This window comes from Sphingobacterium sp. R2, from assembly GCF_040760075.1.
Lineage (GTDB): Bacteria > Bacteroidota > Bacteroidia > Sphingobacteriales > Sphingobacteriaceae > Sphingobacterium.
Genome location: NZ_CP142884.1, coordinates 3,229,603 through 3,344,945, shown reverse-complemented (window position 1 = coordinate 3,344,945; position 115,343 = coordinate 3,229,603). Strand labels below are relative to the sequence as shown.

97 protein-coding genes and 1 tRNA gene (2 of these 98 only partly in view) are annotated in these 115,343 nt (G+C 40.1%); 36 read left to right on the top strand and 62 right to left on the bottom strand.

Annotated elements, in window-relative coordinates:
• A protein-coding gene (locus VXM68_RS13805; RefSeq protein ID WP_367209024.1) for an outer membrane beta-barrel protein crosses the window boundary here: on the top strand, nucleotides 1-849 show its 3' portion. The gene continues 1,536 nt to the left of window position 1, outside the view; 849 of the gene's 2,385 nt are visible here — the last part of the coding sequence; its start codon lies beyond the left edge, outside the window; its stop codon occupies nucleotides 847-849.
• 18 nt (nucleotides 850-867) lie between these two features.
• Complete coding sequence (locus VXM68_RS13800; protein ID WP_312379078.1) at nucleotides 868-1,494, top strand: glycosyltransferase; 627 nt, start codon at nucleotides 868-870, stop codon at nucleotides 1,492-1,494.
• A gap of 799 nt (nucleotides 1,495-2,293) precedes the next feature.
• On the opposite strand, the gene istB (VXM68_RS13795) is transcribed toward VXM68_RS13800, so the two are convergent.
• Together istB (VXM68_RS13795) and VXM68_RS13790 are read right to left on the bottom strand one after the other, a co-directional pair.
• A complete protein-coding gene (gene istB, locus VXM68_RS13795) occupies nucleotides 2,294-3,118 on the bottom strand; it encodes an IS21-like element helper ATPase IstB (protein ID WP_367209023.1) in 825 nt (274 codons plus the stop codon).
• Nucleotides 3,119-3,120: 2 nt separating this feature from the next.
• A complete protein-coding gene (locus VXM68_RS13790; protein ID WP_367209022.1) occupies nucleotides 3,121-3,879 on the bottom strand; it encodes a hypothetical protein in 759 nt (252 codons plus the stop codon).
• Nucleotides 3,880-3,968: 89 nt separating this feature from the next.
• Between VXM68_RS13790 and istA the strand changes: the two genes are divergently transcribed.
• The 4 genes from istA (at nucleotide 3,969) to VXM68_RS13770 (ending at nucleotide 6,941) form a co-directional block, all read left to right on the top strand.
• A complete protein-coding gene (gene istA, locus VXM68_RS13785; RefSeq protein WP_367209021.1) occupies nucleotides 3,969-4,745 on the top strand; it encodes an IS21 family transposase in 777 nt (258 codons plus the stop codon).
• 297 nt (nucleotides 4,746-5,042) lie between these two features.
• Complete coding sequence (locus tag VXM68_RS13780) at nucleotides 5,043-5,408, top strand: hypothetical protein (protein WP_367209020.1); 366 nt, start codon at nucleotides 5,043-5,045, stop codon at nucleotides 5,406-5,408.
• A 10-nt stretch (nucleotides 5,409-5,418) separates the two neighbouring features.
• Entirely contained in the window at nucleotides 5,419-6,243 is an 825-nt protein-coding gene (gene istB / locus VXM68_RS13775; RefSeq protein ID WP_367209019.1) for an IS21-like element helper ATPase IstB, read from the top strand.
• Between the two features lie 92 nt (nucleotides 6,244-6,335).
• Nucleotides 6,336-6,941 (top strand): NPCBM/NEW2 domain-containing protein, encoded by a 606-nt coding sequence (locus VXM68_RS13770; protein WP_367209018.1) that lies wholly within the window; start codon nucleotides 6,336-6,338, stop codon nucleotides 6,939-6,941.
• A 1,117-nt stretch (nucleotides 6,942-8,058) separates the two neighbouring features.
• Here VXM68_RS13770 and VXM68_RS13765 read toward each other — a convergent pair.
• From VXM68_RS13765 to VXM68_RS13755, 3 genes are all read right to left on the bottom strand, one after another.
• Nucleotides 8,059-8,631, bottom strand: a complete 573-nt coding sequence (locus tag VXM68_RS13765) for a glutathione peroxidase (RefSeq protein WP_293955102.1) — start codon at nucleotides 8,629-8,631, stop codon at nucleotides 8,059-8,061.
• A gap of 695 nt (nucleotides 8,632-9,326) precedes the next feature.
• On the bottom strand, nucleotides 9,327-10,793 hold the full coding sequence (locus VXM68_RS13760) for a sigma 54-interacting transcriptional regulator (protein WP_293955104.1): 1,467 nt from the start codon (nucleotides 10,791-10,793) through the stop codon (nucleotides 9,327-9,329).
• 6 nt (nucleotides 10,794-10,799) lie between these two features.
• Entirely contained in the window at nucleotides 10,800-11,921 is a 1,122-nt protein-coding gene (locus VXM68_RS13755; RefSeq protein ID WP_367209017.1) for a VWA domain-containing protein, read from the bottom strand.
• A 437-nt stretch (nucleotides 11,922-12,358) separates the two neighbouring features.
• On the opposite strand from VXM68_RS13755, the gene VXM68_RS13750 reads away from it, so the two are divergent.
• The gene (locus tag VXM68_RS13750; protein WP_367209016.1) at nucleotides 12,359-12,775 is read left to right on the top strand and encodes a hypothetical protein; all 417 of its coding nucleotides are present in this window, start codon (nucleotides 12,359-12,361) and stop codon (nucleotides 12,773-12,775) included.
• Nucleotides 12,776-12,881: 106 nt separating this feature from the next.
• Nucleotides 12,882-13,940 (top strand): alpha/beta hydrolase, encoded by a 1,059-nt coding sequence (locus VXM68_RS13745; protein WP_367209015.1) that lies wholly within the window; start codon nucleotides 12,882-12,884, stop codon nucleotides 13,938-13,940.
• A 26-nt stretch (nucleotides 13,941-13,966) separates the two neighbouring features.
• Here VXM68_RS13745 and VXM68_RS13740 read toward each other — a convergent pair whose 3' ends face one another.
• The 11 genes from VXM68_RS13740 to VXM68_RS13690 all read right to left on the bottom strand — a co-directional run bounded on the left by VXM68_RS13740 (nucleotide 13,967) and on the right by VXM68_RS13690 (nucleotide 23,486).
• A complete protein-coding gene (locus tag VXM68_RS13740; RefSeq protein ID WP_367209014.1) occupies nucleotides 13,967-14,470 on the bottom strand; it encodes a 4'-phosphopantetheinyl transferase superfamily protein in 504 nt (167 codons plus the stop codon).
• Nucleotides 14,467-14,721, bottom strand: coding sequence for an acyl carrier protein (locus VXM68_RS13735; RefSeq protein WP_293955114.1), 255 nt, complete (start codon nucleotides 14,719-14,721; stop codon nucleotides 14,467-14,469). Before VXM68_RS13735 ends, VXM68_RS13740 begins: the two co-directional genes overlap by 4 nt.
• 4 nt (nucleotides 14,722-14,725) lie before the next feature.
• Nucleotides 14,726-15,997 (bottom strand): beta-ketoacyl synthase, encoded by a 1,272-nt coding sequence (locus VXM68_RS13730; protein WP_367209013.1) that lies wholly within the window; start codon nucleotides 15,995-15,997, stop codon nucleotides 14,726-14,728.
• Nucleotides 15,994-16,437 (bottom strand): 3-hydroxyacyl-ACP dehydratase FabZ family protein, encoded by a 444-nt coding sequence (locus VXM68_RS13725; protein ID WP_293955117.1) that lies wholly within the window; start codon nucleotides 16,435-16,437, stop codon nucleotides 15,994-15,996. The genes VXM68_RS13730 and VXM68_RS13725 overlap by 4 nt, the downstream gene beginning before the upstream one ends.
• A 10-nt stretch (nucleotides 16,438-16,447) precedes the next feature.
• Nucleotides 16,448-17,500 (bottom strand): type III polyketide synthase, encoded by a 1,053-nt coding sequence (locus tag VXM68_RS13720; RefSeq protein WP_367209012.1) that lies wholly within the window; start codon nucleotides 17,498-17,500, stop codon nucleotides 16,448-16,450.
• Nucleotides 17,497-18,210 carry a methyltransferase domain-containing protein gene (locus tag VXM68_RS13715; RefSeq protein ID WP_367209011.1) on the bottom strand — a complete coding sequence of 238 codons (714 nt, stop codon included), beginning with the start codon at nucleotides 18,208-18,210 and terminating at the stop codon, nucleotides 17,497-17,499. Before VXM68_RS13715 ends, VXM68_RS13720 begins: the two co-directional genes overlap by 4 nt.
• Entirely contained in the window at nucleotides 18,201-19,334 is a 1,134-nt protein-coding gene (locus VXM68_RS13710; RefSeq protein ID WP_367209010.1) for an NAD(P)/FAD-dependent oxidoreductase, read from the bottom strand. The genes VXM68_RS13715 and VXM68_RS13710 overlap by 10 nt, the downstream gene beginning before the upstream one ends.
• A gap of 199 nt (nucleotides 19,335-19,533) precedes the next feature.
• The gene (locus VXM68_RS13705; protein ID WP_294349273.1) at nucleotides 19,534-21,177 is read right to left on the bottom strand and encodes a carboxylesterase family protein; all 1,644 of its coding nucleotides are present in this window, start codon (nucleotides 21,175-21,177) and stop codon (nucleotides 19,534-19,536) included.
• A 333-nt stretch (nucleotides 21,178-21,510) separates the two neighbouring features.
• A complete protein-coding gene (locus tag VXM68_RS13700; protein WP_293955126.1) occupies nucleotides 21,511-22,260 on the bottom strand; it encodes an SDR family NAD(P)-dependent oxidoreductase in 750 nt (249 codons plus the stop codon).
• A gap of 99 nt (nucleotides 22,261-22,359) precedes the next feature.
• A complete protein-coding gene (locus VXM68_RS13695; RefSeq protein ID WP_367209009.1) occupies nucleotides 22,360-23,049 on the bottom strand; it encodes a hypothetical protein in 690 nt (229 codons plus the stop codon).
• A 137-nt stretch (nucleotides 23,050-23,186) separates the two neighbouring features.
• On the bottom strand, nucleotides 23,187-23,486 hold the full coding sequence (locus VXM68_RS13690; protein ID WP_293955130.1) for a hypothetical protein: 300 nt from the start codon (nucleotides 23,484-23,486) through the stop codon (nucleotides 23,187-23,189).
• Nucleotides 23,487-23,621: 135 nt separating this feature from the next.
• On the opposite strand from VXM68_RS13690, the gene mazG reads away from it, so the two are divergent.
• From mazG to kdsB, 4 genes are all read left to right on the top strand, one after another.
• Nucleotides 23,622-24,434, top strand: a complete 813-nt coding sequence (gene mazG / locus VXM68_RS13685; protein WP_367209008.1) for a nucleoside triphosphate pyrophosphohydrolase — start codon at nucleotides 23,622-23,624, stop codon at nucleotides 24,432-24,434.
• 75 nt (nucleotides 24,435-24,509) lie between these two features.
• Nucleotides 24,510-25,508 carry a tryptophan--tRNA ligase gene (trpS, locus tag VXM68_RS13680; RefSeq protein WP_294184436.1) on the top strand — a complete coding sequence of 333 codons (999 nt, stop codon included), beginning with the start codon at nucleotides 24,510-24,512 and terminating at the stop codon, nucleotides 25,506-25,508.
• 12 nt (nucleotides 25,509-25,520) lie between these two features.
• The gene (locus VXM68_RS13675) at nucleotides 25,521-26,138 is read left to right on the top strand and encodes a deoxynucleoside kinase (RefSeq protein ID WP_294184438.1); all 618 of its coding nucleotides are present in this window, start codon (nucleotides 25,521-25,523) and stop codon (nucleotides 26,136-26,138) included.
• Between the two features lie 88 nt (nucleotides 26,139-26,226).
• Nucleotides 26,227-26,970, top strand: a complete 744-nt coding sequence (gene kdsB / locus VXM68_RS13670; protein ID WP_367209007.1) for a 3-deoxy-manno-octulosonate cytidylyltransferase — start codon at nucleotides 26,227-26,229, stop codon at nucleotides 26,968-26,970.
• A gap of 6 nt (nucleotides 26,971-26,976) precedes the next feature.
• Here kdsB and VXM68_RS13665 read toward each other — a convergent pair whose 3' ends face one another.
• From VXM68_RS13665 to VXM68_RS13655, 3 genes are read right to left on the bottom strand one after another with little or no spacing between them, the layout of a single operon-like run.
• The gene (locus tag VXM68_RS13665; RefSeq protein ID WP_367209006.1) at nucleotides 26,977-27,882 is read right to left on the bottom strand and encodes an aldo/keto reductase; all 906 of its coding nucleotides are present in this window, start codon (nucleotides 27,880-27,882) and stop codon (nucleotides 26,977-26,979) included.
• A complete protein-coding gene (locus tag VXM68_RS13660; protein WP_367209005.1) occupies nucleotides 27,869-28,600 on the bottom strand; it encodes an FKBP-type peptidyl-prolyl cis-trans isomerase in 732 nt (243 codons plus the stop codon). The genes VXM68_RS13665 and VXM68_RS13660 overlap by 14 nt, the downstream gene beginning before the upstream one ends.
• 6 nt (nucleotides 28,601-28,606) lie before the next feature.
• Nucleotides 28,607-29,593 (bottom strand): glycosyltransferase family protein, encoded by a 987-nt coding sequence (locus VXM68_RS13655; RefSeq protein WP_293955141.1) that lies wholly within the window; start codon nucleotides 29,591-29,593, stop codon nucleotides 28,607-28,609.
• 177 nt (nucleotides 29,594-29,770) lie between these two features.
• On the opposite strand from VXM68_RS13655, the gene VXM68_RS13650 reads away from it, so the two are divergent.
• Both VXM68_RS13650 and VXM68_RS13645 read left to right on the top strand, forming a co-directional pair.
• Nucleotides 29,771-30,721, top strand: a complete 951-nt coding sequence (locus VXM68_RS13650; RefSeq protein WP_294349261.1) for a zinc dependent phospholipase C family protein — start codon at nucleotides 29,771-29,773, stop codon at nucleotides 30,719-30,721.
• Between the two features lie 97 nt (nucleotides 30,722-30,818).
• The gene (locus tag VXM68_RS13645; RefSeq protein ID WP_367209004.1) at nucleotides 30,819-32,705 is read left to right on the top strand and encodes a TonB-dependent receptor plug domain-containing protein; all 1,887 of its coding nucleotides are present in this window, start codon (nucleotides 30,819-30,821) and stop codon (nucleotides 32,703-32,705) included.
• 154 nt (nucleotides 32,706-32,859) lie between these two features.
• Here the strand turns inward: VXM68_RS13645 and VXM68_RS13640 are convergent, their stop codons facing one another.
• The 3 genes from VXM68_RS13640 to VXM68_RS13630 form a co-directional block, all read right to left on the bottom strand.
• Nucleotides 32,860-33,576 (bottom strand): ThuA domain-containing protein, encoded by a 717-nt coding sequence (locus VXM68_RS13640; RefSeq protein ID WP_293955147.1) that lies wholly within the window; start codon nucleotides 33,574-33,576, stop codon nucleotides 32,860-32,862.
• Between the two features lie 121 nt (nucleotides 33,577-33,697).
• Nucleotides 33,698-34,765 carry a 3-dehydroquinate synthase gene (gene aroB, locus VXM68_RS13635; RefSeq protein WP_367209003.1) on the bottom strand — a complete coding sequence of 356 codons (1,068 nt, stop codon included), beginning with the start codon at nucleotides 34,763-34,765 and terminating at the stop codon, nucleotides 33,698-33,700.
• A 50-nt stretch (nucleotides 34,766-34,815) separates the two neighbouring features.
• On the bottom strand, nucleotides 34,816-35,022 hold the full coding sequence (locus VXM68_RS13630) for an RNA-binding S4 domain-containing protein (RefSeq protein WP_293880833.1): 207 nt from the start codon (nucleotides 35,020-35,022) through the stop codon (nucleotides 34,816-34,818).
• 95 nt (nucleotides 35,023-35,117) lie between these two features.
• Here VXM68_RS13630 and VXM68_RS13625 point away from each other — a divergent pair, with 95 nt between their 5' ends.
• The gene (locus VXM68_RS13625) at nucleotides 35,118-36,311 is read left to right on the top strand and encodes a proline dehydrogenase family protein (RefSeq protein WP_293955150.1); all 1,194 of its coding nucleotides are present in this window, start codon (nucleotides 35,118-35,120) and stop codon (nucleotides 36,309-36,311) included.
• A gap of 265 nt (nucleotides 36,312-36,576) precedes the next feature.
• Nucleotides 36,577-38,358: a long-chain fatty acid--CoA ligase gene (locus VXM68_RS13620; protein WP_367209002.1), complete on the top strand. Its 1,782-nt coding sequence runs from the start codon at nucleotides 36,577-36,579 to the stop codon at nucleotides 38,356-38,358.
• A gap of 184 nt (nucleotides 38,359-38,542) precedes the next feature.
• Here VXM68_RS13620 and VXM68_RS13615 read toward each other — a convergent pair whose 3' ends face one another.
• Nucleotides 38,543-39,028 carry a hypothetical protein gene (locus tag VXM68_RS13615; protein ID WP_293955153.1) on the bottom strand — a complete coding sequence of 162 codons (486 nt, stop codon included), beginning with the start codon at nucleotides 39,026-39,028 and terminating at the stop codon, nucleotides 38,543-38,545.
• A gap of 181 nt (nucleotides 39,029-39,209) precedes the next feature.
• Between VXM68_RS13615 and mnmE the strand changes: the two genes are divergently transcribed.
• Complete coding sequence (gene mnmE, locus VXM68_RS13610; RefSeq protein ID WP_367209001.1) at nucleotides 39,210-40,589, top strand: tRNA uridine-5-carboxymethylaminomethyl(34) synthesis GTPase MnmE; 1,380 nt, start codon at nucleotides 39,210-39,212, stop codon at nucleotides 40,587-40,589.
• 164 nt (nucleotides 40,590-40,753) lie between these two features.
• Here mnmE and VXM68_RS13605 read toward each other — a convergent pair whose 3' ends face one another.
• On the bottom strand, nucleotides 40,754-42,523 hold the full coding sequence (locus VXM68_RS13605; RefSeq protein WP_294184461.1) for a RagB/SusD family nutrient uptake outer membrane protein: 1,770 nt from the start codon (nucleotides 42,521-42,523) through the stop codon (nucleotides 40,754-40,756).
• An 11-nt stretch (nucleotides 42,524-42,534) separates the two neighbouring features.
• Nucleotides 42,535-45,780, bottom strand: a complete 3,246-nt coding sequence (locus tag VXM68_RS13600) for a SusC/RagA family TonB-linked outer membrane protein (protein WP_367209000.1) — start codon at nucleotides 45,778-45,780, stop codon at nucleotides 42,535-42,537.
• A gap of 628 nt (nucleotides 45,781-46,408) precedes the next feature.
• Between VXM68_RS13600 and VXM68_RS13595 the strand changes: the two genes are divergently transcribed.
• Complete coding sequence (locus tag VXM68_RS13595) at nucleotides 46,409-46,999, top strand: methyltransferase domain-containing protein (protein WP_367208999.1); 591 nt, start codon at nucleotides 46,409-46,411, stop codon at nucleotides 46,997-46,999.
• Nucleotide 47,000: 1 nt separating this feature from the next.
• Here VXM68_RS13595 and VXM68_RS13590 read toward each other — a convergent pair whose 3' ends face one another.
• Complete coding sequence (locus VXM68_RS13590) at nucleotides 47,001-48,533, bottom strand: SulP family inorganic anion transporter (RefSeq protein ID WP_294184467.1); 1,533 nt, start codon at nucleotides 48,531-48,533, stop codon at nucleotides 47,001-47,003.
• A gap of 101 nt (nucleotides 48,534-48,634) precedes the next feature.
• On the opposite strand from VXM68_RS13590, the gene VXM68_RS13585 reads away from it, so the two are divergent.
• Nucleotides 48,635-50,167 carry a DUF3943 domain-containing protein gene (locus VXM68_RS13585; RefSeq protein ID WP_367208998.1) on the top strand — a complete coding sequence of 511 codons (1,533 nt, stop codon included), beginning with the start codon at nucleotides 48,635-48,637 and terminating at the stop codon, nucleotides 50,165-50,167.
• Nucleotides 50,168-50,208: 41 nt separating this feature from the next.
• Here the strand turns inward: VXM68_RS13585 and VXM68_RS13580 are convergent, their stop codons facing one another.
• Nucleotides 50,209-51,657: a L,D-transpeptidase family protein gene (locus VXM68_RS13580; protein WP_367208997.1), complete on the bottom strand. Its 1,449-nt coding sequence runs from the start codon at nucleotides 51,655-51,657 to the stop codon at nucleotides 50,209-50,211.
• A 113-nt stretch (nucleotides 51,658-51,770) separates the two neighbouring features.
• The gene (fbp, locus tag VXM68_RS13575; protein WP_367208996.1) at nucleotides 51,771-52,781 is read right to left on the bottom strand and encodes a class 1 fructose-bisphosphatase; all 1,011 of its coding nucleotides are present in this window, start codon (nucleotides 52,779-52,781) and stop codon (nucleotides 51,771-51,773) included.
• 269 nt (nucleotides 52,782-53,050) lie between these two features.
• On the opposite strand from fbp, the gene VXM68_RS13570 reads away from it, so the two are divergent.
• From VXM68_RS13570 to VXM68_RS13540, 7 genes are all read left to right on the top strand, one after another.
• Nucleotides 53,051-53,284, top strand: coding sequence for a hypothetical protein (locus tag VXM68_RS13570; protein WP_312330625.1), 234 nt, complete (start codon nucleotides 53,051-53,053; stop codon nucleotides 53,282-53,284).
• A gap of 246 nt (nucleotides 53,285-53,530) precedes the next feature.
• Entirely contained in the window at nucleotides 53,531-53,809 is a 279-nt protein-coding gene (locus VXM68_RS13565; RefSeq protein ID WP_367208995.1) for a hypothetical protein, read from the top strand.
• A gap of 141 nt (nucleotides 53,810-53,950) precedes the next feature.
• Nucleotides 53,951-54,023, top strand: a tRNA-Lys gene (locus VXM68_RS13560).
• Between the two features lie 100 nt (nucleotides 54,024-54,123).
• Nucleotides 54,124-54,699 carry a Crp/Fnr family transcriptional regulator gene (locus tag VXM68_RS13555; protein ID WP_294349242.1) on the top strand — a complete coding sequence of 192 codons (576 nt, stop codon included), beginning with the start codon at nucleotides 54,124-54,126 and terminating at the stop codon, nucleotides 54,697-54,699.
• A gap of 74 nt (nucleotides 54,700-54,773) precedes the next feature.
• On the top strand, nucleotides 54,774-55,592 hold the full coding sequence (locus VXM68_RS13550) for an alpha/beta hydrolase-fold protein (RefSeq protein ID WP_293955175.1): 819 nt from the start codon (nucleotides 54,774-54,776) through the stop codon (nucleotides 55,590-55,592).
• Nucleotides 55,579-56,469: an EamA family transporter gene (locus VXM68_RS13545; protein WP_367208994.1), complete on the top strand. Its 891-nt coding sequence runs from the start codon at nucleotides 55,579-55,581 to the stop codon at nucleotides 56,467-56,469. Before VXM68_RS13550 ends, VXM68_RS13545 begins: the two co-directional genes overlap by 14 nt.
• Nucleotides 56,470-56,933: 464 nt before the next feature.
• Nucleotides 56,934-57,524, top strand: coding sequence for a riboflavin synthase (locus tag VXM68_RS13540; protein ID WP_293955179.1), 591 nt, complete (start codon nucleotides 56,934-56,936; stop codon nucleotides 57,522-57,524).
• 69 nt (nucleotides 57,525-57,593) lie between these two features.
• Here VXM68_RS13540 and VXM68_RS13535 read toward each other — a convergent pair whose 3' ends face one another.
• A complete protein-coding gene (locus VXM68_RS13535) occupies nucleotides 57,594-59,393 on the bottom strand; it encodes a chloride channel protein (protein ID WP_367208993.1) in 1,800 nt (599 codons plus the stop codon).
• 6 nt (nucleotides 59,394-59,399) lie between these two features.
• Nucleotides 59,400-60,338: a hydrogen peroxide-inducible genes activator gene (locus tag VXM68_RS13530; protein WP_293955183.1), complete on the bottom strand. Its 939-nt coding sequence runs from the start codon at nucleotides 60,336-60,338 to the stop codon at nucleotides 59,400-59,402.
• 226 nt (nucleotides 60,339-60,564) lie between these two features.
• Here VXM68_RS13530 and VXM68_RS13525 point away from each other — a divergent pair, with 226 nt between their 5' ends.
• Nucleotides 60,565-62,727 (top strand): S46 family peptidase, encoded by a 2,163-nt coding sequence (locus tag VXM68_RS13525; RefSeq protein ID WP_367208992.1) that lies wholly within the window; start codon nucleotides 60,565-60,567, stop codon nucleotides 62,725-62,727.
• 126 nt (nucleotides 62,728-62,853) lie between these two features.
• Here VXM68_RS13525 and VXM68_RS13520 read toward each other — a convergent pair whose 3' ends face one another.
• Complete coding sequence (locus tag VXM68_RS13520) at nucleotides 62,854-64,032, bottom strand: MalY/PatB family protein (protein WP_367208991.1); 1,179 nt, start codon at nucleotides 64,030-64,032, stop codon at nucleotides 62,854-62,856.
• Nucleotides 64,033-64,215: 183 nt separating this feature from the next.
• Here VXM68_RS13520 and VXM68_RS13515 point away from each other — a divergent pair, with 183 nt between their 5' ends.
• Entirely contained in the window at nucleotides 64,216-64,608 is a 393-nt protein-coding gene (locus VXM68_RS13515) for a diacylglycerol kinase family protein (RefSeq protein ID WP_367208990.1), read from the top strand.
• Here the strand turns inward: VXM68_RS13515 and VXM68_RS13510 are convergent.
• Nucleotides 64,582-65,070: a hypothetical protein gene (locus VXM68_RS13510; protein ID WP_367208989.1), complete on the bottom strand. Its 489-nt coding sequence runs from the start codon at nucleotides 65,068-65,070 to the stop codon at nucleotides 64,582-64,584. The genes VXM68_RS13515 and VXM68_RS13510 overlap by 27 nt on opposite strands.
• A 260-nt stretch (nucleotides 65,071-65,330) precedes the next feature.
• Here VXM68_RS13510 and VXM68_RS13505 point away from each other — a divergent pair, with 260 nt between their 5' ends.
• Nucleotides 65,331-65,519 (top strand): hypothetical protein, encoded by a 189-nt coding sequence (locus tag VXM68_RS13505; protein WP_209575606.1) that lies wholly within the window; start codon nucleotides 65,331-65,333, stop codon nucleotides 65,517-65,519.
• A 95-nt stretch (nucleotides 65,520-65,614) separates the two neighbouring features.
• Here the strand turns inward: VXM68_RS13505 and VXM68_RS13500 are convergent, their stop codons facing one another.
• From VXM68_RS13500 to VXM68_RS13465, 8 genes are all read right to left on the bottom strand, one after another.
• Nucleotides 65,615-67,348 carry a thiamine pyrophosphate-dependent enzyme gene (locus tag VXM68_RS13500; protein ID WP_367208988.1) on the bottom strand — a complete coding sequence of 578 codons (1,734 nt, stop codon included), beginning with the start codon at nucleotides 67,346-67,348 and terminating at the stop codon, nucleotides 65,615-65,617.
• 311 nt (nucleotides 67,349-67,659) lie between these two features.
• A complete protein-coding gene (locus tag VXM68_RS13495; RefSeq protein WP_367208987.1) occupies nucleotides 67,660-68,442 on the bottom strand; it encodes a zinc-dependent peptidase in 783 nt (260 codons plus the stop codon).
• Nucleotide 68,443: 1 nt separating this feature from the next.
• On the bottom strand, nucleotides 68,444-69,205 hold the full coding sequence (locus tag VXM68_RS13490; RefSeq protein WP_367208986.1) for a hypothetical protein: 762 nt from the start codon (nucleotides 69,203-69,205) through the stop codon (nucleotides 68,444-68,446).
• Between the two features lie 156 nt (nucleotides 69,206-69,361).
• Nucleotides 69,362-70,645 (bottom strand): glucose-1-phosphate adenylyltransferase, encoded by a 1,284-nt coding sequence (locus tag VXM68_RS13485; RefSeq protein ID WP_367208985.1) that lies wholly within the window; start codon nucleotides 70,643-70,645, stop codon nucleotides 69,362-69,364.
• A 6-nt stretch (nucleotides 70,646-70,651) separates the two neighbouring features.
• Complete coding sequence (locus tag VXM68_RS13480; protein WP_367208984.1) at nucleotides 70,652-72,064, bottom strand: glycogen synthase; 1,413 nt, start codon at nucleotides 72,062-72,064, stop codon at nucleotides 70,652-70,654.
• Between the two features lie 174 nt (nucleotides 72,065-72,238).
• Nucleotides 72,239-74,173, bottom strand: a complete 1,935-nt coding sequence (glgB, locus tag VXM68_RS13475) for a 1,4-alpha-glucan branching protein GlgB (RefSeq protein WP_293955203.1) — start codon at nucleotides 74,171-74,173, stop codon at nucleotides 72,239-72,241.
• A gap of 2 nt (nucleotides 74,174-74,175) precedes the next feature.
• The gene (locus VXM68_RS13470) at nucleotides 74,176-76,566 is read right to left on the bottom strand and encodes a glycoside hydrolase family 31 protein (protein ID WP_367211301.1); all 2,391 of its coding nucleotides are present in this window, start codon (nucleotides 76,564-76,566) and stop codon (nucleotides 74,176-74,178) included.
• 217 nt (nucleotides 76,567-76,783) lie between these two features.
• Nucleotides 76,784-77,257, bottom strand: coding sequence for a DNA starvation/stationary phase protection protein (locus VXM68_RS13465; RefSeq protein ID WP_293955207.1), 474 nt, complete (start codon nucleotides 77,255-77,257; stop codon nucleotides 76,784-76,786).
• A 203-nt stretch (nucleotides 77,258-77,460) separates the two neighbouring features.
• On the opposite strand from VXM68_RS13465, the gene VXM68_RS13460 reads away from it, so the two are divergent.
• The gene (locus tag VXM68_RS13460) at nucleotides 77,461-79,140 is read left to right on the top strand and encodes a pseudouridine synthase (protein WP_367208983.1); all 1,680 of its coding nucleotides are present in this window, start codon (nucleotides 77,461-77,463) and stop codon (nucleotides 79,138-79,140) included.
• A 301-nt stretch (nucleotides 79,141-79,441) separates the two neighbouring features.
• Nucleotides 79,442-82,039 carry a DUF5686 family protein gene (locus VXM68_RS13455; protein ID WP_293955211.1) on the top strand — a complete coding sequence of 866 codons (2,598 nt, stop codon included), beginning with the start codon at nucleotides 79,442-79,444 and terminating at the stop codon, nucleotides 82,037-82,039.
• A 291-nt stretch (nucleotides 82,040-82,330) separates the two neighbouring features.
• Here the strand turns inward: VXM68_RS13455 and VXM68_RS13450 are convergent, their stop codons facing one another.
• Both VXM68_RS13450 and VXM68_RS13445 read right to left on the bottom strand, forming a co-directional pair.
• A complete protein-coding gene (locus VXM68_RS13450; protein WP_312330632.1) occupies nucleotides 82,331-84,010 on the bottom strand; it encodes a cytochrome c biogenesis protein CcdA in 1,680 nt (559 codons plus the stop codon).
• Between the two features lie 101 nt (nucleotides 84,011-84,111).
• Nucleotides 84,112-85,179: a PLP-dependent cysteine synthase family protein gene (locus tag VXM68_RS13445; protein WP_367208982.1), complete on the bottom strand. Its 1,068-nt coding sequence runs from the start codon at nucleotides 85,177-85,179 to the stop codon at nucleotides 84,112-84,114.
• 157 nt (nucleotides 85,180-85,336) lie between these two features.
• Between VXM68_RS13445 and VXM68_RS13440 the strand changes: the two genes are divergently transcribed.
• On the top strand, nucleotides 85,337-85,798 hold the full coding sequence (locus tag VXM68_RS13440; RefSeq protein WP_209576076.1) for an Lrp/AsnC family transcriptional regulator: 462 nt from the start codon (nucleotides 85,337-85,339) through the stop codon (nucleotides 85,796-85,798).
• Between the two features lie 76 nt (nucleotides 85,799-85,874).
• Here the strand turns inward: VXM68_RS13440 and VXM68_RS13435 are convergent, their stop codons facing one another.
• The 3 genes from VXM68_RS13435 to yihA all read right to left on the bottom strand — a co-directional run bounded on the left by VXM68_RS13435 (nucleotide 85,875) and on the right by yihA (nucleotide 89,133).
• Complete coding sequence (locus VXM68_RS13435) at nucleotides 85,875-87,551, bottom strand: PNGase F N-terminal domain-containing protein (protein ID WP_367208981.1); 1,677 nt, start codon at nucleotides 87,549-87,551, stop codon at nucleotides 85,875-85,877.
• A 79-nt stretch (nucleotides 87,552-87,630) separates the two neighbouring features.
• A complete protein-coding gene (locus tag VXM68_RS13430) occupies nucleotides 87,631-88,485 on the bottom strand; it encodes a 4-hydroxybenzoate octaprenyltransferase (protein ID WP_312362059.1) in 855 nt (284 codons plus the stop codon).
• 6 nt (nucleotides 88,486-88,491) lie between these two features.
• Nucleotides 88,492-89,133: a ribosome biogenesis GTP-binding protein YihA/YsxC gene (yihA, locus tag VXM68_RS13425; protein ID WP_293955221.1), complete on the bottom strand. Its 642-nt coding sequence runs from the start codon at nucleotides 89,131-89,133 to the stop codon at nucleotides 88,492-88,494.
• Nucleotides 89,134-89,505: 372 nt separating this feature from the next.
• Between yihA and VXM68_RS13420 the strand changes: the two genes are divergently transcribed.
• The gene (locus tag VXM68_RS13420) at nucleotides 89,506-90,441 is read left to right on the top strand and encodes an ABC transporter ATP-binding protein (RefSeq protein ID WP_367208980.1); all 936 of its coding nucleotides are present in this window, start codon (nucleotides 89,506-89,508) and stop codon (nucleotides 90,439-90,441) included.
• Nucleotides 90,434-91,759: an ABC transporter permease gene (locus tag VXM68_RS13415; RefSeq protein WP_293955224.1), complete on the top strand. Its 1,326-nt coding sequence runs from the start codon at nucleotides 90,434-90,436 to the stop codon at nucleotides 91,757-91,759. The genes VXM68_RS13420 and VXM68_RS13415 overlap by 8 nt, the downstream gene beginning before the upstream one ends.
• A gap of 151 nt (nucleotides 91,760-91,910) precedes the next feature.
• Here the strand turns inward: VXM68_RS13415 and VXM68_RS13410 are convergent, their stop codons facing one another.
• From VXM68_RS13410 to pheT, 5 genes are all read right to left on the bottom strand, one after another.
• Complete coding sequence (locus VXM68_RS13410; protein ID WP_293955227.1) at nucleotides 91,911-92,438, bottom strand: hypothetical protein; 528 nt, start codon at nucleotides 92,436-92,438, stop codon at nucleotides 91,911-91,913.
• A 203-nt stretch (nucleotides 92,439-92,641) separates the two neighbouring features.
• The gene (rny, locus tag VXM68_RS13405) at nucleotides 92,642-94,195 is read right to left on the bottom strand and encodes a ribonuclease Y (RefSeq protein ID WP_209575647.1); all 1,554 of its coding nucleotides are present in this window, start codon (nucleotides 94,193-94,195) and stop codon (nucleotides 92,642-92,644) included.
• Between the two features lie 368 nt (nucleotides 94,196-94,563).
• Complete coding sequence (locus VXM68_RS13400; RefSeq protein ID WP_121123591.1) at nucleotides 94,564-94,854, bottom strand: cell division protein ZapA; 291 nt, start codon at nucleotides 94,852-94,854, stop codon at nucleotides 94,564-94,566.
• 58 nt (nucleotides 94,855-94,912) lie between these two features.
• Nucleotides 94,913-95,218, bottom strand: coding sequence for a hypothetical protein (locus VXM68_RS13395; RefSeq protein WP_209575649.1), 306 nt, complete (start codon nucleotides 95,216-95,218; stop codon nucleotides 94,913-94,915).
• A gap of 40 nt (nucleotides 95,219-95,258) precedes the next feature.
• Nucleotides 95,259-97,655, bottom strand: a complete 2,397-nt coding sequence (gene pheT, locus VXM68_RS13390; protein ID WP_367208979.1) for a phenylalanine--tRNA ligase subunit beta — start codon at nucleotides 97,653-97,655, stop codon at nucleotides 95,259-95,261.
• 196 nt (nucleotides 97,656-97,851) lie between these two features.
• Between pheT and purL the strand changes: the two genes are divergently transcribed.
• Complete coding sequence (gene purL, locus VXM68_RS13385) at nucleotides 97,852-101,583, top strand: phosphoribosylformylglycinamidine synthase (protein WP_367208977.1); 3,732 nt, start codon at nucleotides 97,852-97,854, stop codon at nucleotides 101,581-101,583.
• A gap of 58 nt (nucleotides 101,584-101,641) precedes the next feature.
• Here purL and VXM68_RS13380 read toward each other — a convergent pair whose 3' ends face one another.
• On the bottom strand, nucleotides 101,642-102,556 hold the full coding sequence (locus VXM68_RS13380; protein ID WP_367208976.1) for an AEC family transporter: 915 nt from the start codon (nucleotides 102,554-102,556) through the stop codon (nucleotides 101,642-101,644).
• A gap of 108 nt (nucleotides 102,557-102,664) precedes the next feature.
• Between VXM68_RS13380 and VXM68_RS13375 the strand changes: the two genes are divergently transcribed.
• The gene (locus VXM68_RS13375) at nucleotides 102,665-103,504 is read left to right on the top strand and encodes an AraC family transcriptional regulator (protein WP_367208975.1); all 840 of its coding nucleotides are present in this window, start codon (nucleotides 102,665-102,667) and stop codon (nucleotides 103,502-103,504) included.
• A gap of 46 nt (nucleotides 103,505-103,550) precedes the next feature.
• Here the strand turns inward: VXM68_RS13375 and VXM68_RS13370 are convergent, their stop codons facing one another.
• The 11 genes from VXM68_RS13370 to VXM68_RS13320 form a co-directional block, all read right to left on the bottom strand.
• Nucleotides 103,551-105,884 (bottom strand): mechanosensitive ion channel domain-containing protein, encoded by a 2,334-nt coding sequence (locus tag VXM68_RS13370; protein ID WP_367208974.1) that lies wholly within the window; start codon nucleotides 105,882-105,884, stop codon nucleotides 103,551-103,553.
• Nucleotides 105,885-106,003: 119 nt separating this feature from the next.
• Nucleotides 106,004-107,407, bottom strand: a complete 1,404-nt coding sequence (locus VXM68_RS13365; protein WP_367208973.1) for a radical SAM protein — start codon at nucleotides 107,405-107,407, stop codon at nucleotides 106,004-106,006.
• A gap of 11 nt (nucleotides 107,408-107,418) precedes the next feature.
• Nucleotides 107,419-107,658 (bottom strand): hypothetical protein, encoded by a 240-nt coding sequence (locus VXM68_RS13360; RefSeq protein WP_293955241.1) that lies wholly within the window; start codon nucleotides 107,656-107,658, stop codon nucleotides 107,419-107,421.
• A gap of 5 nt (nucleotides 107,659-107,663) precedes the next feature.
• Nucleotides 107,664-108,422, bottom strand: a complete 759-nt coding sequence (locus tag VXM68_RS13355; protein WP_293955243.1) for a prolipoprotein diacylglyceryl transferase — start codon at nucleotides 108,420-108,422, stop codon at nucleotides 107,664-107,666.
• Nucleotides 108,423-108,553: 131 nt separating this feature from the next.
• Complete coding sequence (lysA, locus tag VXM68_RS13350; RefSeq protein ID WP_367208972.1) at nucleotides 108,554-109,714, bottom strand: diaminopimelate decarboxylase; 1,161 nt, start codon at nucleotides 109,712-109,714, stop codon at nucleotides 108,554-108,556.
• 15 nt (nucleotides 109,715-109,729) lie between these two features.
• Nucleotides 109,730-111,043 (bottom strand): aspartate kinase, encoded by a 1,314-nt coding sequence (locus VXM68_RS13345; RefSeq protein WP_367208971.1) that lies wholly within the window; start codon nucleotides 111,041-111,043, stop codon nucleotides 109,730-109,732.
• A gap of 125 nt (nucleotides 111,044-111,168) precedes the next feature.
• Nucleotides 111,169-112,116: a D-2-hydroxyacid dehydrogenase gene (locus tag VXM68_RS13340; RefSeq protein ID WP_367208970.1), complete on the bottom strand. Its 948-nt coding sequence runs from the start codon at nucleotides 112,114-112,116 to the stop codon at nucleotides 111,169-111,171.
• 144 nt (nucleotides 112,117-112,260) lie between these two features.
• Nucleotides 112,261-113,331 (bottom strand): 3-phosphoserine/phosphohydroxythreonine transaminase, encoded by a 1,071-nt coding sequence (gene serC / locus VXM68_RS13335; protein WP_293955249.1) that lies wholly within the window; start codon nucleotides 113,329-113,331, stop codon nucleotides 112,261-112,263.
• Nucleotides 113,332-113,518: 187 nt separating this feature from the next.
• Nucleotides 113,519-113,776, bottom strand: coding sequence for a hypothetical protein (locus tag VXM68_RS13330; protein ID WP_293955251.1), 258 nt, complete (start codon nucleotides 113,774-113,776; stop codon nucleotides 113,519-113,521).
• A 55-nt stretch (nucleotides 113,777-113,831) separates the two neighbouring features.
• A complete protein-coding gene (icd, locus tag VXM68_RS13325) occupies nucleotides 113,832-115,094 on the bottom strand; it encodes an NADP-dependent isocitrate dehydrogenase (protein ID WP_294349192.1) in 1,263 nt (420 codons plus the stop codon).
• A gap of 26 nt (nucleotides 115,095-115,120) precedes the next feature.
• Nucleotides 115,121-115,343: the end of a cation:proton antiporter gene (locus VXM68_RS13320; RefSeq protein WP_293955255.1), read on the bottom strand. 1,901 nt of this gene lie beyond the right edge of the window; only the last 223 of its 2,124 coding nucleotides appear in the window; its start codon lies off the right edge, out of view — the gene reads right to left on this strand; the stop codon is at nucleotides 115,121-115,123.

The following is a 115,343-nucleotide window of genomic DNA, read 5'->3' as shown; positions in this document are numbered from 1 at the left end:
ACTTTGGCCACAAAGTATGAGAATAATTATTTAAAATTATTCCCCACTTTATATACTTCATATAAAATGAACGACAAAAACGTATTCTCAATTGGATACGGAAGAAGGATTGACAGGCCTGCTTTTATGGCAATGAATCCATTTGCCAGATATATTTCAAAGTACTACTACACCGTCGGAAACCCATATCTATTACCCTCCTTCTCCCATAATATAGAGATAAATTATTCCAACAATAGGGATCTGAATCTTTCTCTTTACACCAATTTTGCAAAAGAACAGATTGCCCAAACTGCCATACCTTTTGAAAATTCAAAAATGGTGGTAGATACCATGCAGAATTTTTATGATATGTCAACTATTGGTTTTACAGCCATCTATACCTTACAAAAAAGCAATTGGCTCGAAAGCAACTTTGTATTTAATGGATATCACCGGAGCATAAAACAATATGATACTAATATTGTACCGGATTATAAAGTAAATGTTGTTTACTTGAGTATGGACAACAATTTCAAGATTAGCAAAAAACTGAATACCCAATTATCAAGTTTTTATTATTCTCCACAAATTACAGGTATATTTCGTAGATCTCCACGATTTAATGTCAATCTCAATTTCAGATATAAGATTAATGATCAATGGGATCTTGCCCTATTTGCAAATGATATCCTAAAGACACAACAAGGTAAACTTAATGCTATTGTTAATGGTGTTCAACAATCTTATGACAATTATTATGATAGTAGAAGTTTAAGACTAACAGTTTCCTATAGATTCGGTAGCATGAATATCAATGCTAGACAGAGAAATTTCATAAATGAGAAAGAAAAACAGAGAGCCTATTAATAATCTTCAAAAAACAATATGGTAGATCCAATAATTCATCAGATAATTTTGACTGACATTCCCAATTCACTGATCTGGAAATGTTTGAACTCATGGAGAAAAATGGAACGATTTGGATTTAAGATAAAATATTGGAATTATTGTGAGGTAAAGGAATTTATTTCGGAGAGTTATCCAAATGCTCTGCAAGCTTTTCTTAATGCCAGAAATTTCGCAGAAGCATCAGATATTGCCAGATATCTGATTATTCTCCATTTTTCAGGCACATATGTAGATTGGGATATAGAGCTCGTGGATTCTATGGCTTATTACAATAAAATATCCAACCTATCGCAAGGTTATTTGTTATTGGATCCAACTAATGGAACATTTGCACCTGAGTGTTTCTCCGCGCAAAAAGGGGATCAATATCTGAGAAAATTGACCGATGATATAATTTCAATATCCAATTCGCAACAAATCCCTCTTACTCCTCAATACACAGGGGCATTCAGAATGCGCGAGACAATGAAAAACTGCAACTGTAAACAACGCATTTTATCAGTTAAAGATCTTTTTGAATTTGATTATTCAGAAATAAGGGAACCTTTTCAAAGACCGGTTAAAAATCCGCTTATTCACTATTGGTTACACACTTGGCTTTAGTAAATAACATGCTTCTTCATTATTATTACGAGGCTCACTCACCCTGCCTCGTAATAATATGAATAATAATCACCTCCGTCTATTATTCTGATCTATATTTTTATCTGGAGTATTCAAATGGCTGAAAATAATATTAGGTTCCATATATTGATCCATTTTTAAGCCAGCCTCCTTCAATATTTTTTCCGGAATATTTTCTTGTTCAAATTTTTTTCATTCGGCTTTAGTTGTGGAATTACACTTTTCAAAAGAATATTTTTTAGTTGAGTAGCTCTTTCCGGGGTAACCAAAAAATTAGCTATCGGGTTCTTAAGTTTGTAATACCCAAAAGAATGATCTGGGATACCCACGACTATGGTCATCTGTCTATAGATAGCCTTTAATTCTACGGCACAATTTTTTCGCGAACTTTATTTGAAAAGTTTCTGGCTAAAAGCACGCGAAATGGTCAATACCTTTTCGGTTTCTTTAAAAACAAACAAAAAATAGAATCAGTATTTTTTTTCATGATCGTGTCATCTGAAAATCTGCTTCAATTCAATCGTCAAAAGAAATAGCCATAGTACACCTTATCCTATAATCATTAATAGAAGTGGTTTTTATTAATTCCATTCCATTATTAGAACAGACTTTTTGTGATGCGATATTATCACTAAACATACGGGCATAGACAATTCTAGCCCTCAAATTACTTTTGCAATATTTTATTAATGCATTACAGATTGTCACTTCGCATTAGAATGCCTCCACTAGTTCGCATCAGAATGCCCCCACTAATTTCACAAAAAAAACCATTATTCTATTCATTATTATTTTCATAATTTTCTTGATCTTCTGACTTTTTGGGTCTTCCCCTTTTTGATTTTTCCTTAGGGTCGTCTTCAAACATTCCGTTCAGTTCCAGGAGGTTCTTTATACGGTAACTGTTTCCATTTAGTTTGACGATTGTGGCATGGTGCACTATGCGGTCTATTATCGCCGATGCGATTACTTTGTCCCCGAAAAGTGTCCCCCAGTCTTCAAAGTTCCTATTGGTGGTAATGATCATCGAGCCGTTTTCGTATCTTTTTCTGATGATCTCAAAGAAGTCTTCCATGCTGTACTGCGGCATTTTTTTGAAGCCCAGTTCGCCCAGTATCAGCAGGTCCGGTTTTAGGAACTTCTGGATGGTCGCAGCATAGGATCCGTCCGCACGGGAGGAATATAGCTTTTCGACCATTTCATTGGTATGGATGAAAAGTACCCGCTTACCTTTTTTTACAGCTTCCAGCCCGATTGCATGGGCCAGGTGCGTCTTTCCGACCCCCGGTTTCCCCATGAATACCACATTATGTTTCTGGTCTATGAACCGGTAGCTGGCCAGATCATAGATCTGCCTTTTGTCCACCTGGGGCTGATAGCTGAAATCATAACAGTCCAATACCTTCTGCGTGTCGAGTTTTGATTCCCTGAGCTTATTTATATATCCGTTGGTCTGCCTGTTGGCCATTTCATCCTCCACCAGAAGCTCAAGAAATTCAATGTAACCGATCTTGTGCTGTAGCGCGTACCTGTTACGCAGCTCGAGGTTCTGACAGATGGCCGCGAGTTTAAGAGTGCGGAGCTGTGTTTTTAGATTTTCCATATTTATGTCCAGTAATTTGTAAGAGTGTCATAATAACTGAGTTCGTGCTGAAATTCGTCCGAGAAGCCCATTGTTAACACATCTTCCCGGGGCAGGTCGTACATCGCATTCTCGCATATCCGTTTGACCTGCTGGTAGCTTATGGCGTGAAAGTGCAGTGCGCGGGCACATGATCTTTCTATCTGGCCCAAAGTGAAGCGCTTTCTCAGCGCAAGTATACCCTGGGTCATCTTGCCCCAGTGCCTCGGCACTTCTTCCACAAGTCGATCGAACGGAGTGTACGCATTTGGACCTATCTGCCCCATCATTTCATGGTATTCTTCCTTGCTGACCATTCTCTTTTCCCTGGGGCGGTGCGCCGCAAGACTGACAAACATGCCTATGCTGCTGGATAGCTGGTGCATGGCGATCTGTGGTGAGCTGTCATAGATGCGAAGTATCGTACCGTTACTCTCCAGCCTTACATTCATGCCCATATAGTCAGCCGGAACCGAATAATAATTCTGCTTATAGGCGACATGTCCCATACGGTTTACCCTGCGGTGGCTGACATCCTGTATCTGGAAACGTCTGGAAGGCAGGGGCTGCAGCGCAGCTTTCTCCGATTCAAGAAAGATATCATGAGGCCGGCGCCTGGTGGTACCGTGGACACGTTTATTGCATATTTCATCATTCCATACGCGCAGACCACAGATCAGGTCCTCATAGCTTTTGCTTTCAAAGGCTTTCAGAAAGTTGTTCCTGACATTGTTAATTCTCACTAAAACACCCCCATATATTCTCACTAAAATGCCACCACCTTAAGTTTTTAATTAAGGTTTAACTTGTCGGAGTATTAAAGTCCGACATTATGTATAAAGTGGCAATGCATAATACGATAAAAACACTGCTATCCCACGGGAAATCGATACGGGAGATAGCATCAGAACTTGGGATGTGCCGCAAGACCGTTTCCCGGATACAGAAAGCCCTTGAGCGTGGGCTAGAGGAACCTTTGCCTCAGGTAAGACCAAAGCTGCTGGACGATTATCTCGATGACATTCAGGTATATAAGGAGATGGGACTGAGCGCTATACTTATCCACCAGCGCCTGCATGAGCAGCAGGTTTTAGATATATCTTATCCCAGTGTCGCCAGAAGTATCGAGAGATTAAAGAAGCAGGAGGTTTTTGTGCCGCTGCACAGCGATCCGGGAGAAGAAGCGCAGGTGGATTTCGGATATATGGGTACTTTCCGCAGGAATGGCCGCCCTGTAAAAGTATGGGTGTTTTCCATGGTTCTCTCCCATAGCCGTTACAGCTTTTATAAACTGGTGACCAGCCAGCGGGTGGACGAATTTCTGGACTGCCATATCAAAGCTTTCGAGTATTTTGGGGGTGTTCCGCGAACTGTCAAACTTGACAACCTGAAATCTGGGGTGACCATTCCGGATCTTTACGAACCGGAGCTCCAGCGCAGGTATTCTGAATTTCTTTCCTACTACAGCTGTGCAGGAATTGCGTGCAGGCCACGCCGTCCACAGGACAAGGGCAAAGTTGAATCATCTATCAAATATGTAAAAAACAATTTTTTAAAGGGCTTCGATGGCAATGGCTATGAAGATCTGCTGTGCGGGCTGAAGGTCTAGAACGAAGAGACATGCAATAAGCGCGTACACGGAACCACGCGCCGTATCCCTCTTGCCGTATTTGAACAGTATGAAAAACATGCACTGCTTGCACTGCCCCCGGTGCGATATGAAATCCTGGAGGTCGGATCCAGAAAAGTCACCCGGCTGGCACACGTGAGCTACCGCCATAATTACTATTCGGTGCCCGCTGCCTATGCGGGCAGAACCGTCAGGCTCGAAAGCAACGGTACCTGCCTAAAAATATTTGACGGCAGCACCCGCATTGCACTCCATCAGGTAAGCGGTCAGATGGGCATGTACGTTTCTCTGGAGGAACACCGTCCGGATTATAAAAAGAATATCAGCAGAGAAGAATATAAGCGGCTAATGGGAAGTATCGGACCTTCTGCACTGCTTTTCTTTGAACATCTTCTGGCGGAGGTGCCTACCCACTGGAGCCCGATGACCCGCGGGATACTTAAATTAAAAAAGCGGTTTACCGACGTGCAGATCGATCTGTCATGTAAGCGCGCGCTCCATTACAGAGCCTTCAGCTACCAGCAGGTCAAACGGATCTGCGAGAACGAGCTTTACAAGCAAAATTACGATGAAATGTCTCCTATGGTGTATTCCAGCGAATACGAACACGAACTCGGACTATACGACAGATTAACAAACTGAAATAAATAATATGGAAACATTATTAGCAAATTTACGCCAGCTAAAATTGGCCACGATGGCCCAGAACCTTGAAATGAGGAATAGGCATGCCCTGGAAAAACAGATCAGCTACCTTGAATTTCTGGAGCTGCTCATCGAAGATGAAATAGTAAAAAGACAGTCCAATGGCTATCAGTCCAGGCTAAAGGAATCCCGGCTGGATACGCAAAAGATCCTGGACAGTTATGACCTGAATTACCAGCCGGACCTGGACAGAAGGCTATTATTTGACCTGGCTTCCTGCCGGTTCATAGAACAGCGCTCCAATGCTATATTCATGGGGAAACCCGGTGTCGGGAAAACCCACCTGGCCCATGCGATCGGGCTTGAAGCGGTCAAAAGAGGTAAAAAAGTACTGTTTGCACACACAAATGAAATGGTCGAAAAACTGTTCGCATCAAGGGCAGACGGAAGTTACCAGTCCGTATTGCAGCGTTATCTAAAGCCTGACCTGCTGATACTTGATGAGCTGGGCTTCAAAAAAATGCCGCAGAACAGTCTGGAAGATTTCTTTGAGATCGTTCGCAGGACATACGAAACGGGGTCTATGATCATCACCACAAACCGAAACTTTGAAGACTGGGGAAACCTCTTCGGTGACAGGGTAATTGCTTCTGCTATTATAGATAGGATTGTCCATCATGCAACAATTGTAAAACTTAATGGGAACAGCTATCGCGTAAAAAATCTTATCGAACTACAGGATCTTTTTCCTGGTGAAGATACCGCAAGGACTAGAAGAGGGCGCCCTCGAAAGCAGGAAAACGAAATCTCAGATGATCAGGATAATGAATGATTATTTTTGCATATTAGTGGGGGCATTTTAATGAGAATCAGTGGGGGCATTCTAATGAGAATTAACATGGATCAGTTAAAGAATACCGAAAAATGGTTACTCAAGGTGATGGGGGGCATTTTTTCACAGTTAATAACTATGGTCAGCCGAGCATAAATGACTTGATTAGAGTAGTTGAAAATGACAGCCAAGATAGCCAAAAGCACGTGAAGTTAGGCATATTAAATGAGTTGTTACGCGACAGCAAGCCAATCAATCTTAAAACCACCCAAATGGATAGCGTATTTCTTTCTGATGCAGCATGGAAAGAAGCTTTGGTTGGTTGGGAAAATCCCGCTCGAAATTATTACACGGCCGAATCCAATAGTTTATTTTTTTTAGAAAGTATGGGCAACCTATATCGAAAAGGTTTGTACGCCCATACGCCATCCCTATATGCGTATAAGCTCTCAAAAAAGTGGCGGAATTTAAAAATCATAGCAGCATTGCGTGATGGAGCGCTAAAACCAGAGGGTATTAAATTTATTATCAAGGGTAATGGGAAAACCCTTTCTTCTCGTATCGTTAGACCTAATCAACAGCATATTTTTGATATAGATATCACAAATATAGACGATCTTGAGCTTCTCACACAAGATCCAGTCGGAAACAACTTTAATGCCTGGTCAATTTGGTGCAACCCATTGCTAACTAAATAAAAATAACAGCCAATAGTCATCAAGCTCATACAGGTATTTTCAGTAAGTTAGATACTCCAAAAGCTGACCGGGCAACTTGGTCTCATTTATATTTTCTTTGCGATTCATAAGCTCATCAAAATCTTTATGCATTACTAAGAAGCATACTTTAACTTGATTAATGCGTGCAACGTAATGTAAAAACCCTTACTTATTTCTACTGGTGTCTCCTGATCACTCAATAGTCAAGTACAGAATATTTATCCGTCTCGCCTGTACTGTGATAATAAAGGTTAATGCGAAATGTATCTTTGCTCACCACTATTTCTCTTTTTCAATTACATTTCTAAAGGCGATAAATTCTAAAATGGTACAGCCTAAATAAATAAACGTAAACAAAAGGAGCGTTTTTAACGGTTCAATGGCCATATTAAACTTGTACACTCCAACCAATATATAAATAATTAACATAACTAAGCATACAGCAGGTATTCCTGAGAAAACCAAAAAGCATAACGTTTTACTATTTCTGACTTTTTCTATACGATTTAGAAAAAACAGTAGAGAACACAATGCTATAGCGAAAAGGTAAACAGCTGAAAAAACAAGATTAACACTAATGTCCATTATAACAATAATCGTATTCAGAAATCCTGTATCAACCGTATTTTTTTCCGCAATAACAAGTCGATATAAGATAAATAGCAAAATACTTACAAGCACATTGACAAACCAAAATTTCACTATGATTTTCCCCATTTTTAACACTTTCTATGACCACTTGTAGACATTGCTCGATTAGTCATCGATTATTCTTTCGCGTTCTCTTACAAAGATATTAAGTTATTTTTCAAGAGTAATGCACGAATATTAATTTTGTTTTGGCGAATAATGATTGCTTTGTTCGTTAAAAAGCAAAATAGTAGCGAATACCACTAAAAAAGTCAATTCACCTTATATTAACTTCTGTCTACAGAGATAGCACATGCTCTACAGATTAATGTTCTATAAATTCAGGATTATTAGAGAAAGTCGTAGAGATAATTAAAACGGATATGTTATGCGCAACAATATAGGGCATATATTTTAATTCATAGGATCTGTTGACTGAATTCCTAAGTTGAATAAGAGTCGGCTTCTAATTGATAAGAGATATAATTTCATTAGCTTCAGGGTCAGTTTTTGGTGAAAAATGCTTTATAAGCTTACCATTTTCATCAATTAAATACTTCTGAAAGTTCCATAAGACCGCTGAACTTTCAACACCGTTCAGGCTTTTATTGGTCAACCACTGATAGATAGGCGCCTGTCGCTTTCCTTTCACATCAATCTTTGCCGCCATCGGAAAAGTTACGCCATAATTTCGTTGACAAAATGCTGCTATTTCAGCGTCCTTACCTGGCTCTTGATCTAAAAAATCATTTGAAGGGAAGCCTATAATAACTAGCTTATCATTGAATTTATTATATAGACGTTCAAGACCCTCATACTGTGGCGTAAATCCACATTTGGAAGCGGTGTTTACAACTAAGATCTTTTTACCTTTAAATTTCGCAAAGTTTATGGTAGAGCCGTCCAGCCCGTTTACTTTAAATTCATGGATAGTAGCTGATTTCAATGCCATATCTACTTCAACGTTACCATTGGTGAATAAATAATAGGCTACAGCGGCTCCGACTGCCGCCACAATAAATAAAACTATAAAGACCATTTTTCTCATTTTTTTCAGACATGCCAATCAATATGAACCACTAGAAATCTGACAAGGTCAAGTTAAAGGTACTAAAGTTCAAAGAAGAAATCAACTCTATTATATAGTAGCAAAACCGTATTCATCCAAATTCTGTTCTCCCAGCAGTCTCGAATGCCTCACTCTCAATATAACACAACACTAAGATCTCTCTAATCAATTTATAGAGATTCTAAAAGCAAAGAACTTCATATTACCAATGCGGTCGCTTTCCACCCCAATACAGCTGCATTACTTAATAAATTAGATATGGAATTATACATTTTCTAAAAGAGGTATGGATAAAGACATTAAGGCAATAGGTTTTACATACAAATTAAATATTCCCATTTTCACATAAAAAAGGACGATTTTCATATTCTTTATGTATCTAATCTAAGTTACATTTGTCAACAAGTAGAATTGATTCGATAGAGGTAATTGCTGAACTGTTTAAAGATCCATATCTCACATTTCGATTCCTATTGATTCAATAAAGAATACTATAAACTCCCTACAATACTACAATGAAAAACATGATGTGGAACGAGAATGTCGTTCCACATTTTTAATTAACCCTACTATTTTCTATTGATCTAATACACTCAACACCTGACACTTCCTATGCCGGAATTCGTAACCCATTTTCGGAAACGAAACAACATTATTATAAAAACTTACAGATTGTTTCTTAGATATCCTTGAAAATTATCCTGAAACTGCAGTCCCGTTCCAATTCTATATTTACTTAATTTATTGTTTAAAGTGAGCCCCCATAAAACAAATTCGGTTAAAAAATAGACATCCGCAGATTTCGTTTCTGGCTGATATTGCTGAATCAAAGCTTTAATAGGTACCACTTCATCCAAAACCCTAATATACTCCATATCACTAAGCTCATCAGATAATTCAATACCTTCCGATTCTGCAAACCAACGCACAATATCATCGTAGGGATAACGATCGCTCTCTCTCTCCAGCTTCTCAATTTTTGGGAATAAGACGGGAAAGATGCTTTTTATAGCATTTTCAATCAGTTGCAATGCCACAATATCTGCTCCTTCCTGCTCACCTTCATAAACAAGCTCAACCTTGCCAGTTATTGCAGGTATAATGCCCATAAAATCACCCAATCTCACTGCGGTTGCTTGCGATCCGTTTTTAAGCATACGCAATTCAGCGGTGCTTACTAAGTTTTGAAATGCCGTAATACTCATACGTGCACTAACGCCACTTTTATCATCAACATATTCGCTATTTCGAGCTTCGAAGCTTATTTGCTCTATTAATTCTCGCGCTAATTCTGGGATATAAATTTGCTCTTTCTGCGCTATTTCCAAGTTAGATTCCTGAGCGGTGATTGTTTTTGCTATCTCAACAGAAGTCGGATAATGGGTAAGTATCTGCGAACCAATTCGATCCTTCAACGGCGTCACAATGCTTCCCCTATTGGTATAATCCTCGGGATTCGCTGTAAATATAAATTGTATATCTAATGGCAAGCGCAACTTAAAACCACGAATCTGTATATCCCCCTCCTGTAATATATTAAAAAGGGCGACTTGAATTCTCGCTTGAAGATCCGGAAGTTCATTAATAACAAAAATAGATCGGTTTGCCCTTGGGATCATACCGAAGTGAATCACACGATCGTCTGCATAGCTTAGTTTTAAATTTGCGGCTTTGATGGGATCTACATCACCAATCAAATCAGCGACGGTCACATCGGGTGTAGCAAGTTTTTCTGCAAAACGATCGTTTCTACTAAGCCAAGATATTGGGGTATCGTCACCTTCCTTCTTTAGTCGTTCTATCGCATAACGCGATATCGGATTATAGGGATCATCGTTAATCTCCGAACCTTCTACCACTGGCACATATTCATCCAGTAGATTGACCATAAGTCTTGCCAATCGCGTTTTCGCTTGGCCGCGAAGCCCTAATAAATTAATATTGTGCTTGGAGAGAATAGCCCGCTCAAGTTCAGGAATAACCGTATCTTCGTATCCGTATACTCCATTGAACACGGATTCACCCGCCCTTATTTTTGTAATTAGATTCTGACGCAATTCTTCTTTTATTGTCTTAGGTTTATAACCCGAAGTTTTTAATGCACCAAATGTTTTAATCTTCGTATAATCCATATATTTTTATCGTATTCTTTTTTTTCGGTTTTCTTCATAATCTTCAAAAATCATTTCACCTAAATTGCCAAGGCCCGTATAATAAGCCTTTCCTTGATTCGAAGCTGTAAATTCGTCGACAAATTGTTGTAAATAGGGATCGGAAGCAATCATAAAAGTAGTTATCGGTATTCCCAACTTGCGAGCTTGCGCAGCCATACTATAACACTTACTCGTGATGAACGGATCCAAACCCATGGGATTCTTATAATAACCACCATCCGGCATATTTAAACAACTCGGTTTGCCATCGGTTATCATAAATATTTGCTTATTTGCATGCCTCTTTCGCCGTAGTAAATCCATTGCTAGCTTTAAGCCTGCGACAGTATTGGTATGAAAAGGTCCTACTTGCAGATAAGCAAGATCTTTAATCGCTATTTGCCAAGCATCGTTTCCGAAAACAATAACGTCAAGAGAGTCCTTAGGATAACGCGTAAGAATAAGCTCAGATAGGGCCATGGCTACTTTCTTTGCTGGTGTAATCCTATCCTCTCCATACAAAATCATACTGTGGCTAATATCAATCATCAGCACTGTACTCATTTGTGATTTGAACTGCGTATCCTCAACGACAAGATCATTTTCAGACAACGCAAACTCTCCTATTCCATGATTAATTTGTGAATTTTTCAAACTCTCTGTCAAAATTATCTTTTCTAGGCCATCGCCATACTGATAGTTTCGGAAATCCCCCATATTTTCATCGCTCCGCCCTTGGTGATTTGTTTTATGATTGCCAGACATTCCCTTGCGCATCTTTCCGAAAATTTGGTCCAACGCGTGCTGCCTCAGGGCTTTCTCAAGTTTTGAGGTAATATCTATCCCCCCTTCACCATCAAACTCAACTTTTTCTCTGATGTATCCTTTATCTTTCAGATCTGTAATGAAATCGTCTATCGTGTAGGCAGGGGTCGTTAGCTTAAACTCTTTATCCAACTGCCTAAGCCAATCAATAGCTTCATCAAAATCACCGGAAGTATGGGTAATCAGTTCTTTGAAAATGTCAAATAATTTTTCAAAAGGCGTCTGAAATGGTGCTTCAAATTGCCTAAAGAGAAAACCTTTATTTCGTTTCTTGCTTTTCATCCATTCCTTTTATTTAATATAAAAAAGCGATCAAAAATTGCTATCGAACGCTTTGTAGTATGAATTTACAAAATAATAATCCTTATGCACGCTAAATGTAAATTTAACTTTAAAAACTGGCTATAGTATGACTTATAGCAGCTATTCTTCGAAAGAGATAAAGTGCTAAACCTATATCAAACACACTAATCCCTAATTTTTCTACATGTGGCTGTAGGGATATCTTTAAAATAAAAGCTTGAGTAAAGAATTTGATCAAGAACTGTTTAAAAAAGTATAGTGTCACATACATTCATTTCTGCGAAAGAGACATAACATCTCAAGCCATAGAAATAAGTTCCTCAAGCAATCACTACAGAATTAGCCCAATGTTTTTATAGACTACATTAGTAAATTGAAGAAAATTGAATATTTTTAAACAATAAATAATAGACCTCATGGATGATAAAAAATTAATGGAGATCGATCAATATATTGCTAAACTTTCGGCTACTGAACAAGAAGTAATCCATCAATTCAGAAAAGCAATAGTAGAAAATGACCAAGCTATTTCCGAAGACTTCGGAAAGTTTATGTCAAATCCAAATGCGTTTAGTTTTAATGAACAAGGCGTATTTAAATACGGGTTAACAGTCGCGAAGAATTATATTTCATTCCATTCCTTGGTCATCTATACTAATCCCGAATTAATGGAAGAACTAAAATTAAAAATACCAAAGGCCAAGTTTCAAAAAGGCTGTATTAATTTCAAAACTTTGGATGAATTTCCAGTAGCTGTATTAGCAGAGCATATTCAAATTTCTTCCAAAATTGATTTCAGTCCTATGATCAATCGTTATCTTAAAAAGAAATAAGTATATTGTCTCTTCTGGAACCCATGAGTTACCTTTTGAAGGTTACAATTCATGCCATTGGATTCATATTAAAGGTAAAATTCTAGAATAGTAGAAAATTAATCATATGAACAAAAGGTATTTTTTCTATATTATCATCGTTATCAGTTTGTTCACTTCGTGTGGCCTTATCCATAATCTTCCCGATTCGGCTTCCCCAAACACTGGCGTAGATCCTAACCTGTGGTACTCATTTGTGGATCAAAACGGTAATTTCTACCCCGATAACTGGAAGAAAAACTATGGCATTCCGTCCAATAAAGCGGCTCGAGATCCTTATTCGCTTATGAAAATTGCCACAGACAGAGGTGATCGCGAACAATTACTCGCTTTTGAACGTAGTAACATGCTGCGTCTGTCAAAACGTATTGCTCCAAAAAAACGTGTGTTTATTTTAGTTCACGGCTTCAATGCTGACGAAGAATCAGTTGTAAAACAATATAAATATATTGCCAATCATATCGTTACAAACCCTAAAACCGATGAAATCATTCGATTCTATTGGGATGGTTTACGATCTACCTCCCCTTTTCGTTCCGCAAAAAACTGGTTTTCAGCAGCCTCTTTTAGCCAGATGGCCGGTGAATTTGGTTTAAGGAGAATTCTAAACAATATGGCCAATAAGGATGTTTATATTATTTCACATAGTCGGGGCGCATCTGTAGTGATGAGTGCAATTTCGAATCCTGAATTTAATAGCTCATTTTCCGCACAGGCAAAAGATATTCACAATGTCGATATCGAGCGGGCAAAGCCTTTGCTGGAAAACAAAAACAGAGTTACATGTATTATGCTGGCACCGGCAATAGGACTTTCCGAGTTTCAATATACAGATACACTAAGCGGGACAAAAAAATTTGTCGAACTGAGCCCACAAGTTAAGAAAATACATATCACCATAAACGGTACCGACAAGATGTTGAAAAAGTTTTTCGGATTCTTATCTAACAAACTTAACCCAACTGATCTTGGATATAAAGCAGACAGTTTTAATGCTCTTAAGAAAAATTACACCATTTTTTCTATGACCGATTTTACTGGAATGTCGAGTCATGCCTTTAGTAGCTATATACGAAATCCCAAGTTTAAACAAATGCTAAGGGCAGAGTCGATTCAAGTACAATAAAGTGTTTACGGGTCTGATTAAGTCGATCAGGTACAAATCGCAACTATTCTCTCAAAACGTCCGTGGTTACTAACAGACACCGGTAAGACAGCATCCTCATCATTTATGCTAATGCCTGGAATTCCTAATGAATCTTTAACAATTTCACTAGCCGTGATTTCTACAATATTGTCCAAATGATCTAATTCCCCAACGGCTACGGTATGTATAAAATCTGGGCAAAAAGTGGTCTTAGTATAATACCTCTTGCCTTCGCAGATGACTTCTCCCCTTGCGGTAAAAAAAGACCGTTCAATAACTGAACATAGCAATCTTTTAGGCATAAATTTCCGAATTCCTGTCTCTCGATTCCATATTTTATAGGCAGCCTCTTTCATGCTCCATAAGAGCCAAACAATAATTTCGGTATCTACACTGTTCACAATCAACAGTTGTTCCTGCTCAGTAAATAACTTTGAAACAAAGCCTTTACGTTTCCAATTACTATCTTTTCTGGACTGAACCAGGTCGATAACGTCATTACCAATCATTTTTCTTGTAACTTGCTCTCGATTATTTCGACTGCAGCTCCGACATTAAGCATACGTTCCATATCAGGATTTTCAATTACTATATCGAACTTTTCTTCAATATCTAGAACAATATCAACCAGATTGGCCGAGTTGATTTGCAGATCACGAATAAAATCGGTCGCCTCATTAAGCTTTCCGAAAGCTTCCTGGTTTGTCGTATATGGTGATATGATTGGCTTTAAAGCATCGATCAATTCTTCTCTATTCATTAGTTTAGTTATTAAAATTCTTAAATATTAGGCAAGCATTAACATCCCCAAATCCAAAACTTGCTTTGGCAATGATGTTAGGCTTGGCCTCAAGAGTCTTTAAAGGAATACGTGATGGATGTATCAATGCAGCAATCTCCGGATTTAGATCAGAGCAATTACAGTTTCCAAATAAAAATCCATGATAAAGCTGCAAAACCGTCGCCACGCTTTCTATACTACCCGCCGCACTGAGACAGTGTCCAGTCATTCCCTTCAGTGAGTTTATCCATGGAAAATCTTTACCATTGCGATTCAGAGCTACGGTCCAGTTTTCTATTTCAAAAGCATCTTTGGCAGTTGCTGTCAAATGTCCATTTATCGCATCGATGTCTGAGCCCGAGATATTTGCATTTTTTAGCGCCTCCTGAATACATTTCCGCACAGCATAAGCATTAGGTGCTGTCATACTTCCTGTTCCGCGTTGTCCGCCAGAATTTACCTGGCCACCCAATAATTCTGCATATATAGTTGCCTTTCGCGCTAGTGCACTTTCCAGATCTTCCAACAATAAAGCTCCAGCCCCACTACCAGGAACGAATCCTGCGGCGGTTGCACTCATAGGTCGAGAACCCGCCCCAGGATTAGCATTATATTGTGAACTACAGACACGCAGTGCATCAAAACCGCCCCAAATGTAAGGCCCACTATCTCCTGTACTCCCTGTGAGCATCCGTTTAGCTCTTCCGGATCTAATCCGATCATAACCCATCAGGATTGCTTCAGTTCCCGTAGCACAGGCAGATGAATTCGTTGTCACCTGATTACCAAGACCCAATTTTCCTCCTAAGTAGGCACTAACCCCACTGTTCATCGTCTGGGCTACAACCGTACTCCCCAATTTGCGGGTTTGCAAATCATCGATTTTATAAATGCTTTCCCGCAATTTATCGATACCCGAGGTTCCTGAACCAAACACAGTTCCACTATCCCAATCAGGAGCGGAATTTAAAGTAGTAGGAAGCCCCGCGTCTGCCCATGCTTCCATTCCGGCGATCACACCATATAATATTCCTGTACTATTAAATCCTCTTAATTCTAGTTCGGTGAAATATTTCTCTTTTAGCGCTTCCGACAGTTGAGGCATTCCAGCAATCTGGCAAGAAAACTGCAATTTTTCCAATCTCTCATCATGTCTAATTCCAGATATACCCTCCCTAATCGCCTGTGTAAAAGCGGGTACTCCCACACCATTGGGAGCAACAACACCAATTCCTGTAATGACTACTCTTTTCATAGCGCTTCGGTGATCATGCCTGCCAATATTCCTTTGCAAACGTCCTGCCCAGCTTCATTTTTCATGATTACCTCGCATTTTAATTTACCAAACCGGAGATATATTTTTTTCGAAAATACTGTAACTCTCTCCTTTGGATACACCGGTTTTAAAAATTGTATCTCGGTAGATGTCAATGCTATTGCTGAGCCGTGCATCAAGTTTTTATTTAGTAGAAAAATCCCCAAACAAGCTAAACCTATCTGGGCCATTGTTTCGATCAAAATAACACCTGGAGTAATCGCTTTTTCAAAAAAATGGCCCTTATAAAAATCCAGATCTTCATTAAAAGTATAGCTACCCGCAATACCTTCTGAATCTACATAGATCAATTCATCGACAAATAAAAAGGGGGCTCTATAGGGCAATTTTGATAGTATATCTTTTAAATCCACATTCATAATTTTTAGGTTACCATTGTAATAAAACGCGCTGAGCCGTAAACCCCGGTCCAAAACTCAGCATCAATCCCAATTCACCAGGCTGAGGACTTCGTTTCATGATACGTTCAAGCACATATAGCACAGTAGCACTGGACATATTGCCATATTCCGACAATATTGCTTTAGTATCGTTAATATCTTTATCAAATTCAGCAAAAATCTGATCAATTGTCGCAACGATCTTTTTTCCACCGGGATGAAAAATCATGTAATTAATATTTTCGATTTGCAAATTATTTTTCTGAAGAAATGGATGTATTACTGCTCCGAAATGGGAAGCAATCACATTAGGAACTTCTACATCAAGTATCATCTTCATACCGGTATTTGTTAGCTTAAACCCCATAATATCTTCGGTATCATAAAAATGGTACATCTGTTGGTCCAAGATTGCAGGCCCACAGTCCGAATCGTACGAGGAAAGCAGGCAGCATGCTGCACCGTCTCCAAATATTGCGGCACTAACGATATTCGACATCGAAAAATCTTCCAGTTGGAAGGTTGCTGTTGGCGCTTCTACCGAAATTACCGCAGCACGTTTACCCGGGTTGGCCTGAAGGAAATTTTTAGCATAGATTATTCCTGAAACACCGGCAACACATCCCATCTCGGTGACTGGTAAGCGCACAATATCCTGGCGGAGTTTCATCTTGTTAATGAGATAAGCGTCTAGCGAAGGGATCATAATCCCAGTACAGCTCACTGTAATGATATAATCTAGTGATTGTGGATCCCATTCTACTTCCTCAAGCGCTTTGCGCAGCACGTCCTCGCCGAGAAGCGTTGCTTCACGGCAGAATATGTTATTTTTTTCTTCAAAGGAAGTTGACGTAAAGACATCGATTGGATTCATAATGGCGTATCGCTTTTCCACGGCCGAACCTTCGAACAGCTTCTTAACTTTCTTAATAAAACGGGCGTCCTGTCCCTCCAGCCAACCATCTAACATTGGCAGTATCTCTGCTGTAACACAGGAGTAATTAGGCAGTTGTTTTGCAACATGTATTATCTTAACATTCATATATTGGAAATAATCCACTGGTATCGGAAAGCCCATTTCCATTGGACGGTATATTTTTCTAAATGTAATTTCTTTGCGAATTCTACGAGCTCATCCTTTTTAAATCCGCGTCGTATGGAGATAAGTCCATCCTCTCTTGTCATTCTGTTTAACCTAAAAACAACGGCAATTGTTTGAAAAAGTCGATAAGCAATTTTACTCCTATGTAGGTCGTTGATGATAATTCCTAATTTTGAAATTTTGATCATTCTCCCTATTAATTCCAGTATGTTTTCATCGTTAAAATGGTGGATGGTTAACGTACACAAAACGATGTGAAAACTAAAGTCCTCAAAATGCTCTTCAAAAATATCAGCGCATAGATACGTTATATTGGTATAATTTTTCGATAAAGACCTAGCATGATTAATGGTATACCGATTTGCGTCTACACCATATAATTCAAAGTGAATACCCTTTTTATAGGCATAATTACTTAGCATACGGAGCATATCCCCATTACCACATCCGATATCCACGATCTTTATTGGTTGGATCGAATTAACATGGGAGAGCATTTTTTTTACTCCATCTAGTGTGATACTGTTTCCTCCTAGAAAGCGATTGATTTTGGAGATCTGATTTAGTGCGCCACGAAGTTCATCTCCTTCGAGTTGAAAATCGTCCATGATTTCATTCTCCGAGGTTCTCTGTGTTATATCTATTGCCATTTTATTTCGCTTGCATTGCCATGTGTCTGTTTAATCATCAAGCTTAAGAGTTTAGGGAAAAATAGCGCAGTTTTCATTAAAATAGCGAGACCTGCTTTATGACGTAGTATACGCGATAAAAGCCTTCCGAAAAATAAACGCTTTCTAAAGGTCCGATTCCATTGGCTGACGTACGCCCTCTCCAATTGATTGCGTGAGTGAATATGACCATTGTAGTAATCTACAATGAGCTCGGAAGCTATTTTAGCCCCATGTATCGCCATTGCCATCCCATTTCCGCAGAATGGATGAATAAGACCGGCTGTATCACCAATCATAAGAATGTGGTCTTCTACGGCTGATTTCTTATCAAATGAAAACTGGCTAATGGTCAGTGGTTTATCAAAAATTAATTTGCTGTGTTCAAAAAAACACTTGAGATATCTGTTTTTAGATAAGACATACTGTTGGAAGTCTTCGATATTTTTGTATCGTTTAAAGGTATCCAAATCGGCCAAATAACACAAATTTACCTGGCTATCCTCCACTTTAGAAATACCGCAATATCCGCCTTTAAAATGATGTAATGCAATAAGGTCACTTGGAAAATCCGCGAAATAATGTGCTTTAACAGCTATCCACGGGGATTTTTTCCTCATAAAATCACGAGATAAAAGCTGATCAATATTACTGCGTTTCCCAAAAGCTCCCAGTACAATTTTAGCATTTAAAATATAATCCTGACAAGAAACATTAAATATGTCGTCATTGAATGATATTCCCGTAACAGTTGCAATAATTATCTCACAGCCATTTCGCTTTGCCTGTTGATATAACAAATCGTCCAATACATAGCGACTTACACCAATGCCACCCACCGGTAGTTTGATCTTATTCATCTTTCCGTCTGCGGTAGTGAATTTAAACGTTTGAATGTGAGTGGGTAATAAGGTTTGCACGTCGACTTCCAACCATTCCAAATAAGGTAAAACCTCATTAGACAAATATTCGCCGCAGACTTTATGACGCGGGTAATCGTATTTTTCAATTAACGTAACCTTCAATCCTTTTTTAGAGAGATGTAATGCACTTGTGAGTCCCGCCAGGCCACCTCCAATAATAACCACATCAGGATTTATGTTCATACATCAAAATTTGTTTAAGAAGAAAAAATTAATACCATAATAGCACACAAATTATGGACTGGCTTTACGGAAAAATATCGTTTTTGACTAAAATCTTCAATGATAACAGCTAGTAATGATAAATAGTTTTTTACCTCGTCTGATTATTTGTCAGAAAAATGGATTTATCTGATCCCATAAAATTAGTGGATCTATTAATCTACCTCGATGTATGTTTATGATCAACAAAAAATTTATCAAGGAAGAGATATCTATCCCTAAATTCTTCGGTGGATGATTTCATATCGATATTTAGATTCAAGATATGCATACGTTTATCTTTTGCAGTGGTTTTTGGCCAGATAGCAAGACCCTTACCGTTTGGATCTCCCGTTTTTATAAAATTAATGAAATACTGCTGACCAATTGTAGACACGCTATAGTCAGCGTCAGACCAGGCAAACACATCATTGCTCTGCAGATTTCCCAATAAATATTCGATATCACTCGCGTGAAATGCTCCGGATAAAGGCGGAGGATTGTTATCCTTCTGTTCTTGATTCGATTTTTTGGTGATTCCTCCAGCGAGTCCAGATTGCACATCACTGTAGATGGGTTTCATAGGTGGACGCGGCTTATCGAATATATAAACGTAGGTTGGCTGTCCGCTACTTTCTCTTTGCAGGTCAAGCCATTTCCACGTGCTATAAACAATAAAATTATCACTAGCTAATGCAGTTGCTGACCGAATGACTTGTGTCTCAGTCTTACCAGGATAAAGCGCTAGCGCTTCGTCGGCATTAACGCCATATTGCGCTCTCACCAATTTCTCATAATTCTCGGGAGATGGATAATATTTACCCATGTACGCTGTATATGGTACTTCCGTAGATGTCCATCCGGCTAGTAGTGGAACTTTTGACTGTTCCCCTGCCTCAAAAATGGCCAAAGGAGATTTAGGCAGAAAATAGCCATCAACAATCAAACGAGTTGTAAAAGCCCCCGGTTCACTGGCTTTATCAAGTAGTTCAGCGGCGGGAATTTCCCTAAGCTTATCAAGTCTATCAACATTTATACGCGTCGCGAAGGCCACCCCCTGTTGCTCCTGCTCGGCAATAGAGGCCGTACCATACTTCAAATTAAAAATACTCCCACTTTGGCCTATCGCACGCTTAAACAGTCCTTTAGACAGCGGACTAGCCATTTGAGCAGACACAGACATGCTCCCAGCAGACTCGCCGCCAATGGTAATTTCATCGGGATTCCCCCCAAATGCAGTTATATTCTTTCTGACCCAAACCAAAGCGGCATGCTGATCAAGTAATCCATAATTTCCAGATGCGTTTGTCGGCGACTCTTCTGTTAATGAAGGATGGGCAAAAAAGCCAAAAATACCAAGGCGATAGTTGACAGTAACAACAATCAGCCCTTCTTTTGCAAAACTTTCACCATCATAACGACTTTCTGACCCATCGCCAGCATTGAATCCACCACCATAAAAATAAACTAAAACTGGAAGCTTACCTGATCCTATGGAAGTTGGGCGCCAGACATTCAAATAAAGACAGTCTTCGCTTATTCCTGGCGACCGAAAACGCATATCCCCATAGATCGGCTTCTGCATGGGAGAATAACCAAAATGATCGGCCTTTCGAATACCAGACCAATGTTCAGCAGGCTGAGGTTCTTTCCATCTGAGAACACCCACTGGCGGTTTTGCAAAAGGAATTCCTCGAAAGGACTGTACCCCACTTGGAAGGACAATACCCTCCAATATTCCTTCTTCCACCTTTACCCTCGGCATCTGAGCAAGGAGAATTGAAGTAGTTAATAAAGCAAAAAAAGTAAAAAAAATTTTTCTCATGATGACTTCCATTTATAACGGTATGGTGTTATTCCTTATTAAAATACAAAATAAATCTATAACAAGGTGAATATGTATCATTTATTAATAGATAAGTTTTAAGAAATTAGTAGCATTTTGAATAATGTCGACTTACTGGATTGAAAAATCAGCAACACTTTAGGGCATGATTGAAAAACTGTCTATCGCTTTAGCCAATAGTACTTAACTGTATTAAATAAGGATCAAAGCGTTTGAAATTTAGACTATCTGTGGTTAGCTTACAAATAGATGCCCCCAGAAGTTATTCACTTTTGAGGGCATCTATTTATGTACTTCTGTTCGAAAATAGTACTAAATCGAAGTATAACCGCCATCGATTAAATAATATCCACCAGTCATAAAGGACGATTTATCCGAACTTAAAAATAGAACAAGTTCAGCCACTTCTTCCGCTTTTCCTAGACGTCCAATAGGGTGTTTGCCTATCAATGTGTCGATATGTTCTTTATCCAGCTGAGCTAATAATGGAGTATCAATATATCCAGGCCCGACGGCATTACATCGAATGTTTTTTTGACCATATTCAGCACCAATATTCTTTGTCAACCCCACTACTGCATGTTTTGCAGATGTATAGGCACTCGACATAGGAGCAGCAACAGTGCCGTGTATCGACGCCATATTTACAATCACACCACCACCGCTCTTTTCCATCGCCTCGATTTGATATTTGCATCCATAAAATACGCCGTTGAAATTAATATCAATCACTTTTTTCCATCCATCCAAACTATAATCTCCAGTGAGAGCAGCCTCACCGCCAATACCAGCATTATTGCAGGCCACATCAAGCCTACCAAACTTTTCAATAGCAAAACTAACCAACGACTCATTATCAGCCGCAGAGGAAGTATTTGCTTTAAAAAATACAGCAACCCCACCTACCGATTCAATTTGTTTTACAGCCTCATGCCCTGCTTGCTCGTTGATATCCGAGACTACAACCTTTGCTCCTTCTTTACCATAGGCCAATGCAACGGCTAGTCCGATCCCCGAACCAGCTCCCGTTACTATAGCTACTTTATCCGCTAAAACTTTCATATGATATAAATTTTGATAGATACAATTTAATCAAAGTAAGCGGAACTAAGAATAAAAGTAGATCAAGTTTCTGTTGAAATTAAATAATATGACATCTAACTAATCTTCGCCCTGCAAATGCGGATATTTTTCATAAAATCTATTTAAAAACAATCGCCCCATAAGTTGAAGTTTTGCTTGTGTTTCAAACATGCCCACACCGGGAGAGATAATGCCATGTGGCATCCGCTGTACTGTGCCATAATATATTATATCTAGTCCATTTCCATTAATATCAAAATGCATTTTCTTTGGTTTTAAGCCCATCACAGATCCCATGCGCGTTAATTTTTCAGAATTGCTAATCTGAGCGTTCTGAGCACTAATTAAGGATTGATGGTCAAATACAAAATGATCCCTAGCTCGCCCTTCGTCAAAAAATACGTAATGCAATTCGTTGTCACTTAGCACTAGATAAGAAGCATTATCCCGCTCATTATAACGAGCCTTCACACCAACAGCTGCCCATGCTACAGTTTTCGCCGCAGTTGCCGCAGCTCCGGCAACCTTATCGCCAACTGTCGCAATATAAGCACATTGCGTAAAAGCCTCTATCGGAGCACCATTCAGCTGCTTTTTTAATTCTACGAATTCATCCTTTAACAACTCATCTCTTACATCTGGCCCTAGGTTAATTCCAGATTCACCTTCGTACTTTCTAGCAGTCTCTTTTTGTTTTTTCATCATTATTAGAGAAATTATTACGCAGACCGCTACGATAATTGCCAAAATGCCGATATAAAACATCATAGTATAGAATTTAAAAGGTTTTATTCCTTATTAATATATAGTAAACAACCATTAAATTATTTTTTATAATTCAACCTTACGAAATCAATTTTGCTAACTAAAGGCAACTGTTTTGAAATGCATATTTTTTGATAAAGTTACCGCTCGCGCTCCTTTAGTTCTAATTGAAGGAGAATATCACGCTTTTTGCCCTCTATTAAAGATAGGTTGCCAGCAACAAAAACGCCTTTCTGCCCCGATTCATTGCTGATACCATAAACGGAAGATTCATCATCAGGATCAGATGCACCTTCATAACGAAATAAATAATCAATTTTATACTGATCTGCATGAGCTAACAGATCATCAAATTCAATATTATAGTCAATTGTATAACCCATGTTGCTTAATTTTTCTAAAGCAACGCTGGCAGAGGAGTACCCGTGCATTCTTTCCATAGTTGAGTGTTCTAAATCCGATCTAAACGTTAAATTTTATTATAAAACGACTGACAAAACGGTTTTGTTTTCCGCAATTTGAAATAGTTTATTCAAAATCATATTTCTACTTTTGTGCTACCAACACGATGAAATATGGCAAAACTAGCAGCACCGGCGTATCAACACACACCTCAATTGGCGTTTCAACGATTACTCGATGTCTTGTACACCTTAAGGATCGAATGCCCCTGGGATAAAAAACAGACCATGGAATCACTTCGACATTTGACTATGGAGGAAATGTATGAATTAACAGACTCCATTTTGGAAAAAGATTATCCAGAAATCAAAAAAGAAATTGGTGACGTCTTGATGCATCTGGTATTCTATGCCCGCATTGCCGAAGAAGAAGGACATTTCAACATGGTCGACGTACTTAATGCGGTCTGTGATAAGTTGATTACGCGCCATCCACACATCTACGGTGACGCCAACGCTGATACAGAAGATCAGGTCAAGTCCAATTGGGAAGCGATCAAGCTCAAAGAAGGCAATACATCTGTACTTGCCGGCGTACCAAAAGGCCTACCCGCTTTGGTAAAAGCCTATCGTATCCAAGATAAAGTTCGCGGTATCGGATTTGACTGGGAAGATAAGAAACAAGTATGGGAAAAAGTAGAGGAAGAGCTTGCCGAATTCAAAGCAGAATTTAAACTGGAGACAGCACTTCCAATGGATCAGGAAAAAGCGGAAGGCGAATTTGGTGACCTTTTATTCTCCTTAATAAATTATGCACGGCATATTGGCATAAATCCCGAAAATGCACTTGAACGCACCAATAAAAAATTCATTGAACGGTTTACCTATTTAGAACAAAAAGCCGCTGAAAATAAGCAACAACTGCAGGAAATGAGTCTAGAAGAAATGGACGTTTATTGGAATGAAGCTAAAAAATTAAAAAAATAACGCAGTCCCTAAAAAGGAAGTCAAGGACCGAATTTAATTCGACTTTGTCAAATTTATGCGTAAATTCGCAGGAATATGGAAACAGTTGTTAGCGGTATCAGAAGTACCGGAAAATTACATTTAGGAAATTACTACGGCGCATTGAGCAATTTTGTGAAAATGCAAAACGAATATAATTGCTTTTTTTTCATTGCAGATTTACATTCACTAACGACTCACCCCACTCCCCATGGGCTTCAGGGAACGGTTCGCCAAGTTATTGTTGAATATTTAGCTGCAGGAATAGACCCCGAAAAATCGACTATTTATGTTCAGTCTGATGTTCCAGAAGTTGCGGAACTCTACCTATATATGAATATGAACGCCTATCTCGGCGAGCTTGAACGCGCTACCGCATTTAAAGATAAAGTTAGAAGTAGTCCAGACAATGTTAACGCAGGTTTATTAACCTACCCGGTCTTGATGGCCTCTGATATATTGATTCACCATGGCACAAAAGTGCCCGTAGGAAAAGATCAGGAACAACATTTGGAGATGACGCGGACTTTTGGCAATCGCTTCAATCGCTTATACAATGTAGATTATTTTAAAGAAGCGTTCGCGTTCTCTTACGCTGACAAATTGGTGAAAGTTCCCGGACTTTCAGGCCAGGGAAAAATGGGTAAATCCAATGGTGAAGCAGATTGTATTTATCTATCAGATAGTGAAACCGTAATTCGTAAAAAGGTGATGCGCGCTGTATCCGATTCTGGTCCAACTGAGATGAACCAGCCTAAGCCTGAAGCTATCCAAAATCTTTTTGATTTAATGAAGGTCGTATCTACTGCAGATACGTTACAGCATTTTGATGAACGCTATAACAAATGTGAAATTCGTTATGGTGATTTCAAAAAACAATTGGCAGAAGATATGGTACTTGCAACCAAAGATGTACGCTCCCGCATTGAGGATATATCAAACGATGATGCATACATTGCTAAAGTTGCAAAAATGGGCGCTGAAAAAGCAAGCGAATCCGCGCACAAGACACTGAAAGAAGTTCGTGAAATTATTGGTATTAAAAGATTTTATTAAGCTAGAAATAATATGCACATCGCTATCGTTGGAAATATAGGTGCCGGCAAAACAACATTGACCGAAATGTTAGCCAGTCACTTTAAATTTGAACCTCAGTTTGAAGCTGTAGACAACAATCCGTATCTGGAAGATTTTTATTCGGACATGAAACGCTGGGCCTTCAATCTTCAGATTTTTTTCCTCAACAGCCGCTTTAGACATATTGTAAAACTGCAGGAAACTGGCATTGATATGATTCAGGATCGTACCATTTATGAAGATGCTTATATCTTTGCCGAAAACTTGTATGATATGGGTTTAATGAGCGCACGTGATTTTGAAAACTATAGTAATATTTTTCAAAGCATTATCCATTATATCAAACCGCCAGATTTATTGATTTACCTCAAAGCCTCTGTCCCTACCCTGGTGAATAATATCCAAAAAAGGGGGCGTGACTATGAATCCGCAATTCGCTTAGATTACCTGTCTAAGCTGAACGATAAATACGATAAATGGATCAATAATTACAAGGAAGGTAAGGTCATGATTCTGGACAAGGACAATCTGGACTTCACCAAAAACCCAGAAGACCTCGGCAATATCATTCAAAAAATCGAAGCCGAATTATACGGATTGTTCGAATAATTGCGATATCAAAAAGCCTGTAAGACATTTAATTTTACAGGCTTTTTGATAAACTCGCATTTTCTCAGCCAACGATAAATAGTAAAAAATGAAATTTTTAGGTATTATTCCTGCCCGGTATGCATCGAGCAGATTCCCTGGAAAACCGCTGATCGACATCGAAGGAAAAACGATGATTCAGCGGGTCTACGAACAGGTCAAAAAATCAACAAAGTTAAACGATGTTGTTGTAGCAACTGACGACCAGCGCATCGCAGAAACTGTACGTTCTTTTGGTGGCGAAGTTGTCATGACCGCAGAGCACCATCAATCGGGAACAGATCGTTGTGCTGAAGTCATCACCAATATAGATGGTTATGATGTTGCCATCAATATACAGGGTGACGAACCCTTTATAGACCCCACACAAATTGATCTTTTAGCAAATTGTTTTGAAGATACCACTACGCAGATAGCGACCCTAGTCAAGGAAATTACTGAGGAGGAGGAGCTATTCAATGTAAACATCCCTAAAGTTGTCCGAAACACCAAAGGAGAAGCCATCTACTTTAGTAGGCAGACCATTCCTTTTTTAAGAGCTGTGGAAAAAGACCAATGGTTACAAAAGCAATCATTCTATAAACATATCGGAATATATGCTTACCAGGTAGATACATTAAAAGCCCTGACACAACTTCCTATTTCTATGCTAGAAGAAGCAGAGGCTCTGGAACAGTTACGCTGGTTAGAAAATGGCTACGCCATTCAAACGGCAATTACAACGCATGAAACTGTCGCCGTAGATACAAAAGAAGACCTCGCTAAAATATTAAGACTATTTTTCAATAAATAGTTAAGCTTACCGGTGTTCGGTATAATATAACGACCGGACACCTTCCAATAGAACCTGCTTATCCAAATCACTTAATTTGATCATCTGCGCTTTTGCTCTGATCAATTCATCCAATTGCAATTTGGTACTCACACCAACGAGTGCTGTAGCAACAGCTGCGTTAGAAAGCACATAAGAAAGTGCAACAACCATATTGTCTTTCCCGATACGTTTGGAAAGGTTTGCCAAGTTTCTCACAATATGGGCCACCTCTCCCGAACTATACTGAAGAAAAGGTTCTATTTGCTTGTTGATGAGAACGCCTTTGGCTAATACACCGCGTACGACGATACTTATACCCTGTTCATCTAACAAGCGACTTATTTCTTCTTCTGGTCTTCTATCCAATAGACTGTATTGCATCATTACTGAAGCAATGTCAGATTTGGACAAAAATGCCTTGATAACATTCGGACGAATGGATGAAAGACCGTAAGCACGAATTTTACCCTGTTGCTTCAACAGCTCAAACGCTTCAACAATCTCCTCTATCGGATCTTCTATCGTACCACCATGTAACTGATAGAGGTCAATGTAATCCGTTTTTAAACGTGACAACGAACCTTCCACAGCTTTGATAATATAGTCTTTCGAAGCCTTCCAATCCCAGCCGGATCCATCTGCACGCCAAAGGTTACCAACTTTCGACGCCAAAACAATATGCTTGCGAAAGCTTTGCACACTCTCCCCGACGATCATCTCGTTTAGCCCTTTATCGTAAAGATCAGCGGTGTCAAAGAAAGTGATCCCGTTCTCGTAAGCTTTTTGAATAATATCTTTGGATTGTTTGGACTGATTACTTTTTAAAGACATACAGCCCAAACCTATTTCCGAAACGATTAAGCTTGTATTTCCTAATTTACGTTGTTCCATTTGCACCAATATCAAGCAATTCTACCTCAAACACCAATGTGCTGTTTGCAGGAATTTCACCTGTCGCCCGTTCGCCATAGGCTAATCTACTAGGTATAAAAAATTTATACTTTGCCCCCTTGGACATTAACGGGATGCCAATCTGCCAACCTTTAATCACTTGACCCAAGGATAGTTTCAATGGCTCCTTACGGTCGTATGAGCTATCAAATTGCTTTCCATTAAGTAAGGTACCTTTATAATGCACAGTTACCTCATCGTCACTTTTCGGCTTTGGGCCTTCCGCCTCATTTAGAACAAGATATTGAATCCCTTCAGCCGTAGATTTCATCCCAACAACCTTTGCATTTTCTACGAAAAATTTATCTTCTTCAGCACGGCTAGCAGCCTCTTTTTTAGCACGAACGTCCATGATCGCCTGTTGGATCACAGCTCTTCCTTGGCCTTCTTCCAATAGCGATTTATCCCCTTTCAAGACATCCGAAATCGCTTTTGCAATCAAATCAGACTTCAAGTAATCGATCTCAATAGATTTTAGAGAATTTCCTATATCGGCACCAAATGCATAAGAAACAGAATCGGCCTTCGTTTTCAGTTGATTTGTTGTACTTGGTTTAGTTGAGACGACCTTCTTATTCGCCGTCGTGTTCGTTTTTTTTTGTTGAGCAAATCCTGTGACTGTTGTCAAGGATAATAGGGCTAATGCAATATATTTCATCTTTGTTTAACGGTGCTTCTGCACGATTTCATTTATAATTTCCTGTGTGATATTAGGGTAATCAACTTCAACCCTAGATTTACTGTTGAGCCAGGCTTCTATCGCCAGCATGTTTTTCTGTTTTAAGCTCGAAATTACAGGCACTCCCATTTCTTCCAACGATGCAGCATTCAAATGCTGTTCATATTGGTTCTTCATTGGGATAACTAACAGTTTCTTTTTCAAATATAACGCTTCTGCCGGTGTTTCAAAACCTGCCCCACATAAAACTCCAGAAGAAGATGCCATACTATTTATAAAAGATTGGTTATTTATAGGCCTAATCGTTACATTTTTCATTTCGAATGCCTTCGAATTATGTTTACTAAAAACGTCCCAATGCACATCTGGAAACTTCATCAAGTGCTTCAAAAGATGTGCATCGTCGTATGCTGGTAGATAAACCGTATAATGACCTTGATCTGTTACAATCAAATCACGAACAGCGTTACGGATAACAGGCGGATAAATATTCTTGCCATAACGCTTAAAATGGAAACCGTAAGAATGTGTGGAGGGTGCATAGTTTTTCATGATGAACTTACCCAGCATATCGCTCTCTTCTGGTTTAGGACTCGACGGATCTAAGGCAGCAATCTGATGGCTCAATCCAATGCATTCTAAATCTTTAGAATGACAAGCCCAAGCCGAGATCGGCTCAAAATCGTTGATCACCAAATCATAGTTTTCAATTGGCAAACTCTTAATTTCATTTGTAAATTTACGAATAGTCGAACTCATAAAGGTTTTCCACAAATCTACCCCACCAGACTTACCAAAAATAAAACTCAACCCGTGAAAACGATATTTAACCTCAAAAGGAAGTGATAGATCTGCTTGAATTCCACTCACCAAAACATCAACTTCTCCTAACGCTCTCAAACAGGGGACAATATCCATCGCACGGCTAAGATGTCCATTTCCTGTCCCTTGTACGGCATACAATATCTTCATAACGACTGTATTTTGTGTCGGCAAATTAATCAATTTTAACGATTATCAATATTATTTTATTGTTTAGTTAGGTTAAGAAAATATAAATTAACATCAAAAAAATCTATTAATCTCTTTTTAATCCTCCTTTTTGTATATTTAATATCAACAATTATTTAATAGCCAGTTCAATAAACCATGAAATTTCTGTTGTATACGATACTTTCACTAATTTGGATACCGATTTTTACCTCATGGGGATTTTTTGCACATAAAAAAATTAACCATTATGCCGTATTCGCATTGCCGGCGAAGATGGCGAAATTCTATAAAGACAATATCGATCTGATTACCGAGAAGGCTGTTGACCCAGATAAACGCTGCTACACCGATAGTGCTGAAGGTCCCCGGCATTTTATAGATATAGAAGATTATGAAGAAGATGGAAAAAATGATTCCATACCCATTCATTGGTCAAAAGCGAAAGAAAAATATCAGGAAAAACAGTTGTTAAAAAATGGTATTGTTCCGTGGCAAATTTATTTAACCTACCAAAAGCTAGTGAAAGCTTTTCAGGCAAAAGATTATAATCTGATCATCAAACACTCGGCAGAACTAGGTCATTATATTGCAGATGCCCATGTTCCATTGCATACGACTAAAAATTACAATGGACAATTCACCAATCAATTAGGCATACATGCATTCTGGGAAAGCCGATTACCGGAAATGTTTTCCGAAAAATACAACCTTCGCGTCGGAAAAGCGAGCTATATCAAAGATCCTCTGCAAGAAGCCTGGGCTATTGTTTACGAAAGTAATCGGCTTGTGGATTCTGTCTTAACAATTGAAGCCGATGTCAATCGTCAATTTAAGGCATCTCAAAAAAAATCATTTATTGAACGAAACAATCAACTGGTATGGACCTACTCTGATAATTATGCCAGAGCCTATCATGAAGCCATGAACGGAATGGTGGAAAGGAGAATGCAAAAAACCATCTTACGTGTTGCCTCCTATTGGTATTCCGCTTGGCTTGAATCTGGGCAACCAAATTTAAGCAACATCGAGAAAATAAAAATCAATAGCAAACAAGATCAAATCGAAATCATTGATAGAAAGCCGATCGGCCGTGAAGAGTGGATGTAAAAACACACCATACAACTGGACTATTTAAATTATTCATACCGGACCACTTGTGTTGTGGTCAACTAAGCTACTTTTGCAGTGTAAAATGTATAAGAGCATGTTGAATAAAAAATTTACGTTGACAAACCTTGCAATAACTTTAAGTATTGTATCTGCAACTGCACAGATTCAAGATACAACAGCATTAGGAGAAGTTATCATTAATCAAAATCGTTTACAAATCCCTTTTTCCAAACAAAGCAAAAATATCCAAATATTGACGCAGGAAGATATACAAAGACTTCCTAATCGATCGATAAATGAATTACTCAGCAGTATCCCGGGAGTTGATATTCGGCAACGCGGACCATTTGGTTCACAGGCAGACATTAGTGTGGATGGCGGTTCGTTTGAACAAACAGCAATTCTACTCAATGGCGTTAAAATTACAGACCCACAAAGCGCTCACCACAACATGAATATACCGGTTCCGCTCGACGCGATTGAACGTATCGAAATCATACGAGGACCAGCATCAAGAATTTTCGGCATTAACGCACTCACAGGAGCCATTAATATCGTAACAAAGAGAATTGAATCAAATCAGATTAGTTCCCAAATATACAGCGGATCCTCATTCAAAGATAATGAACAGACAACTACAGGAATGTATTATGGTAAAGGCGTTCAGCTTGGATCACAGTTTCTAACTAAAAAAACCAGCCACGGATTATATTTTGGCCACGAAGATTCGAATGGACAACGTTACAACACTGCATCTAACAGTAATAAATTATATTACGACGGGACCTATAAACCTAGTACAGGCAATATGGTAAACGCGAACATTGGCTATATCAACAATCAATTTGGTGCTAATGGTTACTATGCTGCTCCTAGTGATAGGGAAGCTTATGAGCAGGTTAAGACCGCTTTCGCTTCCTTGCAGTCAAAGCATCAAATAACTTCGACGTTTTCTCTTAGTCCACGTCTCAGCAATCGTTATAATGAAGATGAATATTGGTATTTAGGAAGGGAAACGACAAAAGGAAGAGCCAAACACTATAGCAATGTTTTTGGCGCAGAAATTAATGCCGCGTTGGAGCAGCATTATGGAACCTTCGGCATAGGGCTTGAAGGTAGATTTGAACACATCAATAGCACCAGTATTGGCCGTCATGAGCGCGAGAATTACGGTGGCTATCTAGAATTCAAGACTGAAGCGATAGAAAAACTGATGATCAATGCCGGAGCCTATATCAATTACAACTCGAAATTTGGCTGGCAGGTCTTTCCAGGTCTCGATTTAGGTTACGATATTACTGAGCATTGGAAGATTATCGTTAATGCAGGATCAAGCCAACGTATTCCTTCTTTTACCGATCTTTACAATAATCAAACGGCCAACATCGGAAATCCAAACCTTACCTCCGAAAATGCCTATCAGATTGAGGGGGGGATCAAGTACCTATCAAATCGAATTGTTGCCCAGGCGGGTTATTTCCATCGGAAAATAGACAATTTCATCGATTGGCAAAAAGATGATGCCAATGCCGGAACTGGAACAATTATTCCTTGGAAACCAACGAATATCGGAAAAAACAAAATCGATGGATTGAATGCATCATTCCGATACAATTTAAATGACCCCAGCGCTACAACACGCTATTTTACCACGCTCAGCTACAATTATCTTCATCCTAAAGTGACATTAGCCGATGGAATACTATCTAAATATGCCATAGAGAGCCTACGGCACCAAGTTATAGTCAATTTTACAATAAATCACAAAAATTGGATGTTAACCAGTTCCAACCGTTTTAATGAACGTATAATTTACAAATCTTATTTTATTGCAGATATAAGGGCGGCCTACCAATTCCATGAATTAAATATCTTTGCAGATGTGCAAAATATACTGGATAAGCGCTATATTGAAGCAGCCGCCGTTCCAATGCCCGGGCGTTGGTTTAGTATCGGTGTAAAATATAAACTGGACTATTAACCCCGATCAAATGGCAAAATTGGTTCTCTTGCCATTTCGCTATCCATTATAAAAAAGTTCCAAATGGAATAACCATTTGGAACTTTTCGTTTTGATATGGACAAATAGAATCATGTAACATGCCCTAGTTAAGAAAACGCCAACGATAAATAAGTTACTTTTTCTTGGGAAGAACAGATAAAATTCCTCCAATTAAATGTTTTTGGAACTCAGGTTCGTCATAAGACTCATCAGTATGTCCAAGCCCAGTATAGAAGACTTTTCCTCCATCGTAGCTTTGGGTCCAGGAGATTGGATGTTGATCCCCCATTTTTCCACCTTGGTAGCTTTTTTCATCCAAATTCATCAAAACATGTAATCCGTCCTTCACGTCCTTGAAATTATACCATTCATCCTTGTGCCACCAGATCGGATCAAGGTGCTTGGTGGCCGGATGTTTTCTGTCCAGCACATCAATTTTGGCTTTTTGTACAGCAGGATGAGACGCAAAATAGGCGCCTACAAGGCCGTTATACCATGGCCAATCGAACTCAGTATCCGTCGCCGCATGGATACCCACAAAACCTTTTCCTGATTGGATATACCGCACAAAAGCTTCCTGTTGCACATTATCGAGAATATCGCCAGTTGTGCTCAGAAAGATAACAGCGTCATATTTTTTCAATCCTTGGTCTGTAAACAATGCAGCATCCTCTGAATGATCAGATTTTATCTTTTCTTTCTCTAGCAATTGTTTAAGTACCTGTGCACCCTTTTCGATGCTTCCGTGCCTAAACCCCTTTGTCTTACTAAAGATCAATACTTGCCTTTGTGCCTGAACAGCAGCTGATATCCCCAAGAGAAGAAACAGAAAAATGAAGATTCTATTCATGATATAAATGGTTATTATGATGATTTAAGTTTAGGTTTACTATTTTCCGCAATGAAATTGCGATAAAAATAGCTGTAAAGAAAAGCCGTGAATACTCCCGTTCCACGGCTTTTCCATTTTATTACTGTGTGATTAGCTCACGGTAAAAATCAAGACTTTCAATAATATCTTCCTCAGAAACGTAGATATCATATTGACAACTGCCAATTTGGTCAAGCAATGCGAAACCGATCTGATTGGACAGGTTTTTCTTATCATTTCGCATCAGATCCAACAAGGCTGTATCAATCGAAGAATGAAATGTGTAGTCGTTGAAATATTTTCTAAAAGTTTGGATCAAATCGTTTAATTCATCCAAAGGCAATCCATTCAATTTATGCGATAGATACCCCTCACAAATCATTCCTACTGCAATAGCTTCTCCATGTAATAAAGGTGAAGCATCGTTCAACAACGAATAACCCTCAATAGCATGACCAATTGTGTGGCCAAAATTTAAAATTTTACGCAGCCCCTTTTCTTTCGGATCCTCAAGGATGACACGGTTTTTGATCGAAACAGAATGTTTGACCAAAGAATTATCGATTTGATCGATCTCCAGTGTTTTCACTCGCTCATAATAAGCCCGATCGAAGATCAGTCCATGTTTGATGACTTCAGCAAAACCTGAGATTAACTGACGTTGATCTAAGGTCTTCAAAAACTGGCTTGAAATAAATACAGCTTCGGGTTGTGCAAAAGTGCCAATAATATTTTTCACACTTCCAATATCAATACCGGTTTTACCTCCAACTGATGCGTCTACCTGGGAAAGTAAAGTCGTCGGAATTTGAATAAAATCCATTCCTCTTTTGAAAGTCGATGCGGCAAATCCTCCCATGTCAGTCACCACACCACCACCAAGATTGATCATCAATGAATGTCGATCGGCTCCGAAATCGAGCATATTATGCCATACACCAATACAGAAATCAATATTTTTATTTTCTTCGCCCGGATCTACTTCTATCACATCATAATTCGCTAAATTGGGTAAAGCTTGCTGAAATAGCGGCAAACAATTATCCAATGTATTGGTATCCACCAATACGATGATCTTTGAGTAATTGCGCTCAGCTAAAAACGCCTCTAAAGAGGCCAACGTATCATCAAAATATACCTGATAGCCCAAACTTTCTATGACTTCCATTCTACGATTCTTTAAGGTTTAAGTTTTCTATTTACCAATATTGTTTAATATTACACCAATTTTATTTGCATCCCATCAAATTCAACAACATCTCCTGGTCTTAATTTGAGTCTTTTCCGGTAATCAACCTGCCCGTTATATTTCACATACCCTTCCGACACAACCCACTGAGCCATAGCACCATGCTCTACCCAATTTAAAGCTTTAAGTAATTGTATAAGCTGTATATATTCGCCCTCGATTTTAAATTCTTGCATTTCACAAAAATAGCGGTTTAACTGGGTAATACAAGAATAATCATCGTTTTAATGCCTACTAAATTGCTACATTTGCCTTATTGCAAATAAAGATTATGATTGAGAATTCTGAGCCCAAGACATTATCCTTTGATAATACAGAGATTGCTTTTAAAAGTAAAAGCGATAAGGATTTGGAAAGAGCGTATTGGTTATTCAAAATAATAGCGAATAACTTCTTGACAAAAGTAGGTCCGTCAATGACCAATTTTGCCCTGAACATTGGATTGCCTATCCAGGGCATCATCCGCAAAACAATCTTCAAGCATTTTTGTGGGGGAGAGACTATCGAAGGTTGCGAAACAGCAATTAACGAATTGGGAGAGAACGGTGTGGGGACGATCCTGGATTATTCCGTTGAAGGAGAAGAAACTGAAAGAGCATTTGACGCCTGCTGCAACGAGGTATTACGCACCGTAGTCGCAGCCAGTAAAAACAAATACATTCCATTTTCAGTATTTAAACCAACTGGATTAGGACGTTTTGAGTTATTTGAAAAGGTCAATGCCAAAGAAACTTTAACAGAGGCAGAACAAGGAGAATACCAACGGATGTTGGATCGTACTGACCGCATCTGTAAAGCATGTCATGCAGCAGGAGTAAAAGTTTTGGTGGATGCTGAACATTCATGGATTCAAGATGCCATTGACGATATCGCTCGTGAAATGATGGAAAAATACAATATGGAAAAACCTATTGTTTATAATACTTATCAATTGTACCGTAGTGATAAGTTGGCATCTTTGAAAGCTGACTTTGAATACGCAAAAGTTAGAGGATTTCACATGGGTGCTAAGATCGTTCGTGGCGCCTACATGGAGATCGAACGTGCTCGCGCCGCTCAAAAAGGTTATTCCGATCCTATCCAGCCAAATAAAGAAGCGTCCGACAGAGATTATAATGAAGCTATTGAATTTATCTTGGATCATTTGGACAACTTTGGACTTATGGCGGGTACACACAATGAGGACAGCAGCATGTTACTGGCAAAGGAAATTGACAGACGTGGTATCGACAGATCAATCGACCGCATTTACTTTGCCCAATTATTGGGCATGTCTGATAATCTGAGCTTCAATTTAGCTGCACATGGCTACAATGTCGCCAAGTACATGCCCTATGGACCGGTTAAGGCAGTCATGCCATACCTTTTCCGTAGAGCGCAAGAAAATACTTCCGTCGCAGGAGCGACAGGTCGAGAGCTCGGGCTTCTGATCAAAGAAAAACAAAGAAGAAAAGCTAGTCGATAACGACTAGCTTTTTTTACAATTGGTGGGCATCAAGTCCATCTGCTTAAGAGCCTATACGCAAATAGTCTCCAAGAAACATCCTACTTTTGATAAGCGCAAAAGCACGCTAACTATCACTCGCCCACTTCGTCCTTTCAAAACAACCTAATTACAAAATTTCATTCCATATTTTTGAAACTATTATTTATGTTTGCAAACTTTTTCCTTAAAAAAAAGTTCATACTGGAAGGGTGCTCCTCCGGAGCTTAAAAGAATACAATTTGAAATGGAAGAAAAACTTAGATTATTTGATCTTGCACGTCAACAGGTCTACAAATACCCCAATCTTGACATATTTGCACGCAAAGTGGACGGCAAGTGGAATTATATCAAAACAGCAGATTTTCTTGAACAAGTAGACAGTCTCTCAAAAGGGCTGATTGAACTTGGCGTAAAACCCAACGAAAAAGTCGGTCTCATTGCCGGCAGCAGTATGGAATGGCATTTGATTGACTTTGCAATCCAGCAAATTGGTGCAGTAGTGGTCGCCATCTATCCAAATATTACGGATACAGACTATCAGTATATCTTTAATGATGCGGAAATCGGAGTTTGCATCGTTAGTAACAAGAGCTTGTACGATCGCCTGATGAACCTAACCGACTCAATCTATACATTGAAGTATATTTTTTGTATCGCCGAACAGGAAGGAACCCGTAGCTGGAAAGAACTTAACGATATAGGGTCCAATTGCTCTCTAGAAAAACTAGCAACGCTACGTGACCAGGTTAAACCTGAAGATCTCGCTACCCTGATTTATACTTCCGGTACAACAGGCAAACCAAAAGGTGTTATGCTTTCGCACAATAATATATTTTCCAATGTATTGGGTGCTGCAGAAATTACGCCCTGTAAGGCATACGACCGAGGTCTAACATTTCTCCCCCCTTGCCATGCTTACGAACGTATGGTCTTATATACGTATATGCACCTTGGTTTTACGATTTATATAGCAGAATCTTTTGATAAGATTGGTGATAATCTAAGAGAGGTAAAACCAAATATCATGACCGTTGTCCCCCGTATTCTAGAGAAAGTCTACGAGAAAATAATGAAGACAGGCCACGATCTTACCGGCTTCAAGAGAAAGTTATTTGACTGGGCAGTTTCCATTGCAGAAGAATATGATCCCAATCCCAAGAAAAGGAGCTTTGGTTATAATATCAAATTGAAACTAGCCAAACAGCTTGTTCTCAATAAATGGTACGAAGCGCTCGGCGGAGAATTGCTCACTGTAGCTTCGGGATCAGCTTCCCTGCATAGTAAACTGACACGCGCTTTCCTGGCTGCTGGTATCCCCTTATATGAAGGCTATGGTATGACCGAGGCCTCGCCATTAATTTCCGTCAATCACTACATCAAAGGAATACGTATTGGCACTGTTGGGCTTCCCGTCCGTTTTGTTGAAATAAAACTAGCTGAAGACGGCGAAATACTGGTTAAAGGGCCTAATGTCATGATGGGATATTATAAGAATAAGACCGAAACGGATAAAACTATCGTTGATGGATGGCTGCATACCGGGGATATTGGGAAGTGGGAAGACGAGATGTTCTTGAAAATCATCGACCGAAAAAAGGAAATGTTCAAAATTTCAGGTGGAAAATATGTCATTCCTCAGCCGATAGAAACGAAACTCGTTGAATCTAAATTTATTGAACAGGCAATGGTGATTGGTGACGGAATGAAATTTGCCTCCGCCTTTATTGTTCCAAACTATGCTCATTTGTTAGACTGGGCCAGAACAGATGCTCCTGAACTTGCAAGCATGACAAAAGATGATTTCCTGACTGACCCGACTATTGTAAAAAAAGTCAATCAGGAGGTACGCCGTGCGAACCAGCATTTTGGCAATTGGGAGCAAATTAAGAAACCAATTATTTTGACAGATGAATTTACCATTGAAAATGGGGAGTTAACGCCAACCTTGAAAATGAAACGTAAGGTGATTCTCGAACACCATCAAGAGGCGTTCAATAACCTCTATCAGATGGAAATGGACGAATAGGCGACGAACAACACGTTAACACAGCATACAGCATTTTTAGGAGTTAAACATAGTATATTAAAGGATACTCGTCCTGATTCTGCTGCGCTATTTTTTTACGGTTACTTTTAAGCAATCGAAGAAAAAAAGAAAAGCCTCATCTTCCAAAGATTGAGGCTTTTTATATGAAAAAGATAAATTATAATTAATCCCAACGATAGTCATTATAAAAGTCTTCGGGATGCCTACTGATTGGCACCTCTTTAACCACACGAATATTAGCTGCTCCCAGATTGACGTTCAACATAAATGAAGGTACACGTGTTGAAAAATTCCAACGACCATTCCGCATATAGACATAACCTCCCCTATAAGGGTCGTAGAATGTTTTGTAATCTCTAAAGTATACATGATGTCTACTATCGTAACGATGTGCACTTGCCCAGGCAGGCACTCCATAACGGTATCCTTTTCGATAAGACTTAGCAAATTCTCTATGATATTTACGATCTTCTTTTTCGCGTTTTTCTAAATATTTTCGATATTCCTTATCCCTTTTCTCTTCATATTTTCTGCGCTCTTTGTCCTGTTTCCATTCACGTTCATGTCCACGATGTTGAGCTGAAGATTGCTGGGGAGCCATGAAGACCAAACCGCCGATTGCCAACGCAAAGTATATTATCTTTCTCATAACAGTATAATTTAAATTTAAAAATTAACCATGTTCGGCCTGTGTTTCAATCTTGTTTTTCACAAGCGCTTCTATGGGTATGACTTCAATGTTTGAACAAAGGTTTAATCGATCATACCGAATTTTAATTTGTCGCGTAATATATAGAATCCATTACTTCAATTTAATGTATCTTTGCAGCATGTCAAATACGGGATATATCACTGAAGATACAATTGTTGCATTAGCGACATCTTCCGGAACAAACGGAGCAATTGCAGTCATACGCGTTTCAGGTCAGCATGCCATAAAAATTACGAACGAAATATTTAAAGGAAAGAATCTGCTTCAACAAGCCTCTCATACGATTCATTTTGGAACCATACGCGATGGTGAAGAAATTATCGATGAAGTACTTGTGTCCTTATTTGTCGCCCCGAACTCTTATACCAAAGAAAATTCGGTAGAAATATCAACACATAACTCCAAATACATTATCGAAAGAGTTGTTAGCTTACTGATCAAAAAAGGAGCACGTGCAGCTCGTCCGGGAGAATTTACTTTACGTGCCTTCCTCAATGGCGGAATGGATCTATCCCAAGCGGAAGCAGTCGCTGATTTGATTGCATCCAATTCGGCAGCATCCCACCAAGTAGCCATGCAACAGATGCGGGGAGGGTTTTCCAATCAGCTTAAATCCCTTCGCGAAGATCTCATACACTTTGCATCACTTATCGAATTGGAGCTTGATTTTTCAGAAGAAGATGTTGAATTTGCGAACAGAGATCAGCTTAAAAATTTAATCCATAAAATACAGGTCATTGTTCAAAAATTAATACAATCTTTTGAACAGGGAAACGTTTTAAAAAACGGTGTACCAGTCGTCATTGCCGGAAAACCTAATGTTGGAAAATCAACGCTACTGAACGCCTTTTTAAATGAAGAACGAGCTATTGTTTCCGACATCGCAGGAACCACCCGCGACACCATTGAGGATGAAATTAATATTCATGGTGTAACATTCCGATTTATTGACACGGCAGGCATACGGGAAACTGCAGATATAATCGAAGCTAAAGGAGTTGAACGTACACGCGAAAAGATGAAACAGGCGCGCTTGATTATTTACCTTTTCGATCCCACACAGGACAAAGTTGAAGAAGTACAAGCTCAGTTACCTGAGATTGAGAATCTCCAAATTCCTTTTGTCACCATTATAAATAAATCTGATCTACTTTCTAAAGAACAGAAAGCGGCTTATCAAGTGCTTAATCCGCTTTATATTTCAGCAAAAGAGCAGACAGGTGTAGAGGAATTAAAGGATGAACTCATCAATCGGGTACAATTAGGAAATCTCAATACAGATGACGTGATGGTGACCAACATACGCCATGTGGAAGCACTAAAAAAAACAACATATTCACTAGAAAGGGTGATATACGGTATAGACAATCCGGTCTTATCCGATTTTCTCGCAATGGATATTCGCCAAGCCTTATATCATCTTGGTGAAATTACAGGCAGTGTCTCTACTGACGATTTATTAGATAATATCTTTTCTAAGTTCTGTATCGGAAAGTAACTCCGAGAAAAAGAATACCAATAAAACCACCTTCTTCACCAAAAGTCAGAAGGTGGTTTTATTGGTATTGAACACTCCATAACTCCTACATCGGAATAGCCCCATTCTTAGGAGGGACGAATACTTTTGAGGAGTTTTCTGCCATACTATATAGAGTGAATGAATTAATCCATGGTTGGATTAAATGCTCCGCCCCAATCTTTATTCTGCTTGATATTTGGATTCTTGTCAATGACAGATTGTGCAATTGGAAAAAAATAATAAGTATCGGGCACCAAATTTACTTTGTTCCCTGTACTTGGAACCTGCAATACGCTATATTTAAACTGATTTTCTCTCAACGTATATGTTTTGGCCAATGCATTCGCATCATCCAGATTCATCTCCGTTCCATTGGAATTTATGGCAATAGCTTCAACCCCATGTTTCGTTGTATTGTTTAGTATATTGAGTTTACGCAACCTTCGCAAATCCCAAAAACGATGCCCCTCAAAGCAGAACTCAATATTGCGCTCCGCTAAAATGGCTTCTCGCAATTGCTCTTTTGTCGTCGCTGTTATCCCATATTTATTATCTGCACCGGGCTCAATTCCCGCCCTTTTTCTTATTTGCGTAACCAAGTCTAGTGCTGTTGCAAAGTTTCCTGTCTCATTAGCTGTTTCAGCATAATTTAATATTACTTCGGCATAACGCATTAACACAAAGTCCACATCATACTGCGTCTCCACTTCTGTTTGCTTCAATGATAATTTAGAATTTTTTAAGATAAAGAATCCACTATACCGATCTAAATTGGAAGAAGGTGTTTTTGCTTTGGGGTTTATACCAAAATCGTCCAACGCTGGAGCAATACCCACCGAAGTGTATTGCCGTTTGCCGGTCTTGCCCGACACTTCATAAACCTTTGCATTCCATACGATAGATTTGTCAAAACGTGGATCGCGGTTTTCCCAATAGGATTGTAAAAATTGTTCTTCTGTTTTATGATATTTACCTGCTTGATCGGAATATAACTTTCCATCTTTCATTGGAAAAGCTTTAACAAATTCCCAGGATGGAACGGAACCGGCCGGCCCCCTACTTTCGGATCCCGGACGTACACCATTATCCCAATTGGCCACTTTATTTGGATAGGCATTAATAACAGCAAAAACAACCTCAGGGCCTTTTTCAACCAGCGCAATGTTAGAATAATCTGGAGTCAAACTATAGCCATCCGCCTTAAGCTGCTCATAAGCTAATTTATTTGCGGTATTGGCCTCCTGCCAATAGGCATTTCCATAAGGATTGGAAGGATTAAACTGTGGTGAAGCTTTGTATAGCAATACCTTAGCTTTAAAAGCGGCTGCAAAATCACCATCAATTTTCCCATAATCTGCCGTTCCTTTTGCTATTGTATTAGGTAATTGCGAAATAGCCTGATCCAAATCTTTAACGATCAGCTCAAAACATTCTTTTGTCGAATTACGGGGCACATTAAGATCATCATTTTTTAGATCTTGCGGTACCGTAATATAAGGAACACCGCCGTGTATCCTGACCATATTGAAATACATAAAGGCACGCATAAACAACGCCTGGCCAATCACCTTTTTTTTAAACTCGTCTTTTAGTGAGGTACTTTCATTGACCTTCTGTATGGCCGTATTGATTTTTCGGATGGTTGTATAATCCCACGATTTGTAAGAAGTATTGTTGACGGTAACCGCATCCAATGGAAAAGCGATGCCGATCAGTTGTTCCGAATTTCCATCTGCACCAGCATTCCAGTTACCAAATAATGGATATAAATTGGCAAGATATCCGTTGACTAGATTTGGATCAGCCCATACCTTAGCTTCATCCAGCGAATTGAGGTCCTCAATATCCAATACATTTTTACAGGAGGACATACACAAGGCCAATGCAATTAAAGGATAATATATTTTTTTCATCTTCTTTTCATTTAAAATTTAACATCAAGTCCAAACGTAAAGGTTTTCATAACTGGATAAGAATCATACAGCTTTTGTTCGGGATCATGAAACTCTTTCATTGGCGAAAAAACAAACAAATTGGTTCCATTAAAAAACAGATTAACATCTTTGACACGCAGTTTCTCTGTCATGCTCTTCGGCAATCGATAAGAAACATTAATGTCACGTAGGCGTAAATAGGCTCCATTTCTTATCCAGAATGATGAAGGAGCCGCACCGGATTCGGCCCATCCGGAGTAACCTGTTGGCCGAGGATATTTGGCGTCGGTATTATCCGGTGTCCAGACGTCAGAAGCCCAAATTGGATAATATGGGCGAAAGGTATCACCGTGCTGACGCATTCCACCGCCTTCTTGATTACTGATCATCCGATCGTAAGCAAGAACCCCCTGAAATAAAGTCGATACATAGAAGCCCTTCCAGCTGGCATTGAATCCAAATCCATAATTGATGCGCGGAGAATTATTGTCCGACAGCAGCTGCAAATCGTTATCGTCAATTTTTCCATCCGGACCACCTGAATAGTTGGCTCCCTGAATATCTTTATATAAGATCATCCCAGGAAAAGGATCCCTTCCGTAGGTCTTAAATCCTTTTGCTTTCAACGCATCAGCTTCGGCCTGCGTCCTTACCAGACCCAGTGCTTCAAAACCAATAATTCGATTTTCAGGTCGTCCAATTCTGGACCGAAAATACTGAGGCTGCCCATTGGTATATGCAGGTTCTTCATCAAAGATGTCCCAACGGTCTTTGGCATACCCCAGGTTGGCATTGAGACCATAAGCCACCTCACCAACCTTATCATTCCAGTTAAAAGAAATCTCGCCGCCTTTATAACTTCTCGCCGCATAATTTTCGGGAGCAAGCAAACGTCCATAATTATCTGGAACTTTCAGTGATCTTCTGCCAAGAATATTGGTTTCTTTACGTGAAAACAGATCAAGACTACCGGTCAGTTTATTATTAACAAATCCAAAATCTAGGCCCAAGTTGACACTCTTAGAAGTCGTCCAAGTGAGGTTCTGCGTTGGTGTTGCGCCATACGCTATACCATTATAATAGCGATCACCAAACATATAGCCGCCCGAAGTGGTATACTTCTCTAAATAACCAAATTGCCCGATCCGATCGGCATTGACATCCAAATCATTACCCGTTGTACCATAAGAGGCTCTAAACTTCAAATCCGATATCGTATTTTTTATATCCGTAAAGAAGTTTTCGTCCGATACACGCCAGGCTGCTGATACTGAAGGAAAAAATCCCCAGCGCTTATCTGTCGGGAATAATGGTGAACCATCGTAACGAAAAGAAAACTCCGCAATATATTTATCCGCATAATTGTAGTTGGCACGCCCTATAATACCACGTCTCGAATCGATCGTTTCATTGGCCGTTGTCGACCTAAAATTGCGATCTGTAGGATAAATAAACATTTGATCCAGGGCTGTAATTGGATTTTCTGCCCGTGAAGTGACATAAGTCCCTCCTTTTTTGGACTGTTCATACACCAATGTTCCGTCTACGGAATGTTTACCAAACTTGCGGTTATAGTTTAAAAACCAGTTTACCTGATATTCCCACAATCGTTGTGGGTTGTAATCCATGAAAGGCTGGCTCTGACTAAACGTAAAAATATTAATATTAGCTTCTGATGGTGGAGCTGGTATAAAGCGGTTGTCATTCGGGTTTAAGGCCGTAAAGGTATAGTTCTTTTGAAAACTCATATAACGCTTGCGCATATAGTCTTGAGCAATGTAACTGCCTACAACTTTTGTCGAAAGGCCCTGTACCAATTTATCCAGCTTCAAGTTTAAGGTCATAATAGGATTGACCTGCCGCACTTTACGGTCTATATAGCGATCTCCGATGACCTGATCGATCACATTCCACGCCTGCCAGCTTCCCATAGGCGTCTGTACAGGATAAGCCGTTGGTGTATTGCTCGGCGTTCCGTCTGCATTTAGATAAAATGGATACATCTTTGGCCAGTTGAATGTAACACGGTAAAAATCAGACACATCAAAATCATCATCATTAGAAGATGTACTGAATGGCCAAAAAAAGCGATTCGAATTCGTCTGGTTGGCTGAAATATTAAAATCCATGCTAAAATCTTCGGTAATCTGCGCGGAAATATTGCTGCGCAGGTTAAATTTCTCATGATCCAAAGATTTATAAGATCCATTTTCTTTACGGTAGCTCAGCAAACTATAATAAGTAATTTTGTCGCCACCTCCATTGACCGATATTGATTGTCGATGTGTAAACGGATTGCGCCAGATAACGTCATTAGCATTGTAATTTTTGTCCTTGAAATAATCAAACTCTTTTTGTCCATTTGGGATGGAAAGAGCACGAAATTCGGCTACCCGATTTTGATAAGTGAGTTCATCTTGCGCAGTCGTTAAATTAGCAAGGAGCTCCTGTGTTGGCATATTGAAAGTATAATTACTTTGTACATTAAAAACAGGGGCTTGCGCTGTTCCTTTCTTTGTCGTTACCACCACTACACCGTTACCGGCCCGGGTGCCATACACTGCGGCAGTTGCAGCATCTTTTAAGAAGGTCATTTGGTCAACCTCGTTCGCTTCAAGCACATCGAAGGCAGCTTTATCGCGAACTACTCCATCAATTACATAGAGTGGCTCGGCAAAACTCCCCCGGATACGTAAGCTCGACGATGCTCCGGCCATCCCCGAAGTATTGGTGACATTGACACCCGCGGCTCTACCGGCCAGTGAATTGGAAAGATTTGAACTGGGGATGTTTTTTAACTGCTCTGCATTGACGGTAGCGACAGAACCGGTAATGTTCCCTTTTCGTTGCTTACCATAGCCAATGATCACGACCTCTTCAAGCGCCTGATCACTTGATACCATAACTACGTTCAGGTTACTTTCGGAAACCGCTACCTCCTGTTTTGTAAACCCTTGATAGTTCACGACCAAAAAATCACCACGCTTAGCGCGAATAGAAAAAACACCTTGTTGATTGGAGGACGCTTGAACGGATGTTCCTTTGACAGTGATCGTAGCACCGGCTAACGCCTGACCTTTATCATCTTTGATGATCCCTGTGACCTGATCTTGATCGACAATAGCATTGATCGGATCCAGATTGAGCGCGTAAGAATCGGGCTTACTAAACAGCAGGCAGAGCCCCAAAAGGCTAATGGGTCTCGCCTTTCCGTGAAGAAAAAAATTTCTCATCATAATTACAAATTGGTTTAAAATAATAAAGAACCGTGGGGTTCAAATTTGGTTTATTCAATTAGCTAGCTTTTCTTTTTATAAAAAACAGTAAAAGTATATTAGATTATGTATTAAATTTAGATAACAAAATCCTATTAAAGAAATAAAAAGTATTATTTAAATCAACGTGCACATAAACGTTACATGTAGGATAGGTAATGGAACGTCTTAAAAAATTGAATTCCGCAGATCACCTAAAAGCATTTCTTGGGATATATTCATCTATTCCTTTGAAAAAATGACCTCCTTCCGCAACAATACCATAGGAGATCAATCCATGGGCACTATCAATTCGCTATATTGATTTTTTTTTAAAAAATGACACCTTTCACTTGATTCCGAAGATCTTACCAAGTTGATTTGTGCGAATGCGAGTACCAGAAATAAAAAAAGTAAAATCAGTATAAAATAAAAAACAATACATTTCTTGAAGTCGATCATTTATTCTTCATCTATTTTATGGTAAGCAAGGATAATATTACTTTAGCAAGTAAATAGCGCGGCATTGCAAATACCCGTGGTTATCGACGGACTTATTTCGATACTGACATAATATTTATTTAACTTGCGTATGTACAAGCAAACAGATATGAATTCTTTATTGTTAGATGAAAACTATTGGGATGAACGTTATAAGAATGAAGCAACGGGCTGGGATATTGGCTACGCATCTCCTGCTATCATCAACTATGCTGCAGCGTCTATTGCCAAAGATGCATCTATTCTAATTCCCGGTTGCGGAAATGTTTATGAAGCAAAGGCTCTACTTGACATGGGGTTCCATCAAATTACCTTACTTGATATCGCTCAGACCTTAGTTGCAAAGGTAAGACAGGAGTTCGCCAATAGCCCTCAGACCCAAATTGTATGTCAAGATTTTTTCCAGCACCAGGGCCAGTACGACTATATAATTGAGCAGACATTTTTTTGTGCACTGGATCCTTCATTACGACCCAACTACGTACAACACATGCATACTTTGCTCAAGCCTCAGGGTATACTGATGGGCTTATTGTTCAAACGGGAATTTGCGCAACAAGGGCCACCTTTCGGTGGCGATCAAACGGAATATCAACAACTATTCGCATCGCAATTTGACATTTTACACTTGACAGATTCAACCAATAGTATTCCCCAAAGACAGGAAAATGAACTATTTTTTGAGCTGCGCAAAAAATAGTCTACTTGCCAGGCATGACCCGATAAGTTGGATCGTCCATGATATTGACCTTCACAATTCCCGCAGCATTTTTTAACAAAGAGCGACAATCTTCACTGAGGTGCCACAATTCGATTTTTTTCCCTTGTGCCGCGTAGCGTTCGGTAATTTTGTTGAGTGCATCCACTGCGGACATATCTACCACACGACTTTCCTTAAAATCTAAAATGACACGCTCGGGATCTTCCAAAACATCAAATTTATCCAAAAAATTAGCTGTCGAACCAAAGAAAAGAGGTCCATAGATTTCATAATGCTTGATGCCCTCGGCATCCAAATACTTTCTTGCCCGAATGCGCTTAGCATTATCCCAGGCAAATACAAGTGCGGATACCACTACACCAATAAGCACCGCAAGTGCCAGATTATGTAAAACCACGGTAATTCCAGCGACAATAATCCCAACGAAAATATCTGATTTGGGAAATTTATTTACAATCCGTAAGCTCACCCATTGGAAGGTTCCAATGGCTACCATCATCATCACACCGACCAGCGCAGCCATGGGTATCTGTTCAATAAAAGGAGCACCTATCAAAATAATCACTAAGATGGTCATCGCTCCAATAAAAGAAGAAAGTCGCGTGCGTGCACCTGCATTTAAATTGACAAGGGTTTGAGCAACCATGGCACAGCCCCCCATTCCCCCAAAAAATCCATTGATTGTATTGGCTATCCCCTGCGCCATGGATTCGCGGTTTGCATTTCCTTTACTCGCCGTTATTTCGTCCACCATGTTCAGTGTCAGAAGCGACTCCACCAACCCTACTCCAGCCATCACCAAAGAATACGGAAAAATCAGTTGCAATGTTTCCCAGCTCAGGGGTACATTAGGCAAATGTAGATGGGGCAATGTCCCACTAACAGAGGCAATATCCACTACTTTTTTGGTTTCAATACCTAAAACAGAAACCAAGCCAAATATAACCAGAATAGCGATTAGAGAAGCCGGGACAGCCTTCGTTATCCGAGGAAATCCAATCACAATCAACATCGTCAGCAGCGTCAGTCCCCCCATAATGTATAAGGTACTCCCCGACATCCACTCAGCACCCTGCCCGGTATTCACCTTAAATTGGACTACCTGAGCCATAAAAATAATAATGGCCAGTCCGTTCAAAAAACCGTACATAACGGGCTGCGGAATTAAGCGTACAAATTTCCCCCATTTAAAAAGCCCAACTAAAAACTGCATGAACCCCGCCAAGACGACAGCAGCAAACAGGTAATCAATACCGTGACTTGCCGCCAGGGCCATCAATACAACAACTGTTGCGCCAGCACCTCCAGAGACCATCCCTGGTCTACCGCCCAAAATGGAGGTCACCAAACCCATTAAAAAAGCTGCGTAAAGTCCAGTCAACGGTGGTAGCCCGGCTAAAATTGCAAATGAGAGTGATTCCGGAATCATTGTCATTGCGACCGTTAATCCTGCAAACAGCTCATTCTTAAGATTAATCGATTTTATATTCAATATTTCAAAGGTATTGTTCATTTTTAAATTACTTGAACAGGATAATTGCCGTAAAGGTAGTAATCACATAAACACTTTTCTTCTATATTTGTTATTCTTTACAAATTTTATCGCAAAACAGTATGTTCAGTTCGATCAAACAACGCATTAACCATCGTCATCCTAGTCTCTTTATAGTTATCTTTTTTGGGCTTGTCCAGCTGGGGAGTATAGGACATAGTAAGGCTGCATTCCTACCAGCTAGAGATTCCTTAATGACTTCAGATAGCCTATTTCGAGCGAAACCTGTCGAAAGATATCCCATGCACCACGATGAGCAACCACGACTATGGAACAATCATCTTATCAACGTAAAACAAAGGGACAGTCTATTTGATTATCAGAAAAAAAACTTTTTAAGAGCTGGAATTGAATGGTTTTCCATCCAGGCTATTCCTGCTTCGGTTAATTACTTCATTCGCAAAGATCCTGTTTCACATATTACCTTTAAAAACTTCTTTAGCCATTTAAAACTGTCAGCCTGGACCTGGGACGACAATCTTTTTGCAACAAATCAAATAGCGCATCCTTATCACGGTCAGTTTTATTTCAATTCGTTCCGATCCAACAACTATAGTTTCCTACAATCGACAGCAGCAACCGTTGCCGGTAGCTATATCTGGGAAACTGCAGGTGAAACAGAACCACCATCCATCAATGACATCATCAACACAAGTTTTGGCGGCACTATTTTAGGTGAAATGGCCCATAGACTATCGCATCATATTCTTTCGCGCCCGAGTCTGACCAAAGGACAACGTAATAAAAAAGAACTATTGGCCATGCTGATCAATCCGATAAACGGCGTCAACCGTCTGCTTGATGGGCGCTGGGGAGATAAGGTAAAAGGTGCGGTGGTCGACAGTTCTTTAGTACATACCGAAGTTGAATTGGGACTAAGACGGTTTGATGCCAAGGAACATGATATCTTGAATAAAGGAAAGAATGACATCTATGCCCGTATCAAACTGATTTACACCAACGATGATCTAGACAAAAAGAAACCCTTTGATGACTTCTTCCTCAATTTGGAACTTGGATCAGATGATAGTTCCATCGTCAATGCGGTCAATGTGTATGCCTCGTTATACGGTAACCGTATTTTATCCAATTTAACAGGACATCATCGTGGTATCGTGTCTGCGCATTTCGACTTTCTACGCAATGAAGCCTTTTATTACGGATCACAGAGCATCAATTATAATGTTTTTTCAAACTTCAATATTGGTAGCCGTACCAAGCTGACAACCATCCTTGGTGGTGGTCCAGTGGTATTGGCCGCTGTACCCGATCCTTATCTCCATTTTGGTGAAAGCCGCACATACGATTATGGCCCCGGGGCCGATGTTAGGGCTTCAGCCACATTGAGCACATTAAACCGCTTTAAATTTGGCGTAGATTACCGTGGCGGATATTTTGTCACAATCAGTGGTAACAAATCCCACCATTTTCTACACGCGGTATCCACAAGTGCTTCAATGCGTATCTGGAAAAATTTCGGTGTCAATCTTTACTCCGGTTACTTTAGATTGGAAGGTCATTATCAAGACCATAACAATGTCAATAAAGACTATCCTTTTGTCCGGATAGCACTAGCCTACAACTCTGAATACTAGCGTCAAAAAAAGGCTTAACGACATGAGTTAAGCCTTTTTGATTAATTTGCCCAATATTTCTTTAACGCTTCCTTCAAACGCGGATCATAACCATATATATCCGGATAAGTAACAATTTTCCCTTCGTCATCCAACCAAGTAGTATAATAAGTGATGTAAACTGGCATCTGGCGTTTAAGGGTGACCCAACGCGACTTCGAAATCGAATCTGTCGTAATTTCCTTCGCAATTTTTTCGGCCTGTTTCTCATTATTGACGAGGTAAGATGCTAAATCCACCCGTTTTTCCACACGAACACAACCGTGGCTAACGGCTCGATTACTTTGCCCGAACATTTGTTTCGCCGGCGTGTCGTGAAGGTAAATGGAGTATGGATTCTCAAATAAAAATTTCACATTCCCCAAGGAATTATCCGAACCGGGATTCTGTTTGAAACGAAAGTTCTCGACAGAATCGGAATTCCAGTTAACAGTGGCAGGATCCACTTGTTTACCTTTGTAGTAAGCAACCATATTGCGCGATGCAAGATAGTTCGGGTTATTCCGCACGCTTGCCAATATTTCCTTTTTAACAATACTATTCGGAATATTCCACACCGGATTAACCTGCATGGCATCCAACATGCCCTGCATCACCGGAGTTTCATGGTTCTCCCCCTTACGTGAATAGGCAGGATTTTCTGTTTCACCTACACATACATTCATTAATTGGCTAGTTTTTCCATCTTCGATAATATGTAGACGCTGTTCAGGGATATTAACAAAAACATATTTTTCTGGAAAATCTTGTCCCATCCAACGTAATTTTTCCAATACCAATAGAACCTGGCTCCGCTGCGTCCCCGATAAATTTCCACTGTGCAGCAGATTCTGAAATTTGAGGTAGTATTGGTTTTTTGGTTGGATATCGTTCAAAACAGTTCCAATGTTCACACTGTCCAGCAAGTGCACAACTTTACTGTAGGTCATACGCTTTTGAGGAACAAAATATCTACCATAAAGACGCTTGGGGTTGACAACACCATATTTTAGACAACTTACATAAGCTACCAGTCCATCTGTACTTAATAGATCAAGCTTAGCTAATAAGGGATAGGCCGCTGCAACATCTTTAGTTTTCAGCTTCCGCAAAGAAAACAAAGTTTCTTTAATGGCTGAAGTATGGAAATAACTACTACGAATACCATGCTCCTCACTTCGTCCAAAATACGCCAGCAATGTATCGATGCTACCATCAAAGAGATGCTCCGAAATTAAAGTCATCCCTTCCGTGGAATCGGATAATTCCTTCATCCAACTTGGATTAACCAACTTCGATTTTTCCTTATTGTACACGTCATGGAAGATTTTGACATACGCGGTTGAATCAAAATCTTTATAGGATTTATTTTCAAAGCCCTTCGCCAAAACATCGCCATACGTAGGAGGATTCTCTTTACAAGAAAAAAATACTACTGCAACAAACGAAATAAAAACTAAAAAACGTAACATACGACAGATCTTGACAAGAAATAGCTTTGCAATAATGAAGCCATTTTCTGAGTGTAAAGATAAATAATTCTTGTGTTCCAAAGAATCTTACCTGTCATTGAATTACTACAGATTCAATCAATATACTTTTGTAAGAAATCTTCCAGTAGTTCGACCATATCGGTATTGCCTAAAAAAGCAGCGGATCGTTGATGCAAAGTTTTAGGTTCAATATCGAGTATACGCTGAGTGCCATTGGAAGCTTTGCCCCCCGCCTGCTCAACAATGAACGCAATGGGGTTGCATTCATACATTAATCTCAACTTGCCATTAGGATGTGCAGATGTAGTTGGATAAAGAAAAATACCCCCTTTAAGAAGATTGCGGTGAATATCTGCCACCATTGAGCCAATATAGCGCGACGCATATGGACGCTGCGTAGCACTATCTTCCGTTTGGCAATATTTAATATACTGCTTTACCCCGTTCGGAAATTTAGAATAATTACCCTCGTTAATCGAGTAGATCTGACCTGAAGCAGGAATTTTCATATCTGGATGAGATAAACAAAACTCACCGATCGAAGGATCTAATGTGAAGCCATTTACGCCCTTGCCTGTCGTATATACTAACATTGTCGAACTACCATAGATTACATAACCAGCCGCAACCTGCTTTGTACCGCGCTGTAAAATGTCATTGTTATTGCACGAAACACCGGTGTCAGATATCCTCCTATAGATGGAGAAGATCGTCCCGACAGACACATTTACATCAATATTGCTTGAACCATCCAATGGGTCAATACATATAATATATTTGGCATTTTTGGAAATCCCGGATTGGATGTAAACTGGATTTTCATGTTCCTCTGAGGCAACTACACAGCATTCTCCCCCACTTTGAAGCGCTTTGATAAACTGCTCATCGGCATAAACATCCAGTTTCTTTTGTCCCTCGCCCTGCACATTGACCCGGCCTGCATCGCCTAAAATATCAACCAATCCCGCTTTATTAACCTCTCTATTTACAATTTTTGCTGCGATTCCAATATCGCGCAGTAGTCTAGAAAGCTCCCCTTTTGCATACGGAAAATCGGCCTGTTTTTCAATGATAAATTGACCTAGTGTAGTTATACCACTCATAATGTTGTTTTATTGGATATTTGTTGCACAAAGCTAAAAAAGTTAAACAAACTTTAGCAAACACATCCTTCTCATATGTAGCATTTTAGCAGACTAAATACGCAATCGATTGCGCTATGTTTTGAAATCTCTTCTTTGCTAAAACGATTATTAGCTATTAAAAAAATAATAAAAGGTTGAAAGCACTGGATAAATTTCAAATAGCAACGATTAGAAAAAAAACAATAAATGCTAAGTATTTGGTAATTTTGGCTAAATATTCTGATACAATGCAACAACTCATACAACTCATCGAAAAAGAAAAATTAGGCAATCAGCCGGCAACACGGTACACGTTGATCATCGACGATAAGCAAGTGATTCATGGTGCTCTTTTCCTGGTAAAAACCGCCCGAAAAACATTTAAATTGATGATCCCGGCCCCTTTTCACGAAGCAGTTCTGAAAGAACAAGTAACCATTAATACGTTGATCAAACATCCCCAAGCAATGCTGCTATCTTAACCTTATACATCCCTAATATACTGATCACCTCATCGACAATACGAAAGCCCCTCTATTCTGTATACTATAGGGTGATTTCAGTAAAACGCTTTTTACATCGCAATTCAGCAGACGCTGCAATGAGTTTAAGTTCCGCTTCTGTTATCGCGAATGCTCTAAGCTTAAATCGTGCAAAGATCGATATCCATTAAAAACAGATATTCCCTATATTCGCTGTTAGAATAACGACATATAGTTTAAAGTAACATGCGTAATATCTTTTTAATCTTGATAACGGTTATCATCACGGTAGTGTGCGTCAAAAATCCGCAATCGGTGCAGCTCAATTTTCTTGGGGAATCGCAAGTGGCACTATGGAAGCTATTATTGGCCTTTTTTATTGCAGGAATTGTATTTGTAATCGTCCTAAAAGTTGGAAAGAAGAAACAGCAGGTGTATGAACACGACAATATTGAAGAAGCTGATGAAGAGAGCAGCGAACGAAGGTCCCTTTTATCCGATGAAGACCGGGAATTCCTTTCCTAACACAAAAAATAAATCACTTAAAATGAAGCCCTAAAGTGCTAGAAAGTATTTTTATGGCCTAAATACTTGCGAGAAATAGGGATTAACCCTATCTTTGCATCACTTCAAACAAGGAACGGTAGTTCAAAAATAAAGAAGTAAGATTCCGTAGCTCAGCTGGTAGAGCAATACACTTTTAATGTATGGGTCCTGGGTTCGAATCCCAGCGGGATCACAAAAGAAAAGCTAATCTTGCGATTAGCTTTTCTTTTTTTAAGCTTGCCAGCATTCGTAATTGACTTGTCCTGACAAACTAAAACTAACAGCCACTCCTGATGATAGAAAAACTCCTCTTCGAAATGAATAGCTATGCACCACTTAGCCCGGCTACAACAGAAGTTTTGAAAACGATCTTTCATGTAAAACAGTTCAAAAAAAACAAACTCATCCTGCAGGCTGGAGAATACGCTAAATACTATTATTTTGTTTGCAAGGGGCTATTAGGGTATTATAAACCGGATGCTGATGGCAACATTATCTACAAATTATTTTTCGACGAAAACAGCTTTTGTGCTTCCACTGCTGCAATCATCGAAGAAAAACCAAGTAAATTCAGTATCGTTGCACTCGAAGATGTTCAATTGATCCAGTATTCCGCTAAAGTGTTTCGCGAACTTATAGCGACCCACCATGATCTAGCACTTTTTCAGCTTGCTTATCTCGAAAAGAATTGGGTAGTAAAAAAAGAACCACTTGAAATTGAACTCAAATGGAAATCTGCCAGAGAGCGATATATGGAACTTTATAAAAATCAATCGCTTTTTAAAAGACTGAAACAGCACCATATAGCGTCTTATTTAGGAGTAACGCCAACACAGCTAAGCCGCATCCGTAAAGAATTAAAATCATAATTCCATCAACATTTGTACATGTTTTCCAGTTTTAAACTTTAGAATTTCGTCCTATAAAAACAAATTATTAGGACATGAAAACAATATGCACACTCCTACTCTCTGCCCTTATCCTACCGCTAACAGCTCAGCAGATAATCAGAACCAAAGTCCATAGTAAAAAGATGGACAAAAATATCGAGACCATTATTGTTACACCCGACATCCAACATGGTGTTCAATACAAAACCGTCTATATTCTCCATGGTTATAGTGGCAATCCAGACCGTACTTTGCAGGACGATATCCCCGATTTACTTCAAAAAGCAAACACATTTCAGACTATTTATGTCCTGCCCAATGGAAATTTCAATTCCTGGTACGTGGATAGCCCCATAAATCCTCATTCACAATATGCCTCTTTTATCGGTACCGAACTCGTTAACTATATCGACCGTCACTACCCTACCTTAGCGTATAAAAGTGCGCGAGGAATCCTCGGCTGGAGCATGGGTGGTTATGGAGCACTCCACATCGGTATCGCTTATCCCCACACGTTTTCAATTGTCGGAAGCTCCTGTGGGGCCATAGATTTCAGTCGCTTCGGAAAAGGATATCAAGGCTATCAGGTAGACCAAGTACTGGGAGATTTAAAAACTCTAAAAGACAGCGAACGGATTTACAGCAATGAGGATAGGATGATGCAAAATAAGCAGCACTATATTGTCGATTGTGGAACGGAAGACCAACACATGCTGGAAATGAACAGAACATTCCATAAACATCTGACAAGCAAAAACATAGAACACTTATATATAGAATCAAAAGGGGGACATAATACATCCTACTGGAGCAAATCACTATCACAGCAATTGGCTTTATTTCAAAACTATTTTCAAAATGAAGGACTATAAATCAACACTCTATGTTGCTGCTGGTGCTTGTAGTTACGGACTTCTTGCAACAATTGTAAAATATGCCAATCATTTAGGTATACATACCAGCTTATTGACCTTTTTGCAATTTATGTTCGGATTTCTCGTTTTGCTGGCATTGAATCTGTTATCAAAACGCAACGTAGAAGAATGTAACATCATCAAATTCTCATCGAAGATTAAATTGATGGCCTGGGGCATTTCTCTAGGTCTGACCACAACACTTTATTATCTATCCATTCAATACATTCCAGTATCCATTGGGATTATTCTACTGATGCAGTCTATTTGGATTAGTCTAGTTGCAGAAGCATTGCTTTTAAGAAAATTCCCTTCACGTGTAAAGATAATAGGTGTTATTATTGTCCTACTCGGAACAGCCTTTGCTACTAATATAGTGCAAAATGATATCGCCCTTAACTACAAAGGAATACTATTAGGCTTCGGTGCCGGGATAAGTTATGCTCTGGCAATTTATGCATCAAGTTCTGTAGAGAAGCAATTACCAAGTCCATTGCGCAGCCAATTCTTAGTTCTGGGCGGACTATTACTCATCGTAGTGTTTTGGAACATTGATATCGTACGGTATATGCAAATTGGAGCATTACCTTGGGGAATGCTTATTGCGATTTTTGGAACGATCCTTCCTCCCTTATTATATACAAAAGGCATCCCTAAAACTGGAATAGCTATGGGTAATATAATTTCAAGCCTAGAGATACCTATTTCAATACTCTCTGCCATGCTTGTTTTGCAGGAAGTTGTATCGGGATTTCAGTGCTTTGGCATACTGCTTATTTTAATAGCTGTAATAATCATCAATCTACGCGAGCAGCACGAGCTAACCAACGCGTAAACCTGTATATCCCCATACTTTTATTTAATAAACCTTGGAGAATCCATGCTACGCATGATAAGCACAAGGTATAGATAAGATAAAATAAAAAAGTAATAACGTACTACTCAGATGAGATGGAATAAAGATAAAAAGTAGGTGCTAAAAAAAAGCTTAGCATTGGTCGGGCGACCTGCTAAGCTTTTATAAATACCTCTTTGTAGAGGCAATCAACCTAAACCTATGACAAAGATAATGGTTCAAATGATATAAACAAAAATTTTGTTATATTTTTTTTCAACTCCCATAAATTTGCTTTGGGACAGCCTTCACAAAAGGATTAGTAAGTGTAAAATGTACACTACAATCTTTTCTCATTTTTTTAACGCTAGAGACATGATCTTTTACGGCCCATTTTTGTAGGATCTAAACTTAGGTGATTGATTTAATTATTTAGTAACTTTGAATCAATCAAAAAAAACATCATGTTTACTGGAATTATAGAAACGCTAGGAAAAATAGAAAATATCGAACACGACAAAAGCAATATTCATTTTTATGTCAGTTCCGCTATTTCCAATGAACTTAAAATAGACCAAAGTGTGAGCCACAATGGAGTATGTCTCACTGTGGTTGGATTAAACAACGATCTCCATCAGGTAACGGCAATTGACGAAACGCTGCAAAAGACAAATTTAGCACAATTAAAAGTGGGAGACTTGATCAACCTGGAACGCTGCACCTTGGCTGGTGGCAGATTCGATGGACATATCGTACAAGGGCATGTCGATCAGATTGCCAGTTGCATTGCCAAGCGGGACGAAAATGGTAGTTATGTTTTTACATTTCAATATGATATCTCCAAACAAAATATTACCGTAGAAAAGGGATCAATTACTGTAAATGGTATCAGCTTGACAGTTGTAGATTCAAGAAACGATCAATTTTCCGTCGCGATCATTCCCTATACACTCGAACATACCAACTTGCAACATGTCGAAGTAGGTAGCACAGTCAATCTCGAATTTGATATTATCGGGAAATATGTCAGCAAGATCATGGCTTTGCGTAGTTAATAAATTTTTTAAGCATCCTTGGGTCTAAATCCATCCGAGGATGCTTATCCCAAAGATGACGCGGTCTAGCTATTCCAAATAATGCCCCTGGCGTATTAGTAGTGCCCGGTACTTGTTAAATACACTCGATTTGGATACAAAGCCCATATATTTGTTTTCGGCTCCTAAAACCGGAAGTATCCAAGTATCATCCTTATTCATTTTGGCCATCACAATTTCCATATTTTCATCGATTCCTACAGTATCATTTGGCTTCTGAGCTAATTTTTCAAAGGTCGTATCTCCCCCCTCTACTTCTCCCAATAACGCAGAAAAGAGAAACTCGCTGTAAACAAGACCAATAAATTTACCCTCGTAATCCACTACCGGAAAAATATTACGCTTACTGTGGATAATGTCCGTCTGCCTCGTTTTAGGTGTTTCATCCGGACGCAGGATGACAAAATTAGTTTCCAACACATATTTTATTCGCATCATACTGAGTACCGATCGATCCTTATCCTCATAAGAAATCAGATCTCCCGATTCCGCCAATACTTTAGTATAAATGGAGTGTTTCAATACGGTCCGATTAATCAAGTAAGAAATTGAACAGACCAACATCAAAGGAACCATTAATGTGTACCCCCCGGTCACCTCTGCAATCAAAAATATACCAGTTAACGGAGCATGCATAATGCCACTCAAAGCACCAGCCATTCCCGCTACCACAAAATTAGGTACATTTAACTCGGCAATTCCAGTCAAGTTTATCCCGTAAGAAAACGCAAAGCCCAACAGTCCCCCCATTACCAAACTTGGTCCAAAAACGCCCCCGTTGCCTCCCCCATTCAATGTAAACAGTGCAGCAAACGATTTTCCAAATAATGTCAATATCGTATAACCAAAGACCACTAAGCCAATGTCCTTATAATTCGAAAACAAACTGTTTTTAACAATCGAGTTAAACTGCCCGTTGAGAATTTGCTGTATGGTAATATATCCCTCACCGTAAAGTGCGGGAAATACAAAAATCATCAAACCTAATGAAATACCACTCACCCAAACTTTGTTATAGGGATTCTTAATGTTTGCGAACCATTTTCCTACCGTTCTGGAAACACGCGCAAAATAAATGGTATAAAGACCAATAAGCACCGCCAGCAGCAAATAAAATAGTAACGCCGAAACCTGCCAATCGGAATTAAACGTACTAAAGAGAGGTTCATTGTACAAGACTCGCGACACAACTGACGCCAGAGCCGATGAAATCAATAAAGGAATAAAAACAGGAATAGAAAATTCAGGCAGTAAAATCTCGATCGCAAAAATCATTCCCGCCAAAGGACTGTTGAACGCCCCAGAAATTCCCGCTGCGGCTCCACAGGCCAATAACATAGTAACTTCCTTATACTGTAAACCAAAAAAGCGGGCTATATTAGAACCAATAGAAGATCCGCCCAAAGCGACTGGAGCCTCCAAACCACAAGATCCACCAAAACCCACGGTAATTGCCGAGGTGACTACCTGCGAATAGATATTACTTGGGTCTAACCGGCTTCCTTTACGACTAATGGCATAAATGATTGGAGTAATGCCGTGCTCCATCTTCTTCCCTTTTAAAAACTTACGGACAAAAAATACACTAAGCAAGATCCCGATCAACGGAAAAATCAAATAGACCGAGTACTTTACCTTCCAATCAATATCATCTTGTATGGTTGCCGCAATAAAATGGGTCAGCCGCTTGAGCACAGATGCCATGATACCACCAACAATCCCCACCAAAAATGCCAATAGAATGATAAAATTTCTGTTCGAAACTTTTTTCATCCGCCATTGGTTAATCTGGTCTATCTTTCTAAAAAAACGTCCTTTGAGGTTTTCCATAACAACTTATTGAAAGCTCAACACTTCCTTCTTCTTTTTTGTTTTAAATTTATCAGGCACTACAGCGAGTATTTCTTTTTCTAAGGCCTGGATTGCATGTCTCTTAACATAATTTTGGGTCGTTACCAAGGATATTTCACGTACCGGTTCTGGCGATTTGAAATAACGGATTCGATCCAATTGATCATCAGAATAATCCCAAATCGATAATTCCGGCAATATCGTGATTCCATCGTTGACATCCACCATGCGCTTTAACGTCTCTACACTACCCGTATTGTACTCAAATCTTCCTGTAAGATCTTGATTGTGCTTGTGGTGACAAATATTAAGCACTTGACCGCGCATGCAGTGGCCCTCATTAAGTAACCAAAGCTTATCGTCAGCGATATCATCACCACTAAGTATTTTCTTTGAAAATAGCGAACTATTGGTTGAAATATAAGCAACAAAATTTTCATAAAACAAAGGCGATTCCAATATTCCAGGGTCATTTAACGGCGTTGACAACAATCCACAATCCAAAAGTCCGACTTTCAATTCATGAACAATTCGTTCTGTCGTATATTCCCATATCTGCAATTGTAATTTCGGATACTTCTCCATAAATGTGGCCAACACATTCGGAAGTAAATAAGGGGCAATTGTTGGAATGACACCGACCTTTAAGGTGCCCTCAATTTCTCCTTTTTTATCTTGAACAATTTCATTGATCTTGCGGCTTTCTGTTAAAACGAGTCGGGCCTGAAGAATAATTTTCTCGCCAATTTCTGTTGGAATAACAGGCTGGCGACTGCGATCAAAGATTTTCGCTCCTAAGGACTCTTCGAGTTTTTGAATTTGCATACTTAATGTTGGCTGCGTCACATAACATTTTTCGGCAGCTGCCACAAAACTTCGGTAGGTATCAACAGCTACAATATATTCCAATTGGATTAAGGTCATCTTACTATCTTTAAAGCACAAAACTACGAATCCTGTCGTAAACCATAGTCAAATCCTTTATAATTAAAGTCAACATAAGTATTTCTCCTGTATATTATATAATAAATACCTTGCCAAAAAAGCCCTATATATCCACTATTGTTACATTTGTTCACATAAAAAATTGATTTCATCAAAATGCTTTTCTTAAATTTGAAGATTTACAACAGTTGATAGTTAAAATCCTATGAAGTTTATAAATCATACGACAATTGCGCTAGCGTTATTCTTAACCGTGGCGAATAGCTCCTATACCAAGGCGAATCTGGACGAGGGAATGTTTCCACTAAGTGAATTAAATAGGGCTGGGTTGAAGAAAGCTGGACTAAAGATCAGTGAGAAAGATATTTACAATCCTGGCCGGGTCGGTCTGGTAGATGCTCTTGTTCAAGTCAGCGGATGTACAGGATCATTTGTTTCCAATCGTGGACTGATCATAACCAATCACCACTGTGCCTTTTCGGCTGTTCAGCTTGCAAGTACAGCAATAAACAATTACCTGAAAAATGGTTTTGTCGCGCAAAACCAAGAACAAGAGATTGAAGCTAAAGGATTAAAAATCAGAATCACCGATTCTTACGAAGACGTTTCAGCCAAAGTATTAAATGCTGTGGCCAATATCAGCGATCCTGTAGAGCGCATCAATACCATCAAACGTAAGCAGCAGGAACTAGTTAAACAAGCTGAAAAAGAGGATCCAACCATTAAAGCCGAAGTGTCAGAAATGTTTATCGGAAAAAGTTATGTGTTGTTTCGCTATAAAACGATCGAGGATGTTCGTCTAGTTTATATTCCCCGTCAAAATATCGGTGAATTTGGTGGAGAAACAGACAACTGGGTATGGCCTCGCCACACGGGAGATTATTCTTTTCTAAGGGCATACGTAGATAAAAACGGAAAATCTGCTCCTTATTCAAAAGATAACGTTCCTTACCAGCCAAAAAAACACCTTAAGGTCAATCCAAATGGCGTACGGGAAAATGATTTTACCTTTATACTCGGCTATCCCGGAAAAACATTCCGCCACCGCCCAGCGCAATATATCCGATATCAACAAGAATATCTTTTACCTTACGTATCCAATCTATACGACTTCCAAAATAGACAAATGGAAGAAGCTGGAAAAGACAATACTGATATTGCATTATCCTTGGCCACTCGTATAAAACGCAATGCCAATGTATTAAAGAACTATCGTGGCAAACTCAAGGGTCTAAAAGGTATCGACCTGCTTTCGACAAAAAAACAGGAAGACGAAGCATTGGGCGCATTTATTTTAAGTAAGCCCGAACTTAAAGATAAATATGGAAATCTTCTTGCTGAAATTGACGCGTATTACCAATTGAGTGATCAAGATGCGCTAAAGGAGCTTTGGATCAACAACATTTACAACAGCACGAGCCTATTGAAAGTCGCTCGCGATATCAATATGCTGAAAGCCTTCTTAGCCAACGAGAGATCACCTCAATCGGCCAAACAATTGTTCGATCTAAATAGCGAAAAATTAAAAACGGCTCTCAAAGAAACCTACGAAAGTTATAATAAACAAGCCGATAAGCAGATTTTCGCTAAAATGTTGGAAGATGCCGTTGCCTTCAAAGGCAAAAACCAACTCGCCTCGATTCAGAGATTGCAATTTAACAAGGAAAAAGCGCAACAGTTTGCTAATGAAATCATTCAGAATAGCAAACTTGGCGATCAACAATATATACTCAATACCGTCTTGGCCAATGCCGACGCGCTGCAAAAATTTAACGACGAATTATTGGGTTTCCAGAATAAGCTAAACAACGATATCGTCGAGTATGCGGCTGAGCAAAAAAGACGCGAAGGGGTGCTCAACAAATTAATGGGCGATTATGTCGCTGTTAAGGAAATTTTTCAGGCCAAAAACTTTATTCCGGATGCAAACTCTACCTTACGCTTGACTTATGGTCACATCAAAGGTTATTCTCCTGCTGACGCAACCTATATGAAGCCGTTCACAACAATCGAAGGAATCATTCAAAAAGGAAACCTCGGCTTGCCTGAGTTTGACTATCCACAAGAAATCAAAACAGCTTATCTCAACAAAAATTTTGGACCTTACCTGCAAAAAGATCTCGGCTCTGTCCCTGTGAATATTTTATATGATATGGATACGACCGGAGGAAATTCAGGATCTCCAATTATGAATGCCAAGGGCGAATTGATCGGCGTAAATTTTGATCGTGCCTATGACGCAACAATCAATGATTTCGCCTGGAACGAAAGCTATAGTAGATCTATCGGCGTAGACATACGGTATGTCCTTTGGGTTGCCGATAAAATTGATAATGCCCAGTTCATTCTGAAAGAAATGGGTATTTAATATGCACTGAAACAAGTATCAAAAAATCCGCTTCATCGTATGATGTAGCGGATTTTTTGTTGGTCCCGACACCATGACATCAACATCTGCGTAAATAATTAACTTTCACATCGGGATGACTATCAGCTACTCCGCTGCTTGCAGTAATGGTAAAAAAACTTTTTTTAAACGCAGTAAACCGTTATTTAAAACATCCCTTGAGCAGGCAATATTTAGCCGAATAAAGTTGTCGCTTTCCTTTCCGTACATTGTTCCAACATTGACCTGAACGTGCACTTCTTCCAATAATAACTGTACCAATTTTCCACTTGAAACGCCTAGAGCACTGCAATCTACCCATACAAGATAGGTTCCTTCCAAAGGAAGTATATGCAAAGCCGAAAGATGCTCAGTCATAAACTCTTTTAAATGCAAATAATTGGCGTGAATATAATCTAACGCCTGATCCAACCATTCCCCACCCGCTTCGTATGCGGCTATCAAACCTGTTATGGCGAAGGGGCTTACGCTACTAATCTCATTTGCAAGAAAAGCCAGCTGTACCTTCTTCTTGAGCTCAGGATCTGCTGCAACGACCGTGGCAACCTGTAAGCCTGCCAAGTTAAAGCTTTTGCTCGGCGCAATGCAGGTAATTGAATTTGCCAAGAAGGAAGCGCTGATGCTTCCAAATGGAATATGCGTATAGCCATCAAATACCAAATCACAATGAATTTCGTCTGAAATAACTAAAACATGATGCCGCAAGCAGATATCTCCTAAACGTTCTAATTCCGCTCGAGTCCAAACCCGTCCTGCCGGATTATGGGGGCTGCATAAGAGAAATACCTTAACGCTCGGGTCGCTTGCCTTCAATTCAAAATCCTCAAAGTCGATGCTATACTGCCCATCATGATACTTTAAGTCATTGGATACAACCTCCGCCCCATTACGTTCAATAGAAGAAAAAAAACAATGATAGACAGGTTCCTGAACCAGAATCTTGTCACCAGGAGTGGTAAATGCTTTAACCAAAGCCGAAAGTGCCGGTACAACACCAATAACAGGGAGCAGCCATTCCTGCTGAAGCGCGAATTTATGTCGTTGAAAAGACCACTTTATAATCGCGCTGTAAAAGGCAAAAGGAACGAAAGCATAACCATAGATTGCATGCCGGACCCGTTCTGAAAGTGCATCTACGATAGGCTGTGCTGCAGGAAAATCCATATCAGCCACCCAAAGCGGAATCAAATCTTCATAGTTCTGCTGATTCCATTTGACTGAATCTGTACCCCTGCGAACAATTGTTTTGTCAAAATTATAGATCATACAGCAATTTAATGAAAATTAGAAGGCATTCGAAAGAAAAGATGTATAAAGTAGACTTAGATTTAAAACACGAAATAAAATGAATAGTATAACAGGATTAGATTGGCATAAAAAAACACTAAAAATCTTGCATACTCGACCCTTATAAACCATTATCTTTATATCAAAATAGAAATAACTACAATGGCAAAAGACAGCTTTTCATTTAGTGCAAGATTAAAGAGTTTTCGCTATGCCTTCAACGGACTAAAAACAGCTTGGCAGGAGGAACACAATTTTAGGGTGCATAGCGTAGCGGCTGTTATCGTCCTAATTTTCTCCATTATACTTAACATCGCTGTAAACGAATGGATTGCCGTGCTATTTTCCATTGGCTTCGTGTTTGTCTGTGAGCTATTCAATACCGCTATGGAAAATATAGCCGACTTTACCTGTAACGAGGAAAACCCAACCATAAAAAAGATTAAAGATGTAGCCGCAGCCGCTGTAATGATAAGCAGCATCACAGCATTACTAGTCGGCCTGCTAATATTTATCCCAAAGCTAATCTCATTTATCCCCAGATACGTTTCTTAGTGGGAATTTTTCATCAAATGCTAACTTGTTTATATCAACAAAAGACATTTTTCCAGCTTTTTCCTCCATTGCACCATAACCCTCTAGGGCATACTCCTTGGAGAGTTTAAACGCTACTTGTCGGACAGATTCCTGTCCCTCAGACAAAAAGGTATAATCAGCCAGTAACAGATCGCCTTTTAACTCCCCCTCAATATGTCCCGTGTTTCGGTCTTTTTCCTTCCAGGCATAACTTAAATCACCATGTACTTTTTCTCCATCGATAACGATTAACAATGAAATTGTATCGCCATTTTTAAGGTATTGATAAGTACTGTTTCCGGTAGAAGGTATTGAACCCTCCATTGGTCGAGCATTATACACAGTCGTATCCCGCTTCGTTGAAGACTCCTGGTTTTTCTTTTCCTGGCGACAAGCAGTGCTACACAGCAATAGTATAAATCCAAAATTTATTATTCTCATATTGTATTTTTTATTACACTATAAAAAGCAATTCAAAATAAATTTTGTTTTAAATAACTAACATTTAGAATTTTAAAATTCACAAAACAAAAAAATGTAAACATTGTTTATATATTAAATAAATTGCTATCAATATTACCGATAAGGCATTAAAAATAAACAATTTAGTAACAATAAAATTATCGAAGGCTTATTGTAAAGCTAATTTTTATTAGTAAATTGTACGTGATAAAATTCAGGAATTCTTAACCAATATTAGTATGAAAGATGTAAGCTTTAAGAAATTTGATAGTGGATGTAATTCACTCACAAAATTGTCGATTGAAACAGACTTAGCTATTATTGTTAATGAGCAAGTTGGAATTTCTCCAGAATCGAAAATTGAAAAACTCAGACGCTGTAAGGAAGAGTTACTCAAAAGCCTATGGTTTGTTCAACGTCAATATTAAGATATTATTTCTTCCAAATCTACTTTAACACACAATGCCCTCAAAGTTAATTTTCAAGGGCATTGTGTGTTTCTTGACCAGTTTGTCAGCAATAACTAAAGCGATTTTAAATGCTTATAATTCGACTTAATGGTATCCCATACTTCTTCAAAATTACCCGATAACATCAACTTAGCCATACTTTCTGTCATGCCTTTCATTTGGCTAAATGATATCTTCGGCGGCATGGCAAGCGCATTTGGATTGGTATAAATATCCAGCAGAACGGGTTCATCGGTGATGTTGAGTGCTTCATTGAGTACCCTATCCACATCTTCCGGCTGGGTTACCGTAAATGCGCGAATCCCCATTGCCTGCGCAATCAGCGCAAAGTCAGGGTTCACCATATTGGTTTCCTGATCTTTCAAACCCGCCACCTGCATTTCCAACTTGACCATGCCCAGTGAGCGATTGTTGAAAACAACAATTTTAATGGGTAAGTTATATTGCTTTATTGTTGCGAGATCCCCCAGTAACATAGACAATCCTCCATCACCACAAAATGCAATTATTTGGCGTTCGGGATGTGTTAATGCTGCTCCAATAGCCATCGGCATAGCATTTGCCATAGAACCATGATTGAAGGAGCCCAACATAATACGGTCCCTGCGCTGGTTAATATAACGCGCTCCCCAAACACAGCACATTCCTGTATCCAGCAAAAATACAGCATCATCACTGGCCTTCTGATCAATTGCATGGGCAACAAATTCAGGTTGAATAGCGCATTCACTACCCCGATCGTCTACGTAAGTCATTAAATCTTCTTTCACCTTCGAGTAAGACTCCAACTGCTTATCTAAAAATTCCGTGTCGGCCCGGGCCTCTATAAAGGGCAATACAGCTCTTAACGTATGCTCGATATCTCCCACCAACCCATAATCTACTATAGATCGCCGTCCTAGCTTTTCACCTTCAATGTCAATCTGAATAATGGTTTTATTCGTAGGTATAAAATCCTTATAAGGAAAGTCGGTTCCAAGAAGTAGAATAAGATCGGATTGATGCATACTTTGAAAAGCCGAAGCCATACCTAGCAGTCCGGTCATACCAATTTCATTGGGGTTATCGCGCTGAATATCCAACTTTGATTTAAAAGAATAGCCCACTGGCGCGTGGATTTTTTGGGATAATTCAACAATCTGCTTTTGCGCTTTTTTTGCACCGACACCACAAAATAAAGTCACTTTTTCGGCCTGATTGATATACTGTGCCAAACGACCGATTTCCATGTCCGAAGGTCTCACCTGAGGCTCAGTAAAAAATACTTTCGACGATGTATTCATATCGACCGCCTCCATTTCAGAGACGTCCCCAGGGAGTCCGATAACAGCAACATCACGTTTTGATATAGCTTGTTGAAGTGCATTCTGAACCATGCGTTGCACCTGCTCAGGTCGGGTGATCATTTGATTGTAGCAAGAACAATCATCAAACAATTTGATCGGATTGGTTTCTTGAAAATAATCTGTTCCAAACTCGTATGTAGCACAGGTTGACGCAATCACAAGCATCGGTACACGCGTTTTGTGGGCTTCATACACACCATTGATCAGATGCACATGCCCAGGTCCACTACTACCCGCGCAACAGGCAATCCCATGTAAATCTGCTTCTGCTGTTGCGGCAAATGCTCCAGCTTCCTCATGTCTTACATGTATCCATTGCATCGTTCCATCGGCGTGGACCGCTTCGTTAAAAAAATTTAAACTATCGCCTGTTACGGCATAAATACGCTTTATTCCCGCATTTTTTAAAAGGTCAACAATCTGATGTGCTACATTTTTCATACGCATAATATAATTTTAGAATGTAATCAAGCGATTTGTGCTGTTTAGCCAGTCGCTACATGTTAACAACAATATTATAGGGGTAATGGTTTTTCAATTTCAATGGGCAAAACCATATTGGCTATTTGCTGCTTAGTCTGATTTATTGGGACAGTTCATTCGCAAAATTCTTTGCGTCATTGAGATCGTTATTCCAGTCTGCATAGCGTTTCGCTAAGGTATCTCCTGCTGGGCCATCCCCTGATTATTACGACAATGGAAGATGCAAACCAGGATAATTGTAGAACAGAAAAAATTTCAATTATCAATAATTAGCTTTGTTCAAAAATTTCAGAAAGCGCCTTATAAAGTTCCGGATGATGTTGTTTAAATTTGTCTGGATTCTCAAAGAAATATTCCGATGCAACAGCAAAAAACTCTGCCGGATTCGTCATTCCATACACATCAATATCGGATTTATTGGCTTTTATATTGTCAATTTCTTTTCGTATTAAGTTCATAAAAGGTATTACCGAAGCTTTATCCATTAATTGCGTCGGAATGCCATCTACTGTGCCATCGGTTTTATCGAGGAGATGAACAAATTCATGAATGGCGGTATTCTCTCCGTCATTTGGATTTCTAAATCCATATTCCAAAGCCGACTTGGACAAAATCATCTGTCCGTTCATGGCGCCTTCTCCGACCATACCCATAATATGGCGATCCGCATGTCCTTCAAATTCATAAGCTGTATTGAACTGCGAAGGATAAACCATAATATTCGTTATGTTTGGATAGGTCCATTTTTTAAAGGAAAATATAGGTATAATCGCACTTGCAGCAATCATCATATAATCTTTCAGCTCAATCTCTACCCCCACACCTTCCACTTTGACCGTATCCAAAAAATCTAGACAGCGCGATTCAAATTCCGCTCGGTCAGCAGTGGACAATTTGCGGTAGTAGGCAACTTCCCTCTCGAGAATTTCCTTACCTTCGTCACTTAATACACGTGTGATGGCTTTGCTATTTTTGGCTGTACGATTTAGCAGATAATATACGACATAAATCGTCACCGGTATAAGCAATACGATAAACAGTTTTTCTAACATATTATTTGACCTGTATCCATTTGGGATCCCGAGCTTGCAAATTACGCAAAAAGCCTTTAAAATGCGATGTTCCAAATAGGATTAAAATCTTCTGTTGTGGAGCATCAGCCACTAAAGACGCTAGATTCTCTTCCCTTTTTTTCATGATAAATTCTTTATCAAATTTGTTTTTTAATGCTGCCTTCATGGACTTACAGGAATAAGGCTCATTCAGTGGCGTTTTAAAATCACATGCATCCAGATTGATGGTACCATACAAGTATTCAAACTCGTCAAGTAATTTATTTTTTGGAATATCGGCATTCACGGCTGTCTTATAATCTACGCGGAAAAACGAATAATCGGGCTGACTAATAATTCGCTGCCCGAGTTTACGGTACATGGGCGCCCGGAGTACTCTTGACGTATCTCCAGATGTTTCAATGCATTGCTGCAATCCAAGCCGATTGCCTGTCAACTTTCTGAACTTACGGTCATAAAGATCGCGTTGCGCAGCGCTATCTACCTGATAGGCTATACTTTCGTAAAAAACGACATATCCTGATTTTTGAAGAGAATCGACGGTATTTTGGATATGATCATAGTATACCCGTGTGCCCAAATGCCGCATTGGAATATAAATCACCGTCCTGTTGCTATTCCGAAGCTCAAATTTACGCGCTGCATCGCGCAATACGCCAGTCCCCTGCACCATCAAAGACGTATCGCAGTTGACCAGGGTAAACAACACAAAAAAAAGGGAGATAATCTGTCTAAATTGCATACTATTTTATGATAATATATGATCCATAGCAAAGACAGTACCACGCCACAAATTTTCTTCACGAGGCAAATTGTGTCCGGGCGATTGCTTTTAAGAGACAGCTATAAATATAACATAAAGTGATACGACTAAATTACCTCCCTTGTACACTAAAATTTAGCTGGACATCAATCCTATCGTCGTACCATTTGGAATAACCGCATTCTTTTTAACGACCACGATCCCATCACAAATGGTATAAGTTGCGTGGTTAGCATTTAAAAGATGCGGGCCGCCATTAATACGCACATCATTTCCAATACGGCAGTTTTTATCCAGAATCGCATTTTCGATATAACACCGCTCACCGACACCTACTACGGGAACATTTTTCCGCTTGGCCTCCTCCATATCAACAAGATCCTCATAATAATCCGATCCCATCATATAGGTGCCTCGCACCACAGATCCTGTCCCGATACGCGAACGAACTCCAACAACCGAGCGGTCAATCTTATCAGCCTGAATAATACATCCGTCTGAAATAACCGAATTGATTAATGTTGTTCCCGATATTTTTGACGGTGGCAACATTCTCGGACGTGTGAAAACCGTATTTTTGTCAAATAAATTAAAGGCTGGGATATTATCGGTCAGACCAATATTCGCTTCATAGAAAGACCCTATTGTTCCAATATCAGTCCAATAGCCCTCAAATTGGTAACTGAGCACCCTGTGTGTCTCGATCGCATCCGGAATAATTTCTTTACCAAAATCCATCCCTTCATTTTCCTCGAGCATACGCTTGAGCACGCTCTTTGAAAAAACATAGATCCCCATGGACGCCAGGTACTCTCTCCCTTCACGCTTTAAATGATCACTAACTTCGGAATTCCAATCCACCAATTGCTCCGTCTTCGGCTTTTCGATAAAAGACGTAATGTAATTTTTTTCATCTGATTTCAGGATGCCAAATCCCGTCGCGTCTTTTCCATTTACAGGAATAGTTGCAATCGTCAGATCACCCTCATTTTCAACGTGGAAGTCTACCAGGGCATCAAAATCCATTTGGTACAACTGATCGCCGGATAAGATCAATATATAATCATAATCAATGCTCGCCAACTTGCGGAATGAGCGACGTACCGCATCGGCTGTCCCTTCAAACCATTTGTCACCATCATTGGTCTGCTCTGCAGCCAAAATATCGACAAACCCCTTACTAAAAATACTAAAGTTATAGGTGTTCTTAATATGCGAGTTGAGCGATGAAGAATTGAACTGGGTCAATACAAAAATCTTATTGAAACCCGAATTAAGACAATTCGAGATGGGAATGTCCACCAAACGATATTTCCCTGCAATGGGAACTGCTGGTTTAGACCGCTGATCGGTCAATGGATACAGACGTGAGCCCCTTCCCCCGCCCAAGACGATAGCTACTACATTGTGACGTGACATATCAAATTACATTATTTGGTTATATAGACTTATATATTTTGCAGCAGATTTATCCCAAGAAAAATCCAAGCGCATCATTTTACGTTGATTCAATTCAAACTGCTTTTTGTTCGCGTAAAAAGTGGTAGCACGAATAATAGCTTCCGTAATTACAGGTATTGTCAGACCTTCAAAACCAACACCATAACCATCATTATCAAGATCAATTACAGTATCTCGTAGTCCGCCCACGCGATGTACCACAGGCAATGTGCCATATTTCATAGCATAGAGCTGGTTAAGCCCGCAAGGTTCCACCCGGGAAGGCATTAAAAGAAAGTCCGCACTCGCGTACAGCCAATGTGCAAGGTTTTCATCATAACCAAAGAACACGTCCAGATTTTCCACGCCAGCATCAACGAGCGATTTCACACGCGACTGGATCGCAGGATCTCCGGCACCTAGTATAAATATACCTAATCTACCTGGATATTCCGCTGTTAATTGCAAAATTATATCCGGTAGTAAATCAGCACCCTTTTCAGTGGCAAAGCGACCGATAAAAACCAGCAATGGTAACTTAGGATCGATCTTATATTGCGTTGCCAAGGCCTCTTTATTTTTCAATTTACCCGCAAAAGCTTGTTTAGGATCGTAATTCGCGATTAGCGTATAGTCTGTCACAGGATCCCATATCTCCCAGTCGATGCCATTGACAATTCCGACCGATTTATCCCGCTCATCATAAAATAACTGTTGCAAACCATTAGCTTCTAGATAAAGCTCTTCCAGATACCCTTCAGACACTGTCGTATACGCATCGCAACATTTGATCAGGGCAGCAAGTGGATTAATTAAACCATCCCAATCTAACAGGCCCCATTTCCAGCTATCATAAGTAGGTAATAGCACTGCCTTGCTCCACGGAGTCCAACCTTGGTACTGCCCATTATGTACAGTAGCCACTGTTTTTACATCGGCGAGATCAAGGTAGTCATGGCTATATTTCATCAAAAAAGGTATTAAGCCGACATGATGATCGTGACAATGCACAATATCAGGCCGTATAGCTTTTGCCTTAAACCAGCTTAATACAGCATGCTGAAAAGCCATAAATTGCTCACCCTCATCCGCATAGCAATACACTTCCTGACGATCGAGTTTGCCTGGAATCTTGATTAAATAGAGCTCAAAACCAAGTACATCTTCTGCCTCCTTGTAAACAGTAAAATTCAACATTTCGGATCCTTGGTCGAAAAAACCCTCGTGAACAACCGTAAAAGCGTGGTCCCGAACAAACGGGCGGTCATACCAAGGCATAACAACTGCTGCTTCCCAACCAAGTTTGGCCTGATACTTGGGCAATGCTCCTACGACATCCGCAAGCCCGCCAACTTTGGCCACGGGATAACATTCTACACTTAAGTGAAAAACTTTCATTAAAATAAGTCTATATTTTATTTTTGCTAAAGGCAAAAAGCTGCCTTCCTATTAGCTGTAACAACGCATTATAATGAACCTGAAAATCGATCCCAAGTTCTCATCTAAATCTACACTTATTCCTTTACATAATTATCTTTGCGCGCTGTACTCAACAGCGCTAGCAGCCCTTTACTACGCTGAGTTTACCCGCTTTAGTTCTTTCTTCCTTCGAAAAACATAACCACCTAATGGAGGCAAATGAACTTGAGCAGATTGTATGTGATTCATCCAGTGCAGGTGTTCGGTATGAATATTTTGCTGATGAATTCCTGAACCGAAATAGGTCAAGTCGTCAGAGTTGAAAACCACTTCCCATTCCCCAGCATAAGGTAGACCGATGCGAAAATGTTCGCGAACAACGGGCGTAAGGTTCAAAACAACGACGGTATCATCCCATGCATCAAATCCCTTGCGCCAATAGACCACAGCTGAATTTTCACGGTCGCCTGCATCTATCCAATCGAAGCCTGATGCTTCAAAAGCTTTTTGATAAAGACTTGGTTGAGTTTGATAGAAAGAGTTCAGCGCCGAAACAAATTGTTTCATGCCCTGATGCGGAGCGTACTCCAAAAGATGCCAATCGAGCGATTTATTAACGTTCCACTCTGCCGTCTGTCCAAATTCGCCACCCATAAACAATAACTTTGTTCCTGAAAAAGTATACATGAAGAGATATAATGTGCGGAGATTGGCAAATTTCTGCCATTCATCGCCGGGCATTTTATAAATCAGCGAATGCTTACCATACACCACCTCATCATGCGATAACGGAAGCATAAAATTTTCGTGAAAAGCATAGTTAGTTGCGAAAGTCAGGCGGTCATGATGGTATTGACGATTAATCGGATCTTCTTTAAAATAATCCAACGTATCGTGCATCCAACCCATCATCCATTTCATACCAAAACCTAGGCCATCCGCGTAAGTAGGCTTGCTCACCCCTGGCCAAGAAGTAGATTCTTCGGCGATTGTCTGCACATGTGGAAAATGACTATAAACCGCCTCATTTAGCTCTTTTAAAAACTGTACAGCTTCTAAATTTTCATTGCCACCATATTCATTGGGAATCCATTCTCCCGCATTTCGGCTATAATCCAGATACAACATAGACGCAACGGCATCTACCCGAAGACCATCAATATGAAAACGATCCAGCCAGTAAAATGCGTTACTGATCAAAAAAGACCTTACCTCATTGCGGCCATAATTGAAAATATAGGATTTCCAGTCAGGATGAAAGCCTTTCCGTGGATCTTCGTGTTCATATAAACTACTGCCATCAAACCGATAAAGACCGTGAGCATCGCCCGGAAAATGAGAAGGTACCCAATCCAACAACACCCCTATACCTGCTGCATGAAGCTCTTCAATCAAATACATCAAGTCTTGCGCCGAGCCATAACGCGAGCTTGCAGCGAAATATCCTGTGATCTGATATCCCCAGGAAGGATAATAGGGATGTTCCATCAATGGCATAAATTCCACGTGTGTAAAATTCATCTCCTTGACATAAGAAACAAGCTGCACAGCTATTTCCCTGTAATTTAGCAAAGTCTCAGGACTTTCCGGATCGCGAACCCATGAACCTAAATGCACTTCGTACACCGACCATGGTTGATCCAATCTATTTTTTATCACGCGCTCCTGCATCCATTGCTTGTCTTGCCACTCGTACCAAGTCGAATGTACCAGCGAGGCAGTTCTGGGTGCAACTTCCCATCTAAATGCAAATGGATCGCCTTTTTCGAGCTGTTCGCCCGAATAGGTCTGAATAACGTACTTATATGCCGCACCATTTGCTAGGCCAGGAATAAATCCCTCCCAGATTCCGCTGCCATCCCAGCGCACATAAAGCGCATCACGCTCTTTATTCCAAGAATTAAAGTCGCCAGAGACAGCAACAGACTTTGCATTTGGAGCCCAAACTGCAAAATAAACGCCCTTTTCACCGTTCACTTCCAGTTCATGTGAACCGAACTTTTCGTATAATTTAAAGTGCTTACCCGACTGGAATAAGGCGATATCAAATTCAGAAAATAGACTATGCGGAATTACTTCATTGGCCATCTTTAACCTTCTATCAATATATTATCAAATTCACGTGCGACATTAATCCAATATCGCCCCTTTTCATCTTGTTGTACTTTTGTTTCTATTCCATCCATCTTAACTTTCTTAATACGGAATGGCAAGCCAATTAATTGTAATTTATATTCTTCGTACCGCTCGGTAAACAAACCATCTCTACTTTGCTTGATCGATAAAGAATCGTTGAGCCCAGATACTGTGAAGCATTTTTCGAGATAAATATCCTGCTCATAGGCAAACGTGTCACCGTGGTCCGAATACACATACGAACGCGTTACACCTTCAGCGTAGTAAACTTTCAGCTGTAGTTCTTCAATTTTCTTTTCACCAGTATATTGCATCACTGGATATTCCGGAATCACAGATCCCCCACGAATGAAGATCGGCATTTCGTCGATCGGCGTAGCGACTGTATGTTCTTTACCCCCTGCATAAATTTCGTTGTTGAAATAATAATACCAGCAACCTTCCTGCAGATAAACAATTTTGCTCTTTTGTCCCGGTTGCAAGACCGGGGAGACCAATATCTTATCTCCAAAACAGAATTCTTCTTCACGCTCCCAGTTCGTTGGTATATGTTGTTCAACCATAGAAATTGGACGCAGTATCGGATAACCATATTTGGTTTGCTCCCAAAAACAGGTATAGATATACGGCAACAGCTGGTAACGAAGCTCGATAAACTTCCGGTTAATCTGCTCCCATTCCTCCCCAAAACTCCACGGCTCGCGATTCCGCGTATCGCCGGCGGAATGTACACGCATAAACGGTGAGAAAACACCAAATTGCATCCATCGCGTAAACAATTCTCCGTCTGGTTCGCCTGTGAATCCACCAATATCCGTCCCACAAAAGGACATTCCAGAAGTTGACAATCGCTGCAACTGTAGCGTCCCTAATTTGAGGTGTTCCCAACTAGCCAGGTTATCACCTGTCCAAACCGAGGAATAGCGTTGCGTTCCGGCATAAGCTGCCCGGGTAATGGTAAATGGGCGCTTATTTTTATACAACTTCTTTAAACCATCATACGTTGCGCGCACCATCTGCATACCATAAATATTATGTGCTTTACGATGCGACCCCCGATGTCCGTCGTATTGATGGCGTACATCATCTGGGAATGTCCCCCGACCAAAAACAGCCGGCTCATTCATATCGTTCCAGAAGCCCGCGACACCATCTTCCACGAGCCCCTGATACAAAGTACCCCACCATTGCCGAACTTCCGGATTGGTAAAATCAGGAAATTGACAGCGTCCCGGCCAAACAAATCCTTCCATAAAATAATCATCTCCTCGGCGACAGAAATACCGGTTCTCCTTTCCTTCTCTGAAAACCCAATAGTTCTCATCCACCTTAATTCCTGGATCGATCATCACTACGGTTTTAAAGCCATCATTTGCCAAATCACTAATCATACTTTTTGGATTTGGAAAATACTGCTTATTCCATGTAAAACAGCGATACCCTTCCATATAGTCGATATCAAGATAAATGGCATCACATGGAATCTGCCGCTTTCTAAATTCCTTAGCAACCTTACGTACATTGGCTTCCGGGTAATAACTCCAGCGACACTGATGATAACCGATTGCCCATAATGGTGGCAGATAATGTGTGCCAGTCAATGTATGATAACGACGGATAACATCGATAATACGCGGACCGTGGATATAATAGTACTGAAGCTCTCCACCTTCCGACCAAAAGCTCGTTTTCCCCGGGTCTTCGGCAGCGAAATCAAAATATGTTTTAAACGTATTGTCAAAAAATATTCCGTAAGCTTCCCCATCTTTTAAACCAATATAAAACGGAATAGTTTTATAAAGTGGGTCCTGATTGTAAGCAAAAGCATAAGTATCTGAATTCCAGTTTTTAAGTCTTTTGCCCCGCAGATTCAATTTGGTGGCCTTATCACCCAGACCATAAAAAGCTTCATTTGCAAAGGCTACTTTAGTACTATACACATAATACCCGCCAAAATCTGGATTTTCCTCCCAATGCATTGGTGCCAAATCGGCATTAAACAGTTTCTCGGAACGATCTGAAAAAGAAATTAAAAAGTCATTTTTATTGATCTTACAGGAAATGGTATTCGTGTGTACTAGATAATGGTCTATCTCTTCCTTACATTGATGTACGCTTACACGGTGGTCTTTCTTGGCTAATGCATAAGAAAAATCTTCCAAAAATGTTCCCTCGGGTGCGAGCCTTACCCGCACGATCTCGTCGGTTACAATCTTAATTTCTACCTTCGCTTTGCTGTCGGAGAAATAATAAGATTTATCATTCTGACTATGGTCAACTATAGCCTCTAGGTATTTTTTCTCAATTTTAGGTAGATCCAATACTGGATTATTTACATGATGCATACTCTCCAAAGTACCATCATTTTCCTCCTCATTTAGTGTGGTTTGATTTAGGTTGTCGTCTTCAAGCATAGTTGTAATATGTTAAAAAGTTTCTGAAGGCTTAATTCCTCTTTAAGATAGAAAATTAATCCTATGTCGACAACAAAACACAAGAAAAATCCCGCTAATTTCTTGTAAGCAGGATTTTTTATACGAATTGTAGTTAAGTGACTACAACCTATTTTACAACATGTGCACGCAGCATCCAAGCCATTTTTTCATGCTTTTCCAGTAAACCAACCAAAAAATCCTCCGTACCATTGTCTGCGGTCTGTTCAACTGCCGCAAGATCGGCACGAATCGACATCGCAATCGCTTCATGATCAGCTAACAATTCCTTGTAATAAGAAAGGCTATCTGTCTTTTCGGAAGTAGACTCCGTTAAACGGGTCAACTTTAAATATTTGTCAAAGGTTCCAACGGCATAATGCCCCAGTGTACGCACACGCTCTGCAACCTCATCGATTACTTCCGCAAGCTCATCGTATTGCGATTCCAAAAATAGGTGAGCAGCATGAAAATCCGCGCCCTCCACATTCCAATGCGCATTACGTGTCTTCATATAGACAACATGTTCATCTGCTAAAAGTACATTTAGCAACTTGGCGACTTTTTTCAAGTCGGCATCTTTAATTCCAATTGAAGTTTTCATTCTGTATATTCTTTTGTTAACTATATGTTTTAATTGCTTGATTAAATTTACCGAAAAATGCGATAAAAACAAAAAATACAGAAGCCAGATTCGAACAAATCATCGTGCCTCCTATCGACATAAAAAAACGATCAAGCGTTTATTTAAGACATAATGTTGTATTTTTGCCGAAATATTTATTTTGAGGAAAAGCCCCAGACCAAATGGAAAAAAATACTTATTTTCACACATTCAAACAGGATATTTCAACAATAGAACTTCCGGCACGATTTACCTTTCCGTTTTGTTATGAGCCACACCCTCTTGCCGAGATGGCGGCACAGGAACTTCAACATTACATTGAAAAGCAGAACGAATGGACGCACAATTTTGGATTGGATAGCACTGGAGAAGGACTACCCATTGGAAAAATGTTTGGCGTTTTGGTTGTTAAAGCCCAAGATGAACAACTTGGATATCTCGCCGCTGTTTCCGGTAAGTTGGCTGGAAGCAATAAAAACCAGCATTTTGTACCACCAATTTTCGATATGCTAGAAGATAACAGCTTTTTTCTAAACGAAGAAGTACATCTCAATGCACTGAACCGAAAAATTGAAAACCTCGAAACAAGTGCCGAGCTGGAAGATGCCAAGCGTAAACTTGACCTGTTAAAAAGTGAATGGGGGAAGTCACTTAATGCGCTTAAATCGAAATTAAGAGTGCAAAAGAAGAACCGAAAAGAAACACGCACCCTATTAAAACCTAGTTTATCGGATGCAGATTATGCATTACTCATGGAAGATATGCAGCGCCAGAGTTTAAAAGACAAACAACAGCTTCAGCGCTTTCAGTATGAAATGCATATCGCCATGAAACAAGAGAGCGATCACCTGCAAGAACTGCTATCGACAATTGTCTCCCTTAAAGAAGAGCGAAAAATACGCTCGGGCAACCTCCAAAAACAACTTTTTGAACAATACAATTTTCTTAATGCAAAAGGGCAACGCAAAAATGTCGTGGATGTGTTCCAAGAATTTGACAACACAACGCCCCCAGCTGGGTCAGGGGAATGTGCCGCACCTAAGCTTTTGCAATATGCCTATGAAAACAAGATGACACCGGTCGCATTAGCCGAATTTTGGTGGGGCTGTTCCCCTGCCTCCGAAATACGCAGACACAAAAACTACTACCCTGCCTGCCGCAAAAAATGTGAACCAATTTTAGGATATATGCTCGAAGGCATGGTCGTAGACCCTAATCCCATGCAGCAGGAAACTACCTTGGCGATAGAACTTCCTCAAATTTACGAAGATGAAGATATCATCATTATCAATAAACCAGCTGAATTTCTGTCTGTACCTGGCATATATGTTAAGGATTCAGTCTACAATCGCGTTCTCCAACGCTATCCTGAAGCAGGTCCGATTATTATCCACCGCTTGGATATGTCCACATCCGGCTTGCTGATAGTTGCCAAAAACAAAGCTTCCCATAAATTCATTCAAGATCAATTTATACAGCACACCATCAAGAAAACATATATCGCTCTGCTCGATGGCACTATTGAAGCGAATTCGGGCTTAATCGATCTACCACTGCGCGTTGACTTAGCAGATAGGCCCCGACAAATGGTCTGCTATACCTACGGCAAACCGGCACAGACAAAATGGGAAAAAATGGCCGTCGAAAATAATAAGACAAGAGTTAGATTCTATCCGCTGACAGGCCGAACCCACCAACTTCGCATGCATGCTGTGCACCCAAAGGGATTAAACACGCCTATCGTCGGAGACGATCTGTATGGCAGAAAAGCCAATAGACTACATTTGCACGCCGCTTCTATTACTTTTATTCACCCCAGTTCAAAGCAGGAAATGACCTTCGAAATTGACCCTGATTTTTAACAGGACTGACTATATCGTTACAAAAGTCAATAAATAAGACGGCAGAAAATCATCGCCAAGTCAAAATCCAGTATTAAAATTAGTGCCTTAAATCAATAATTTTATATAAACGACTAGTAAACAATATTTTACACCAAAAAAGTACGCAACTAGTTACTGCTATTATATTACAATAAAATTTTAATTATTCTTAATTTTTTATTTCCTTTGTTCACTGATTTTTTGATTTTAATACCTATAAAGTCAAAAATAAAGTTGGAACAAGAAAACAATTTTGAATTTTCAAGATTATAGCAATATAATGAGAGCTAACATAGACGCAAAGACCTTCATAACTAAACTCTTTTTTTCGATAACACTCGTGCTAACGGTATCTTTGGCCCTTGCCCAAAATAAAACTGTTACCGGTATCGTTAAAGATGCAAAGACCAAGAGTCCTATACCTTACGCGACCGTCGCTGTAGTAGGTGCTCCAGCTTCTGCCGGAACCACGACATCGACCAACGCCAATGGTGAATTTAAACTTGTCTTTCCAATATCTTATGTAAAAATTAGAGCAAGCTATATTGGGTACGATAGCAAAGACGCTTTTGTAACGAATGATGCAACGCAAACAAAAGAGATTTTAATGGATCAGCAGGACAATATGCTGGAAGAAGTTGTTGTCAAGGCCAAAAAGAAAAAATATAGCAACAAAGATAATCCTGCCGTTGCACTGATCCGAAAAGTCATTGAGAATAAGGAAAAAAATAGACTTGCAGGGCAGCAATATGCGCAATATGACCAGTATGAAAAAATGTCCTTAGGATTAAGTAATCTTTCGGAAAAATTTGTCAATAAAAAGATCTTCAAAAACTATCAATTTCTCTTTGAAACAGACGATTCGGCTAAAACGGCCAACAAATATGTCTTGCCAGCTTTCATCGAGGAAAAGATCTCAAAGGTCTATTATCGTAAAGATCCAAGCAAAACTAAACAGTATATTCTAGGGGATCAGCGCGCACAATTTGATCCTAAATTTATTGATAACGATGGTTTGTCAGCTTACTTCAATAAACTTTATGAACAAGTCGATATTTATGATAACAACATCTCCTTAGTTACTAATCAGTTTTTGAGTCCAATTGCCAATTCAGCCCCCACTTTTTATAAGTTTTTCATTACGGATACCATAAAGACTGTACAACCCTGGGTAGTCGAATTAAGCTTTTTTCCACGCAACAAAGCAGATATGTTGTTCAAAGGCCAACTCTATGTGACATTGGATGGCAATTATGCTGTTCAGGGCGCCAACATGACGGTTGCTGATGATATCAACTTAAATTTCGTGCGTGATCTTCAGATACAACTTAAATTTGAGAAAGATAGCAAAAGCCGCTTCTACTTAAAAACGAGTACACTGGGTATCGATTTTTCGTTAACGGAGAAGGGTATGGGAATCCGCGGCAGCCGGACAGTGGATTACAACAATTATAAAGTAGGCATACAACAACCTGACAGTATCTATGATGGTCCGTCAACGGTAATCGCCTATAATGTTGAAAACAAGAAAGCAACAAAGACTTTATTTGAAACACAGCGCCCACTTGCCCTGGCGCAAAACGAATTGAATATCTATCATAACATTGATACCTTACAAAAGATTCCTTCATTCCGTACATTCATGGACATCGCCGCGCTGGTACTTTCCGGTTACAAACAGGCGGGCCCGGTTGAAATCGGCCCTGTGAATACGTTCTATAGTTTCAATCCCGTAGAAGGTTTCCGTTTGCGTATCGGTGGCCGTACCACAGAATCGCTAAGCAAGCGTTTCTATGCGGAAACTTATGCTGCTTATGGGTTTAAAGACCAGAAATGGAAATATTTTTTCAGTGGAACCTATGCGTTCAATAACAAATCTGTCTACTCTTTTCCTATGCACTACATCAGGGCATCTTATAAAAAAGACACCAAAATCCCTGGGCAAAAGCTCGAGTTTATTCAAGAAGACAACTTTTTGCTCTCTTTCAAACGCGGGGATAATGATCGATATATCTATGAGACAAATTATGGTTTAGAGTACAAAAAAGAATTTTTAAATCACGTGGCAGTTGGAGCGGCTTTCAATATTAACAGACAAACGCCAGCCGGAAGCTTAACCTACCAAATGATTGATGCCAATAACGAGAGCAGATTATTTAACGAATTGAATTCAACAGAATTGTCCGTTAATTTCAGATATGCCCCTCACGAAGAGTTTTATCAAGGAAAGATTTATAGAACACCTATTTTCAATCAATACCCGATCTTTACATTCAACTATACCGCGGGAATTAAAGGCCTGGCTAAAGGTGAGTATAATTACCACAACTTCAATGTAAGCGCATTCAAGCGCTTCTATTTTAGTCAGTTTGGATTTGCAGACGTCACAGCTGAGGGGAATTATATCGCAGGAAAAGAAATTCCATTCCCTTTCTTAACAATTCACCGCGCCAACCAGACTTATGCCTATCAATTGAATTCGTATAACCTGATGAACTTCCTTGAGTTTGTCAGTGACCATAACGCATCATTAAATGTACAGTACTACATGAATGGTTTTCTTTTGAATAAGATTCCGTTGATCAAAAGACTTAAATTACGCGAGGTATTCAGTTTCAAGGGGGTATATGGCGGATTGCGCAAAGAAAACAATCCTGACGACCCTAATTATGGTTCAAAAGTATTTACCTGGCAGCACAATTCGGATGGTGTACAAAGCTCTTACACCTTCGGATCACAACCTTATATGGAAGCCAGTATCGGTCTTTCCAACATTTTCAAAATATTGCGCGTAGACTACGTAAAACGGCTTAATTATCTTGATCACGTCGATGCACCTGCTTGGGGAATCCGTGCTCGTGTCAGATTTGACTTCTAATAGTTTACATAATCTATCGTACACAAAGAAGCCTTATCCATTTGCATGGACAAGGCTTCTTTTTTTGACCAAAGATTACATCACCTAAACCTAGCAGAACCGCCCCATTTCTCTATAAACGACGGGGTGAAGATTGGTACCCGCTCGGTAACGTATTCCAATACCGCATACCTATTCTACTGTTCACATTCCGAAATAGCCCCTAACCAGCCACTTTTTAATCAACACTAACAATAAAAAATCCCCCTTGTCTGTGACAACAAGGAGGATAAAATTAGAATATGACGAGGGTTAGTTTTTTTGTTTAAAGGCATCTAAGCCACCTTGAAGGAAAGCTTTATACTCCTCTACATCATAGTTGGCTCCACTTTGAGGCACCAGCTTTTTGCCCGTTGGATCGACAATTACATACAGCGGTTGCGAATTGCTATCGAATGTAGCTGCTTGAAAATCGCTGTTCTTCTTACCAATGGTATTAATTTTTTTACCACTGTATTTCGAAACAAATTGTTCGTTTGTAGCCAATGCTGTTTTATCGTCAACGAAAAGTTCGGCCATAACAAACTCTTCCTTCAACAATTTGGCCACCGCTTTGTCCGTCCAAACATTCGCTTCCATTTTACGACAATTGACACAGTTCCAACCCGTAAAATCAATTAATACCGGCTTATTTAATTCTTTAGCCGTCGCTAATGCCTGTTCATAATCATAATACGGATCAAAGCCCTTCGGGGTCCCCCGCTCATGAAAGATTTCAGCGTATTTTTTAATTTTCCCGTCCGAATGCGCAGCCGTCGTGCTTACACCAGAAGACAAATCAAAGTCTTGTGTCGCCGATGGTGGTAAAAAAGCAGAAATCGATTTTAAAGGCGCACCCCACAAACCTGGCACCATATACACCACAAAAGAAAATACAACAATAGCCAAAATAGTCCGCGGAACTGATAGGAATTTCAGATCACTGTCGTGGGAGAATTTGATCTTACCAATTAAATATAAGCCCATCAGCGCAAAGATAGCAATCCAGAGCGACAGAAACACCTCTCTATCCAACCAATTCCAGTGGTAAGCTAAATCGACATTGGATAAAAATTTTAACGCTAAAGCGAGTTCCAAAAACCCCAGCACCACTTTTACACTGTTCAACCAACCACCCGATTTCGGTAAGGATTTAAGCATAGAAGGAAACATGGCGAACAAACCAAACGGAATCGCCAAGGCAATAGAGAATCCCAGCATACCAATCGCTGGTCCTAGCCTTTCGCCCTTCGAGGCGGCCTCCACCAGCAGGGTGCCTATAATCGGTCCTGTACAGGAAAATGAGACCAGAGACAAGCTGAAAGCCATAAAGAATAAGCCCACTAAACCACCTTTGTCTGATTTTGCATCCATTTTATTGACAAACGAACTTGGTAATGTAATTTCAAATGCGCCAAAAAAAGAAGCCGCAAACCCTACCAATAGTACAAAGAAGATGAAATTGAAGATACCGTCGGTCGAAAGCGCATTGAGGGCATCTGAGCCAAATGAGATCGTGATGAGCATCCCCAAAGCCACATAGATCACTATAATAAACAAACCGTATAATAGGGCTTTACTGATCCCATTTGCACGACTTCCCGACTGTTTGGTAAAATAACTCACTGTCAAAGGCAGCATAGGAAAAATACACGGCATCAATAACGCCGCAAAACCGCCTACTAGTCCCGCTATGAAAATACTCCACAACGACTTTTTGCCTTCGGCAGCGGGCTTGGCCGCTGCTGCATCCTCCATTGTGGTCGGCTTATTTGCATCTGCCTGGACTGAAGCAGTATCCGGGGATTCTTCAAAAGATAATGAGTCGGGACTTATGCTGCCGTCCGTAAATTCGATTCCTTCCATCGAATTTGTTGTGTCAGACTGTGCAAACATACCAAGCGGCACAATCAGGAACAACAAGAGGATAAATAGTTTGAAATTGACTTTCATGTTGTATTATTCTTAGGTATTAAATTGGTTTTTCAGCAATGAAACCCGAGGAGCTAGAGACTCCCCGAGTTAACTATAAACATATGAAACTAAATCTTTTTTTAAGCACCAAATACTGGATTTGGCAATCTGCAGATTGGTTGAAAACCTGAAAAATCTATATCCGTAGAAAGGTATCCATCTTTTACAGGTTCCTCTTTCACTAAATCAGTACTGAGATATTTTTTATTGTCATCACATAGCAGGGTCACGACAACTGCTTCATCGCCCAGCTCACGCTGTAATTTAATCGCTCCGATCACATTTGCACCTGAGGAGATTCCAACAGCCAGTCCCAATTGGCGCGATAACTTCTGCGCCATGATAATGGCATCGCCATCGTTGGCACAAACAACAGCATCAAGTTCATTTAGATCCACAATCGCTGGGATAAACTCATCCGAAATTCCCTGGATACGGTGCGATCCAACCTTATGCCCTGTGGTTAATGTCGGACTTTCTGCGGGCTCCAATGGATGAACGCGGACATTTGGATTGACCTTTCTTAAGCTACGGCCTACCCCCATAACCGTACCACCCGTTCCTACACCAGCAACGAAAGCATCCGCCACCAAGCCTTGCTCTTCCAGCTGCTTCACAATCTCGTAACCTGTGGTTTTCTCATGCGCCTCAGCATTATATTGATTTTCGAATTGTCTTGGCAGAAAAACTCCACCTTTTGAAGCAAGCTCCTCACTTAAACGGATACTACCTAAAAAGCCTCCTTCTTCTTTGCTTATCAATTGAATATCGGAACCCATACTGCGGATAATATCAGTACGCTCCTTACTCAGCCAGTTTGGCATAATAATCTTTACTTGATGACCAAGCGCCTTACCGATTGCTGAAAACGCAATCCCGGTGTTCCCACTTGTCGCTTCAATCACCACATCACTGGGGCGGATTTGACAATTCATATACGCTTTATACAAAATATACAGCGCCATCCTATCCTTTATGCTGCCCGTTAGATTGTAGTTTTCACATTTTACGAAAATTCGCCCTGGTTTACCGCCATAAGTATACTGCAATTCCAACATAGGCGTATTACCTACCAATCTCCACAGATGTTTGAATCTCCTGTCCAACGTAGGCGACAAACACGCGCTTAATAATTCTTGTTCAGCCATTTTTAATAAATGATTATTGTGTTGCAAAATTGACTATTGACAAGATAATATTCAATATATAACTTTAATTTCGATAAAAATTAAGTAAAACTACATTAAGAACAGTAAATAATACAGAACAATAGTGTATTTTTACAGCAGTACCGAAAATATTCAGATTATGGAATTAGATGAAATCGATGTAAAATTATTACGTCTTCTACAACAGGATGCATCACTGAGCAACAAAGCGCTATCTTTTGAACTCAATAAATCTATCGCAGCCGTTCACGAACGCGTTCGAAAACTTAAGCGTTTAGGCTATATTAAAAAAACGGTCGCTATTTTAGACCGTCATAAGATTGGTATTGGGCTGATTTCATTTTCTCAGGTCTTTCTTAAAGCACATACATTTGAAGTGTTGAATGAATTCGAAAAAGAAGTAGCTAAATTTCCCGAGGTGATGGAATGCTACCAAATGGCGGGTTCTTACGACTTTATGTTGCGTATCGCCACCAAAGATATGGATGCCTACCATATTTTTTTGCGACATCGTCTGGCGGTATTACCTCAAGTGAACACCGTACAGACCTACTTTGTATTATCGGAAACTAAAAGCGAGACCGCTTATCCTCTTTAATCCTTGTAATAAAAATGAGGGAATATCGCTGTCATGTATCCCCATACGATGGCACATGACAGCGATGAAAAAATCATTAATCGAATAACAAAGTACCCGTTACATTCCAGCTACTAAAACTCGTTCCTTCAGGAGCTCCTTGTGGAATCTGTACCTGCATCGTGTGGTCGCCCGCTTTTAAATCGCCCAAGTCGATGTAAATGGGTGGCGTTAAGGTACCCGGACACCAATTGGAACGGCTCAGATCAGAGGAAGACAAGCCGGAAGCAAAATTGCCTGAAGCTGGATTAAACAATCGATAAGACCCGCAATCGTTGCGCCAAGGTGTATATTTAAAAAGCAGCGAATCGTTGAGGAAAATACGGTTTTCCTTAGGCACAAATTCATCACCGTTACCCCAGCCCCCATGACCAGTGGTAATATAGCGTAATTGCACATTTTTAGCGTCTTGGTCCAAATGAAAGGATACTCTCAAGCCCTTCTCCTCATCGAACATAGATCCATACTCCTGACCTCCCATTTCCATGACATTGGTCGTCGTAAATAAAGACATCGTCTTTTTCAGATTGCCCTGTGACGCAGCATCGAAGCCAGGATGTATCGTCAACTCAACGCTCACTTCATGTCCCTCTTTATCATAGTTACCAATAAAGGCCCCCACATAAACCTCCTGTCCGCTTAGCATACCTGCTAATTCAGATACATCTTGACGGTACAGCACCGAGTCCTGCCAAACCTTATCCTTTAACTGAAGATAGTTAAATTGCTTAACACCAAAGGGTGTAAAGAAACGCATCAATTCCACAATGGGTTCAAACGAAGCTGTTTTCACAACACCTTGATAAGCTTTACCATTTCCATTCTCATACTTCGGCAGGGTGCCCACGCCATTTTTCATCCCATCCAAAAAGCTCTGCGCTTTATTGGTCGGGATGATAAAAACTGAACCGGTGCGATCATAGGCATCACCTTTTGATTGTTCCACCAACTGCACAAATACATTGTCACTGGTCTTTATTTTTGGGATTCTCACCTTTTTCACCAACACAGTTCCATTGGCAAAACGCAAAATAGAATCCGACTTTACATCATCTGAAAAACGTATGCGTTCCTTCCGAAAAACAGGTATTTGGACAAAACGATTCTTCCAGATCAGATCTTTATAAGCGAGTTCATCGTACAATTTTTCATTTCCTTTTAGCCGCAGTTGATCCGGTATCGTCTTTACTTTTTCAACTCTGGTGGCAAAAGTCCGTGTATTCCCATTACGGATTACCTCAAGTACCAAACCAAGGTTCTGACCAAGTTCCGTCGGCGCACCCTTTACCCCTAATTTATCCGTGTACCAAACTTCTATTTTATTGGAATTGATGCTGGTCTCAACTTTTTTGCACGGATAGCCCAAGATCGTTTTAGTCACGTCTGTCGTGTTAAATTTTTGCTTCGAAAGCGCGAGTGAATCTTTGGTTAAAATGATTGACCCGTCTTTGAGTTTAGCAATTTTAAGTAAGGCATTACCTCCGGAACGATCCACGACAACCCGTTCGTAGGGTGCTTGCAACAGTCCCTGCATTTCTTTCTCTGAACTGACGAACGTCTCTTTCTCGTTTGCATAAACCAGAATGGCATTCTGATGGGCAGCTGCATTTCCATTGAAACTTTGGTTATATTGAATCACATAAGTCGGCCGCTTTTGTGCCCGTGATGTTAATGAAATACCTAAAATCGCGGCAAAAAGAATACTTTTCTTCATATCATGTGTGTTGGTTTAGACGCAAAAATAATAAAGGCTTTAGGAATTCCTAAAGCCTTTATTATTTTTGCTAAAACGTTTATTTGATCAGCCAGATATCCAAGAGATAGAAAACCGCAAAAATCACGGAGGCATAACCATTGGTTGTCATAAAGTCCCGATTAACCCGACTTAAATTAGTCGATGAAAACAGGGTATGCTGGTAAATCAGCAAGGCACCGTAAAAGACCACCCCTAAATAATAAATCCAGCCCACCGGCATCAGAAATGCGGGTATTAAAATAAAAATAAAAGAAAACACATGTAGGCATTCCGAAACGCGCATGGCACCTTTCGTCCCTAACCAAACCGGTATAGAATTGAGCTGGTTTTCCCGATCAAACACTTCATCCTGCAGTGCATATATAATATCAAATCCACTTACCCAGGTCAGCACGGCAAAGCCATAAAGCACTGGCACTGTTGCAAACTGCCCGGTAATCACCATATAGGCGCCTATTGGCGCCAATCCCAGCCCAGCCCCCAACACAAGGTGACATAACGGTGTTATACGCTTCGTGTAAGAATAGAAAAGTACCACAAAAAGCGCTACTGGCGACAGCATAAAACAGAGAGAATTAATAAAATACGTCGCCCCTATAAAAATGAGGCAATTTACAAGTGTAAAGACCAGCGCATTATTCGCTGAAATCTTTCCTGAAGGAATATCACGCATGGCCGTCCTTGGATTTATCGCATCAATATCTCTATCCAGATAGCGATTGAACGCCATAGCGGCATTACGAGCCGTTACCATGCATACAAGCATCAGTACTAATAATTTCCACGAAAAGGCATATTCCGTTGTATGCAGTGCCAAAAAAAAGCCGATAAAGGCAAATGGCAATGCAAATACACTGTGGGCGAATAAAACTAAAGACAAATATTTTTTCATCCGAACTTAAAATCTAGGCTGGAACTGTCCGTTTCCATCCAGCTCAGGAGGAACAAATCGGCTATTAACTTCAGCAATAGCGTCCAAAATAGGCTCATGTCCTATTTTCTTTTCCGCCGAGGTCAGGAAAATCTGTGGGACCTCCTCAAACCATTGTAGCAATGATTTTTTAAACTTCGCAACATTAGCATCGGATTTCACTGCCGATTGCTTGTCGGCCTTGGTGAAAACCAACATAAAAGGCAACCCGCATTCTCCAAGCCAATAGCAGAAATCCAGGTCGATCTTTTGTGGTTCATGCCGGCTATCCACCAACACGAAAACGCATTGCAAATTATCCCGATGAGTTAAGTATCTGCGGATGAACTTTTCCCATTCATTACGACTCGTCTTTGAGGCTTTGGCAAAACCATATCCTGGCAAATCCACCAGATACCACGTGTCGTCGATGATAAAATGATTGATCAACTGGGTCTTACCTGGCTTTTGAGAGGTTTTGGCAAGTCCTTTTTTGTTGGTCATCGCATTAATCAATGATGATTTACCGACATTCGAACGTCCGATAAAAGCATACTCCGGCAAAGTTGGTGCTGGTAATTTGTCAACTCTCGTGTTACTACACACGAATTCGGCTTTTTTCACTTCCATGGAGCAAAGGTACGTTAAATCAATCCCTTTGACAAGATTTGTACAGCTTCTATCCCATAAAAAAGCTTTATTTCCCATTTTGTAAGATGAGGAACAAAATGTGCGCAATTATTTCTAACTTTCCACTCAAGCAACTGTCTAAATGACTACGCCACTGCCAAAGCAGTCACATCGCAAGCGCAATATTTACCATCGTGCCAATACAAGAAGCCGGTATACGTGTAAGATTAAAAAAACGCTCAAAACAAATTTTTCTACAGTGCTGTAACAATTCAGCGGAAAATGATACTAACCTATCAATAGCAATCAGTCATTAAGCGATAGCAAGCTTTATCAAACTTAACGTAAGAATTAAAATTAAACCTTCAATACATGTTACTCGAAATCAATCATGTCACCAAAGATTACGCCAATCACCGCGCATTGGACGATGTTTCCATTCAAATTCCCAAGGGAAAAATTTTTGGACTACTGGGGCCGAACGGTGCCGGAAAAACTTCACTAATCCGTATTATAAACCAAATTACAGCCCCCGATTCGGGTGAAATATTGTTTAATGGCGAGATTTTGGGCCCTAAGCATATTGCACAAATCGGTTATTTACCAGAAGAGCGCGGGTTATACAAAAAAATGAAAATTGGCGATCAAATGCTGTATTTGGCACAACTGAAAGGACTTTCAAAAAAAGAAGCACTGCTGCGCATTCAAAATTGGTGCGAACGTTTGGACATCACCTCCTGGTGGGACAAAAAAATAGAAGATCTCAGCAAGGGAATGCAGCAGAAAGTACAATTTGTTGCTACAGTCATCCATCAACCACAATTGATCATCCTGGATGAACCCTTTTCGGGATTCGACCCGGTCAATGCCAATATCATAAAAGAACAGATACTCCGTTTGAATCAAGAAGGTGCAACCATCATCTTCTCCACGCACCGAATGGAAACCGTAGAAGAACTCTGTGATAATATAGCCCTGATCAACCGATCAAAAAAAATATTGGATGGTGCTGTGCAAACCATTAAAAAAGAATACCGTAATCACACCTATAAACTAGAATATACAACAGCCGAAGATAATTTTCTTCTGTCCCATAACCCCCAGTTTGAAGTCATTGACACAAAAATGATCGACAAAACATATACCACTACAATTCAGTTAAATAACAATATTCATATCAATGAAGTGTTAATGCATTTAATACCCCGTATACAGCTCAATCAACTCATCGAAATCGTCCCCTCCATGGCCGATATTTTTATTCAAAAAGTTACCCAAGCCTCACCAATAGTCAACAATCATGCATAAAATACTACTAATTATCCAAAGAGAGTACCTGTCTAGAGTCAAGAAAAAATCCTTTATTGTCATGACCTTTGCCGTGCCACTATTTTTCTTCGCCCTATATGCAGGCATGTTTTATCTCACCAAAAAGAGCTTTAAAGATTCGCACAGCGAAGTCTTTGTCTTAGATGAACAAGGCGACTTTGCAAGCAAACTCCAAAATAATAAAAATGTAAGTTATACAGTTAGCACACTCAGTCTCCAAGCACAAAAAGCGCAGCTTGCCAAAAGTGAAGCAAAACAGTCGATTCTTTATATTCCCAAAGACATTTTATCCAGCCAAAAAGCGGAGCTTATTACGAGCGGAAAGACCAGTTTTGTCACACAGGAGATCATTACTGAGCAACTGGAAGAAATCATCCGTGAAAAGGAATATAAAGCCAGGGGTATCGACCTAAACATCATCCAATCGATTAAACCTAAAGTGGCCATTGATGCCAAAGAAATAACAGCCGACGGTGAAGAAAAGAACAGCAATACCGCCATCGCGATGGGTCTGGGCGTTGCTTTGGCTATCTTAGTCTATCTATCATTATTTCTATATGGAGCCCAGGTCATGCGAGGCATCATCGAAGAGAAAAGCAATCGCATCATCGAAGTTATTATTTCCTCTGTCAAACCCTTTCAGCTTATGATGGGCAAAATTGTCGGAATCGGTATGGTCGGCCTGACACAATTTGTCATGTGGCTGTTGCTTACGAGTGGCCTATTTATTACCGCAACGATCTTATTTGTCAATCCTCAGGACATGCAGGAGGTAGCGGCGAGCCAGCCTGGAGGAGGTAACATGAGCACTGTTTCAAAAGCAATGGCGCAAAATGGATCAGCGGCCATCCTTAGTTCGATACAAAGCTTTAACTTTACCGAAGTCATCATTTTTTTCTTTCTATTTTTTATCGCCGGTTATCTATTGTACAGTGCGATTTTCGCAGCTGCTGGTTCTGCTGTCGATAATGAAACCGAGGCCAATCAATTCTCTATGCCCATTACCATGCCGTTGTTATTAACGTACATCCTTTCATTCGGCGTTATTATCAATGATCCCAATGGTCCAATTGCAACCTGGTTGAGCTTTATTCCGTTCACCTCACCTATCGCCATGCTGGTACGCATACCTTTCGGCGTCCCTTTATGGCAGATCCTCACTTCATTGGCACTGCTCATAGCAACATTCCTGTTGGTGACTTGGGTTGCTGCACGGATCTATCGCGTAGGCATCCTGATCTATGGTAAGAAGGCTAATCTAAAGGAAATTATCAAATGGTTTAATTACAAAAGTTAGCTGCGGACAGCAGCAGCTACATCGCGATAAATGCGACACAGGTATTGCCAAAGCTCAAAAAAGCCAAATTGCAAGCAATTTGGCTTTTTTGATAGTTTCACGCATTAGCTTCGATCCTATTGCGCACGATCAGCACCTCAGGATCGTTCAACTAGTATCTTAATTTCAATTTTTTAAATACAAAATGCCACAGCCATATCGGTCCAACCAATAAAAATTGGAGAAACTGCTGCCCGGTAATATTCCCTTTCTCCTTCCCCTTTCCGAGAAATAGAGCAATAATAGAAATTAGTGCAATGCCAAGACACACCCAAATGACCGCTGGTCCACCATCTCGCTGTACATGCTCCAATTGTACGATAAAATAGCTCATACCCCCAATTGTGAATAATATCGCATAAGATAAGGTTGCCGACAGCTTTAAATAATAATAAATGACAATAGCAATGAAGAAAGAGCCCCAGTTTAAAAAAGTATGCCAATTGAGTTTTACCAGGAATTCGAATTGCGGAAATGGAATCATCCAGATCGCACCCATGATTCCAAAAAATAATAACGGCAAAAAGATGGCCTGAATCAGACGGTTAGTCGGATCCTGAAAATTAGCATCCAGCTCCGCAAAATACTTATCTACGGGGCGTAAAGGTTCGGCTTCTTGCACTTTCTTCTTTTGTTTCATTTGGCAAATTTAACAAATATTGTGCTTGCCTTACCCCTGTACACTAATAATATTCGCTATTTTTAAGTCTGCCATAAGTCATGAAACACCTTCGTGCGCTACAGCCGCATAACGTAGCAGATTTAATTCAATTTTTCGGATAATAAAAAAGCTCCAATCAGCAGATTGGAGCTTTTTTATTCGCAGTGTTGCGCTTGACAGGTCTATTTTGCGTAAGACACCGATCTCGTCTCGCGGATAACAGTAACTTTAATTTGTCCCGGATAAGTCATTTCCGTTTGGATACGGTTGGAAATATCCGCGGCCAATATTTCCGATTGCGCATCAGATACTCTCTCACTTTCCACGATCACACGAAGCTCACGTCCAGCTTGTATTGCAAAAGTTTTTTCAACACCAGGGTAAGATAGCGCCAAATCTTCCAGCTCTTTTAGACGCTTAATATAGCTTTCTACCACTTCGCGGCGTGCACCTGGGCGTGCCCCAGAAATTGCATCACAAGCCTGAACGATCGGAGATATTAAGGCTGTCATTTCGATCTCATCGTGGTGAGCGCCGATGGCGTTACATACATCAGGATGTTCTTTGTATTTCTCAGCAAGTTGCATTCCCAAAATAGCGTGTGGCAACTCAGGATTATCATCAGGCACTTTACCGATATCATGTAGTAACCCTGCGCGCTTTGCGTGCTTAACATTCAGGCCAAGCTCTGCAGCCATTGTTGCCGCAAAATTAGCCACTTCACGAGAGTGTTGTAAAAGATTCTGTCCGTAAGACGAACGGTAACGCATACGTCCTACCATACGGATCAATTCGGGGTGCAAACCATGTATTCCTAAATCAATCGCTGTACGCTCGCCAATTTCTACAATCTCATCTTCAATTTGAGTCCGTGTTTTTGCGACCACTTCTTCAATGCGGGCTGGGTGAATACGACCATCGGTTACCAAACGGTGTAAGGCCAGACGCGCAATTTCGCGTCGTACCGGATCAAAACCAGAGAGAATAATTGCTTCCGGGGTATCATCTACGATGATTTCAACTCCTGTTGCAGCTTCTAGCGCACGAATATTACGTCCCTCACGACCAATAATACGGCCTTTGATTTCGTCATTTTCGATATTGAAAATTGAAACGGTATTTTCGATGGCCGATTCAGTAGCTGTACGTTGGATCGTTTGGATTACTACCTTCTTAGCCTCTTTAGTCGCCGTCAGTTTTGCCTCATCCACTATATCCTTGATTTGAATCATAGCTTGTGAACGCGCTTCTTCACGTAAAGAATCTACCAATTGGTTTCTCGCTTCGTCTGCAGTTACACCAGCGATGCTCTCCAGTTGCTTAATCTGCTGTAATTTTAAGGACTCTACTTCTTCGGATTTCTTTTCGTTCAACTCAACCAACTTATCCAATTGCTTTTTCTTTGTATCCACCTCTTGCTTATCGCGGTTGATGTTTTCCAGTTTTTGGTTAATTGACTGCTCTTTTTGTCTCAACGTATTTTCCTTTTGATTGATGGCATTGTTACGTTGGTTCACTTCTTTTTCGTGTTCAGATTTTAATTGAAGGAACTTTTCTTTAGCCTCCAACAGGCGTTTCTTCTTGATGAGTTCCCCTTCCTGCTCTGCATCTTTCAGTATGCTATTTACCTTATCTTTGGCTTCCTGTTCTTGTTTTTTAAACAACAGAACCAATAGATAACGACCTATAACAACACCAACAATCAGAGAAATTATGCTATAAATTGCGATGTCCATGTATGTATAATTGTATTATTTATGTTTGTTTTTATTAATTAAATCCTAATCTGTGTTCCAATTTCCATAAAATCATCATTCGTCCTTTTCAATCCTGAGAGTTGATCTAGCCAAAAGCTTACGAGCGCGATGCGCCCCTGAGGACTTCATGACAAAAAAAAAACCGCAATTAAATTTAAACAGGTATCATGTATTATTAAACTTCGAGATTACATAATTAGGCTTAGATTGTGACCCAGATGGCTTTCGCAAAATGGCCTATATCTTTTTGCGCCTGTAATATTGAAGCGTTAAGTTTAAAATAGTGACAACCCGAATTTAATTGCGGCAAATTCGTCGTTTAAGCTCTAAATATAAAGAACGTAAATTTATTTTTTAAAGAAATCCGTCAACAACTGATCAAGTTCCTGCACTGAATTTTCCAAACCCACTTCGTGATTTTGGGACTGTCGCTCGGCATTGAGCATACGCGTCGCAAATTGCAATACACACATGGACAACAAATCCTGCTTATCTCGCACAGTATAGTTTTCCTGCAATTCCTTTATTTTTTCATTTATCAATTTCGCAGCATGTCGTATTACTTCCTCTTCCGCGCTCTCCACACGAAGCGGGTAAACACGATCTGCGATATTTATTTTTATGGAAATTTCTCCCATTTCTTTGAGCTTTTTAACGTTGTATTCGTTTGAATGAATCCGACTTCACGTATCCTTACTACTTCAGCAAACTAATACACTTGTCTATTTCCCGCACAAAATCGTTAATTTTTTGTTTTGTGTCAAGTATTTTTTCATTAATTGCATCTTTATCCGTTTCTGAATCTAAAGTACGGGCCACCGCCAGTGCTTTAACCTTCTCTTCCAACTGCTTGCTTTTATCGTTGCTCGCATCGAAAGCTACCTTTAAAGATTGTACCTCTAATTTAAGCAAATCATTTTCTTCTTGCAAGACTTCGCACAATTGAATTAAATTTTTCGTTTTCTCAACGATCAGATTCATTTGTGAAGACAATGTTGCCATATTATAAATTGAATATTACCAATTAATGTTGTATCTCGCATTAACCACGCACTTCCGCGCCTAGTTCCTTCTCAAAATTAACAATTAATTTTTGAACTATTGCATCAATTTGCTTATCATTCAGTGTTTTTTCTTCATCCTGTAAGATAAAGCTCAGAGCATAAGACTTTTTCCCTTCCGGAATTTTGTTACCTTTATACACATCAAACACATTTATAGCCTTCAAAAGCTTGCGCTCGGTTTTTTGAGCCACCAAATGTAACTTATCAAAACTTACATTTTCATCGATCAATAGCGACAAATCTCGGCGTACAGCCGGGAATTTCGAAACTTCTTTATACTGAATACTGTTTTTACGAATAATTTTCATTAAAACATCCCAGTCAAAGTCAGCAAAGAAAACTTGCCCCTCCACATCCGCTTTTTTCAAATCGTTCTGGGCTACCGCACCAAAAGAAACCAAGCATTTTTGGCCTTTCATATAGTCCAAGCCATAAGCAAAATGTGCGCTCGACGTATCTTGTATTTGAACACCTTCAATTTTCAGCCGTCTGATAAAGGTATCTACGGCTGCTTTGAGGTGATAGAAATTGACCGCATCTTTCTCGCTATTCCATTGCTCTGGCTCATTTTTGCCTGCCATCGCAAAAACAAGGTGCTGTGTTTCTTTATAACCTTCACCATCCAATGCATAGGTCTTACCGAACTCAAAGAACTTTAGATCAAAATTTCTGCGCTTCTGATTATATTCAATAGCATTCAGCATCGAAAAAACCATATTTTGACGCATCGTATCCAAATCCGAACTCAATGGATTATACAGCTTAACCGCTGTATCACTATCATCGACAAAATCTAGCTTCGTCAATGAATTGGATAGGATCTCACGAAATCCATTAGCGATGAGCAGATCGGCCAATTGATTCAAGACAACTTCCTTATCAGGCTTTTCGACCGTATTCAAAGATGCCTTAATTTGCGACTTCAACTCAATGTTATTGTAGCCATAAATCCGTAATACCTCTTCGACAACATCCACTTCACGTGTTACGTCAACGCGATAAGCCGGTACCAGCACATCAAGGCCCTCTTCCGTTTCAGCAGCTACCTCAATGCCAAGTGCAACAATAATAGATTTAATTTCTTGGGTTGGAATCTCCTGCCCGATCAAACGAATCACGTTTGCATAGCTAACGTGGAACGAAAACGGTTTGACCTCGACGGGGTACTCATCTTTAAGCGTCGATGAAATTGTTCCACCCGCAATTTCCTGAATCAATAATGCCGCACGTTTCAACGCCTCAACCGTAATATTCGGATCAGTACCGCGTTCGAAACGGAACGAAGAATCTGTCTTTAAGCCATGCCTTTTGGAGGTCTTCCGTACAGAAACAGCATTGAAATAGGCCGATTCTAAAAATACATTGGTCGTTTCGGCTGATACACCTGAATGTGCGCCGCCAAAGACACCCGCAATACACATCGGTTTTTCCGCATCCGCAATCACTACATCCTCTGCAGATAAGGTACGCTCAACACCGTCAAGCGTAACAAATTTTTCACCTTCTGTCGCCAGGCGAACAACAACTTTATTCCCTGCAATTTTATCGGCATCAAAAGCATGCATTGGCTGCCCTAAGTCGTGCAGGATATAATTCGTTACGTCGACAATAGTATTGATCGGACGTACACCGATCACATTTAATTTCTCTTTCAACCAATCTGGAGATTCGCCAACGCGAACACCAGTAATATTAATACCGCTGTAACGCGGGCAGGCCTGCGCATCTGCCACGACAACTGTCGTTCCCTCAGCCTTTCCGGCCGCAAATGCAGAAACATCTGCCTTTAAAACTTGCGCACGGAAATGCGCAGCAATATCTCTGGCAACTCCCAAATGCGAAGCTGCATCTGCACGATTTGGTGTTAAACCAATTTCGTAACGGTAATCATCCTGGACATTGAAGTGTTCTTTCACCAAAGTCCCTACAGCCACTTCAGCCGGCAACTCCACAATTCCTGCATGGGATGTTCCTAAACCAATTTCATCTTCCCCGCACAACATACCCTCGGAAACTTCGCCACGAATTTTGGATTTAGTAATTTTAAAAGGCTCCCCTGTCAATGGATGACACGTAGTACCTACCGTAGCAACAATAACTTTCAAGCCTGTGCGGCAGTTTGGAGCGCCGCACACAATGTGCAACAAGTCCGGTCCGCCGACATCAACCGTAGTTACGCGCAATTTATCTGCGTTAGGATGCTGTTCACAAGTTTTCACTTCACCAACCACCAAGCCATCTAATCCACCGGGGATACTCTGTACAACGTCCAAAGCCTCTACTTCCAATCCTGTATTGGTCAGAATTAAAGAGAGTTCTTCTGGAGTTGAATCTATATTAACATGTTGTTTTAACCAATTATATGAAATATTCATCTCGAATTTGATTTGATCCACAAACTTAGATAAATTTGCGTTTATATCCAACGCCAATTTACCGTTAAACGAATTTATAACCCAACGCAACAGGGGAAATACACACCTTTTTTTTAATCAAAATTCGATCATTTCCACCAAAATAATATGTAACTTTGTGCTTTAATTTGAAGAACGTTCAAAACAAACATTTATAATGATTCATTTCTTTGAGAACCCATCGAACACTGTATATGGTGTTCAAAGTGTAAACTCTTTATCACAAGAAGACATTACTAAACTCAACTGGCTATTCGGCAACGCCAAAAAACTAGACGACCAAAACCTTAACCATTACTTTGTAGGACCCCGCGCTGCGATGGTTACTCCTTGGAGTACCAATGCGGTAGAAATCACACAAAACATGGGTATTGACGGCATTGTTCGCATTGAAGAATTTCAGCCGGTGTCAGAAGATTTCATTGACTTCGATCCAATGATTTCCCAAAAGTTCAGCATGCTGACGCAGGATATGTATACTGTCAACATCACGCCAGAACCGATAGTGGAAATCAAAGACATCGATGCCTACAATAAAGCAGAAGGACTAGCCCTCAATGCCGAAGAGGTTGGTTACCTTAATCAACTTTCGACCAAGTTAGGCCGCTTGCTCACAGATTCTGAAGTATTCGCCTTTTCACAAGCCAATTCTGAACACTGTAGACATAAGATTTTCAATGGTACCTTTATCATTGATGGCGAAGAACAACCGACTTCCCTGTTTAAATTGATCAAAAAGACGTCTGAGATTAATCCCAACGAGATTGTTTCGGCTTATAAAGATAACGTTGCTTTTGTTAAAGGTCCACGTGTCACACAGTTCGCTCCTAAATCTGCCGACAAACCTGATTTTTACGAAGAAAAACCTTTTGATTCGGTTTTATCTGTTAAAGCTGAAACGCACAATTTCCCCACTACTGTAGAGCCATTTTCCGGCGCAGCGACAGGATCGGGTGGCGAAATCCGGGATCGTATGGCGGGCGGCCAAGGTGCAATTCCATTGGCCGGTACAGCCGTATACATGACTGCTTATTCGCGATTGGAACAAAATAAATTTGACCTTCAGGCCGGAACTTTAACTGGCTCAGCAGAAGAACTCAACAAGACGCGTCCCTGGGAAAATGCGATGCAAGAGCGTCAATGGTTGTACCAAACCCCAGTTGACATCCTGATCAAAGCTTCCAACGGTGCTTCTGACTTCGGTAATAAGTTTGGTCAGCCCTTAATTACGGGTTCTGTATTGACCTTCGAGCATGAAGAGGATGGCCGTAAACTTGGTTACGACAAAGTCATTATGCAGGCCGGCGGTGTTGGCTATGGAAAACTGGATCAAGCGAAAAAACATACACCGAAAACCGGTGACAAAGTCGTTATCTTGGGCGGTGAAAATTACCGCATAGGAATGGGTGGAGCTGCTGTATCTTCTGCAGACACAGGGGCATTTGGTTCTGGAATTGAGCTTAATGCAATTCAGCGTTCCAATCCCGAAATGCAAAAACGTGCAGCGAATGCTGTTCGTGGATTAGTAGAGTCCGATCATAACCCCATTGTCTCTATCCACGATCATGGTGCAGGTGGTCACTTAAACTGTCTTTCCGAACTTGTTGAAGAGACCGGGGGGGTAATCGATCTGGATGCACTTCCTGTAGGCGACCCTACACTATCAGCAAAAGAAATTATTGGTAATGAATCGCAAGAACGTATGGGACTTGTGATCGCTAAAGATGATATTGACATCTTAAAACGTGTTGCCGATCGCGAACGCGCACCAATGTACACCGTGGGTGATGTTACTGGCGACCATCGTTTTACGTTCGAATCAAAAAGTACGGGTGAAAAACCAATGGATTATGCCCTTGAAGATTTCTTTGGCTCATCGCCAAAAACTTTCATGCACGATAAAACCGTAGTTCGTAACTACGCTGACCTTGCTTATGATGCAACCAACATTCCAAGTTACTTAAACCAAGTATTGCAATTAGAAGCTGTTGCTTCCAAAGATTGGTTAACCAACAAAGTCGACCGTTGTGTTGGTGGCCGTGTTGCCAAACAACAATGTGCTGGTCCATTGCAATTGCCGTTGAATAACGTTGGTGTAATGGCACTTGACTATAAAGGTAAAGAAGGTATTGCGACAACAATAGGTCACTCCCCTGTTGCTGCCTTAGTGGATCCGGCCGCAGCAAGCCGAACGGCTATTGCCGAATCGCTTTCCAATATTGTATTTGCTCCGATCAAAAATGGCCTTGCAGGAATCTCCCTATCGGCCAACTGGATGTGGGCAGCCAATAATGAAGGTGAAGACGCCCGCTTATACCAAGCTGTTAAAGCCTGCTCGGAATTTGCCATTGCGTTAGGGATTAATATCCCAACAGGAAAAGATTCCTTGTCGATGAAACAAAAATATCCAAACGGCGAAAACGTCATTGCCCCAGGCACTTTGATCATTTCTGCCGCAGGAAACTGTACTGATATCACCAAAGTGGTTGAACCTGTGCTGAACAAAACGGGTGGATCGATCTATTACATCAATTTATCAAAAGATCAGTTCAAATTGGGCGGGTCGTCATTTGGACAAATCATCAATAAATTGGGTACTGAGGTACCGACCATTCAGGATGCTGCTTATTTTAAAACAGCATTCAATACTGTACAGCAATTAATTCACGAAGGACAGATCGAAGCTGGTCACGATATCGGATCGGGTGGCTTAATTACCACCTTATTGGAAATGACCTTTGCCGATGTTAATCTTGGCGCCAACTATGACCTTTCAGCATTAAATGAATCTGATAGCGTAAAAGCCTTCTTTAATGAGAATATTGCACTTGTCCTGCAGGCGAAAGACGACGCTGCTTTTGAAGCGATTGTCAAGGAAGCTGCTGTGGACGCGGTTAAAATTGGTCAGGTGATCGAAGGTAATACGGTAACGATTAAAAATCAAGAAGCGGTATTTAGCTTTGATGTCGCAGCAACACGTGATGTATGGTCTACAACATCATTCCTTTTGGATTCAAAGCAATCTAAAAATGGAACAGCACAAGAACGCTTTGATAACTATAAAAAACAACCTTTAACTTTTTCTTTCCCAAGCCAATTCAAGGGTAAGAAACCAGTGATCGACAGCATTAAGGAACGTCCAAAAGCGGCCATTCTTCGTGAGAAAGGTTCCAACTCCGAACGCGAAATGGCTAACGCCATGTTCTTGGCAGGTTTTGATGTAAAAGATGTTCACATGACCGATTTGATCGCGGGTCGTGAGACATTGGAAGACATCCAATTTATTGGTGCTGTAGGTGGTTTCTCTAACTCCGACGTACTCGGATCAGCAAAAGGCTGGGCCGGAGCATTCCTTTACAATGAGAAAGCGAAAAAAGCGCTAACGGATTTCTTTGCTCGCCCAGACACGCTCTCTGTTGGTATATGTAACGGTTGCCAATTATTTATGGAACTCGAAATGATCAATCCTGAGCATGAAATACACGGAAAAATGGTGCACAACATTTCAGGCAAACATGAGTCAAACTTCGTTTCCGTAAAGGTGCAAGAGAACAATTCTGTGATGTTATCGACGTTAGCCGGAAGTACTTTGGGTGTTTGGATTTCACATGGTGAGGGAAAATTCAACCTTCCCTATGCTGAAGATCAATATAATATTGTCGCAAAATATGGATACGAACACTATCCGCACAACCCAAATGGTTCAGATTATAATACCGCGATGATCTGTGATAAGACTGGTCGCCACTTGGCTACTATGCCACATATTGAACGCTCGATTTTCCAATGGCATTGGGCAAATTACCCGAAAGGACGCCAAGATGAAGTTTCGCCTTGGATTGAAGCATTTGTCAATGCGCGCCAATGGATTGACACACATAGCAAATAGTCAAAAGAAAAAACTCCTTCACGTATCGAAGGAGTTTTTTCTTTTCATGCACCTGCTATTAGGGAAACAATATGCGAAGGGCAAAGTCCCAGACTAAGGTGGTCAGCAATCCGGCGAGGATACTAAAGCCGATGACCAGATTGACCAGTTTCGTATTTAAATGATATTGTTCGGCAATAATACCTGAAGTTACCAAAGTCGGCATGGCTGCTTCAAAAATGCTGATCCTTGCAATGGAACCTTTTACGCCCAACAATAAAGCAAATAAACAGACAAGCAGCGGTGCTAAAATCAATTTATAGGTTATTGCAGTGCTAATCTGCGATGCCTGCTGCTTCCAGCCATCAAACTTAAGCTGCAGACCAATAGAGAATAATGCCAAGGGTCCCACTGTGGCAACAAGCTTATCAAAAAAAGGCTTGGCAATGGATAGATCAAAAAATTGAGATAGCAGCAAGGCGGCAGTACAACCGATTAAAGGCGGAAAGCTAACCAGCTTTCGGAGCATAAATTTTGCATCAATAGTTTCCCCCTCATGTACATTTGCTTTCAGCGCATTGATAATTCCTGCTGTAGAAAGCAGGATAAAAGTCGTTTGGTCGCAAATAATCGCTATGGGTAACTGTGTCTCACCGAAATAAGCAATAATCAGGGGGAAACCGATAAAAGAGGTGTTACTATATCCTGCGGCCAGTTCCAAACTGCTGCGCGAACGTTGCTTATAGTTTTTACGTTTACAGTATAGCTCCATAAATAACCAACTACCTGCCCAAACGAGTATGGCCGAAAATACAGGAAACAGCAATTGTGAAGACCATGCGATCTTTGGAATATATTTAAAAGATACTGCTGGCAATGCAAAATAAAGAATCCAGGTATTGATGCCCTTATGTGCTTCGGAATGAATTAAATTTGTTCTCCGCAACAACATGCCTGCCGCGATACAAAATGCAATCATTATAAAATTAACCATGTTTAATACCAATTTATCCGACACAAAGGTGCAATAGTACAACAGGCAAAAACATGTACAAATACATTATTTTTATGTATATTTAGCAATGCTCAGACCCAAAAAGTAATGCGTAAAAAACAGTTTGAACCGCTACGGATCAGTGAATTTATCGAGGATAGCTTTCACCTGCCACCGCACGAACAGAATTACTATGAACTCGTTTATATTCGTTCGGGTAAAGGAACACATGTGATTAATAAATTTGAACTGAATTATGAGCGTGGCGATATCTTCCTGATTAGTCCAGCAGACATGCATTATTTTAAAATTGAGAAAAAGACACATTTCTTATTTATTTTGTTTACAGACGGCTACTTCCTGCAGAACATACGGAACCAAAAGCTTTATTCATGGGTCATGGAGCTGATGAACGATAAAGGCCTCAAGGAGCGCAAATTGAATATTGACGAACATTATCGTCTGATTTTTTCGCATGTGCTGGAAGCTGTCCGACTATATGCTGATACGGCTATTAGCCAGCATTCTGATTGGCTATTTGACCAACTTATTGCCATATTTGGGCTTTATAAACAGATATCGGAGGCGCAACGTTTGCCCCAGCAGCATGAATTATATAGTGATCGATCCATTTCGGCCTACATCCATCGCTATATCTTTTCACCTGAAAAACTCAAAGTCAGTATCCTGGCTCAGAAATTCAATATCGCTCCTTCCTATTTTGGTATCTATTTTAAGAAAAACTTTGGCACAAGCCTAAGGTCATATATCAATACCTACCGAATCGAGCTTATCGAAAACCGACTAAAATCCAAGGCTTACACACTGAAGCAGATTGCGGCAGAACTCGGATTTACAGACGAGAGCCATCTTTCACATTTCTACAAACGTGCCAAAGGATTCAGTCCGTTGTATTACCGAACCCAGCTGATTAAATCAAGTCCTTAAAGCAAAAGATTGAATACATTCGTCCACAGAAAGTCAATGGATTGAATTAACTTTTGGGCGGCACCACACTGTAGAACTTCAAACCCTCCGCTTCAAATTTTTTATATAATATGAGTAATACATCATTTTTAAAGGCTGAGGTATTGCCAGCAGAGTTTACCCAGCCGGACACGCTCAGATAAATCATCTCTTCACTGATATCCTGTATACTGATGCCGCTATCTCTATCTTTGATAAAATGAGCGCTACTTTCCATCGCGTCCTTAATCCATTGTTTGGCTTGATCCAAATCTGCTTTCCGATCGATGTGGAGCACAAAACTTGTCTTGCTGTATTCTTGGGATAAGGTCCAGTTGACAAGCCTTCCTGAAAGCAAATCACCGTTTGGAATGATAACATCAGCACCATCACCCGTTTTTAAAACGCTGGCACGTATACCGATCTCCTTAACACGCCCTTTTTTATCGGCAAGCTCAATTTGATCCCCCACCCGAAAGGGCTTGTCGAAAACCAAAATAATACCTGACACAAAATTATTGATGATATTCTGCATCCCCAGACCGACACCAACACTCAGCGCTCCAATGACAACGGTCAATTTATCCAAACTCATACCCAGCGCAGAAACCGCCATAAAAAAACCAATTAGAATAATTGCCAACCGAAATAGCGGAAATAGCGTCATCTTCTGATTATAGGCCTGGCTAATTTGGCCGTCTTCGCCTCCAAGTACGATTAAACTAATATTTTTTTGAAACCACTGCGCAACTAAAAGCAGTAAGATAGCCACAACAAGATTACCCAATGTGAACGATATACTACCAATACTGCGAACTTTACCAAAAAAGACTTCACTAACGGCCAATAATGTTTCAATAAACTGCAGATTATTGGCTAGCACGATGATTGCTAAAAGTATACAAACGACCCGAAGAAACTGAGTGATGATCACCAACGTGCGCTGCTCATTGAACCGCATCCAGAACCCCAACGTGAGGCGATCCTTTTTAAACTGATTACGGACATCAGCCTTAATCATGTCTGCGAAGTATTGTAATGTAAACGACTGCACCAAACCGACGGCACAGGCTATACTGAAACTCCGAGAGTACTCCACATGACCAATGACATTCAATGTTATTGCCGTAATATTTAAAATAGCGAAAATGACATAGATAAAGTTGCTGATGTATCCCGGACTTTGCGCATTTTTTATGCGCCGTTTTGTATAACTGACGAGCCCAAGAGCAATCAGATTAAAAACAATGCAAATGATCCTCGGGAAGAGATCATCACTTACAATTATATTGACAAAAATATCAAGTACATAGAATACAATGAGAATAATGGCTATTTTACGCTGTAGCCCTGTCATACGCTGTCTTAATAAAAACATAAAGATCAACAGGATGATCAACTGGGAAGCCTGCAAAATAAAACTCGGCGTAAAAAAGTTTACAAAAGGCAATAAAGTCAGTAGAAAAATGATTGTCTTCCCGACAATAGCATCAATAGCAAGTTGATGTTCAGGATCATATTGTCTAAGAATATAGGACACCCGTGCTATCCAATAGCAATAGCCCAAACCCAGTATAATGAGCAGGATACGGCTTGCCCAGTCTGTCCTATTGACATATTTATCGATCGAACTATTATTGCTGTAATTTGTACGGATATTATTAATTAGCACATCCTTTGAAATTGCAGTCGTATTCGCTTTCCAGATTGAACGCTTGCCTGCTACCGTATCTACCCGCTTAATATCCCCTTTTAGCGCATCAACATCATCTAATCGAACCAAATGCCGTTGATTCTTTACAATCAGTTCATCGATGGTCCGATTGATCTGCTCTAGGGAGTCCATCTTAACCGCAAGTTTAGCCTGTGCGTTATCGAGGTACTGGTATGCACGGCTATGGTTGTTGGCATTGATATTGTATTGGCTGATCAGGTTTCTGATTTGATCTTGCGCACCGTTGAGACTAGTTGAATAATTACTGATACTGCCTTTAATGGACTTCAGCTGGCGGATCTCTTCTTGAATACTATTTTTTATTGCAGCAATACTATCTTTCGCTGATCCCGCATCTGTACTCATGTAAGCGTTAGACTTTTCATTCAACTGCGCGACAAATTCGGCTAACGAAGATGTGCGGATGTTAGCTAGAAAAGTCAGGTTAACCTTCTTCAAGTCATTGCGCAACGAATCGCTTCCGACACGGGTTGAATCCGAACTGGGCCGTCTATTTTGGTTGGCGTGCGACGTCCGGTCGATACTCAAAGTTCGCCTTAATTGAACCGAATCTTGCGCAGAGACGTACAACTGAAAAGCCAACAGGCTGACAACAAAAACTAAATGCTTAAAAATCCCCAATTTCATACTGCTTACTTTATTATCGCTTTTTTCGCTCCGATCCATAAGCCAAGTGCCCCACACGCAGCTGGAAAATCCAGAAAATGACCTGACCCGCTTTTTCGACAAAAATAGCGTATATAACACTAAAATCGAATAGCCTCTGATAATTTAAGTTCTTCCAAACGATTCAATTTATCATCACGATAAAATAAATTCATTGTTTCAAATGGAATTATCTTCAAATCTTTATTGACAATATGCACACAGGATTTTTTGACAGCGCGAACGTCAAAATCGTAAGCATCCATAAAATTCATGATGATGATGCGAAAAAGGTTATCGTAGTCGAGATCGGGAGCACAAACCTCTGGCAGACAGCAAAGCAGCTGATTAACTTTTGGTTTGACGCTGTCTACGGAAATTCCTGTACTAAAAATATCGAGCAACTGCATCTGTACCCCCTTGTCCTGCTCATAGACAATGGTGTTGCGCGACTGATTATTCAACAGCAGAGCAGGATCAATATGTCGGGTTAACGGTATCCGTTCATCTCCTATCTTCAATATATAGCCCATAGCCAACGCATCTGGATTGCAAGGTACAGGGATAATATCGTGAGGATCCAACAATGGACACTGATTCAATATTTCTTGACGTACTTCAGTAAGCGTCATTTTATGATGATGCGCATCGGTCGCATTTCTACCCGCAATTTCTACCGGCTGGAAAGTTACCCCCCTAACGCATTGCTGTTTTAAGGCATAATCCAATATTTCTCCTATTTCATCATCGTTGGTTCCTTTTTCCAAGACGACGACCAAGGTTGTACTTAAATTGAGTGCATTTAATTTTTCAATAGCCTTTTTTCGAATATCCGAAAGATCTTTGCCCCGGAATTTCTCAAGCACTGATGGGCGAAAGGAATCGAACTGAAGATAGACTTCAAATTCAGGCGCATAGGTGGCAAGTTGCTCCGCAAAACCGGGATCATTGGCAATCCGGATACCATTCGTATTGAGCATCAGATGCTTGATGGGTTTCGTTTTAGCGATATCTAAAATCTTAAAAAAATCAGGGTGAATGGTTGGTTCCCCGCCGCTGATCTGAACCACATCTGGTTCGCCTTCACTTGCTACAATTTTATCCAACATACGCTCAATCTCCTCCAGTGATCGATGCCGTCCATAATGGGGAGAAGACATGGCGTAACAGGTGGGACAGGTCAAATTGCAGCGATCGGTCACCTCAATGATCGACAGGCAACTGTGCTGCTCATGATCGACACATAGGCCACAATCGTAAGGGCACCCATAATGTACTTCATTGTCAAATTTCAAAGGTGTCTCCGAAGCCTTATTATAATTTCGAATATTTTTATAATAGTCCACATCGGTAGCAATCAGCGTTTTGAAAAATCCGTGCTCAGGACAGTTTTTTGTCATAAAAACCTGTTCATCCTCAATAATAATCTTTGCACCAACACGCGAAAGGCATGTTGGACATAAGCTGATGGTGTAATCGTAGTATGTATAGTTTCTAACGGGCATAAAGCTAATCTCTAGTTCATAAAGGTAAGTCCACAGGCAAGTCCCCCTGCCAACATTGCTCCGATTCCGCCCAACAATACTTTAAGCCAGGGATTAACATTGAATTTTGATTCTTTATTTCCAGCTTTAATAATCGAGCCGATAATAATAACCAAAAGTGCAATACCGATCACAATAGCCCCTACAGTAAGTAGAAAAAGTCCCAACATTGCCGTACTTTCCGATCCAAATGATCCTTCAAGCAAATACATAATTCCTATTTTTTGATGAAACGTTCACTTTTTAATAAATAAATATAATAAATTATCACCACGATGCACGTAATTTGTATGGTACTAAGGCCGAAAAGAATAATCGCCCGCGGTTTTATAAAATCCAACACAAAACGAAAGCTAAAATAACTGAGCATAAAAAGCTGAAATAATACCCCTTTATGATAATTGTAGCGTGTTTTAAAGTATTGGAGCGCTGTAAATAAAAGAAGTAGATATGCAATTTCATACAGGGCCACAGGATGCCGTTTATAAGCATCACCGAGATGCATCCCAAGCGGACATTCGGTAGGTAGGCCATAGGTTTGTTCGAAGACTCCTGTATAAAAGCAACCAACTCTACCAATTGCGATGGCGACAATCAGAGGGAATACCATCAGATCGCCCGTGCTCTCTTTTTTTCCCATGAGCTTTTTCATCCCTTCCACCGCAACCAAACCTCCCGCCAAACCACCGATTATCGTATTGTTCACCCAGATGTAAGCCCATTTATGTGTCGCACTGAGCAATTCAGCCGGGCGCTCGAGGGAACCGATAAGATGTGACCCGATGAGCGCGCCCACTCCAGCTGCGATGACAATAAGCAGTGAATTGCTATGCCCCAGGCTTTCCTGATCCTTCCATTTGAGCAACTGATAATAGCGCATACCAATAAACATGCCCAGCCCTTCCATAAAAGGATGTAGGAGAAATGTTTTTCCAAACAGATCGATCGTTACTGGAAATTCGATTGTTATTAGCATAAACAAGTATACAAAAGACAATCAATAAAATGATGAACAAAAGTTTCTCCACATAGGACAAAACTCTTAAAACCAAAAAGCCAGTCTGAAGAACAGACTGGCTTTTAAATAAATATTTTAAAAATGGGAGCTTATAGCTGATTGCTATACACAAATCGGATTTCCTCACGTAGGTTATAACGCGAGGCCATCACTTCGCCATAAGCACCTGCAGAACGAATGGCAATTAAGTCGCCACGTTTTGAAACGGGAAGTGGCACTTCCTTACCAAAGCAATCGGACGATTCACAGATCGGTCCAACAACATCGTAATTAATGTATTCGGCAGTGTCTGTCGCACTGATATTTTCAATTTTATGATAGGCCTGATACAAGGCCGGGCGCATTAATTCCGTCATTCCCGCATCCAATACCAGAAAGTTTTTCTTCACACCGTTTTTGACATATAGCACGCGGCTAACGAGGCTTCCACACTGCGCGACCAAAGCTCTTCCCAACTCAAAATGCACTTCTTGATGTGCTGTACGCTCCAGGAACCGGTCGAAAATATCAAAATAGGCTTCAAAATCAGGAATTGCATTTCCATCAGGATTTTTATAATCAATCCCCAGTCCACCGCCAACATTCAATACACGGATTTGTGTACCACGCTCCTCAAACCAGTTTTTCCACTCATTGACCTTCACACATAGACTTTTGAATACCGTCATATCCGTAATCTGCGAACCTACATGAAAATGCAAGCCTACCAATTCAATGCATTCGCATCTTTTAAGCACAGCGGCACATTTCTCCAAATCTGCATTGGGTACGCCGAATTTGTTTTCATCAAGCCCCGTGGTGATATAATGGTGGGTGTGTGCATCCACATTTGGGTTGATCCGTAAAGCCACATTTGCTTTTACACCTTTCTTTGAGGCAAGCTCATTGATGACCTCAAGCTCCTGAATGGATTCCACATTAAAAGCAAAAATATTTTGATCGAGCGCATAATTGATTTCCTTATCAGATTTACCAACTCCTGCAAAAGTGACTTTCTTGGAATCAAAGCCGCATTCAATGGCTTTCTTTACCTCATTGCCACTCACACAATCCGCACCAAAGCCGACCGCTTGAATCGCCTTCAATAACTCGTCATTAAAATTGGCCTTTAATGCATAGTGAACATGAAATCCCCGTTTGTGGGACGCAGCATGCGCAGCCTCCAAGGTCTTGCTTAACACATTCAGATCATAATAATAAAACGGCGTTTCATTCTCTGCAAACTTCGCCGCGATACCTGTATTTATCATATAAAAACCTACTTCTTAAAATAAACGATTGTGCAATGAACGTAATGCTTCTGTTTTATGATCTGAATTCAATAGAATCGACACGTTAAAGTCTGAACCACCGTAAGAAATCATACGAACTGGAAGGTGTTTTACAGCGTCAAGTACACGAGCAGCATAACCGTGGCTATTCAAACCAAAATCGCCTACAACGCATACAATAGTCTGATCACCATCCACTGTGACCGAGCCAAAATCTTCCACTTCTTTAATAATATCAGCCAGGTTTTTGGTATCATCAATCGTCAATGATACCGCCACTTCCGACGTTGTGATCATATCGATTGGAGTTTTGTAACGCTCGAATATTTCAAAAACGCGACGTAAGAAGCCATAAGCAAGGAGCATTCTCGAGGAATGGATATGGATTGCCGTGATACCATCCTTCGCGGCGATGGCACGGATACAGCCTTTCTGAGCACCGTCTTTACTGATCAATGTACCCTTAGCATTCGGTTCCATGGTATTCAACAACCGTACAGGGACATTATATTTTTGCGCTGGGAATACCGATTGCGGATGTAAAATTTTAGCCCCGAAATAAGCCAGCTCGGCAGCCTCATCAAAACTCAGGTGTGCAATTGGTGTTGTACCTTTCACGACACGTGGATCATTGTTGTGCATGCCATCGATATCTGTCCAGATCTGAACCTCATCAGCGCGGATCGCAGCCCCGATCAAAGATGCTGTATAATCCGACCCACCACGGCGCAAATTATCGATTTCGCCGAACGAGTTTCTACAAATAAATCCCTGCGTGATAAATAATGTATTTGCTGGACTCTGGGTCAGAATATGGCTCAGCTTTTCGCCGATATACTCGACCATAGGCTCGTTGTCCTCATCGATTTTCATAAAATCTAAAGCCGGTAACAACACGGATTTGATACCAATTTCATTCAAGTAAAAATGCCATAAAGCGGTCGACATTAATTCGCCCTGTGCTAGAATAACTTTTTCTTCGATAGGTGTAAATAATTCATTGGCTAAGGTAGAAATCAGATTAAAATGGTAATCGATCAATTCTTTACCATTTTTGTACCCCTGCTCAGTACTGAAAAGTTCTTTAATAAGGTCTTCGTACTTATCCTTATGCTTCTTGACCAAATCTTTAGCTTCGTCCTTCTTACCTGCTGTGTAAGCTTGACCTATTTCAACCAAAGCATTTGTCGTTCCAGCAACTGCGGACAATACGACGATCTGACGTTCAGCAGGGTTTACAATATCCAACAACCCTTTGATACGTGCTGCACTTCCCACGGAAGTACCACCAAATTTTAAAACTTTCATACTGAAGTTACAATTATTAAATTTCTGTGTGCCAATATAGGCAATTCATGAATTTATATTAAAAAAAATGCGGCACAAAATCATGAAAGTTTTGTGCCGCATATCTTATATGTTATGCGGAAGAATTACTTCTTCAAGTTTTCGATCAGTAGACCGGCCAATTCTTCGCCGATTCTTTCTTGAGCTTCATTGGTTGCCGCCCCAATATGTGGCGTCAACGAAATTTTTGGATGTTTTAAGATCTCTTCGCGTGGAGTAGGTTCATTATCGAATACATCTAAACCGGCGAATGCAACTTTACCCGAATCCAATGCTTTCACTAATTCCAACTCATCAATAACGCCGCCTCTCGAAGCATTAACCAAGCCAACACCATCTTTCAATAATGGGAACTCTGCAGCTCCGATAGCTGGTTTATCCAAAAATGGAACGTGTAAAGAGATAAAATCTGAAACTTTAAATAAGTTGTCCATCTCCACTTGTTGAATAGGTACCTCAACTTGAATACCACCTGAAAGTGTTATGGTCAATGTTTCTGGTCCTTCGAACAAATCCGTGTAAACCACATCCATCCCCAGACCAATGGCGATTTTGGCAACTTCTCGACCGATACGACCAAATCCAACGATACCGATCGTTTTACCACGAAGCTCAGTACCAGCTCCATAAGCTTTTTTAAGGGCGCCAAATTTTGTATTACCCTCAACAGGCATTTTTCTATTAGAATCGTATAAGAAACGTACACCATTCAATAGGTGAGCAAAAACCAGCTCAGCAACTGATAAAGAAGATGCTGCAGGGGTATTGACAACAGCAATCCCTTTTGAACGGGCATAGTCTACATCAATATTATCCATGCCTACTCCACCACGGCCGATAACTTTCAAGTTAGGGCAGCCATCAATCAGGGCCTGACGTACTTTAGTTGCACTACGTACCGTGATTGCATCATAAGCAAGGAGCTTTTCTGGAAGCTCTTCTTGCGGAATATGAGTTGTATCTACACTATGACCTGCATCTTCCAACATTTTCTTTCCTAGTGGATCGATACCGTCATTCGCTAATATTTTCATCTTTATAATTCGTTTTTAAAAGTATCAGTAACATTCAACTTATCCGAAGACCTATCACGTGAAAAGATCTGACCTCGTTAATTCTTCATCTAAAAATCATGGTTTGTTTGCCACTATTTCAATTTCGGCGACATCCATGAGGCCTTAGGCCGTATGCGTGTCTTCAAATTCTTTCATGGCATCAATCAGTGCGTTTACACTACTTAATGGCAGCGCATTGTAGATAGAAGCTCTAAATCCACCTACGGAACGGTGACCTTTGATTCCGATCAAATTACGCTCTTTTGCCAAAGCCAAAAATTCAGCTTCCAACTCTGGTGTATCCATTACAAAAGTAACATTCATGCGTGAACGATCTTCAACAGCTGCAGTACCTTTGAACAATGGGTTACGGTCGATTTCATCGTATAAAGCACGTGCTTTGATGATATTCTCTTGTTCCAATACAGGCACACCACCTTTTGCTTTTAACCAGCGTAGGTTCAACATCGAAACAAAGATGGAGTATACAGGCGGTGTATTATACATTGAACCACCAGCTATCTGCAATTGATAATCCAACATCGATGGAAGAACACGTCCTGACTTACCTAGAATATCATCTTTGACAATGACAAGTGTAACGCCAGCAGGCCCCATATTTTTTTGCGCTCCTGCATAGATCAAATCGTAATCTGCAACGTTGATTTCCCGTGAGAAAATATCTGAAGACATATCCACCACTACTGGCAACGTCGTAGCAGGCTTTTCAAAGACTTCAGTACCATAAATAGTATTGTTAGCTGTATAATGAAAATATGCAGCATCTGTTGGGATGGTATATCCCTTAGGGATGTAGGAATAATTTTTATCAATCGACGAAGCGACAACATCTACTGTACCGAATTTTTTAGCTTCTTTTAATGCTTTTGTCGCCCACACACCAGTATCCAAATAAGCAGCCTTACCTCCTTCAGGTAAAAGATTCAAAGGTGCCATCGCAAACTGCAAGCTGGCGCCACCCTGAAGGAAAAGAATCGAATATCCTTGCGGTACTGCCAATAACTCTCTTACTAATTGTGTTGCTTCATCGATCACTGCTTCAAACTCTTTGGAACGGTGAGAGATCTCTAAAATTGATAAACCTGTGTTGTTAAAATCAATTACAGCTTCTGAGGCTTGTTGAAATACTTCCTTTGGCAGAATACATGGACCTGCTCCAAAATTATGTTTCATTGATGTTATAGTTTGTTTGATTGCTTTTTTTTAACCCTAGTAAAGCAACCTGTTGTTTTAAAAACCAAAGTTAAAATAAAATTATATATTTTTCAACTAATGTGTTTTTTTATTGAAATTTTAAAAAATTACAAATGATTTCAATAAAAAGATCGCACAAAAAACACCAGATCTAGTACGAAAAACATCAGATAAGCAGTACGCGCCAGGCCATATCTAACTGATTATCTTGCAAATAATACTTTGCTTTTAACTGTAGATGGGTATTGCGGGCGGATTGATCGCCAATAAAGGCATTTAACAATTCGTAAATTTCGGGAAGGCTCGTGATCTCATCGACTTCCTGAGGCGTCGGTAAACGTTCGATCTGAGCTAACTTAATCTTATCATTTTCAGTAAAAATATTCGATTCCCTTACAAAAACCGGCAGTTGATTGTAATCCATAAAAAAGCAGAAATTTTATACTAATTTCTGCTTAATATCTCAAAAAAGAAAATGCTTAAATTTTTTCAATCATCCGATCTGCAAATTCACTTGTTTTGACTAATGTGGCATCATCCATCAAATTATAAAAATCTATCGTCACCGTCTTGGCCATTATTGTCTCGCCCAAGGCCCTAACAATGGCGTCCGCAGCCTCATTCCAACCCAGGTATTGCAACAGCATGACACCGCTCAAAATCACCGATGAGGGGTTCATGGTATCGGTATTGGCAAATCTTGGCGCAGTACCATGGGTCGCTTCAAAAACGGCATGCCCAGTCTTAAAATTAATATTTGCCCCGGGGGCTATACCTATCCCCCCTACCATTGCTGCCAAAGCATCTGAAATATAATCACCATTCAGATTTAAGGTAGCGACCACCGAAAAATCACGTGGATTGAGCAGAATTTGCTGTAAAAAATTATCCGCGATGATATCTTTAATTAAAATTTTTCCCGATTCTAGGGCATCTTTCTGTTCTTGATTGGCAACCTCCTCACCCTTATCAGCCTTTGTGCGCTCCCATTGCCCCCAGGTATAGGTATGATCGGAAAATTCCTTCTCAGCAACATCATAGCCCCATAACTTAAATGCCCCCTCGGTAAACTTCATGATATTCCCTTTGTGAACGATCGTCACGGAAGGTAAACTTTGATGAATAGCGTGTGCTATAGCTGCGCGAACCAATCGCTTAGACCCTTCCTCAGAAACTAATTTAACGCCGACTCCTGTTGTCGCCGAAAATCCATAGTCGATATCAAGCTCATCGTGCAAAAAATCCTGAAGTTTATTCGCTTCAGCTGTACCCGCCTGAAATTCTATTCCCGCATAAATATCCTCCGTATTTTCCCGAAAGATAACCATATCCACATATTCCGGATGTTTAACAGGTGAAGGAACTCCTCTAAACCATTTGGTAGGACGCTGACAAACATACAGATCCAGATCCTTGCGCAATGCAACATTTAACGAACGAATACCGCCCCCAACCGGTGTTGTTAACGGTCCTTTGATGCCAACCAGATATTCTTTCAATATATTCAACGTTTCTTTTGGTAGCCATTCACCCGTTTCTTTGAAGGCCTTTTCTCCTGCCAACACCTCTTTCCATGTTATTTTACGCTGTCCACCATACTCTTTTTCTACCGCCTTATCGAACACACGAACGGCCGCATGCCAAAGGTCAGGACCTATACCGTCACCAATAATAAAAGGAATTGTTGGGAAATCTGGCACCTGCAAGACGCCTTCGCTTGACATTGTAATCTTATTTGACATAACCTTCAATTTTAACGGACAAATTACTATCCCTTGTTAAACATATTTCCAATTTCTTTGCTAATCTTTCTAAAGATTGGAGCAGCTTCTACATCTTCATACTCATCGATGTGTGCATTTTCAATTCTACTAGGGAACACCAAAACAAGATTTTCGTTTGCATATATCCGATCTAATTTCTTTGCTACGCCATCCAATGAATCGCGATAAGAAACTTCACCATTTCTGGCAGAAACGAAAATGATCATC

What these genes read in the sequence shown, in the direction of transcription:
- VXM68_RS13665 (WP_367209006.1), bottom strand. Translation starts at nt 27,882, where the DNA reads ATGGAACAACGTAAATTAGGAAATACAAGCTTAATCGTTTCGGAAATA.
- VXM68_RS13460 (WP_367208983.1), top strand. Translation starts at nt 77,461, where the DNA reads ATGGAAAAAAATACTTATTTTCACACATTCAAACAGGATATTTCAACA.
- VXM68_RS13755 (WP_367209017.1), bottom strand. Translation starts at nt 11,921, where the DNA reads ATGAAAAGCAAGAAACGAAATAAAGGTTTTCTCTTTAGGCAATTTGAA.
- VXM68_RS13705 (WP_294349273.1), bottom strand. Translation starts at nt 21,177, where the DNA reads ATGAGAAAAATTTTTTTTACTTTTTTTGCTTTATTAACTACTTCAATT.
- rny (WP_209575647.1), bottom strand. Translation starts at nt 94,195, where the DNA reads ATGGACATCGCAATTTATAGCATAATTTCTCTGATTGTTGGTGTTGTT.
- VXM68_RS13340 (WP_367208970.1), bottom strand. Translation starts at nt 112,116, where the DNA reads ATGAAAATATTAGCGAATGACGGTATCGATCCACTAGGAAAGAAAATG.
- VXM68_RS13715 (WP_367209011.1), bottom strand. Translation starts at nt 18,210, where the DNA reads ATGGCAATAGATATAACACAGAGAACCTCGGAGAATGAAATCATGGAC.
- VXM68_RS13615 (WP_293955153.1), bottom strand. Translation starts at nt 39,028, where the DNA reads ATGAGAAAGATAATATACTTTGCGTTGGCAATCGGCGGTTTGGTCTTC.
- mazG (WP_367209008.1), top strand. Translation starts at nt 23,622, where the DNA reads ATGGCAAAACTAGCAGCACCGGCGTATCAACACACACCTCAATTGGCG.
- VXM68_RS13675 (WP_294184438.1), top strand. Translation starts at nt 25,521, where the DNA reads ATGCACATCGCTATCGTTGGAAATATAGGTGCCGGCAAAACAACATTG.
- trpS (WP_294184436.1), top strand. Translation starts at nt 24,510, where the DNA reads ATGGAAACAGTTGTTAGCGGTATCAGAAGTACCGGAAAATTACATTTA.
- VXM68_RS13580 (WP_367208997.1), bottom strand. Translation starts at nt 51,657, where the DNA reads ATGTTACGTTTTTTAGTTTTTATTTCGTTTGTTGCAGTAGTATTTTTT.
- VXM68_RS13545 (WP_367208994.1), top strand. Translation starts at nt 55,579, where the DNA reads ATGAAGGACTATAAATCAACACTCTATGTTGCTGCTGGTGCTTGTAGT.
- purL (WP_367208977.1), top strand. Translation starts at nt 97,852, where the DNA reads ATGATTCATTTCTTTGAGAACCCATCGAACACTGTATATGGTGTTCAA.
- VXM68_RS13470 (WP_367211301.1), bottom strand. Translation starts at nt 76,566, where the DNA reads ATGCATCATGTAAATAATCCAGTATTGGATCTACCTAAAATTGAGAAA.
- mnmE (WP_367209001.1), top strand. Translation starts at nt 39,210, where the DNA reads ATGTCAAATACGGGATATATCACTGAAGATACAATTGTTGCATTAGCG.
- VXM68_RS13800 (WP_312379078.1), top strand. Translation starts at nt 868, where the DNA reads ATGGTAGATCCAATAATTCATCAGATAATTTTGACTGACATTCCCAAT.
- VXM68_RS13380 (WP_367208976.1), bottom strand. Translation starts at nt 102,556, where the DNA reads ATGGTTAATTTTATAATGATTGCATTTTGTATCGCGGCAGGCATGTTG.
- VXM68_RS13770 (WP_367209018.1), top strand. Translation starts at nt 6,336, where the DNA reads ATGGTTACTCAAGGTGATGGGGGGCATTTTTTCACAGTTAATAACTAT.
- VXM68_RS13570 (WP_312330625.1), top strand. Translation starts at nt 53,051, where the DNA reads ATGCAACAACTCATACAACTCATCGAAAAAGAAAAATTAGGCAATCAG.
- VXM68_RS13415 (WP_293955224.1), top strand. Translation starts at nt 90,434, where the DNA reads ATGCATAAAATACTACTAATTATCCAAAGAGAGTACCTGTCTAGAGTC.
- VXM68_RS13500 (WP_367208988.1), bottom strand. Translation starts at nt 67,348, where the DNA reads ATGAAAAATGTAGCACATCAGATTGTTGACCTTTTAAAAAATGCGGGA.
- VXM68_RS13765 (WP_293955102.1), bottom strand. Translation starts at nt 8,631, where the DNA reads ATGGTCTTTATAGTTTTATTTATTGTGGCGGCAGTCGGAGCCGCTGTA.
- VXM68_RS13550 (WP_293955175.1), top strand. Translation starts at nt 54,774, where the DNA reads ATGAAAACAATATGCACACTCCTACTCTCTGCCCTTATCCTACCGCTA.
- icd (WP_294349192.1), bottom strand. Translation starts at nt 115,094, where the DNA reads ATGTCAAATAAGATTACAATGTCAAGCGAAGGCGTCTTGCAGGTGCCA.
- VXM68_RS13740 (WP_367209014.1), bottom strand. Translation starts at nt 14,470, where the DNA reads ATGATTGGTAATGACGTTATCGACCTGGTTCAGTCCAGAAAAGATAGT.
- VXM68_RS13420 (WP_367208980.1), top strand. Translation starts at nt 89,506, where the DNA reads ATGTTACTCGAAATCAATCATGTCACCAAAGATTACGCCAATCACCGC.
- VXM68_RS13690 (WP_293955130.1), bottom strand. Translation starts at nt 23,486, where the DNA reads ATGGAAAGAATGCACGGGTACTCCTCTGCCAGCGTTGCTTTAGAAAAA.
- VXM68_RS13395 (WP_209575649.1), bottom strand. Translation starts at nt 95,218, where the DNA reads ATGGCAACATTGTCTTCACAAATGAATCTGATCGTTGAGAAAACGAAA.
- VXM68_RS13345 (WP_367208971.1), bottom strand. Translation starts at nt 111,043, where the DNA reads ATGAAAGTTTTAAAATTTGGTGGTACTTCCGTGGGAAGTGCAGCACGT.
- VXM68_RS13360 (WP_293955241.1), bottom strand. Translation starts at nt 107,658, where the DNA reads ATGTATTTGCTTGAAGGATCATTTGGATCGGAAAGTACGGCAATGTTG.
- VXM68_RS13780 (WP_367209020.1), top strand. Translation starts at nt 5,043, where the DNA reads ATGTACGTTTCTCTGGAGGAACACCGTCCGGATTATAAAAAGAATATC.
- VXM68_RS13535 (WP_367208993.1), bottom strand. Translation starts at nt 59,393, where the DNA reads ATGGAAAACCTCAAAGGACGTTTTTTTAGAAAGATAGACCAGATTAAC.
- VXM68_RS13430 (WP_312362059.1), bottom strand. Translation starts at nt 88,485, where the DNA reads ATGAAAAAATATTTGTCTTTAGTTTTATTCGCCCACAGTGTATTTGCA.
- VXM68_RS13510 (WP_367208989.1), bottom strand. Translation starts at nt 65,070, where the DNA reads ATGAGAATAATAAATTTTGGATTTATACTATTGCTGTGTAGCACTGCT.
- VXM68_RS13620 (WP_367209002.1), top strand. Translation starts at nt 36,577, where the DNA reads ATGGAAGAAAAACTTAGATTATTTGATCTTGCACGTCAACAGGTCTAC.
- VXM68_RS13730 (WP_367209013.1), bottom strand. Translation starts at nt 15,997, where the DNA reads ATGAAAAGAGTAGTCATTACAGGAATTGGTGTTGTTGCTCCCAATGGT.
- VXM68_RS13590 (WP_294184467.1), bottom strand. Translation starts at nt 48,533, where the DNA reads ATGAACAATACCTTTGAAATATTGAATATAAAATCGATTAATCTTAAG.
- VXM68_RS13710 (WP_367209010.1), bottom strand. Translation starts at nt 19,334, where the DNA reads ATGAACATAAATCCTGATGTGGTTATTATTGGAGGTGGCCTGGCGGGA.
- VXM68_RS13375 (WP_367208975.1), top strand. Translation starts at nt 102,665, where the DNA reads ATGCGTAAAAAACAGTTTGAACCGCTACGGATCAGTGAATTTATCGAG.
- VXM68_RS13655 (WP_293955141.1), bottom strand. Translation starts at nt 29,593, where the DNA reads ATGAAGATATTGTATGCCGTACAAGGGACAGGAAATGGACATCTTAGC.
- VXM68_RS13520 (WP_367208991.1), bottom strand. Translation starts at nt 64,032, where the DNA reads ATGATCTATAATTTTGACAAAACAATTGTTCGCAGGGGTACAGATTCA.
- kdsB (WP_367209007.1), top strand. Translation starts at nt 26,227, where the DNA reads ATGAAATTTTTAGGTATTATTCCTGCCCGGTATGCATCGAGCAGATTC.
- VXM68_RS13490 (WP_367208986.1), bottom strand. Translation starts at nt 69,205, where the DNA reads ATGCAATTTAGACAGATTATCTCCCTTTTTTTTGTGTTGTTTACCCTG.
- serC (WP_293955249.1), bottom strand. Translation starts at nt 113,331, where the DNA reads ATGAAACATAATTTTGGAGCAGGTCCATGTATTCTGCCAAAGGAAGTA.
- VXM68_RS13585 (WP_367208998.1), top strand. Translation starts at nt 48,635, where the DNA reads ATGTTCAGTTCGATCAAACAACGCATTAACCATCGTCATCCTAGTCTC.
- VXM68_RS13630 (WP_293880833.1), bottom strand. Translation starts at nt 35,022, where the DNA reads ATGCAAGAATTTAAAATCGAGGGCGAATATATACAGCTTATACAATTA.
- VXM68_RS13750 (WP_367209016.1), top strand. Translation starts at nt 12,359, where the DNA reads ATGGATGATAAAAAATTAATGGAGATCGATCAATATATTGCTAAACTT.
- VXM68_RS13565 (WP_367208995.1), top strand. Translation starts at nt 53,531, where the DNA reads ATGCGTAATATCTTTTTAATCTTGATAACGGTTATCATCACGGTAGTG.
- VXM68_RS13465 (WP_293955207.1), bottom strand. Translation starts at nt 77,257, where the DNA reads ATGAAAACTTCAATTGGAATTAAAGATGCCGACTTGAAAAAAGTCGCC.
- aroB (WP_367209003.1), bottom strand. Translation starts at nt 34,765, where the DNA reads ATGGAAGTCATAGAAAGTTTGGGCTATCAGGTATATTTTGATGATACG.
- VXM68_RS13495 (WP_367208987.1), bottom strand. Translation starts at nt 68,442, where the DNA reads ATGTTAGAAAAACTGTTTATCGTATTGCTTATACCGGTGACGATTTAT.
- VXM68_RS13625 (WP_293955150.1), top strand. Translation starts at nt 35,118, where the DNA reads ATGATTGAGAATTCTGAGCCCAAGACATTATCCTTTGATAATACAGAG.
- VXM68_RS13595 (WP_367208999.1), top strand. Translation starts at nt 46,409, where the DNA reads ATGAATTCTTTATTGTTAGATGAAAACTATTGGGATGAACGTTATAAG.
- VXM68_RS13525 (WP_367208992.1), top strand. Translation starts at nt 60,565, where the DNA reads ATGAAGTTTATAAATCATACGACAATTGCGCTAGCGTTATTCTTAACC.
- VXM68_RS13530 (WP_293955183.1), bottom strand. Translation starts at nt 60,338, where the DNA reads ATGACCTTAATCCAATTGGAATATATTGTAGCTGTTGATACCTACCGA.
- VXM68_RS13485 (WP_367208985.1), bottom strand. Translation starts at nt 70,645, where the DNA reads ATGTCACGTCACAATGTAGTAGCTATCGTCTTGGGCGGGGGAAGGGGC.
- lysA (WP_367208972.1), bottom strand. Translation starts at nt 109,714, where the DNA reads ATGATAAATACAGGTATCGCGGCGAAGTTTGCAGAGAATGAAACGCCG.
- VXM68_RS13735 (WP_293955114.1), bottom strand. Translation starts at nt 14,721, where the DNA reads ATGAATAGAGAAGAATTGATCGATGCTTTAAAGCCAATCATATCACCA.
- VXM68_RS13365 (WP_367208973.1), bottom strand. Translation starts at nt 107,407, where the DNA reads ATGCCCGTTAGAAACTATACATACTACGATTACACCATCAGCTTATGT.
- VXM68_RS13480 (WP_367208984.1), bottom strand. Translation starts at nt 72,064, where the DNA reads ATGAAAGTTTTTCACTTAAGTGTAGAATGTTATCCCGTGGCCAAAGTT.
- VXM68_RS13455 (WP_293955211.1), top strand. Translation starts at nt 79,442, where the DNA reads ATGAGAGCTAACATAGACGCAAAGACCTTCATAACTAAACTCTTTTTT.
- yihA (WP_293955221.1), bottom strand. Translation starts at nt 89,133, where the DNA reads ATGGAAGTGAAAAAAGCCGAATTCGTGTGTAGTAACACGAGAGTTGAC.
- VXM68_RS13720 (WP_367209012.1), bottom strand. Translation starts at nt 17,500, where the DNA reads ATGAATGTTAAGATAATACATGTTGCAAAACAACTGCCTAATTACTCC.
- VXM68_RS13450 (WP_312330632.1), bottom strand. Translation starts at nt 84,010, where the DNA reads ATGAAAGTCAATTTCAAACTATTTATCCTCTTGTTGTTCCTGATTGTG.
- pheT (WP_367208979.1), bottom strand. Translation starts at nt 97,655, where the DNA reads ATGAATATTTCATATAATTGGTTAAAACAACATGTTAATATAGATTCA.
- VXM68_RS13410 (WP_293955227.1), bottom strand. Translation starts at nt 92,438, where the DNA reads ATGAAACAAAAGAAGAAAGTGCAAGAAGCCGAACCTTTACGCCCCGTA.
- istB (WP_367209023.1), bottom strand. Translation starts at nt 3,118, where the DNA reads ATGGAAAATCTAAAAACACAGCTCCGCACTCTTAAACTCGCGGCCATC.
- VXM68_RS13505 (WP_209575606.1), top strand. Translation starts at nt 65,331, where the DNA reads ATGAAAGATGTAAGCTTTAAGAAATTTGATAGTGGATGTAATTCACTC.
- VXM68_RS13555 (WP_294349242.1), top strand. Translation starts at nt 54,124, where the DNA reads ATGATAGAAAAACTCCTCTTCGAAATGAATAGCTATGCACCACTTAGC.
- VXM68_RS13355 (WP_293955243.1), bottom strand. Translation starts at nt 108,422, where the DNA reads ATGCTAATAACAATCGAATTTCCAGTAACGATCGATCTGTTTGGAAAA.
- VXM68_RS13540 (WP_293955179.1), top strand. Translation starts at nt 56,934, where the DNA reads ATGTTTACTGGAATTATAGAAACGCTAGGAAAAATAGAAAATATCGAA.
- istB (WP_367209019.1), top strand. Translation starts at nt 5,419, where the DNA reads ATGGAAACATTATTAGCAAATTTACGCCAGCTAAAATTGGCCACGATG.
- VXM68_RS13695 (WP_367209009.1), bottom strand. Translation starts at nt 23,049, where the DNA reads ATGATGTTTTATATCGGCATTTTGGCAATTATCGTAGCGGTCTGCGTA.
- VXM68_RS13745 (WP_367209015.1), top strand. Translation starts at nt 12,882, where the DNA reads ATGAACAAAAGGTATTTTTTCTATATTATCATCGTTATCAGTTTGTTC.
- VXM68_RS13660 (WP_367209005.1), bottom strand. Translation starts at nt 28,600, where the DNA reads ATGAAATATATTGCATTAGCCCTATTATCCTTGACAACAGTCACAGGA.
- VXM68_RS13640 (WP_293955147.1), bottom strand. Translation starts at nt 33,576, where the DNA reads ATGAATAGAATCTTCATTTTTCTGTTTCTTCTCTTGGGGATATCAGCT.
- VXM68_RS13605 (WP_294184461.1), bottom strand. Translation starts at nt 42,523, where the DNA reads ATGAAAAAAATATATTATCCTTTAATTGCATTGGCCTTGTGTATGTCC.
- VXM68_RS13445 (WP_367208982.1), bottom strand. Translation starts at nt 85,179, where the DNA reads ATGGCTGAACAAGAATTATTAAGCGCGTGTTTGTCGCCTACGTTGGAC.
- VXM68_RS13515 (WP_367208990.1), top strand. Translation starts at nt 64,216, where the DNA reads ATGGCAAAAGACAGCTTTTCATTTAGTGCAAGATTAAAGAGTTTTCGC.
- VXM68_RS13400 (WP_121123591.1), bottom strand. Translation starts at nt 94,854, where the DNA reads ATGGGAGAAATTTCCATAAAAATAAATATCGCAGATCGTGTTTACCCG.
- VXM68_RS13650 (WP_294349261.1), top strand. Translation starts at nt 29,771, where the DNA reads ATGAAATTTCTGTTGTATACGATACTTTCACTAATTTGGATACCGATT.
- glgB (WP_293955203.1), bottom strand. Translation starts at nt 74,173, where the DNA reads ATGGCCAATGAAGTAATTCCGCATAGTCTATTTTCTGAATTTGATATC.
- VXM68_RS13600 (WP_367209000.1), bottom strand. Translation starts at nt 45,780, where the DNA reads ATGATGAGAAATTTTTTTCTTCACGGAAAGGCGAGACCCATTAGCCTT.
- istA (WP_367209021.1), top strand. Translation starts at nt 3,969, where the DNA reads ATGTATAAAGTGGCAATGCATAATACGATAAAAACACTGCTATCCCAC.
- VXM68_RS13370 (WP_367208974.1), bottom strand. Translation starts at nt 105,884, where the DNA reads ATGAAATTGGGGATTTTTAAGCATTTAGTTTTTGTTGTCAGCCTGTTG.
- VXM68_RS13435 (WP_367208981.1), bottom strand. Translation starts at nt 87,551, where the DNA reads ATGAAGAAAAGTATTCTTTTTGCCGCGATTTTAGGTATTTCATTAACA.
- VXM68_RS13330 (WP_293955251.1), bottom strand. Translation starts at nt 113,776, where the DNA reads ATGGATTACAATCAACTGCCGGTTTTTGTAAGGGAATCGAATATTTTT.
- fbp (WP_367208996.1), bottom strand. Translation starts at nt 52,781, where the DNA reads ATGAGTGGTATAACTACACTAGGTCAATTTATCATTGAAAAACAGGCC.
- VXM68_RS13760 (WP_293955104.1), bottom strand. Translation starts at nt 10,793, where the DNA reads ATGGATTATACGAAGATTAAAACATTTGGTGCATTAAAAACTTCGGGT.
- VXM68_RS13645 (WP_367209004.1), top strand. Translation starts at nt 30,819, where the DNA reads ATGTTGAATAAAAAATTTACGTTGACAAACCTTGCAATAACTTTAAGT.
- VXM68_RS13700 (WP_293955126.1), bottom strand. Translation starts at nt 22,260, where the DNA reads ATGAAAGTTTTAGCGGATAAAGTAGCTATAGTAACGGGAGCTGGTTCG.
- VXM68_RS13725 (WP_293955117.1), bottom strand. Translation starts at nt 16,437, where the DNA reads ATGAATGTGGATTTAAAAGATATACTATCAAAATTGCCCTATAGAGCC.